Source organism: bacterium (assembly GCA_024226335.1).
Lineage (GTDB): Bacteria > Myxococcota_A > UBA9160 > SZUA-336 > SZUA-336 > JAAELY01.
In genome coordinates this window covers 1-91,285 of sequence record JAAELY010000529.1, presented here as the reverse complement: position 1 = coordinate 91,285, position 91,285 = coordinate 1, and the positions used below count along the sequence as shown (strand labels likewise).

At 62.3% G+C, this 91,285-nt stretch carries 78 protein-coding genes; 39 read left to right on the top strand and 39 right to left on the bottom strand.

Annotation, left to right across the window (positions count from 1 at the left end; translation table 11 throughout):
- Positions 1–314 precede the first annotated feature (314 nt).
- Positions 315–701: a hypothetical protein gene (locus tag GY725_25905; GenBank protein ID MCP4007631.1), complete on the bottom strand. Its 387-nt coding sequence runs from the start codon at positions 699–701 to the stop codon at positions 315–317.
- 206 nt (positions 702–907) lie between these two features.
- Between GY725_25905 and GY725_25900 the strand changes: the two genes are divergently transcribed.
- From GY725_25900 to GY725_25885, 4 genes are all read left to right on the top strand, one after another.
- Positions 908–2,023 (top strand): nitronate monooxygenase, encoded by a 1,116-nt coding sequence (locus GY725_25900; GenBank protein ID MCP4007630.1) that lies wholly within the window; start codon positions 908–910, stop codon positions 2,021–2,023.
- 68 nt (positions 2,024–2,091) lie between these two features.
- On the top strand, positions 2,092–2,907 hold the full coding sequence (locus GY725_25895) for a crotonase/enoyl-CoA hydratase family protein (GenBank protein ID MCP4007629.1): 816 nt from the start codon (positions 2,092–2,094) through the stop codon (positions 2,905–2,907).
- Positions 2,908–3,121: 214 nt separating this feature from the next.
- Positions 3,122–4,045 carry a hypothetical protein gene (locus GY725_25890; GenBank protein ID MCP4007628.1) on the top strand — a complete coding sequence of 308 codons (924 nt, stop codon included), beginning with the start codon at positions 3,122–3,124 and terminating at the stop codon, positions 4,043–4,045.
- Between the two features lie 78 nt (positions 4,046–4,123).
- Complete coding sequence (locus GY725_25885) at positions 4,124–4,489, top strand: hypothetical protein (GenBank protein MCP4007627.1); 366 nt, start codon at positions 4,124–4,126, stop codon at positions 4,487–4,489.
- 44 nt (positions 4,490–4,533) lie between these two features.
- Here GY725_25885 and GY725_25880 read toward each other — a convergent pair whose 3' ends face one another.
- The 3 genes from GY725_25880 to GY725_25870 are packed head-to-tail and all read right to left on the bottom strand — an operon-like array spanning position 4,534 to position 8,212.
- Positions 4,534–6,336 (bottom strand): CocE/NonD family hydrolase, encoded by a 1,803-nt coding sequence (locus GY725_25880; protein MCP4007626.1) that lies wholly within the window; start codon positions 6,334–6,336, stop codon positions 4,534–4,536.
- Positions 6,330–6,929 (bottom strand): molybdenum cofactor guanylyltransferase, encoded by a 600-nt coding sequence (locus GY725_25875; GenBank protein MCP4007625.1) that lies wholly within the window; start codon positions 6,927–6,929, stop codon positions 6,330–6,332. Before GY725_25875 ends, GY725_25880 begins: the two co-directional genes overlap by 7 nt.
- Entirely contained in the window at positions 6,926–8,212 is a 1,287-nt protein-coding gene (locus tag GY725_25870) for a molybdopterin molybdotransferase MoeA (GenBank protein ID MCP4007624.1), read from the bottom strand. The genes GY725_25875 and GY725_25870 overlap by 4 nt, the downstream gene beginning before the upstream one ends.
- Before the next feature lie 166 nt (positions 8,213–8,378).
- On the opposite strand from GY725_25870, the gene GY725_25865 reads away from it, so the two are divergent.
- The 4 genes from GY725_25865 to GY725_25850 are packed head-to-tail and all read left to right on the top strand — an operon-like array spanning position 8,379 to position 12,826.
- Positions 8,379–9,470, top strand: a complete 1,092-nt coding sequence (locus GY725_25865) for a PAS domain-containing protein (protein ID MCP4007623.1) — start codon at positions 8,379–8,381, stop codon at positions 9,468–9,470.
- Positions 9,467–10,900 carry a sigma-54-dependent Fis family transcriptional regulator gene (locus GY725_25860; GenBank protein MCP4007622.1) on the top strand — a complete coding sequence of 478 codons (1,434 nt, stop codon included), beginning with the start codon at positions 9,467–9,469 and terminating at the stop codon, positions 10,898–10,900. The genes GY725_25865 and GY725_25860 overlap by 4 nt, the downstream gene beginning before the upstream one ends.
- Complete coding sequence (gene thiE / locus GY725_25855) at positions 10,897–11,577, top strand: thiamine phosphate synthase (GenBank protein ID MCP4007621.1); 681 nt, start codon at positions 10,897–10,899, stop codon at positions 11,575–11,577. The genes GY725_25860 and thiE overlap by 4 nt, the downstream gene beginning before the upstream one ends.
- A gap of 4 nt (positions 11,578–11,581) precedes the next feature.
- A complete protein-coding gene (locus GY725_25850) occupies positions 11,582–12,826 on the top strand; it encodes a NupC/NupG family nucleoside CNT transporter (protein MCP4007620.1) in 1,245 nt (414 codons plus the stop codon).
- Positions 12,827–12,871: 45 nt separating this feature from the next.
- Here GY725_25850 and GY725_25845 read toward each other — a convergent pair whose 3' ends face one another.
- Both GY725_25845 and GY725_25840 read right to left on the bottom strand, forming a co-directional pair.
- Positions 12,872–13,153: a MoaD/ThiS family protein gene (locus GY725_25845; protein MCP4007619.1), complete on the bottom strand. Its 282-nt coding sequence runs from the start codon at positions 13,151–13,153 to the stop codon at positions 12,872–12,874.
- A gap of 17 nt (positions 13,154–13,170) precedes the next feature.
- Entirely contained in the window at positions 13,171–14,985 is a 1,815-nt protein-coding gene (locus tag GY725_25840; protein MCP4007618.1) for an aldehyde ferredoxin oxidoreductase family protein, read from the bottom strand.
- 309 nt (positions 14,986–15,294) lie between these two features.
- Here GY725_25840 and GY725_25835 point away from each other — a divergent pair, with 309 nt between their 5' ends.
- Together GY725_25835 and GY725_25830 are read left to right on the top strand one after the other, a co-directional pair.
- On the top strand, positions 15,295–17,523 hold the full coding sequence (locus tag GY725_25835; protein MCP4007617.1) for a response regulator: 2,229 nt from the start codon (positions 15,295–15,297) through the stop codon (positions 17,521–17,523).
- Positions 17,524–17,581: 58 nt separating this feature from the next.
- Positions 17,582–19,183: a hypothetical protein gene (locus GY725_25830; GenBank protein MCP4007616.1), complete on the top strand. Its 1,602-nt coding sequence runs from the start codon at positions 17,582–17,584 to the stop codon at positions 19,181–19,183.
- Between the two features lie 4 nt (positions 19,184–19,187).
- On the opposite strand, the gene GY725_25825 is transcribed toward GY725_25830, so the two are convergent.
- Positions 19,188–19,649, bottom strand: coding sequence for a hypothetical protein (locus GY725_25825; protein ID MCP4007615.1), 462 nt, complete (start codon positions 19,647–19,649; stop codon positions 19,188–19,190).
- Positions 19,650–19,902: 253 nt separating this feature from the next.
- Here GY725_25825 and GY725_25820 point away from each other — a divergent pair, with 253 nt between their 5' ends.
- Both GY725_25820 and GY725_25815 read left to right on the top strand, forming a co-directional pair.
- Positions 19,903–20,928, top strand: coding sequence for an aspartate-semialdehyde dehydrogenase (locus GY725_25820; GenBank protein MCP4007614.1), 1,026 nt, complete (start codon positions 19,903–19,905; stop codon positions 20,926–20,928).
- Between the two features lie 10 nt (positions 20,929–20,938).
- The gene (locus GY725_25815; GenBank protein MCP4007613.1) at positions 20,939–22,900 is read left to right on the top strand and encodes an acetoacetate--CoA ligase; all 1,962 of its coding nucleotides are present in this window, start codon (positions 20,939–20,941) and stop codon (positions 22,898–22,900) included.
- A gap of 899 nt (positions 22,901–23,799) precedes the next feature.
- Here the strand turns inward: GY725_25815 and GY725_25810 are convergent.
- A complete protein-coding gene (locus GY725_25810; GenBank protein MCP4007612.1) occupies positions 23,800–24,882 on the bottom strand; it encodes a citrate synthase in 1,083 nt (360 codons plus the stop codon).
- Between the two features lie 161 nt (positions 24,883–25,043).
- On the opposite strand from GY725_25810, the gene GY725_25805 reads away from it, so the two are divergent.
- From GY725_25805 to GY725_25785, 5 genes are all read left to right on the top strand, one after another.
- Positions 25,044–26,258: a helix-turn-helix domain-containing protein gene (locus GY725_25805; protein ID MCP4007611.1), complete on the top strand. Its 1,215-nt coding sequence runs from the start codon at positions 25,044–25,046 to the stop codon at positions 26,256–26,258.
- Between the two features lie 130 nt (positions 26,259–26,388).
- Positions 26,389–27,084: a glutathione S-transferase gene (locus tag GY725_25800; GenBank protein MCP4007610.1), complete on the top strand. Its 696-nt coding sequence runs from the start codon at positions 26,389–26,391 to the stop codon at positions 27,082–27,084.
- A 10-nt stretch (positions 27,085–27,094) separates the two neighbouring features.
- Complete coding sequence (locus GY725_25795) at positions 27,095–27,979, top strand: exosortase/archaeosortase family protein (GenBank protein MCP4007609.1); 885 nt, start codon at positions 27,095–27,097, stop codon at positions 27,977–27,979.
- Entirely contained in the window at positions 27,976–28,620 is a 645-nt protein-coding gene (locus tag GY725_25790; GenBank protein ID MCP4007608.1) for a hypothetical protein, read from the top strand. The genes GY725_25795 and GY725_25790 overlap by 4 nt, the downstream gene beginning before the upstream one ends.
- On the top strand, positions 28,617–30,671 hold the full coding sequence (locus GY725_25785; GenBank protein ID MCP4007607.1) for an LTA synthase family protein: 2,055 nt from the start codon (positions 28,617–28,619) through the stop codon (positions 30,669–30,671). The genes GY725_25790 and GY725_25785 overlap by 4 nt, the downstream gene beginning before the upstream one ends.
- A 7-nt stretch (positions 30,672–30,678) precedes the next feature.
- Here GY725_25785 and GY725_25780 read toward each other — a convergent pair whose 3' ends face one another.
- Together GY725_25780 and GY725_25775 are read right to left on the bottom strand one after the other, a co-directional pair.
- Positions 30,679–32,571, bottom strand: a complete 1,893-nt coding sequence (locus GY725_25780; GenBank protein MCP4007606.1) for a propionyl-CoA synthetase — start codon at positions 32,569–32,571, stop codon at positions 30,679–30,681.
- A gap of 7 nt (positions 32,572–32,578) precedes the next feature.
- Positions 32,579–33,442: a GNAT family N-acetyltransferase gene (locus GY725_25775; protein MCP4007605.1), complete on the bottom strand. Its 864-nt coding sequence runs from the start codon at positions 33,440–33,442 to the stop codon at positions 32,579–32,581.
- Positions 33,443–33,697: 255 nt separating this feature from the next.
- Between GY725_25775 and GY725_25770 the strand changes: the two genes are divergently transcribed.
- Together GY725_25770 and GY725_25765 are read left to right on the top strand one after the other, a co-directional pair.
- Positions 33,698–35,551, top strand: coding sequence for an ABC transporter ATP-binding protein (locus tag GY725_25770; protein MCP4007604.1), 1,854 nt, complete (start codon positions 33,698–33,700; stop codon positions 35,549–35,551).
- Between the two features lie 4 nt (positions 35,552–35,555).
- Positions 35,556–37,574 carry an ABC transporter ATP-binding protein gene (locus GY725_25765; protein ID MCP4007603.1) on the top strand — a complete coding sequence of 673 codons (2,019 nt, stop codon included), beginning with the start codon at positions 35,556–35,558 and terminating at the stop codon, positions 37,572–37,574.
- Here the strand turns inward: GY725_25765 and GY725_25760 are convergent.
- From GY725_25760 to GY725_25720, 9 genes are read right to left on the bottom strand one after another with little or no spacing between them, the layout of a single operon-like run.
- The gene (locus GY725_25760) at positions 37,571–38,674 is read right to left on the bottom strand and encodes a zinc-binding dehydrogenase (protein ID MCP4007602.1); all 1,104 of its coding nucleotides are present in this window, start codon (positions 38,672–38,674) and stop codon (positions 37,571–37,573) included. The two genes, GY725_25765 and GY725_25760, sit on opposite strands and share 4 nt — an antisense overlap.
- Complete coding sequence (locus tag GY725_25755) at positions 38,671–39,711, bottom strand: alcohol dehydrogenase catalytic domain-containing protein (GenBank protein ID MCP4007601.1); 1,041 nt, start codon at positions 39,709–39,711, stop codon at positions 38,671–38,673. Before GY725_25755 ends, GY725_25760 begins: the two co-directional genes overlap by 4 nt.
- 24 nt (positions 39,712–39,735) lie before the next feature.
- Entirely contained in the window at positions 39,736–41,295 is a 1,560-nt protein-coding gene (locus tag GY725_25750) for a long-chain fatty acid--CoA ligase (protein ID MCP4007600.1), read from the bottom strand.
- The gene (locus tag GY725_25745) at positions 41,292–42,140 is read right to left on the bottom strand and encodes a hypothetical protein (protein ID MCP4007599.1); all 849 of its coding nucleotides are present in this window, start codon (positions 42,138–42,140) and stop codon (positions 41,292–41,294) included. Before GY725_25745 ends, GY725_25750 begins: the two co-directional genes overlap by 4 nt.
- A 4-nt stretch (positions 42,141–42,144) precedes the next feature.
- Complete coding sequence (locus tag GY725_25740; GenBank protein ID MCP4007598.1) at positions 42,145–42,936, bottom strand: enoyl-CoA hydratase/isomerase family protein; 792 nt, start codon at positions 42,934–42,936, stop codon at positions 42,145–42,147.
- Complete coding sequence (locus GY725_25735) at positions 42,933–43,352, bottom strand: Zn-ribbon domain-containing OB-fold protein (GenBank protein MCP4007597.1); 420 nt, start codon at positions 43,350–43,352, stop codon at positions 42,933–42,935. Before GY725_25735 ends, GY725_25740 begins: the two co-directional genes overlap by 4 nt.
- Before the next feature lie 4 nt (positions 43,353–43,356).
- Positions 43,357–44,490, bottom strand: a complete 1,134-nt coding sequence (locus GY725_25730) for a thiolase family protein (protein ID MCP4007596.1) — start codon at positions 44,488–44,490, stop codon at positions 43,357–43,359.
- Positions 44,487–45,644, bottom strand: a complete 1,158-nt coding sequence (locus GY725_25725; GenBank protein MCP4007595.1) for an acyl-CoA dehydrogenase — start codon at positions 45,642–45,644, stop codon at positions 44,487–44,489. The genes GY725_25730 and GY725_25725 overlap by 4 nt, the downstream gene beginning before the upstream one ends.
- A gap of 46 nt (positions 45,645–45,690) precedes the next feature.
- The gene (locus GY725_25720; protein ID MCP4007594.1) at positions 45,691–46,341 is read right to left on the bottom strand and encodes a TetR/AcrR family transcriptional regulator; all 651 of its coding nucleotides are present in this window, start codon (positions 46,339–46,341) and stop codon (positions 45,691–45,693) included.
- 139 nt (positions 46,342–46,480) lie between these two features.
- On the opposite strand from GY725_25720, the gene GY725_25715 reads away from it, so the two are divergent.
- The 6 genes from GY725_25715 (at position 46,481) to GY725_25690 (ending at position 52,025) form a co-directional block, all read left to right on the top strand.
- Positions 46,481–47,335, top strand: coding sequence for an amidohydrolase (locus tag GY725_25715; protein ID MCP4007593.1), 855 nt, complete (start codon positions 46,481–46,483; stop codon positions 47,333–47,335).
- Between the two features lie 19 nt (positions 47,336–47,354).
- A complete protein-coding gene (locus GY725_25710; GenBank protein ID MCP4007592.1) occupies positions 47,355–47,798 on the top strand; it encodes a DUF4442 domain-containing protein in 444 nt (147 codons plus the stop codon).
- Positions 47,795–48,574 carry an enoyl-CoA hydratase gene (locus tag GY725_25705; GenBank protein ID MCP4007591.1) on the top strand — a complete coding sequence of 260 codons (780 nt, stop codon included), beginning with the start codon at positions 47,795–47,797 and terminating at the stop codon, positions 48,572–48,574. Before GY725_25710 ends, GY725_25705 begins: the two co-directional genes overlap by 4 nt.
- 1 nt (position 48,575) lies before the next feature.
- Positions 48,576–49,724: an acyl-CoA dehydrogenase gene (locus GY725_25700; protein ID MCP4007590.1), complete on the top strand. Its 1,149-nt coding sequence runs from the start codon at positions 48,576–48,578 to the stop codon at positions 49,722–49,724.
- Between the two features lie 18 nt (positions 49,725–49,742).
- Positions 49,743–50,861, top strand: a complete 1,119-nt coding sequence (locus GY725_25695) for a DUF362 domain-containing protein (GenBank protein MCP4007589.1) — start codon at positions 49,743–49,745, stop codon at positions 50,859–50,861.
- An 84-nt stretch (positions 50,862–50,945) separates the two neighbouring features.
- Positions 50,946–52,025, top strand: coding sequence for a methyltransferase domain-containing protein (locus GY725_25690; protein MCP4007588.1), 1,080 nt, complete (start codon positions 50,946–50,948; stop codon positions 52,023–52,025).
- Between the two features lie 34 nt (positions 52,026–52,059).
- Here the strand turns inward: GY725_25690 and GY725_25685 are convergent, their stop codons facing one another.
- On the bottom strand, positions 52,060–52,785 hold the full coding sequence (locus tag GY725_25685) for a dienelactone hydrolase family protein (protein MCP4007587.1): 726 nt from the start codon (positions 52,783–52,785) through the stop codon (positions 52,060–52,062).
- A gap of 179 nt (positions 52,786–52,964) precedes the next feature.
- Here GY725_25685 and GY725_25680 point away from each other — a divergent pair, with 179 nt between their 5' ends.
- The 3 genes from GY725_25680 (at position 52,965) to GY725_25670 (ending at position 56,398) form a co-directional block, all read left to right on the top strand.
- A complete protein-coding gene (locus GY725_25680) occupies positions 52,965–54,569 on the top strand; it encodes a thiamine pyrophosphate-binding protein (GenBank protein MCP4007586.1) in 1,605 nt (534 codons plus the stop codon).
- A 74-nt stretch (positions 54,570–54,643) separates the two neighbouring features.
- Positions 54,644–55,459, top strand: a complete 816-nt coding sequence (locus tag GY725_25675) for a glucose 1-dehydrogenase (GenBank protein MCP4007585.1) — start codon at positions 54,644–54,646, stop codon at positions 55,457–55,459.
- A gap of 9 nt (positions 55,460–55,468) precedes the next feature.
- On the top strand, positions 55,469–56,398 hold the full coding sequence (locus GY725_25670) for a hypothetical protein (protein MCP4007584.1): 930 nt from the start codon (positions 55,469–55,471) through the stop codon (positions 56,396–56,398).
- Positions 56,399–56,420: 22 nt separating this feature from the next.
- Here the strand turns inward: GY725_25670 and GY725_25665 are convergent, their stop codons facing one another.
- Both GY725_25665 and GY725_25660 read right to left on the bottom strand, forming a co-directional pair.
- Complete coding sequence (locus tag GY725_25665) at positions 56,421–57,485, bottom strand: MaoC family dehydratase (protein MCP4007583.1); 1,065 nt, start codon at positions 57,483–57,485, stop codon at positions 56,421–56,423.
- A 51-nt stretch (positions 57,486–57,536) separates the two neighbouring features.
- On the bottom strand, positions 57,537–58,826 hold the full coding sequence (locus GY725_25660; GenBank protein MCP4007582.1) for a bifunctional folylpolyglutamate synthase/dihydrofolate synthase: 1,290 nt from the start codon (positions 58,824–58,826) through the stop codon (positions 57,537–57,539).
- Between the two features lie 89 nt (positions 58,827–58,915).
- On the opposite strand from GY725_25660, the gene GY725_25655 reads away from it, so the two are divergent.
- Positions 58,916–60,052, top strand: coding sequence for a hypothetical protein (locus GY725_25655; GenBank protein ID MCP4007581.1), 1,137 nt, complete (start codon positions 58,916–58,918; stop codon positions 60,050–60,052).
- Between the two features lie 14 nt (positions 60,053–60,066).
- Here GY725_25655 and GY725_25650 read toward each other — a convergent pair whose 3' ends face one another.
- The 4 genes from GY725_25650 to GY725_25635 all read right to left on the bottom strand — a co-directional run bounded on the left by GY725_25650 (position 60,067) and on the right by GY725_25635 (position 63,734).
- On the bottom strand, positions 60,067–61,104 hold the full coding sequence (locus GY725_25650; GenBank protein ID MCP4007580.1) for a radical SAM protein: 1,038 nt from the start codon (positions 61,102–61,104) through the stop codon (positions 60,067–60,069).
- Positions 61,105–61,157: 53 nt separating this feature from the next.
- Positions 61,158–61,478 carry a hypothetical protein gene (locus GY725_25645; GenBank protein MCP4007579.1) on the bottom strand — a complete coding sequence of 107 codons (321 nt, stop codon included), beginning with the start codon at positions 61,476–61,478 and terminating at the stop codon, positions 61,158–61,160.
- Positions 61,479–61,502: 24 nt separating this feature from the next.
- Positions 61,503–62,228: an NRDE family protein gene (locus GY725_25640; protein MCP4007578.1), complete on the bottom strand. Its 726-nt coding sequence runs from the start codon at positions 62,226–62,228 to the stop codon at positions 61,503–61,505.
- A gap of 183 nt (positions 62,229–62,411) precedes the next feature.
- Positions 62,412–63,734 (bottom strand): hypothetical protein, encoded by a 1,323-nt coding sequence (locus GY725_25635; protein ID MCP4007577.1) that lies wholly within the window; start codon positions 63,732–63,734, stop codon positions 62,412–62,414.
- Positions 63,735–64,214: 480 nt separating this feature from the next.
- On the opposite strand from GY725_25635, the gene GY725_25630 reads away from it, so the two are divergent.
- From GY725_25630 to GY725_25620, 3 genes are all read left to right on the top strand, one after another.
- A complete protein-coding gene (locus tag GY725_25630; protein MCP4007576.1) occupies positions 64,215–65,234 on the top strand; it encodes a TonB family protein in 1,020 nt (339 codons plus the stop codon).
- A 21-nt stretch (positions 65,235–65,255) separates the two neighbouring features.
- Positions 65,256–68,654, top strand: a complete 3,399-nt coding sequence (locus tag GY725_25625; protein MCP4007575.1) for a hypothetical protein — start codon at positions 65,256–65,258, stop codon at positions 68,652–68,654.
- A 91-nt stretch (positions 68,655–68,745) separates the two neighbouring features.
- Complete coding sequence (locus tag GY725_25620) at positions 68,746–70,134, top strand: hypothetical protein (protein ID MCP4007574.1); 1,389 nt, start codon at positions 68,746–68,748, stop codon at positions 70,132–70,134.
- Between the two features lie 6 nt (positions 70,135–70,140).
- Here GY725_25620 and GY725_25615 read toward each other — a convergent pair whose 3' ends face one another.
- From GY725_25615 to GY725_25590, 6 genes are all read right to left on the bottom strand, one after another.
- Positions 70,141–70,542 (bottom strand): biopolymer transporter ExbD, encoded by a 402-nt coding sequence (locus GY725_25615; GenBank protein MCP4007573.1) that lies wholly within the window; start codon positions 70,540–70,542, stop codon positions 70,141–70,143.
- 2 nt (positions 70,543–70,544) lie between these two features.
- Entirely contained in the window at positions 70,545–71,393 is an 849-nt protein-coding gene (locus GY725_25610; protein MCP4007572.1) for a MotA/TolQ/ExbB proton channel family protein, read from the bottom strand.
- Positions 71,390–72,676 carry a VWA domain-containing protein gene (locus tag GY725_25605; GenBank protein ID MCP4007571.1) on the bottom strand — a complete coding sequence of 429 codons (1,287 nt, stop codon included), beginning with the start codon at positions 72,674–72,676 and terminating at the stop codon, positions 71,390–71,392. The genes GY725_25610 and GY725_25605 overlap by 4 nt, the downstream gene beginning before the upstream one ends.
- 61 nt (positions 72,677–72,737) lie before the next feature.
- A complete protein-coding gene (locus GY725_25600; GenBank protein ID MCP4007570.1) occupies positions 72,738–73,397 on the bottom strand; it encodes an OmpA family protein in 660 nt (219 codons plus the stop codon).
- 98 nt (positions 73,398–73,495) lie between these two features.
- Positions 73,496–74,470 (bottom strand): M28 family peptidase, encoded by a 975-nt coding sequence (locus GY725_25595; protein MCP4007569.1) that lies wholly within the window; start codon positions 74,468–74,470, stop codon positions 73,496–73,498.
- 97 nt (positions 74,471–74,567) lie between these two features.
- Positions 74,568–76,358 (bottom strand): tetratricopeptide repeat protein, encoded by a 1,791-nt coding sequence (locus GY725_25590; protein ID MCP4007568.1) that lies wholly within the window; start codon positions 76,356–76,358, stop codon positions 74,568–74,570.
- Positions 76,359–76,537: 179 nt separating this feature from the next.
- Between GY725_25590 and GY725_25585 the strand changes: the two genes are divergently transcribed.
- Positions 76,538–78,082, top strand: coding sequence for a YifB family Mg chelatase-like AAA ATPase (locus tag GY725_25585; GenBank protein MCP4007567.1), 1,545 nt, complete (start codon positions 76,538–76,540; stop codon positions 78,080–78,082).
- A gap of 264 nt (positions 78,083–78,346) precedes the next feature.
- On the opposite strand, the gene GY725_25580 is transcribed toward GY725_25585, so the two are convergent.
- Positions 78,347–79,612 carry an amidohydrolase family protein gene (locus GY725_25580; protein ID MCP4007566.1) on the bottom strand — a complete coding sequence of 422 codons (1,266 nt, stop codon included), beginning with the start codon at positions 79,610–79,612 and terminating at the stop codon, positions 78,347–78,349.
- A 1,134-nt stretch (positions 79,613–80,746) separates the two neighbouring features.
- Between GY725_25580 and GY725_25575 the strand changes: the two genes are divergently transcribed.
- On the top strand, positions 80,747–81,463 hold the full coding sequence (locus GY725_25575; protein ID MCP4007565.1) for a hypothetical protein: 717 nt from the start codon (positions 80,747–80,749) through the stop codon (positions 81,461–81,463).
- A gap of 315 nt (positions 81,464–81,778) precedes the next feature.
- Here the strand turns inward: GY725_25575 and GY725_25570 are convergent, their stop codons facing one another.
- On the bottom strand, positions 81,779–83,206 hold the full coding sequence (locus GY725_25570) for a DUF4124 domain-containing protein (GenBank protein MCP4007564.1): 1,428 nt from the start codon (positions 83,204–83,206) through the stop codon (positions 81,779–81,781).
- A gap of 215 nt (positions 83,207–83,421) precedes the next feature.
- Between GY725_25570 and amt the strand changes: the two genes are divergently transcribed.
- Together amt and GY725_25560 are read left to right on the top strand one after the other, a co-directional pair.
- A complete protein-coding gene (amt, locus tag GY725_25565) occupies positions 83,422–84,819 on the top strand; it encodes an ammonium transporter (protein MCP4007563.1) in 1,398 nt (465 codons plus the stop codon).
- 29 nt (positions 84,820–84,848) lie between these two features.
- The gene (locus GY725_25560) at positions 84,849–85,187 is read left to right on the top strand and encodes a P-II family nitrogen regulator (GenBank protein ID MCP4007562.1); all 339 of its coding nucleotides are present in this window, start codon (positions 84,849–84,851) and stop codon (positions 85,185–85,187) included.
- A gap of 142 nt (positions 85,188–85,329) precedes the next feature.
- On the opposite strand, the gene GY725_25555 is transcribed toward GY725_25560, so the two are convergent.
- The 5 genes from GY725_25555 to GY725_25535 form a co-directional block, all read right to left on the bottom strand.
- A complete protein-coding gene (locus GY725_25555; protein MCP4007561.1) occupies positions 85,330–85,908 on the bottom strand; it encodes a hypothetical protein in 579 nt (192 codons plus the stop codon).
- A gap of 83 nt (positions 85,909–85,991) precedes the next feature.
- The gene (locus GY725_25550) at positions 85,992–86,429 is read right to left on the bottom strand and encodes a YkgJ family cysteine cluster protein (GenBank protein MCP4007560.1); all 438 of its coding nucleotides are present in this window, start codon (positions 86,427–86,429) and stop codon (positions 85,992–85,994) included.
- Entirely contained in the window at positions 86,429–87,439 is a 1,011-nt protein-coding gene (ltaE, locus tag GY725_25545) for a low-specificity L-threonine aldolase (protein MCP4007559.1), read from the bottom strand. Before ltaE ends, GY725_25550 begins: the two co-directional genes overlap by 1 nt.
- Positions 87,436–88,359 (bottom strand): hypothetical protein, encoded by a 924-nt coding sequence (locus GY725_25540; GenBank protein MCP4007558.1) that lies wholly within the window; start codon positions 88,357–88,359, stop codon positions 87,436–87,438. The genes ltaE and GY725_25540 overlap by 4 nt, the downstream gene beginning before the upstream one ends.
- A 13-nt stretch (positions 88,360–88,372) precedes the next feature.
- Positions 88,373–88,687, bottom strand: coding sequence for a tetratricopeptide repeat protein (locus GY725_25535; GenBank protein MCP4007557.1), 315 nt, complete (start codon positions 88,685–88,687; stop codon positions 88,373–88,375).
- A gap of 121 nt (positions 88,688–88,808) precedes the next feature.
- Here GY725_25535 and GY725_25530 point away from each other — a divergent pair, with 121 nt between their 5' ends.
- From GY725_25530 to GY725_25520, 3 genes are read left to right on the top strand one after another with little or no spacing between them, the layout of a single operon-like run.
- Positions 88,809–89,828, top strand: a complete 1,020-nt coding sequence (locus tag GY725_25530) for an isocitrate dehydrogenase (GenBank protein ID MCP4007556.1) — start codon at positions 88,809–88,811, stop codon at positions 89,826–89,828.
- A gap of 24 nt (positions 89,829–89,852) precedes the next feature.
- Entirely contained in the window at positions 89,853–90,131 is a 279-nt protein-coding gene (locus GY725_25525) for a YciI family protein (protein ID MCP4007555.1), read from the top strand.
- A 3-nt stretch (positions 90,132–90,134) separates the two neighbouring features.
- On the top strand, positions 90,135–91,100 hold the full coding sequence (locus GY725_25520) for a GNAT family N-acetyltransferase (GenBank protein ID MCP4007554.1): 966 nt from the start codon (positions 90,135–90,137) through the stop codon (positions 91,098–91,100).
- The last annotated feature ends 185 nt before the right edge of the window (positions 91,101–91,285 follow it).

Here is a 91,285-nt window from a genome sequence, read left to right as displayed (position 1 = left end):
GAGCGGCGCATTCCGACCCGCAGACTGCCGGGCGGACGGAGTCACGAACTCTCTTACGCGTACTGAGTCCAGGGAACGGGTCAGATGGCCTGCTCCGAGAAGACCTGCGGACTCGAAAGGCACATTCTTCGGACCACAACCGTTTCATTGACGATGGTGGCAGTATCGAACTCGACAACCTCCAGGTTGACGATTTCGATGTCTGTCGCATCTCCAATGAATACACGGCACCGACGACCGATGACCGATGACCGAGCCGGGTGCAATAACTAACGAGCAGCAACGCTCCCAGACCTGAAGAGTACCGGCCGGATCTATTTCAGAAACAGCTGCGATTTCTTGAGGAGTCCACCGTCCCGAAAGATGGCCTTCATATTCGAGGCATCGCTGTTCTTCCACACATACTGACGGTGCCCAACAGTCCCGGCCCCGGCTTCGCCAGCTCCCGCCTCAGACGGCGGTTCCTCTGAGATCCCCGGGTCGCCGATGATGTCGACCGCTTCCCGGTAGCTCATACCGGGCTGGACCTGCTCGAATTCCGCCAGTGTGACGATCGGCGGCACCTTCCCCGCTTCTTCGGGGTGCTGTACTTCGATGCCATTGATGATGCTCCCGACGACCACGATCCCAACCCCAAACAGGGCGGGGACGAGCAAGACCAGCGTCGCGCCCCAGAACACGATCTTCATCTCTTTGTCCATGGCGGATTCTCCTCTGACACATCTTTTACCTCATACGGGCTCGCGGCGGGAGTGCTGGCGGTTGGGCCCGCAGGTCCGGGCGTGATTTCGCTTCCGGGGCCCGCCCCCAGATCCCGCAGACCGGAGAGCCTTTCCCACCGGAGCCAGAGCCTTTCCTCAGCCTGTTAGACTGGGTTTTCGCCAAGCCAATCGTCAATGGAGCCAGCATGCGCAGCGAACTATGTGATCTGTTTGAAATCGACGTCCCGATCTTCGCCTTCACCCACTGTCGCGACGTCGTCGTCGAAGTGAGCAAGGCCGGTGGTTTCGGTGTGCTCGGAGCGGTGGGCTTTTCTCCCGCGCAGCTGGAGATCGAACTGCAGTGGATCGATGAACGGATCGGTGATCGGCCCTATGGCGTCGATACCATCATCCCCAACAAGTACGAAGGCGAGGGGGAGAAGGATCCGCACAAACTCGAAGCAGCCCTGCGTGCGGCGATCCCGCAAGGGCATCGCGACTTCTCGGACAGAGTGCTGGCGGACCACGGAGTTCCCGCGTTTCCAGAAGACGAGAAGGGGCGCGAACTACTCGGCTGGACTCATGCCACCGCACTACCGCAGGTAGAGATCGCCCTGGCGCACGAGAAGGTAAAACTGCTCGCCAACGCGCTCGGAACACCGCCGGCCGATGTCATCGAAGCGTGTCACGCCTCCGGGCGTAAGGTCGCGGCCCTGTGCGGAAGCGCTCATCAGGCACTTCGCCACAAGGAAGCCGGCGTCGACATCATCATCGCCCAGGGGTACGAGGGCGGCGGACACACCGGTGAAATCGCCAGCATGGTTCTTTGGCCGGAAGTGGTGCGGGCCGTTGCTCCGACACCCGTATTGGCCGCGGGCGGTATCGGATCCGGCGAGCAGATCGCAGCCGCATTGGCACTCGGAGCCGCGGGGACCTGGAGTGGATCGCTCTGGCTTACCGTCGAGGAAGCCGAGGGAGCGACGGCGCAGAAAGAGTCGTACCTGGCAGCCACCAGTCGCGATACCGTGCGCACGCGCTCGATTTCGGGCAAGCCGGCGCGCATTCTGCGAAACGCCTGGACCGAAGCCTGGGAACAACCGGATGCCCCCGAGACTCTCCCGATGCCTCTTCAGGGGATGGTGTCCATCGACATGATGCGACGCACGATGCGCTACCCCGACAAATCGCAAGATGTCGCTTTCAACCCTGCGGGCCAGGTGATCGGAATGCTCAACCAGGCGAGTTCGGTGCGCTCCGTGATGGTCGATCTGATCGAAGGATATTGCGCGGCCGTGGAACGCCTTCAGAAAATGACGCCTTAGTCTTCAGATCACCCGCCGTCAGGCGAGTCGAATCTGGAGAGATCGACTCCGTGAGAGAGGAACGAATCATGAGCGAAGAAAGCCATCTGCTCGTCGACGAAGACGACGGTGTTCTAACGCTGACGATGAACCGACCCGCGGCGCGGAATTCCCTGAGCCCGCAAATGCTGGTCAAGCTCGCCCACGCCTGGTATGAGTTCCGCGATACCAAGCATCTGCGCGTGGCAATCTTGACGGGTATGGGCGACCAGGACTTCTGCGCCGGTGGGGACCTCAAGATCACCATGCCTTTGATGACGGGAGCACGACAACCCGAAGATGATTGGGACCACCAACTGGTGTCGGGTGGGCGTTTGTTCACGGACGCGATCCTACGCGGATTCGAGTGTTACAAACCGATCATCGCCGCGGTCAACGGCAATGCACTCGGCGGCGGAACCGAAATGACCAACGCCTGCGATCTGCGTGTAGCAAGCGACAATGCGCTGTTCGGCACCCCCGAAGCCAAGGTGGGGCTTCTGCCGGGTGGCGGATCGATCAGCCGACTTCCGCGACAGATTCCCTACGCGAAAGCCATGGAGATGCTCCTGGTCGGAGGCATGTTCAGCGCACAGGAAGCGCTCGAGATGGGCTTGCTCAACTACGTCGTTCCCCTAGAGCAATTGATCCCCAAGGCGCGCGATCTCGCGGATCGGCTCGCACAGAACGGACCGCTTGCGGTGCAGAAGATCAAGGAAGGCGTGCTGCGATCGAGCGGTCTACCACTCGATCAGGCTTACAAGATCGAGAACGAGGTCTCGGCCGCGGTCTTGTCGTCGAAGGACGCCCGGGAAGGTCCTCGCGCATTCAAGGAAAAGCGAAAACCCGAGTTCACTGGCGAGTGAGCCGACTCTGACACGCCACAGTAGGAGATGCGCCTGATCGCCCGAGAAGAGTGAATCCAGGGGATCGCCGAGAGGTCGACGACCTGGGCCGGTTCGCGCTCGGCGGCATTCGCAGTCCCGGCGGGAGAGAGTTCGTGTACTCAGCAGTCGTTTCAGAAACCACAGGCAGAACCGCGACAGGCGGTTTCCGGGTTCAATCGACGTGACGGGCGTGGTGAAAGTGCTGACGCACGTTCCGGTTGGGCTCCTCTCAAAGGTGACCGGAGCCTTTCCTGAAGTCGAACTGATCCCGGTGCCGACACGCGGGGCGCCGCCTCCGGAAGTGGAAGGCGAAATACTGCTGACTCAAGCCTGGGGTAGCCCGAACCTGGCGGAGATCGTCGAGCGCGGTGTGCGCTGGATTCACGCCTACGGAACTGGCGTCAATGCATTCCCTTTCAACGCTCTCGGAGACCGCGTGCTGACGTGCTCGCGCGGCGCTAGCGCCATTCCCATTGCCGAGTGGGTGCTCGCGGTGATGCTCGCTGCCGAAAAGGAACTACCCCAGAGATGGATTCGCGAACCGACGAAATGGAATACCGCCTTCCTCGGTGGTCTGTACGGAAAGACGCTGGGACTGATCGGTTTCGGTGGAATTGGACAGGCCGTCGCCACCCGAGCAATCGCTTTCGGAATGGAAGTGCTCGCCGTGCGCAGAAGCGAATCTCCGAGCCCCATCGCCGGTGTTCACTTGACGAATAGCCTCGATGATGTGCTCACAGCCGCCGATCACCTGGTGGTCGCGGCACCGGCGACGTCGGAGACCCGCGGTCTGCTCGACGACGCGGCCTTTGCGCACATGAAGGCGGGTGTGCATCTCGTGAACGTCGCCCGCGGGGAGATCATCGATCAAGAAGCGCTGAGTCGCGCACTCAAGAGTGAAGTCGTGGGACTGGCCTCCCTCGACGTCGTCGATCCCGAGCCCTTGCCCGAGGGCCATTGGCTCTACGCACATCCCAGAGTGCGGCTCAGCCCGCATATTTCCTGGAGCATGCCCGGCGCGCTCGACCTCCTGATCGAACCGTTCGTCGAGAACCTGCACCGCTACCAGGTCGGTAAACCACTGATGAATTCCGTCGATCCGGAACTCGGATACTGAGCTGCGCAGCGGGAAGCGCTCTCGTTCAAACCGTCTCCGCATCGGGTTGGCTCGCAAGATCTCGCGAAATCGTATCCGATGGGCGACGAACCGGATGGAGTGGCCATTGCGAACACCGTCCAACTCTTTCTCGCGGCGATGATCTTCGATGACGTCTTCAAGGTCTTCCAGCCCAACCTGATGGAGCGCGATACTCCGCCCTCGGAATACGCCAGGCGTCACCTGAAGTTCGCGCCTTTCCCCGGCGAGCCGCTCGGTTGGATCAGCGAGCAGGTTGGCCCGGATCTCATGGTCTGTGCGTCGGACTATCCCCACCCGGAAGGGACATCCGATCCGATCGGCAAGTTCGAAAAGTCGATGCCCGGCTGCAACCAGGATGACCTGGACAAGTTCTACTACAAGAACATGGAAGACGTCCTCGGAATGAAGCTCGCCAGTCCGTAGGTATCCGCTGCATGAACGGGGAGCCTCTATTGAGGTGCCCCGGTCTATTGCAGCGGTGATCCTGCAACGATCGGAAGCTCCACCCAGCCGGCCAGGCCTTCGCCGAGCAGTAGGCTCTGTCGCGCGGTTTTCGCGTCCTTGTGCTGCGACCAGATGCCCGCCCGGTTGGGGTGTGCGTGGTACTTCGGGAAATCCGACGAAGAGACATCGAGCCGCAACCTTGAACCGGCGGGGACCACCCACTCGATTGGCCAGAAGGGGATGCGCACTTCGACGGACTCGCCCGGTTCGTAGGCTTGCGGATAGGCTGCCCCGTTGCGCAGCGCCAGGCTGGTTATGCCGTCGCGGATGTTGACCGCTCGACCATCGTCGAAGACCTCGACGAGCTTGGCAGTGAACGCGGTGTCTGCTGCGTCCGAAGCCACCGTGAGCGCAACCTGCACACGCCCGGCCAGGTGCAGCGGTTCTGTCAGCGCATCGGTCTGGAACGAAAGTACATCGGGCCTGGCGCAGATGCTCCCCTGCCAGACGTTCGCGGCGGGCGTCCCGCCGAATCCCGGCAAGATGAAGGCAAGCATGCCGCTGCCACCTCGCGTGGGAACCGGGTGATCTGGATCGTAGACGAACTGCACTCGCTCGGCGATGGAGCTTGGCGCATCGCTCAGTCGGCCTCCGCCACAACTCGCCGATTTCTTCGCTGCAGAGAGATGAAGCTTCATGGCGCGGCTCTTCGGCGGCCAGGTCGAGCGGTTCACCCAGCGGTTTTCGCGCATCACATAGGTTGCGACGCCAGGTGGTTCATCGAGGGGTTCACCGCGTAGATGATGTCCCAACCAGTCGAGAACCGGAATCCATTGGAGCAGACCCCCTCCCGCATTCGGCGTTTCAAGAGCATCTCCACCGGAGCCCCGATGAGTCCAGGGTCCGATGATGAAACGACTCTGGCTCTGGCTCGCCAGGCGTTCCCAGTCGCCGAACTGGGGACCGAAGAAGACGTCGTACCAGCCGCCGACCATCAGGATTGGAATGCCGAGTCTCTCGGGCGCGGACAGCAGTCGTCGATTGTCTTTCCTCCGCCATAGAGCGGCGTCGGGAAAGGGACTTCCGGTCCACTCGCGATACCAGGGAAGCCTGGTCCCGAAGAACAACTCGTCCACCTCGAGATGCGGACGGTGACGGATCGCCCGCTGGTACTGCTCACCCGCACTCTCGCCGCCCATGCCGCGCTGGGCCATGATGGCGGCCCACGCGGTGTAGGTCTCGTGGCGAAACATGCCTCCTTCGTACTGGCTGGCGTAGTTGTTTGTGGTGAAGACCGACGGGACGAAGGTCTTTACTTCAGGCGGAAGGGATACCGACGCTGCCGCCCATTGCACCGCCGCGAGATAGGACGGACCCAACATCCCGATGTTCCCGTCCACAAAAGGCTGTTTCGCCAACCAATGAAGCGTTTCGCTTCCATCGACGCCCTCGTTGACCACGGGCTCCCATTCGCCCTCGGATCCGCCCTGCCCCCGAACGTCCTGGTAGACGCAGGCGTACCCGTAGCGCACCAGGCGCTCGCACCAGGTGACGACGACCGGCATGAACTGATCATAAGGATTGCGAATCAGGATGGTTGGCCAGGGTCCGCTACCGGCGGGTTCATAGACCGTGGTCGCCAGAGAGATTCCGTCCGGCATCTGCACCCGATGGTCGGTCTGAACTCCACCGGAGTGTGTGAAAGGAGGAAGTTCTTCGTAACGACGGAGCAGTTCGTGGCGAGCGAGATAGGTGGCCCCCGCACCGGCGAGCAGCAACAAGATCAAACAACCGAGAGTGATCAGGATGCGGCGGAGAACTAGCAATCCGATTCCAGTGTTTCCAGATCCTGCTCGCGATTCAAATTTCGAAACGAGCGCAGTTCGGGATCGACTGCGCGCAGGTCCGACTCCGGAACCAGGAGCGTGTCGCTATCGCGCAAGAGGGCCATCAATTGCAGTTCCTTCGCGGCGATGCGCCGTTCGATCTCAGGTAGCAGGCGCGGCTTGTAGATGGCCAGCAGCGGCTCGGGGCCACGCGGCCCTTCGGGCGCGACGATTGCAGCACCATCATCGCTGGCGGTCACGAGTCCGAGCAGCGAGAACACCAGGCGCGGATCGATCAACGGCATGTCACAGGCACAGACCAGTACCGCCGAGGCCTCACACGCCGACAGTGCGGCGTGGATTCCGATCAGGGGCGCGCGAATCTCGTCGCGGTCTTCGATCCAGGGCAAGTCGGTGGGCACTTCACTCCCGGGGCGCCCCACCAGACGGACTCGTTCGACACACTCACCCAGAACCGATGCCACGTGCTCCACGAGCGGTCGGCCGCGAAACGGCAGCGAGGCTTTGTCCCGGCCCATGCGTGTGGACTGTCCGCCAACGAGCACGGCCGCTTCTACATGTGCGAGTTTCAAAATCCGGGCTCACTCCGAAGCTCGGGGCTGCAGATGCGTTGCACCGGAACGCGCGTGCCAGCTACAACCTCGGTCAATTCACCGGGAACGATCGCGAAACCGTCCGCGTGCACCATCGACAGCAGTAGATTGGATCCCTGCTCACGTGTCGGAGTCGCACGCAACTCGCTCGCATCTCGCTCCAGGGTCACGCGTACGAAGTGCAACCGGCCAGCGGGCTTCGTGTAGGTCTCGGTCAAGATCGCACTCTCGACGGGTCGATAGATCTCGCGTCGACCCGCCATCTTCAACAGCGATGGCCGGACGAATTGCTCAAACGCGACGAGTGTCGATACCGGATTTCCCGGGAGCCCGAAGACCGGCGTTTCGTCCAACATCACGAAGGCGAGCGGGGCACCGGGCTTCATATTGACGCGCCACAGGCGCATCTGACCGCCGAGTCCGGCCAACACCTGCTTGATCCAGTCGCGATCGCCGACCGAAACACCGCCTGTCGAGATCACCGCATCACAACGCAGTGCTTGCCGAAAACGATTCTCGATCTCTTCGGGTTCGTCCGGTGAAATGCCCAGGTAGATCGCTTCCATACCGATCTCGCGCACCGCGGCTTGTAGGGTGTACGAGTTGGAACTGGCGATGCGGCCATCGGACACCAGACGATCGGGCTCGACCAGCTCATCCCCCGTGGCCAGGATTGCGACGCGCGGTAGCGAGCACACGCGCACCGTCGTGCGGCCGATCGCGGCCATCATGCCCACGTGCGGAGTTCGCAGTAGATCTCCCACTTCGGCGATCCGAGTGCCGGGGCGAACGTCGGCACCGGCGGGGCGAATGTGCTGGCCGCGCGTGACGGGCTGCTGGATCACGACCCGATCGCCGCTGGCCTCGGCATACTCGACCATGACCACCGAATCGACACCCTCGGGAATCGCCGCCCCCGTCATGATGCGCGCGGCTTCACCGGGTCCGATTTTCTGCTGAGAGCGCTTGCCCGCGGGAAGCTCCTCGACCACGTGAAGTTCCGTCGGAACGCTCGTCACGTCCTCTGCGCGCAACGCGAAGCCATCCATGGCCGAGTTATCATGCGGGGGAATCTCCTCGGTCGAGAGCAGCTCCTCGCGCAGGACGCGGCCTTGGGCGGCCTGGATACCCACCGTCTCGGAGCCCAGAGGATCGACGGAATTCAGAATCAAATCACGGGCTTCGGCGACCGTGACCGAGGTCCTCTCCGGCTCGATCGAGGCGTGCGCGGCTCTCGCGGGCTCAGTTCTCGGCTTGGGCATCTGGTCTCCTGAGTCAATATTGCCTAACTACTAGGCATCCCGGCCAATCCCCCCGTAGGCCGGGCCCCGGATCCGCAGACCCGGAATCCGGTGCGAAGTTCCGGGTAGGAGAACACAAGATGCACCGCGCTCGCCGGAAATCCCAGAGCGTCCGGAGTCGGCGGCCATGAGTGCCGATTTAGCACGACTCGATGCAATCCTGGGATCGGTGTCGGTTGGGATTCTGGCGGTGGATTCCGACGGCCGGGTCGAACTCCAGAATCCCGAGGCCAGTCGCATCTTGGGCGTGTCGGCAGTCACCACGTTGGGACGGACTCTGGAGGAATGCCTGATCCGAACGCATCCGGCCGTGAGCCTGATCCGACAGGCCCTCGAAGAAGACCGGGAACTCTCCGAACACGCGATCGGAATCCCCTCGCGATTAGGCGGTGAGGAGTTGCTGGTCGATCTCTCGGTGTCGCCGGTCGGTGTCGGCCACGAAACTGCGGGCGCAGTGCTCTCCCTTCACGACCGCACGATCGGACTCGAACTCGAAGACCTGATCGACCAGCACGCACGCTCGGAACTCTTTGCACAACTGGCCGCGGGCATCGCACACGAACTCCGCAATCCGCTTGGAGGCATCCGCGGATCGGCGGAACTGCTGATCGGAAAACTCGAAGACCGGGCGCTACTGCGCTTCCCGGAGTTGATTCGCGACGAAACCGACCGCATGCGGCGCCTGCTCGACGACCTGGCGGAACTCACGCATAGCGGTGATCTGAACCTGCGCCCCACGAACCTGCACCGGGTCATGGACGATCTGATCGATCTACAGGCTCCGTCCGAAGGCTGGGAAACAATCGAAGTCCAGCGCGAGTACGACGTGAGCATTCCCGACATCGAACTGGATTCTGACCGCTTCACGCAGGTAGTCCTGAACCTCGTGCGAAACGCGGTGCAGGCCATGGGCGGGAAGGGCCGGCTCACGCTGCGTACACGCGTCGACGCCAGCTATCAGGTTTCACGCGACCAGCCGACGCCCGTTCGCATGGTGCGAGTGGAGGTGGAAGACACGGGCTCGGGAATACCGCCCGAGGACCTGCCGCATATCTTCACGCCGTTCTTCACTCAGCGCGTCAGCGGTTCGGGACTCGGCCTGGCCATCGCGCAACACTGGACGGTGCGGCACGGAGGACGCATCCAGGTATCGAGCAACCTCGGTGAAGGGACGCGCATGCGTGTCTATCTACCCCTTTCCATTTCGAGGTCGGCATGAGCCGAATTCTGATCGCCGACGATGAGAGCTCGATCCGCTTCGTCTTGCGCGAGTTTCTGGAAGTCGATCACGAGATCGTCGAGGCGGAAGACGGTGAACGCGCGCGGGAACTCTTGCTGTCGGACAAGTTCGACATGGCCTTCCTCGACATCCGCATGCCGGGTGCATCCGGGCTCGATCTGCTCGACGAAGTGCAGGCCCGCGGGAACTCCGGCCCACTGATCGTGATCATCACCGCCCAGAACACCTTCGACAACGCGATCGAGGCGATGAAGCGCGGGGCCTTTGACTACCTGACCAAGCCCTTCGACCTGAAGGAAGTCGATGCCCTGGTGGAAAAGGCGCGGCAACTACACAGCTTGCGCGGCGAGGTCGCGGAACTGCGGCGGAAGGTGGGCGACGCATTCCGAGGCGGCGAAGTCCTGGTGGGCGAGAGTCCGGCGATGCTCGAGACCTTCAAGACGATCGGGCGCGTCGCGATGAGCGATGCCGCGGTGCTGGTCCTGGGCGAGAGCGGTACCGGCAAGGAACTGGTCGCGCGCGCGATCCACTATCACAGCCGACGACGCGAAGGGAACTTCGTAGCGGTCAATATGTCGGCCTTGCCGTCAGAACTGATCGAAGCCGAGTTGTTCGGCCACGAAAAGGGCGCCTTCACCGGCGCAGTCGAATCCCGAACAGGACGCTTCCGCGAGGCCGAAGGTGGAACGCTCTTGCTCGATGAGATCGGCGATCTTCCCCCGGCGCTCCAGGCCAAGCTTTTGCGCGTGCTCCAGGAAAAGGAAGTCACTCCACTGGGCAGCAAGCGTTCGGTACCCATCGACGTTCGCATCCTGGCGGCGACTCATCAGGACCTGGAAAAACTGGTCGAGCAGAAGCGTTTTCGCGAGGATCTCTACTTCCGGCTCAACGTTGTTCCCATTCGCATTGCACCGCTTCGCGAGCGTCGAAAAGACGTCCCGGTGCTCGCTCAACATTTCATCGAACGCTTCTCCGACGAACTCGGCGTGCCACAGCGCTGGCCGACTGAAGCCGCCATCAACCAGTTGCAGGACCACAGTTGGCCCGGAAACGTGCGCGAGTTGGAGAATGTGATCAAGCGCGCCCTGGTACTCTCTTCGGGTGATGTGCTCACACCCGAAGACATTGCGCACGCAACCGAAGTTTCGCGTACGACCTCGACGGATTGGACACAACTGGCGAGGCGCGAGTTTGCCGAGGCACTCGATGAACTGGGGGACACCGAAGAGACCGGTCCGTACTGGAGCTTCGTGGAGCGATTGGAGCGCTCTGTGATCAGCGAGGCATTCGAACGATCTGGCGGCAACCAGATCCAGGCAGCTCGCCTGCTCGGAATCAATCGCAACACCCTGCGCAAGAAGATCGGCGAGCTCGGAATCGAAGGTACTTCGCAGGAATCGGCGGAGTGAACTCGAAGCACGTGCAGCGCGTTCGGGGCATCTACCCGCTCGCGGACGACGACCCGCGCTGGCCGCACGATGTGCGGGCCCAGGTAGAGGCAATGCTGGAAGGCGGTGCCAGCGTAATCCAGTTGCGCCTCAAGCACACCGATGACGGCGAGGCGCTCGAACTGGCGGCTTGGGCAGCCGGCCGCGCGACTGAAGCCGGCGCGCTATTGATCATCAACGATCGCTTCGACCTCGCCGATCTCTCCGGCGCCCACGGCGTGCACCTGGGTCACGACGATCTTCCGCCAGAACGCGTCCCCAAGTCCATCCGCGAGAAACTGATCGTCGGGCTTTCAACTCATACACTGGAACAGGTCGAAGCGAGTCGCACCCGACCGATCGACTACGTGGCGTTTGGACCGGTTTTCGGCACCCGGTCAAAGGACTCGGAGTACGCCGCGCGCGGACTCGCGCTGCTCAGCGAGGCCGTGACCCTTGCCGTGCATCCACTGGTGGCGATCGGCGGTATCGACGCGCAGAATCTCGCCGGGGTGTGCGAGGCGGGAGCAAGTGCGGCTGCGCTGATCTCGGCGATCACGGCCGCTGAAGATCCCTTCCAGGCGACGCGTTACCTTGTAGAAGGCTTCGAGTCCGCCCACTCAAAGGCTCGAAAAGAATCCCCCCAAGAAAGGACCTGAACTCGTGGAACGCGCCACTGGTTTGCTGGGGATTGCTGTCCTGATTGGAATCGCGTGGGCGGTTTCGACTGATCGCCGCAGCATCGCCTGGCGGCCCGTACTGATCGCACTCGGTCTTCAACTCGTCATTGCGCTGGCCATTCTGCGCACGCCCTGGGGTGCGAGCTTCTTCGAGGCCATCAACCAGGCCGCAGCGGCGTTCATTTCGGCAGCCGACGTCGGTATCGATTTCCTTTTCGGCCGTTGGCCCGCCGAGGTGATGGGAAGCGACGGCGCCCCGGTCCGACTGCCTTTCGTATTCGCGATCCGCGCACTTCCGATCATCATCTTCCTGAGCAGCGTGTTCTCCGTGCTCCACCATTTCGGCGTGCTTCAGCGCGTGGTCGGCTGGCTCGCACGCGGCATGCGACGCGGTCTGAACATCAGCGGTGCGGAATCGCTCGCTGTAATCGCAAACGTATTCCTGGGCATGACGGAAGCGCCGCTCATGATCCGACCCTATGTCGAGTCACTCACCCGCAGCGAGCTCTTCTGCGTGATGACGGCAGGTCTGGCAACAGTCGCCGGGACGGTGCTCTTCGCGTATATGGGAATGGTGGGGCCGGAATTCGCGGGACATCTCGTTGCTGCGAGCTTTATGTCCGCGCCAGCAGCCGTGGCCATTGCCAAGATCATGCTTCCGGAATCCGGCGTCCCGGCGACCCTGGGCGGAGCCGAGATCAGCAATGAACGCACGACGGTCAACTCAATCGACGCCGCGGCCAGCGGAGCCGCGATCGGGATGCAGCTCGCTCTGAACATCGGCGCCATGCTCCTGGCCTTCGTCGCGCTGGTCTACCTGCTCAACTCCGGCCTGATCTGGGCGGGCGGGCTCGTAGGCATCGAAGATCTGAGTTTCGAACGCATTCTGGGATTCGTACTCGCGCCGCTCGCCTTTGTTCTGGGCGTTCCATGGCAGGACTGCCAGAGCGTCGGACGAATGCTTGGAGTCAAGACCGTGCTCAACGAGTTCCTCGCCTATCAAATGCTTTCGGACCTGAAGACGACCCTCGATCCGCGCTCGATCGTGATCGCGAGCTACGCGCTATGCGGTTTCGCCAATTTCGGTTCGCTCGCAGTGCTGATCGGAGGACTCGGCGGCATCGCTCCCAGCCGACGCAGCGACATCGCGCACGACGGCATGCGGGCTCTGGTTGCGGGATCCCTGGCGACCTTCCTGACCGGAGCCATCGCAGGCATCGTTCTCTAGGCACCTGTTCTGATCGACGGGAACATCCTGCGGGAACCGGAACAACTAGCATCCTCCCGCGATCGCCGGGAAGATCTCGATCTCGGCTGAAACGGGAAGTACCGTATCGGAGTGATCAGGCAGATGACGCGCGCTGCGCCCGTCGATGAAAACGTGGACGCGCCGGGACAACTCACTGCACTCGTCGAGCATCAGCGCGCCGAGTTCGGGCCAGCGGGTCGTCATCTCCTGTACGAGATCGCGGACCCTGGCGCCTTCTTCCAATGAGATGTCGATTGCGGTCCCGCCCACGATCTCACGAAGTGTGGCATAGACCCTGACGCGCACGGTCCGTTCCATCTCGATCAGGGTATCTGAAGACGCTCGAGCACGGCCTGCGGAACCACTCCGTCTATCCAGCCCCGCTCTCGGTAGTACTCTTCCAGCATGGGCTCCAGCTCGCAGACCTGCCCCTTGGATCCGCCGGAGTCCGACGGCTCCTGGAGGAAGCGCGCCGGAAGCGTATCCGACCCGGCGCCGAACCCGGCCAGGTTGTTGTAGTGGCGCTCGAGGTTGTAGATCCGTTCGCCCGCCTCCATCACATCGTCTGCGGACATGGGCTTTCCCATCGCGACCGAATATTGCTCGGCGTATTCCTGTGCGCCTTGCGCGAAAGTGCTGAACTTGCACAGGTCCAGACTGTCACCGAAGGCTTGCAGATCCTGGAAGGTCTTGAGCAGCGCTCCCTTGCCACGCCACTCCAGGGGATCGGCCTCGATCGGCACCACGCCGAGCTCCGCTGCTGCGACATAACCTCGTAGATGACAGGCTCCGCGATTGCTCGTGGCATAGGCGAGCCCCATCCCCTTCAGACCGCGGGGATCGTAGGCGGGAACCGCCTGCCCCTTCGCAACCATCGCGATCTCCGGATGGCCGAGTTTCTCGGCCGCGCGCGCCGGCCCCTCGGCCAGCAGGTCCCCTATCCCTTCTCGAGCGGCGATGGAAGCGGTCATCTCGACCATTCCGGAGAAATCACCCCACTCGAGCCGCTCTTCCGCTACCCAGCCGCGCTCACTGGCCTCCATGTAGACCGACAGGGCGTGGCCCAGCTCGATGGGATCCATGCCCAGATCGTTGCACTGGTCGATGAGCTTGGCGATGGAACCGAGATCATCGTTGGCGCAGTTTGCACCCAGGGACCAGGCGTTTTCGTACTCGACACTCTCCATCTTCAAACCCTTCCACGGCCCCTCTTTGACCTCGACCTCCTTCTTGCACGCCACCGGGCAGGCGTGGCAGGTCGGATTGCCCGAGAGGATCGTCTCTGCCACGCGCTCACCACTGATGGCCTCGGCACGATCGCCAAAGGACGTGCTCTGGCTATTGCGGGTTCCCAGAGCGCCCATGCTATTGGTGATGTTCGTGATGACGTTGGTTCCGTAGACAGAGAGTCCGCCCTTTTTGGGACTCGTTATGTTCGCTTCGTCTCGAATCCGATCCAGAGCTCGATTCCGTACCTGCTTCCACCGTTGGGGATCGGACACGCTGCTCTTCTTGCGATTGGCGCGTATGACGATGGCTTTGAGATTCTTCACTCCGCCGACAGCACCCGTACCGCCCCGACCGAAAGCGCGATCGTCTTCATTCACCCAGGCCGCGAAACGACTCAGGTTCTCACCCGCTGGCCCGATCGCGTTGACGGAGACGTCCTTGCCTCCGTGACGCTCCGTGAGAAGATTCACCGTTTCGTGAATACCCAACCCCCAGAGTTCGCCGGCATCGTGAAAAGAGATCCCGCCGTCCTCCACCAGTATGTAAGTAGGCGTAGCGGCAGCTCCTTCGAAGACGAGGCCGTCGAAACCGGCCCAGCGCAAGCGCGCTCCAGCCCAGCCACCCTGGTGACTATCGGTCACGGTCCCCGTCAGGGGAGATCGGGTCACGCAAGCCCAACGGCCGCTCATGCTCGTCTCGCTGCCCGTCAGCGGACCGGTCAGGAAACACAAGAGATTTTCGGCGGAAAGCGGCTCGACCCCGCAACCGTTCTCGAGCACATAACGCACCCCGAGCCCACGCCCCCCCACGTACTTCTCGACCCAATCCCCGGGAGCCGGCTTCATGGCCCAGCTCCAATTCACGAGATCAATATGGGCGATCGCCTCACCAAAGAGGTCGAGTTGCATGAGACTTCTCCTTCTTGCTCGAGCCAGTACCGGGAGTCTAGCGCGGCGGTTCTCCCCCCAGGGCCTGAGGAATCCGCTGGACTGTCTCGTCCCGGGCTGCGACCGAACTGACCCTTGGAGTTCCCCTCAGAAATGCCCTTCGATTTGAGCAGCCATCGCGAGGGGCACCTGTTGACTCGTAGGGCACTATACTGTCCACCTACTCGCTGACCCGTGCGGAGACTAACGCTGGCCAAAATCCATCGATTGAATCTGTCCTGCTGGGCCTTGCTTTCCTTCTTGCTAGTGCCGGCCGCTCAGGCGCAGCAGGTGGAGAACGAGGCGCCGCGCGTTCTGGTCCTCAACTCCTACCATCCCCAGTACGAGTGGACTGCGCGCCTGGTCAACGGGGTTCGCGAGGGCCTGAGTGACACCGTGCTCGAAGAACACATCCACATCGAGTACATGGACGAACGGCGCTTCGTCGATGACAGGGTGTACGAGGAAAAGCTCACGGAGACGCTCCGTCACAAGGCCGCCCGGTACCCACCGTCGGTGATCATCGCGAGCGACGATGGCGCGTTTCGCTATCTGCTGCGCAATCGTGACAATCTCTACCCTGGCACACCCGTCGTCTTCTGCGGGGTCAATGTCTTTGATCCCGAGACACTCGATGGGCATAGCGGATATACAGGGATCCTCGAAGGGATGGAGATCGCGGGGAACGTCCGCATGATCAGGGGCGTCCAACCCGCGGTTCGCCGGATCATCATGCTGGCGGACAAGACTTCTTTCGGAGCGCGTATGGGAACGCGCGCCCGGGAAGTCATCCGGGAGTTCACCGAGCAAACTTCTGGCCCGGACCTGCGACTGGAACTCTGGGACGACTTCACCCTCGACGAGCTCTACCGGGATGTCGCCAAGCTGGAACCGGACACCGCCCTGCTGCTGCTAGCCATTCACGAGGACAACGCCGGAAACTACTTCTCCTTCGCCGAGCAACTGCCGATTCTCTCCGAAGCAAGTACCGTCCCGGTCTACGGAATGTGGGGCGCACTCCTTTTGGGGCAGGGCATCCTGGGCGGAAGATTGAACGACCCGGAGTTGCACGGCAAGAACACGGCGGCCCTGGCTAAACGAGTGCTGGCAGGTGAACGAGCGGATGACATCCCGATCGTAGCGAAATCCGTCTACAAGCCTTTCTTCGACTTCCGCCAGATGAGCCGATTCGGAGTCCGCGAGGGCAATCTGCCGGTGGGAAGCAGTATCGAGTTTGGTCCCGTCAGCTTCTACACGCAGAATCGGTACCTGGTCTGGGCGACGCTCGGAATAGGCTTCATGCTCGTGTCCATCATCACACTGCTGCTGGCCAACATCAGGCGCCGCAAAAAGGCGGAGGCCGAGCGAAAGGCGCTGGCCGAGCAACTCAGGCAGTCTCAGAAGATGGAGGCCCTCGGGCGTCTCGCCGGAGGTGTCGCCCACGACTTCAACAATCTCCTGACTGTAATCCTGGGCAATGCAGAACTGATCATCGGGGAGACGGACCTATCAAAAGGCTCCCAAGCTGAGATTCTCGAAGAGATCCAGACGGCCGGAACTCGCGCGGCCGCCCTGACACGGCAACTGCTTGCCTTCAGCCGCAAGCAAATCGTGAAACCCATCGTGGTCGACCTGAACAGCGTCGTCGGCAGTATGGAAAGGCTGTTGCACCGACTGATTCGCGAAGATGTCCAGCTGATGGTCCGGCCGAACCCCACACCGTACTTGGTTCGTGCCGACACGAACCAACTCGAGCAGGTCATCATGAACCTTGTGGTCAATGCGGTCGATTCCATTCAGCAACAGGGTGCGATCACAATCCAGATCGATTCCGCGGCCGAGAACACCACGACCGAAGAGCGACGCCTCAGCCGCTTCGCGCGGCTGACGGTAAGCGATACCGGCACTGGCATGGAGCCCGCGACCAGAGCTCGCATCTTCGAACCGTTTTTCACCACCAAGCCAGTCGGAGAGGGAACGGGTCTTGGCCTGGCCACGGTTTATGGGACCGTGCAACAACTGGGTGGAGAGATTTCCGTACAGAGTGCCCAGGGTGAGGGATCGATATTCGAGGTACTCCTGCCCGAGGTCGAAGAAGAAACTCCCGCCAGGAAGACGGAGAATGGCCACAAGACACCGCACACGAGCCACACTGTCCTGCTATGCGAAGACGAGGTCCTGGTGCGTCGCGTTACCTCCAGGATGCTGCGAGATGCCGGTTACACGGTGATCGAGGCGGCATGCGGTGATGAGGCCATCGCTGTGGCGGCCGCCCACGCTGGGGACATCGACATCCTGGTTTCGGACCTCATCATGCCCGGAATGAATGGCTCCGAACTAGCGGGTACTCTGGTGTCGAGATACCCGAAGCTGCGCACGCTGTTCGTCTCCGGTTATGCATCGGACGTCAGCGATGCCCTTGGAGAGACCTTCGTCAACCTCGAGTACCTGCCCAAGCCATTCGACTCGAGGACACTGCTGCAACGGGTCAGAGCCATTCTGGATTCACCAGGATCCTGACGCTTTCCGCGCAGTACCCCATGGAGCCTAGGCCTGCCATCCTGCTAGGATCGAATACATGAGCAATTCCGACACGGAACCTCTGAAGATCGTTCTGCTGCTCGATGCCCTGCGAGTCGAGCGTTGGGTTCGGGAGTTGCTCGAGGAATTGCGGGCGTGTGATTTCGTAGAACTGCGGCGCGTGATCCTGAACGAACGACCGGTCGCAATGCGAAGCACAAATCCGTTACTCCGAAGCTACGAGAGTATCGATCGTGGTCTGGTCGCGGGTCCCGATGATCCACTCGCACTCGTCGACGTCTCGGATCTCCTGCAGGACGTCGAACGCGAGAGCGCGCAAGTGCTCGAAGCCGAGGCACTCGAGAGCATCCGGGCGTGTGGCGCCGATGTAGTACTGCGTTTCGGATTCCAGGGTCCAGCGGGCGCCCTGAGCAAGCTGACGACTTTCGGAGTATGGACCCATCGACCTGCAGATCTGCGTTCCTATGACGGTGCCACACCCGGATTCTGGGAAATCTCAGATGACAACGACGTCACGGGTGAATGCCTGATACGAGAAGCGACGGGCGGGGATCGCATCCTGATGCGTTCGCTGGGAGCCACCGACAAGACTTCGTTGCAACGCAATCGCGGCGCATCGGCTCGGCGGGCCGCGCGACTCGTACCGCGCTGTCTGCGCATCGCTTATCTGCAGGGCGCCCAGGGACTCACCGCCGTCGAAGCGGAACACAGCGACTCGGGGAAACCGCGAAAGCGCGGCCGACCGGGTTTGTTTTCGACCGTGCTGTTCCTGGGCCGACTCGCGACGCGACTGCTGAACAACCGGCTTTCGAACCGCCTCCGCCGAAACCAGTGGAAGATCGGCTGGCGGCGCTTTCAAGAGAACACCCTGGCGCCCATTCAGGTGGACTCATTCCGGTTCCTCGAACCACCGCCCGGGCACTTTCACGCGGATCCGTTCGGAATCCGCGTGGACGGACGCAGCTTCGTGTTCTTCGAAGACCTGGACTTCACCCGGGGACGTGCGGGAATCTCGTGCATCGACATTGACGCCCAGGGACAACCCGGCGAGATCCACCCCGTGCTCGAGCGCGACTACCACCTGTCTTATCCCTTCGTGTTCCAGCACGCCGGCGAGATCTACATGATGCCGGAGACCGAGGAGAATCGAACGCTCGAGTTGTATCGCGCGATCGAATTTCCCACTCGTTGGGAACTCGCGACCACACTACTCGAGAACGTTCAAGCAGCCGACGCGACGCTGCACGTGGAAGAGGGTCGGACCTGGCTGTTCGTCAGCCTGGGCTCGGGTGTCGACACGCTCGCCAACGAGTTGCACCTGTACTTCGCCGATTCGCCTCTCGGTCCATTCACGCCGCATCCGCGCAACCCGGTGGTGAGCGACGTGACGCGTGCGCGACCCGCGGGAACGCTCTTTCGACGCAATGGCCTGCTGATCCGACCCGGTCAAGATTGCGCCCACTTGTACGGCTGGGGAATTTCACTCAATCGCGTGGACGTGCTCAGCGAGACCGACTATCGCGAAACACCGCTCGAGCACATCGATCCCAGCTGGTACCCCGAGGGCAACGGCACGCACACGCTCAGCCGTTTTGGCAGTCTGGAACTGATCGACGTGCGCACGCGCGTGCGCCGCTGATGGCTCAGGCTCGCCAGACTTCGTGGTTCGGACTCGTGTCCGGTTGACCCCAATTGTTCCAGGTGGTGTGCAGCACGCGCTCGATCAGGAACTCCACGCAAAGATCGTCGCCGTGGATCTCGTGCAGCGCCGCCTCGATGGCCGCATCGCGGATCCCGGCAGCTTCGATCACGCTCGCAGTCCCGGTGCAGTAGAACTCTTCGTCCTGTCCCTCGGGTGGTGGGGGGAAGCAGTGCAGTGCATAGCGACCGTCGCGCCGCAGATCCGCGCTCTTGGGCGAGGTGGGTCGACAGAAGAAATACAGACCTCCCTGCGCCAGGACCGGACAGATCGGATGCATGCGCGGGCCGCCGTCCTTGCGCACGGTCGCCAGAAAGGCGAGACCCGGGCCGAACTGGAAGATCCGCTTCTGGCCGATCTCGGCCAGGTCCGGTCGCCGCTGCGCGAACTCCTGCCAACGGATCATCCTGGGTCCCCTTTCGCCGTTGAGGGAGCATTGTAGGGGAATGCGCTGAAGGGAGCTTCGCTGGGTCCCGGAGGCCAGGGAACCTACGGGGTTGGCCGCGACCGCAGGACTCTGTACGATGAAGTCGGCTCGCCCCCGAGCCCCGCGCGGCGACGCCGCGCCCCCACGTGCTGGTGTATGCACCGGGGTGTACGGACGGGTTGTACGAACGGGGCCGCGAAGCCGATGTCTTTTTCGAGGAGGACGGATTCCGATGGCTGATGCGCAACGCGATCGAGTCGTCGCCATCGTCGGTGCAACCGGCGCGGTCGGCGAGGTATTACTTCGCGTGCTCGAGCAGCGCAGCTTCCCGGTAGGGGAACTGCGACCGCTGGCGAGCGAGCGATCCGCTGGTACGACAGTTCCGTTCACGGGACGGGACATCGAGGTGAAGGTCGCCGAACCCAAGGCCTTCGATGGCGCCGACCTCGTCTTCTTTGCGGCCACGGGAACGCTCTCGAAGGACCTGGCTCCGGAGGTTGCGGCCCGGGGTGGCATCGCCATCGACAAGTCGAGCACCTGGCGCATGTCGGACGAGGTTCCGCTGGTGGTACCGGAGGTCAATGGCGCGGCGGTCGAGAAGCACCAGGGCATCATCTCGTGTCCCAATTGCACGACCATTCCGCTGGTCATGGTGCTCGAACCCCTGCGTCGCGCGGTCGGTCTGAAGAGCGCGGTCGTCACCACCATGCAGGCGGTGAGCGGTGCGGGACTGCCCGGGATCGAAGAGCTCGAAAGTCAGCAGAACGCATTTCACGAGGGCAGTGCTCAGCCCGCACCCGAGAAATTCGCAGCGCGAATCGCGAACAACGTTGTGCCGCTGTGCGAGAACTTCCGAGAGGACGGTTACTCGACCGAAGAAGTAAAGCTGCTGTTCGAGACCCGGAAGATCATGGCAATGCCCAGGCTCGACGTGACGATGACCTGCGTGCGCGTTCCCGTTCCGGTGGGGCACTCGGCCTCGGTGCTGATCGAAACCGAGCGAGCCCTGTCCCCCGATCAGGCGCGCGAAGCACTGGCGGCCTTTCCCGGCGTTCAGGTGGTCGACGACCCGTCGACCAATACCTTCCCCACGCCGGCCGACGTCGAAGGCAAAGACGAAATTCTGGTCGGGCGGATCCGCCGCGATCTGGGCAGCGATCGCCTCTGGCTCTGGGAGGTTGGCGACAATCTGCGCAAGGGTGCTGCGACCAACGCAGTCCAGATTGCCGAAGAACTGATCGCGCGCGGCCTGAAGTAGGAACGCAGCCGTGGGCGAGCCGCTCTGGAGTCCGTCCGCAGAACGTGTGGAGAGTTCCCAACTGACGGCGTTCCGCCGTCTGATGGAAGCGGAAACCGGGCTCGAATTGCGGGACTACGCGGCTTTGCAGGGCTGGTCCGTGCGCGATACCCCGGCCTTCTGGGAAGCCCTCTGGCGTTTTGGCGAGGTGATCGGGGAACGCGGTTCAGGACCGACTCTGGTCGATGCCGAGCGCATGCCCGGGGCGCGCTTCTTCCCCGACGCACACCTCTCGTTCGCCGAGAATCTCTTGCGGCGAAGCGACGATGCACAGGCGCTCGTATTCCAGGGAGAACACGGCGCGCGCAGCAGTCTCAGCTACGCCGATCTGCGCACATCGGTTGCCGCCCTGGCCGCTTCCTTGCGCGAGCTCGGCGTAGTCCGCGGGGATCGCATCGGCGCCTATCTGCCGAACATCCCCGAGAGCCTGATCGCAATGCTGGCGGCCACCAGCCTGGGCGCGATCTGGTCGTCGTGCTCCCCGGACTTCGGAGTGCGCGGCGTGATCGATCGTTTCGGACAGATCGAGCCGAAGATCCTGTTCGCGGTCGACGGCTATTTTTACAACGGGCGCAAACACGACCTGGGCGAACGGGTCGTCGAGATCGCAGACGCATTGCCCAGCCTGGAATCGATCGTACGGGTCTCGTTCGCGGATACTCCAGAAAAGAGCCGCGCGGGTCTGGGAAGACCTGGACGGGGCGCACACGATTTTTCCGAACTGAGTTCTCGAAGCGATGCACCGCTCGACTTCGAGCGCGTCCCCTTCCACCACCCGCTCTACATCCTCTATTCATCGGGAACAACCGGTCAGCCGAAGTGCATCGTTCACGGGACCGGCGGAACGCTTCTCCAGCACATCAAGGAACACCGATTGCAATGCGATCTGGGCCGCGACGATCGCCTGTTCTACTTCACGACCTGCGGCTGGATGATGTGGAACTGGCTGGTTGGCGCTCTCGCGTCGGAGAGTTCGCTGGTCTTGTACGACGGTTCACCCTTCCATCCGGGACCCGAGGTACTCTGGGATCTAGCCGATCGCGAACGCGTCGATGTATTCGGCACCTCGGCGAAGTACATCGACGCCGTCGCAAAATCCGGTTTGAAGCCGATCGAGTCGCACGATCTGAGCAGTGTGCGAGCGATCCTATCGACGGGATCCCCACTGGCCCCGGAAAGTTTCGACTTCGTGTATCGCTCGATCAAAAACGACGTATGGCTCTCATCGATCTCTGGCGGCACCGACATCGCCGGTTGCTTCGTCGCCGGGGACCCGACGGGACCGGTGTGGCGCGGCGAGGTCCAGGCCCTCGCACTGGGCATGGACATCGCTGTATTCGACGACGAGGGCAACTCGCTGACGCAGGAGAAGGGCGAACTGGTGTGCAAGAAGCCCTTCCCGTCGATGCCGGTCGGCTTCTGGAATGACCCGGGGGACGAACGCTACCGTGCGTCGTATTTCCAACGCTATCCCGATGTGTGGTGTCACGGCGACTGGGTCGAGATCACCGAGCACGGTGGCATGATCATCTACGGCCGTTCCGACGCTGTACTCAATCCCGGTGGCGTGCGCATCGGCACCGCCGAAATCTACCGCCCCGTCGAACAACTCGATCAGGTGATCGAGGGCCTCGTGATCGGTCAGTCCTGGCAGAGCGACGTGCGCGTAGTGCTCTTTGTCAAGCTGCGCGAAGGCCTGGAACTCGACGACGATCTGCGCGACGAGATCCGAGCCGCCGTTCGCGCACACGCGACACCGCGTCACGTGCCCGCAGTCATCGCGCAGGTCAGCGACATCCCTCGCACCAAGAGCGGCAAGATCGTTGAACTAGCCGTTCGCGACGTCGTACACGGCCGCCCGGTCAAGAACATCGACGCGCTGGCGAATCCGGAGACTCTTCTGGAGTTCGAGAACCGATCGGAGTTGCGCTGAACGGGCGTTGCGGGTAGCTGAGCCGGTCGAAAGCAACCCCCACCGGTCGTGCTCCGCGTGCTTCGTTTGGACCTTGTAGCGCTCTTTGGTGGCTCCGAAACGCCCGGTGGGGGTTGCTTTCGACCTCCCCGCTGCACTCTGCCCTTATCCATTGGGCGGGTGGATTTTGTGCTTCCGTGAGCCGATCTCGCGATACACTGGAACGCTATGGTTGATTCGGCGACTCGACGCAGTCTGTCTCACGTCTGCACGGTGATCCTCATGCTCGCCGCACCCCTCCTTCTGGCAACCCCGAGCAAAGCCACACCAATCACAACACCTACGGACCTCCTATCCGGAGCCCAATACCGACTGGCCTTCCTGACAACCGGCACTCGGAATGCAGCTTCAACAGACATAGCCGACTACACCGACCTCTGGGACGGCACTCTTGACGCTCCTCTGGAAGTCGATCAGAACGGTGCCCATGCGTTTGTCTTCGTTTATCCAGGTACGGGTTTCCCTGGCATTGCCACATACCACTTGGGCGGAGCGACTGTATCGGTGGGAGAGTCCTTCGTAACCAATCCTCTCTGGGCAGAAGGACGCTTTGATACCCAACCATCCGCCACTGATAGGCCTTCTATGCTTTGTCGGCCGTCCTGACAGTCCCAGTTCCAGAAGCGGGACCGCTTGCAATGCTCACACTCGCCTGCACTGTACTCCTGTTAGTTCGTCGAATTCGAACGTCATAGCCCGGACACACAGAAATCGACGGTAGGCCGGAGCGCGGCGTGAAGGTCGGACGCAACCCCCCGCCGGGCGTTTCGGAGCCACCAAAGAGCGCTGCAACACCTGACCGAAGCACGCGGAGCACGACCGGCGGGGGGTTGCGTCCGACCGACTCAGCTGCCTCAGCCCTAAGCCGGAATCTCCCCCACATACTCCGCCCGAGGCCGAATAATCCGCCCCACCTCCCGCTGTTCATCAATATGCGCAAGCCAACCCGCAACTCGCGCCACAGCAAAGCTAGGCGTGAACATCTGCGCGGGCAGACCGAGCGCGTCCAATAGAACTGCGGTGTAGAACTCGATGTTCGCTTCGAGCTTGCGCCCGGGATGGCGTTGCTTGAGAGATTCCGCCGCCACTCCTTCGACCGCACGTGCGAGTTCGAGTCGGTCGTTGGACAGCCCGGCCCGGCGAAGCGCTTCGACGGCAGTTTCGAGCACAGCCGCGCGCGGATCGCGCACACGATAGACGCGATGCCCGAGACCCATGATGCGCCGGCCCGAAGCCAGTTCGTTCTCGATCCAGTCTGCGGCGTTCTCGGGTCGGCCGATGGCTTCGAGCATCTCCAGGACCGGCCCCGGAGCTCCGCCGTGCAAGGGCCCCTTGAGGGCGCCGATTGCGGCGACCACGGCAGACACCGCGTCGGAGTCCGTCGAAGTGACGACGCGCGCGGTGAACGTCGAAGCGTTCATACCGTGATCGGCCACTGTCACCAGATAGGCATCGAGCGCGGCTCTGCGGGCTTCGTCCGGGGACTCGCCACTGACCATGCGCAGATAATCTTCCGCGTGACCGAGTTCCGGGTTCGGTGCCACCAGCGGCAAGCCCTGCTGCGTGCGCCACCAACCCGCCGCGTATACCGCGACGGCCGCCACCAGGCGAGTTCTCTGGCGTTCCGGATCAGCGCCGTCGGCCACGTGCCCGACGGACGCGCGCAGAGCGTCCATCGCGACCGGTGCCGAGAGCGCATCGCCCAGGGCTTCGCAGCTCTGGAATGCCTCGACTCGTCTGGCGCCGAGTTCTCGCGACATCTCTGCCCACTCATCGGCGCTCGGAAGCGACCCGGTCCAGAGCAGAACACATAGATCCTCAAAACTGGCTCGCTTTGCCAGAGACTCGATGTCGAAGCCGCGCACGATCAGGCGCCCGCGTTCTCCATCGATGTGGCTGAGTCTGGTTTCCGCCACGACTACCCCGTCCAGACCATTGCTCATCATGCTTTTCTCCCTTTGCTTTCTGGACAGCGTGCCCGAATCGGACACAAAAATCAATATTGATCAATAAAATCAATATATCCGTCCTCCAGGGCGAAGGAAGCGCAGTTGCATCCTGCGCAAACCTGGATCAATGTTGATCCGTGGACGAACACGAGACTCTGGACTCGAAACAGGCTGCGGCCCTATTGGGGGTGAAGGTCGAAACCCTCTACGCCTACACCAGTCGCGGGCTCCTGCGCAGCTTGCCGGCCGACGGACGGCGCGAGCGGCGCTATCTGCGCTCGGAACTGAACCGCCTGCGCGTGCAGCGCGGCACGCGCAGGCGGGTGAGTTCCGCCGGGGGCTTTTCGGCGGAGCAGCCGCTGCTCGATACCTCGATCACCGGACTCTCGGACGCGGGTCCTCTGTACCGGGGCCGACCCGCGCTGGAACTCGCGCAGAGCGGGGTCGAGTTCGAGGCGGTCGCGGAGTTGCTCTGGACCGGTGACCTGCCCCCGACCGGGGCGCGCTGGCGCGCGGACGGCCCTTCGGTTTCCTGGCGGCGCCTGGCAGAACTTCTACCGGGCGGGACTCCGCCGCTGATCTGCATGGCTCTCAGCCTGCCGGCGCTGGCGGCAGCAGATCCGGAGCGCTTCGACACGAGTCCGGAAGCGACGCTGCGACGGGCTAGCCAGGTGATTCCGCGGCTCGCGGCCTCTCTGGCGTTATCGCGAGATCCGCGGGTCGCCGAAGAGGCGCTCTCCGCAGGCAATGTCAGTGGAATTCTCGCCACCGCCATCGGTGTCACGCCCGAACCCGCAGCGATTCGACTGCTGGAGCAGACGCTCATCCTCATGGCGGATCACGAGTTGAACGCATCCGCGTTCGCCGCACGCGTCGCAGCGTCGACGGGTGCAGACCTGTACGGCTGTCTTTCGGCGGCGGTGGGAACGGCCAGCGGGCCGTTGCACAGCGGGGCGAGCGAGCAGGTCGAAGCGCTGATGATCGAAGCCGGTACGCCCGAGAATGCCGAAACTACGGTGCGCGCACGCATGCGCCGCGGTGAATCCATTCCCGGCTTTGGGCATCTGATCTACCAGCGCGGCGATCCGCGCAGCGGCCCGCTCCTGGAGGGCGCCCGCCGCCTGGCACCCGATTCGGTTGGAGTGCGGACGCTGGTGGCGATCGTCGCGGCCATGGAGGCGGCGGAGCGCCCGGCCCCCAACGCCGATGTGGGGATCGCGGCGGTCGCAGCTGCGCTCGGCCTGGCGCCCGGGATGGGACCGACTCTTTTCGCGGTGGCGCGCTGCGCCGGCTGGGTGGCGCATGTCCTGGAGCAGTACGAAGCCGGATTCTTGATACGACCCAGGGCGCGCTATCGGGGTCCGGAATAGCGGGCGCCAGTCCGGCCAAGCGCCGCGATATACTCTCCGGACTTGATTTTCGGCGTCTGAACGAGGCTCGGAGTGGTTCCCTCGGCGATACCGAAGGAAGAGTGCTCACGGCGCCGAAAGGAGATCTGTCATGAACCGCATCCTCGACATCGCGACATCCACCGCGGCCACCGTGTCGCGCCTGGCTGCAGGTGTCTCGATCTCCAGTCTGGGAGCGCGTCCAGAGCAAGCTTTGACCCTCTACGAATTCGAAGGCTGTCCGTTCTGTCGAAAGGTGCGAGAAGCACTCTCGATGCTCGATCTGGAGGCCGACATCCTGCCCTGCCCCAAAAACGGACCGCGCTATCGAACCGAACTCGTCAAACGCGCGGGCAAAGCACAATTCCCCTATCTGGTCGATCCCAACACCGGCGTCGAGATGTACGAATCGAATGAAATCGTGCGCTACCTGTTCGAGAAATACGGCGACGGCCGTGTGCCGTTGAGCCTGAACGCCGGGCCACTCACCGATCTGGGGTCGATGATCGCGGCGGCTCTGCGTCCCGGTCTCGGTAGTTTCTACCGGGAAGCCACTCCGCCGGCCCTGCCACTCGAACTGTACAGTTTTGAAGGGTCGCCATTTTGCCGGATCGTCCGCGAAGAACTCACGAGTCTGGAAATCCCCTATCGACTGCACAACGTGGCCAAGGGCAGCCCCAGTCGCGAGGCATTCGAGAAACGATCCGGAAAGCTGATGGTTCCGTATCTGGTCGACCCCAACACAGGCATCGAGATGTTCGAGTCGGCCGATATCGTCCGCCATCTGCGGAAGAACTACGCGCGCTGAGAGGATCGAATTGGCCACAGTAGATCAGATGGACGGCGCAGTTCCGGAGGTAGAGGAGCCCTCGGGCAGACCGATTCTTACCTTGTTGTGGATCGCGCTTTTCGTCGCCGCATTCGCACCTACGGCCATGTGGCTCTGGAGCCGCTGGACGATCAGCATCTGGTACAGCGGCCACGGCATATTCATGCCGTTTATCCTGGCGTACCTGCTCTGGGAGCGTTTGCACGAAGATCCCGTGTCCGGGTCGCATTCTTCGGCCTGGGGCTTTGTGTTTCTGTTCACAGGCCTGGCGATGCTGGCCCTCGACGCGGCCATCCAGACGGACCTGCTGGCCGCTGCGGGACTGGTCGTCTGCCTGCCCGGCCTTTCGCTACTCGTTCTGGGTGGAGATCGCACTCGCGGACTGGTGTTCGCTCTGGTGATCGCGGCCTTCATGCTGCCGATCCCCGCCGGCTTTGTAACGAAGATCCACCTGTTTCTGCGCGAGATCACAGCATTTGGGACCTCTTATGTGGTCCCACTGCTCGATATTCCCTTGTCCAAGAACGGCACCGTCCTCAATGTTCCCGGACACTCGGTCTCCGTCGCAGATGCGTGTAGCGGTTTTTCGACCATGTATGCGGCCGTCACCACGGGATTGATCCTGTCGCACCTCAACCCGTCCAAGAGCCGCGGCCTTATGCTGATCGCCACCTCGGTCGTGCTCGCAATCATCTGCAACATCATCCGCGTCAGCTTTCTGGTGCTGGTAGTCTATTACGGTCATGCGGACCTGCTCGAAACGTCGCTACACGAGGGCTCGGGCATTGTGTCCTTCGCAGTCGTCATCGCGATCTTGTTCTGGATGTCTGGTCGCGAGACTTTCCGTGGCCCCGAACCAGAGCGAAGCGAATGAACAGCATCTCGGCACGCTACGCGCCACATATCGCCGTCATGCTGGCCGTGGTCTTGATTCCCGTCGTGATCCACGACTACGTGGGCTGGCGCCGCGATGATTGCGCCAATCCCGGCGTTCTGATTCCCGATAGCTATGCCGAACGACAACCAGAAAAGCGCCAGAGCTTCATGAAATCCGCATTCGCCGCGGACCAGTGGCGGGAGGGGCGAGTACACGGGGATCGCGGAGAAACTCCTCTTTCCTACTCGATCATCCGCTCCTGGAACGCCAAGCGAGTCTACTACCGGCCGGCGCATCGAATCGCCCCCGCGCGCAAGCCCAGCGGAGAGCACCTGAAGTGGGTCGAGCACAAGGGCGAACGGATTCCCATCCACGTCGGGGACTTCGGGAAGCGCACCCTCGGCGGCGTGCGTTCTCTGTCCGTCTATGCCCTTCTCTATGATTCGCAACCCGTCGCCAATCCGTACTGGACTCAACTATTGGCTGCGCCGTCGATGCTGATTCGCGGAAGCCAGCCGATGACGCTGTTGATTGTGTCCGGCCACGTTCCGACTGCGGAATACGACCGCAGTGAAGAACGGGGAATCCACTGGATCTTGAACTCGCTCGACACGTACTGGGCGGTCTGCTCGCCATGACTCGATCGGCAGCCCGCGACTCGGCCATGCCGGGTACGGGCTGGACTCCCGCCTGGTGGGCCCTGCTGCTAGGTTGCGCCGTTGCTCTGACCGCGATCGATGCCGTCCTCTTGCAGTTCAACCATCACTATTTTTCAGGCGGGTTCAACGCGCTCACCTTTCTTTCCAGCACCGGACTGGTCGCTTCGTTTCTCGGCGCTTCGATCGCAGTGGACGCGGTCATCATCCTGGGAGCCTGGTTGATCAGCTGGCCGCTGCTTGGCCGAATTCCGCTGACCGCGCTTCAGAAGTGGCTGCTGGCGGGGATGCTCGGCGTAGCGGGACCGGGCATATACACATTCCTCAGATATCAGCTGCAACGCTATCTCGGCGACCTGATCGACCTCGACCTGATCCTGACACTCGCGGGCGGCTTCGGTGTCGAGATGTTCGCGCAGGCCAGTGATCAGCTCCTGGGTGTTGCAGTGATCTTCGGAGCCGTGCTAGTCGCCGCGATTGGCTTGCTCTGGGCGATCCGACGTATCTGGAAAGGGGGGCCCGAGACCGAACGTCTGCTCCAGATGCCGCGCTGGAGCGCGATCACTCCAGTGTTCGGAGCGGCATTCGGGCTCAGCGCCGTACTCCTTCCGGGTTTCTGCTTGAGCGAAAGCGCTGTCTGCCTCGGATTGGGAATCAAACCCAGTGGAAGCCTGATCAAGATCGCCGTACAGCAGCTGACCGACGTCGATCGCGACGGCGCGGGCCTGCTCTCGACGCCCCCGGATCCGGACCCCTTCGACTCGGGCATTCACGGCTACGCACTCGAAATCCCCGGCAATGCCATCGATGAAAATGGACTCGCCGGTGATCTTCCAATCGACATGCGCGCGCCAGAGTCGGCACTCGAAATCGCGCCTCTCTGGAAGAAGCGCCCCCACGTTCTGTTGATATTCGGCGAGAGCCTGCGGGGCGACGTGCTGGAACGCAGCTTCCTGGGTCGAGAGATCACGCCATTCATCAGCCGCCTCGGCCGAGAGGGAGCGAGTTCCCGATTCGGCTTTACCAATGTTCCCTACACATCGAAGTCACGTGCACAGCTCTTCGGTGGTCGGCTCGACCCCTACGACGGCCAGACATCTCTCGTGGATGATTTCAAACGCAACGGGTACACGGTCGCCTATTTCTCCGGTCAGGACGACTCCTTCGGGGGGCGCGATCAGCAACTGGGCCAGGCGAAACCCGATGTTTTCTACGACGCGCGCCAGGATCCCGAAAACCGCGCCTCGCGCTTCACGAGCCCCGGCAGTCTGTCGGTTTCATGGAAACTTCTGAATCGAAGAATCGCGGTGTTTCTGGGCGAACGCCCCGAGAACTCACCTCTGTTCATGTACGTGAATTACCACGACACTCACTTCCCCTATCATCACGCCGAACTGGATCGAATCTTCGACATCGATCCGCTGGCTCGAGGCAGGATCGGCCCCGAAACCCGCGATGAATTGTGGGCGACCTACGCCAATGCCTCGGCCAACGTGGATCGCGCCGTCGAACAACTGGTCGAGGCGTTTCGCGCTTCGATCCACAATGAACCCCACGTGATCCTGTTGACTGCGGATCACGGTGAGTCGCTTTTCGACTTTGGGCACCTCGGACACGGCCAGGCGCTGAACATCGAACAGACGCGCGTGCCGATGGTTCTCTGGGGCATCGGTGGTGATATCCCGGAACCGATTGGCGTCGCGGATCTTCGCGGTTTGATCCAGCGCAATCTCGACCTGGGACGAGAGGGCGATCGGATTCCCCAGCCGCACCTGATCTCCGACTCGGGGCGGCGGATCTTCCAGTACATGTCGAAGCTGGCCCGACCGCGACTCGTGGCGCTGAGAGGTGTCGACGGGACGATCCACTACGCGTTCCGGCGCGCCAGCCTGGAAAGCGAGAGCGCGTCCGGGAAACTCACGCCCCTCGACCCCGATGAATATCGCGCTGAGTTCGCCGAACTCCTGCGAACCTGGGAAGTGTTGAACCTGCGCGAACACGCATTTGGCGGCGACCCTGCGGGACCGGGTTGATCGCGCGTCAGCCCGCGTAGCCGATAGCGCTCAACGCTTCGCGAATCTCCTCGAGAACCTCGGGATCCTCGATCGTCGCCGGTACGCTGTACGCTTCCGAGTCCGCAATCTTGCGCATGGTCCCCCGCAGCACTTTTCCCGAACGCGTCTTGGGCAGGCGCGCAATCACGGACGCCTGCCTGAAAGCTGCAACGGGTCCGATTCGTTCGCGAACGAGTTGCACCAACTCACTCTCGATCTGCTCGTGCGAACGCTCGACACCGGCCTTGAGCACCACGAGTCCGAGCGGAACCTGACCCTTGAGCGGGTCATGCACTCCGATCACGGCGCACTCGGCCACGTCGCTGTGAGAGGCAAGTACCTCTTCCATACCCCCGGTCGACAGGCGGTGACCTGCGACGTTGATGATGTCGTCCGTGCGACTCATGATCCACAGGTAGTCATCTTCATCGACGAAACCCGCATCAGCCGTCTCGTACCAGCCCGGGAAGCGGGAAAGATAGGTCTCGATATAGCCCTGGTCGTTATTCCACAGAGTGGGAAGGGTTCCCGGAGGCAGCGGCAATTCGATACAGATGGCACCGGTCTCTCCCGCAGCGACCGGCTGGCCCGACTCGTCGAGCGCGGATACGCGATAGCCTGGGACCGAGCGCGTTGGAGAACCATGCTTGACAGGCTGCGGGCTCAGCCCCATGCAGTTCGCTGCGATCGGCCAACCGGTTTCGGTCTGCCACCAGTGATCGATCACGGGCACGCCGAGCGCCTTCTCGGCCCATTGCACCGTGTCGGGATCGGCGCGCTCGCCCGCCAGGAACAGCGTGCGAAATGCGGAGAGATCGTAGTCGGGAATCAAGCGCGCATCCGGGTCTTCGCGCTTGATCGCCCTGAATGCGGTGGGCGCGGTGAACAGGATGCTCGCGGAATTCTCTGCCAGTACCCGCCAGAAGGCACCCGCATCGGGCGTACCCACCGGTTTACCTTCGTACAGGATCGTGGTGCAACCGTACAGAAGCGGTGCATAGACGATGTACGAGTGACCGACGACCCAACCGACGTCGGACGCAGCCCAGTAGACTTCACCGGGTTCCGCGCCGTAGACGTTTCGCATGCTCCAGAACAGCGACACCATATGACCGCCGTTGTCTCGCACCACACCCTTGGGCACCCCCGTGGTACCGGAGGTGTACAGGATGTAGAGGGGATCGGTCGCATCCACGGGCACGCAATCCACCAGTTGCGCAGTGAGCAGAACACCCCAGTCCATATCTCGCGCCGCGTCCAGATTTGCGGGCGAAGCCTCGCGCTGAACCCAGACGGTATTGGTCGGCGTATGGGTCGCGAGCTCGATTGCGCCCTTCAGGAGCGGCTGGTACTCGACGACCCGCGTCGGTTCGATGCCGCAGGACGCGGCCAGCACCAGCTTCGGCCTGGCATCGTCGATGCGTGTAGCCAATTCCTTGGCTGCGAATCCCCCAAACACCACCGAGTGTACGGCTCCGATCCGCGCGCAAGCCAACATCGCGATTACAGCTTCCGGAATGTTCGGCATATAGATGAGTACGCGATCTCCTCTTTCCACGCCCAGTTTGCGCAGACCACCCGCGCAGCGTGAGACGAGATCGAGTAGCTCGCCATAGCTGAACGATTTCTTGAGACCGGTGACGGGGCTATCCCAGATCAACGCGGGCTGGGCACTACGACCCGCCTCGACGTGACGATCGAGCGCGTTGTGGCAGGTATTGCAGCGGGCACCTGGGAACCAGCGATAGAGGGGGGCATTGCGCGAATCCAGAACTTGATCCCAGGACGCGTACCAGTCGATGTCTTCGGCGGCCTCCGCCCAGAAACCTTGCGGATCCTCGAGCGAATGCGCGTAGGCGCGAGCGTAGCGATCTTTCATTCCTGCCTCAGAGATAGTTGTCGCCGCATGGTCCGAACTCCTCGTCGAGCAACCAGCTGCGGTTTTGAAAGCGATGTCGGAAGCCAGCGCGCTCGTAGACACGGCGCGCCGCGGTATTGTCCTCGTCGCAGAACAGGCTCACCGCCGGCTTGCGCTTCAGCAACTGCTTGCAGATGGCTGCCATCCCGCGCATCGCGTGGCCTTGATTTCTCAAACTCGGAGGGGTCATCACGCCCCCGAGTTGAACCGTTGCCGCGTTTTCCGCACCGACATGGACCTGGAACGAGATTCGACCAGCATCGCGGATCACCCACCAGCGCCCGTCCAATACGTCCTTGCGGTGTCGGTCAAAGAAACCCGTCGGATCCATCGCGCGGCGATCGTCACCCAGGTCTTCAATATGCTGTTCGGCGCTATTCGAGACGACCTCATCGACGTCTCGCTCGCGCGCGCGTTCGATGCGCAGGCGAGCGGGCTTCGTCGGTAGAACCAACTCACCGCGCTCCAACACATAGACGGGCTCGCGACGTGTCCATACCAGATCGGGTGCATGAGGTTGATAGGAGAGCCAGAACGCGTCAGTCACCTCCTCGCGACCCACGATGTGTCGAGGTCGATACCCGGATTCCGCAACTGCGGGTCCAAGCAATCCGCAGGCTTCCGGCGTGCGAGCCGCCACGGTCGTTCCGCCGAGCGGTCCGATCATCAAGAACGCCTCGAGGCTGTCAGCAGAAAACTCGCCGAAGAAACCAGGAAAACGACCGAGTAGACCGGACGACACCACGTGGTCCAGGAATACGTTCTGCAGTGGTCGCTCGCGCAACAAGCGTAGCGCTTCAGCAGTATCGGCTGCGATCAGAGGACGGACCATTCGGCACAGAGTACCCGAGCCAAGCATCGATAGGGTGGCGGAGCGCAAGAGCCCGGGATCTGAGACAATTCACTGAGCTTCGGGCAACTGGCGCCGACGCTGGAGGACCCGACGATCGAGCAGAGCGAATCCAGACTCAACGGCGCTACTACTGCAGCGGATAACGACACGCTTGGGCGCGGCGGCGTGGAGGACCGACTCGGTATCCGCGCAGTCATCGGCATCCTCATACGATGCGTTCCCTTGCTTCGAGGCATGCAATATCACCTCGGACTCTTCTTTGCCGGTTGTGTCGCAGTTGCGCTCCTGTTCGGGTTGTTCACGATGGCCTTCGCACCGGTGCTCTGGGATGGCGTCTTGCAGGGGAAGCCGGTTTCCGAACTCGGAGCGGCGGCATTCGGCCTCGACCCGACGAAGGTCGTAACCGTCGAGAAGATCGCTCCGGAGGTTCGCGTCCAGATCGCCAGAAGCCTGACTTCATGGCCGTCACTCCTGCTGGTCCTGCCGCTGCTCGCCTTCGCGGCCCTGCTCTACTACTACTACGTATGGATCCTTCAGAAAGTGAACCAAGGACTCCGACTCGACCTCGTCGACCGGCTCCAGGCGCTTTCCCTGCGCTTTCATCAGGACAACAGGATCGGCGACGCGATCTATCGCACGTATCAGGACAGCGCGATGGTCACGCAGTTGCTCAATGTCCTGTTCCTTCGGCCGATCGGAGCGCTCCTGCAGTTTACGGGCATGATGTTGCTTGTCGCAGTCTTCACTCCCGGACTCGCACTCCTTCTGCTCTTCGCCTGGCCGCTCGTACTGGTACTCGGCGCGGTTTTCTCCCGACGGCTGCGAAGTCGCTTCCGTCGTGCGCGCGAGGCCAATAGCGACCTCACCTCACGCATCCAGGAGAGCGTGGGTGGAATCAAGGTCCTCAAGGCCTACGGCCTCGAGGACTTCGAGCGCGAGCGCTTCGAAACCAGTTCGATGCACGCGTTCGCCGAGGCGTTTCGCGCGCGCAGCATGCTGGCCCTTTTTGGCGTTTCGGTCTTTTGGGTGCTAGGCGGTTTCCTGATCGTATCGACCTTCTGGTCGACTCTGTTCACGCGAAGTGGCGGATCCCTGTGGTTGTACGAGCAGGTAGTCGGTACGAGCATGGGCGACGTGCTGCTCGCGGCCGGATTCAGCATCTGGGCGCTGGGCTGGTACAACCTTTTCAAACTCGTCTTCAGCCGCGGCACGGGCAGCATCAACGGACTGTACAAGGTATGGGGACGCGCACAGGACATCGTGATCGGCCTGGACCGGGTATTCGAGATCCTGGAACTGGAACCGGAGGTTTCCGATCTTGCGGACGCGATACCGCTGCCCCCATTGCAGACTTCCATCGTCTTCCGCAATCTGGGTTTTGCCTACCAACCAGATCGCCCGGTTCTGCGGGATGTGAGCTTTGAAGCTCCGATCGGAACGATCACCGCACTCGTGGGCCCGACGGGTTCGGGAAAGAGCACACTCATGGCTCTGCTCCTGCGCTTGTTCGACCCCGATCGGGGATCCATCGAGATCGACGGCTGCGACTTGCGGCGCTTTCTCGTGCGTTCGCTTCGCCAGAAGATCTCGATCGCCCTACAAGAGAATGTGCTCTTCGGCACGACGATCCGCGAGAACATCCGCTACGCCGTACCAGACGCGAACGACGAACGTGTGCGCGAGGTCGCGCGCATCGCCTGTGTCGATGAGTTCGTCGAGGGCTTGCCCGAGGGTTACGACACGGTTCTCGGCGAGCGGGGTGCTCGACTCTCAACCGGACAGAGACAGCGCATCACGATCGCTCGCGCGCTCATGAAGGATGCGCCGATCCTGATCCTTGACGAGCCGACCTCGGCACTCGACGCCGAGACTGAACGCCGCCTGATCCTCAACCTTTCGGAATGGGGGCGCGATCGCAACGTCTTCCTGATCACACATCGACTCTCCACGATCCGCATGGCCGATCAGATCGCCTACCTCGACGGCGGCCAGATCGTCGAGGTAGGCTCTCACGAAGCCCTGATGGACCGACCCGATGCCGCGTACCGCCGTCTGGTCGAGTCAGAGCAGCGGAGTTCCGGAAGATGACGCCATGAGTGCGAGCCTTCCCGATCTCGGAGCGCGAGAAACCGGACTGGGAGAGGACCCGTTCGACTCCAATCGCGAGACATTCTCGGTTCTGGGTCGGGCAGTCCGCTATATGTCACCGTTCCGCGCGCGTTTCGCCGTGAAAATGCTGCTGACGCTGCTCACCTTCCTGCCGATGCTGGCACTCCCCTATCCTGTAAAGATCCTGCTCGATCACGTGATCGATGACATCCCGATTCGCGATGCACTCGGGTCGTATCCCGTGTTCATTCGCCCGCTGGTCGCGGCAATGGTCGATGCCTCACCCGATCAGATCCTGTTCTGGACACTCGCGGCTCAGGTCTTCCTCTTGCTGACGATCGGCATGCTGGGGTCCGACGGTGGGGAACGAGACCGTGCAGAAGGCTATGTAGCGAGTGGTCACGACCAGGCCACGGCAACCGAGAATGCAGCCAACGCAGGCTTCAGCTTTTCGGGTGGATTGCTCGGGCTGTTCGATTTCCGCTGGACGCTGCGCCTGACCCAGGACCTGAACCAGTACTACCGCACCAGCCTGTTCGAGCGCATCCAGAAACTGCCTCTGCCCGTATTCGAGGACGAGCAGATCGGCGATGCGATCTATCGCCTGATGTACGACACACCTGCGATCACGAGCGTGTGCTACCGCATCCTGCTCATTCCTACGCTCGTGCCGATCGCAATGGCACTCTGGGTCCTGACGATCTGGCACACCCTGCATCAACCGTGGCTGGCCCTGTACGGCCTGAGCTTTTTACCGCTGGTTCTGCTGATCACGTTTCCATTTGCCGCTCTGATGCGTCGCCAGGGTACGCGCAGCCGCCGCGCGGGTTCGACGACGACGAGCGCGCTCGAAGAAGGAATGGCCAACATCGTGGCCGTCCAGAGTCTAGGCGGGGAAGAGCGCGAGAGAAGTCGTTTCGATCGGGACAGCGAGGACTCCTTCCGCCAGCACCGCGGAGTGGTCGGGATCGCTCTGATCACGACCTTCGCGACATTGATTCCGGGACTGTGGCTACTGCGCGAAGTCTTCCTGCACACATCGGATCTGGTGATCTCAGGTGCAATCAGCATCGGCGATTTCACGGTACTATTGACCTACTTCGCGCAACTCGCAGTCTTTGCGGGCATGCTCGGTAGTTTCTGGTTCGCCCTGCAGTCTTCCGCACCGGGCCTCGCGCGGGTGTTCTTTCTGATGGATCTACCGCCGGAACAGGATCGCCCCGGCGCGCATACGCTGGACGCGATTCGCGAAGGCGTGCGCATGGAAGAAATCGATTTCACCTACAAGGACGGAACACACGCGCTGAGCAATATCTCCTTCGAAGCCCGAGTCGGGCAGATCACCGCCCTGGCCGGGCCAGCCGGTGCAGGCAAGACAACGCTGGCCTACCTGATTCCCCGCTTTCTCGAAGCGACGAGCGGCCGCGTATCCATCGACGGAACCGACATCGCGGACCTGACCCACGAGTGGCTGCGCTCCCAGGTAGCGTTCGTATTTCAAGAAAACTCGCTTTTCGACGGCACGATCGAGCAGAACATCCGACTCGGGAAGCCCACTGCAACTCCGCTCGAGGTAAGCCGCGCGGCACAGATCGCGGGAGCCGACGACTTCATCCGAGACCTGCCCGAGGGCTACGCGACGCAACTCGGAAGCGCGGGTGCGCGTCTTTCGGTCGGACAGAAACAACGGCTGGGAATCGCCCGCGCCCTGGTGCGTCAGGCTCCGATATTGATTCTCGACGAGCCCACCTCAGCCCTCGACCCTGAGACCGAGCAGCGACTGGTCGAGGCCCTTCGAGAAGCGACCCGCGACAGGATCGTGATCGTGATCGCCCACCGACTGTCGACGATCCGCGGCGCAGATCAGATCCTGTTCCTGCGCGAGGGGCGCATCATCGAGCGAGGCTCGCACGAAGAGCTGATCCAGATCCCGGAAGGAGCCTACCGCCGCTTCGCCGAACTTCAGGGCGGTGGCAGGGAGAGTGATTCCGGCGGCAGCTAACGGGATCCGTCTTCGAACACCACGCGCGGTCGCACCGCCTGTCCGCTGGCCAGCGCTTCAAAGGCGTCGTTGACCTTGTCGAGTGGGTAGTCGGGTCCCGCCATTTCTTCGAGTTTCAACTCGCCGCGGCTCGCGAGTTCGAAGAGCTTCGGGAAATCGCGCCCGGGATCGGCGGAACCGTGGATGGAACCGTGGAGTGACTTGTCGAGCAGAAGCGAGAGCATCGGCACACGAATCTCTTCGGTGTAGCTCGGCAATCCGACGACGACGGCGCGACCTCCAGGAACCAGGGAGTCAAAGGCCTGTCGTGCGGCCGTTCCGTTTCCAACGGCCTCGACGGCCAGATCGACGCCACCGCCACTCAGGGCGTGGATCGCCGCAATGGGATCCCCGTCTTCAGGTGAGAAGAGGTCGCTTGCTCCCAGTTCCTTCGCCAGAGCCAGGCGTTTTCGGTTCGGATCGACGGCGATGATCCGCCCCGCACCCGCGATGCGCGCACCCTGTATGGCCGAGAGTCCGACACCTCCGCAGCCAAACACGGCGATACTTTCGCCCCAGCGCAGCGCTCCGGTGATCACTGCGGCGCCGAAACCGGTCGTTACGCCGCAGCCCACGGGACAGACGGAGCGCAGAGGCAGGTCTTCCGGTACGGGGATCGCGGAGCGCTCGCCGACGACGACGAGTTCAGAAAGACCGGAAACGCTCATATAGCGGCCGAGCGACTTTCCGCCTAGCGAGAGCGAGCCGTCGTTGGCATCGGTGCGCATCGCGGCGCACAGATGCGTGCGACCCGCGCGACAGGCGCGACAGTTTCCGCAACGGGGAATCCAGGCGATCACCACAGGCTGGTCTTGTGAAACGTGCGAAACGCCGGGACCCAGGGATTCCACGATTCCCGAAGCCTCGTGGCCCAGAACCGCGGGAAAGCCAACTCCTTCCCCGGTGCGCCACACGTGGAGATCACTCGCACAGATACCGCAGGCGGAGATGCGCACGCGCACTTCGCCCGGACCGGGATCGCGCACTTCGACTTCTTCGATGCGCAGTGGTGCGCCGCGCTCGTGAGCGACGGCTGCGCGGGCTCGCACCGACCCGCTCACGACATCCCCTGCGGAAGCAGAGCGAGTCGCACGGGGTCGTTGTGGTGGTTGGCCAGATCCTCGAGCGCCTGAATCGTCTGGTCGAGGGGGTAGCGAGCCGTGATGGAACCGGAGAGGTCGAGTTTGCCCGTGGCCGTGAGTTGGACGACCTGCTTTAGTTCGTCTCGCGTGTAACCCATCGAGCCCAGGACGCCGATCTCCTTGCCCACGAAGGAAACCAGCGGGCCGAGTTCGGGCGATTCCATACCAACACCGCCGACGATCACGCGACCGCCCCGCGCCACCGACGCCATCGCGAGTTCGACAGATGCCTTCTTGCCCGCGTACTCGATCACCAGCTCGGGTCCTCCACCACCCGCGGCCTGGCGAATCGCCTTGCGCGCGTTTGGCGCCGTCACGTCCACGGTGAAATCGGCTCCCGCCTGCACAGCCCGGCGCAACGCACCCGCGCTGGCATCGGCCGCAACGACCGTCTTCGCACCCATCAAGCGCGCCAGCAATATCGCGTGATAGCCGACACCGCCGCAGCCGAGCACCACAACCCGTTCCCCGCCACTGATTCCCGCGCGCGTGGCGACGGCGTGATAGGCCGTCGCCACGGCATCTGCCAGGATGGCGCCGTGCTCGAATGCAATCTCACCCGGAAGCGGCAACGCGCACGCGGCCGGAACGGTGATCTTCTCGGCAAACGTCCCGTCGCGCGCCATGCCGAAGATTTGCGCTCCCGGACACAGACCCAGATGCCCCGCTTCGCAAGCCGGGCAAGTGCCGCAGGTCTCGCTGGGCAACAGCAGGACGCGATCACCTGGGCTGAAACCGCTGACGCCCTCCCCTACTACTTCTACGATCCCCGCCCCTTCGTGGCCCATGATCACGGGAAGGTTCGGCACCGGAAGCCGACCGTGGGCGGCGTGCAGATCGGTTCCGCATAACCCGGCGGCCTGGATGGCGACTCGCAACTGGTCGGGACCCACCTCTGGCTCCGGAACATCCTCGACCCGCACTTCGGGACCTTCGTAGAGACGTACAGCTTTCATCGTCTTCCCTCATCTTTGTCGAAATCACTCCGCTCCATGAACGCCTCGTTCCTGGTCCTTCCACCACGGATCGCGCAGAGCGCGACGCAAAATCTTGCCAACACCCGTCTTCGGAAGTTCCGCGAGCACGTCGATGGCCTTGGGCACCTTGAAGCGGGCCAAGTGCTCCTTGCAGAAGGCAATCAGTTGCTCGGCGTCCGTTTCGTGACCGGGGCGCAATGTGACAGCGGCGCGGATCGCTTCGCCCCACTTCGGATCGGGGATCGCGAAGACCGCGCACTCCGCCACGGCCGGGTGTTCGGCGAGGGTTCCTTCGATCTCCGCGGGATAGACATTGAAACCACCGGTGATGATCTTGTCTTCCTTGCGATCGGCCAGGAAGACGAAGTCTTGCGCGTCCATGCGACCCAGATCTCCGGTGCGTAACCAACCTCCGTCGAGTCGTTCGCGATCGAGATCGGGGCGCTTCCAGAAACCCGGTGTCGTCCAGGGCGCACACATACAGATTTCGCCTACCTCGCCGCGCGGCATCTCATTTCCGTCTTCGTCACAGATGCGGACCTGTGCAAAGCCCGACCGTTCGCGCCCCACCGAGGTGAGTCTCTCACCACCTGCGGCCAGAGCCGCTTCGTGCTCGTCGGGATCCATGAAGGTATTGAGTGCGTAGGCTTCGGTCTGACCGAAGCCCGTGTACAGAACCGGTCCCAGACGCTCGAACGAACGACGCACCAGAGCGGGTGCTGCGGGTGCGGCCGCGTAGACGACCGCGCGCAGACTCGAAAGATCCGCGTCCGCGGCGTCGGGATGGTCCAGGAGCATACGCAGAAGCGTCGGGATGATCAGAACCATGCTGACACGGTGCTGGGCGATGGTGGCAAGCATCTCCTTGGGATCCGGCCCGGGCAAGATCACGAGAGTCGCGCCGGCGACCCAGGAAGTATCCATTGCTCGTCCACCGAAGTGACTGAGCGCGAGTTGGCCGAGTAGACGGTCCTCGGGACCGACACCAAACGAGGTCACCCAGGCGCCCATCGCCGCCGCCACGCTCGCATAACTATGTGTGACTCCCTTGGGATGACCGGTGGTGCCCGAGGTGTAGAGGATCTGGGCCAGCGAATCGGGCGAGCGATCGACCGAGAAAGGCTCCGCAGACTCGCCTTCCGCGAGCGCCGCGAGATTCGTCACGCCTTCCTCGGCGACCAGTGCGAGAACCTTGGCGTTCTCTCCGGCCGCCTGCCTGGCGCGCACGATCGTCTCTGCTCCGAGGGCGATCACGAAGCGGGATTCGGCGTCACGCACCATGAAGGCGTGCTCGCCCGCGGTGAGCGCACCGAGTAGCGGCACCAGCACACCTCCGGCACGCGCGATCGCAATCACCGTCTCGACGTATTCGATCCGGTTCTCCTGAACCAGCGACACGCGCTCTCCAGGTTCGAGACCCAGCCCGACCAGCGCACGCGCCAGTCGGGTCGCCCGCTCATCGAGTTCGCGATAGTTGCGACGTCGCTCGGCTTCCACGAGGGCGATGCGATCGGGCCAGCGCCGCGCCGCCCGCGCGGGGTAGTGTGAATAGGGATGAATCATCGCTCGCCCCTCCGTTTGCGTTCTTCAGGCAGGGAACGCGCTTCCGGTCCAGCGTAGTGCGCACCCAATGCATCCGGAATGATCCGGAGCGGAACTCCCTCGCGAATCTCTTCGACGATGTGACTGAGTAGTGCCATGCCATAGCTGAGTGCGCCGAGGCCACCGATCGCCAGCGGGTCGAAACCGAGGTCGGCCAGAAGTGCGCCGAGTGCTCCCGCGAGATTGATCGGAATGCGACGGCCCTTCTTTCGTTCTAGTTCGGCTTCGATGGCGTCGAGCAAGTTTCCGTGTTCTCGCCAACCACCGCGCTCGCAGGCAATTCGACGCAGTGTTACCGCTCGAGGTTCCGCCTGCTTGTGCATCGGGTGCCCCAGACCCGGCACCGCACCGCGTCGCTCGAACCAGGTTTCGAGCACGCGTGACGCCGCTTCCCCTTCGGGAAGTTTCCACTCCAGCGCCTCGATCAGCATCTCCGCCGGTTCCTGGGGCGAACCCGTCACGGAACCGCTGGCAAGTATGCCGCTGGCCAGTGCGGGAACCGGAGAGTCGGGAAACGCGGAGGCCGTGTAGCGAGCGGCGCAGGCGGCCGAACTGATGAACTGCTGATCCATGCCGCTGCGCAATGCGAGGTCGAAGAGAGCAGTCTCGCGCTCGTCTGGAAGTTCTCCGCGCAATAGCAGGAACGCGGACTCGGTATACGAGAGGTGTTCGATCAGTTCTTCGATTGGATAGCCGCGCACGCGGATCTTTCCGCTCTCTGCGCGACTGATGCGCGTGGTCCAGTAGTCGCTCCAGTCTCCGGAGGAAACGTACTGACCAACGTGGCGACGCGGGGGGCTGGGCATGCGACTATCTCCCCTTGAACACGGGTTTGCGTTTCTCGAGGAATGCGCGCGGGCCCTCCTGCGCGTCTTCACTCTGGCGCACGGGTTCGGCCAGCAACTGCTCCAGGCGCAGGCCTTCCTCCAGCGAAGTCTCGAGGCCGCGCCAGACGGCAGCCTTGGCGGCCCGCACGGCCAGCGGACCGTTCGTCGCGATCGCATTCGCCGTGGCCAGCGCCTCTTCTTGCAGATTCTCGAGTGCAACCACACGCGAGACCAGACCCATGCGCTCTGCTTCGCCCGCATCGATGCGCCGACCCGTCAAGATCAGATCGAGTGCGCGTTCGGGGCCGACGAGTCGGGGAAGCCGCTGGGTACCGCCGGCACCGGGGATGATGCCACGGGTCACTTCTGGCAAACCGAAGCTCGCGTTCTCAGAGGCGATGCGCAGATCGCAGGCCAGCGCGATCTCGAGTCCGCCGGCCAGACAGTGCCCATTGACCGCAGCGATGATCGGTTTGTCGATCGCGAGGTTCTTCGTGATTCCACCGAGACCCGGGACCTGTTCGGAGCGGCGGAGGCGTTGCGTCGAAGTAAGTGTCTTGTAGAAATCGCCGACACCGCGGAGGTCTGCACCGGCACAGAAAGCCCGTTCGCCCGCGCCGGTCAGGATCGCAACCCGCAGGGCGTCGTCGTCGCGGAAGCGCATCCACGCGTCCACCAGCCCATCGCTCGTCTCGAAGTCCAGTGCGTTGTGCACTTTGGGTCGGTCGATCGTCAGAAGCGCAACGGCTCCCTCAATTTCAAAACGGATACTCATGAAGTTCCTCCGCCGTCGACCGCCCTTTCGAAGCGCGGCAGCTTGAAGTCTCCCACATCTTCGAAGCGAACCCGAACCGGCATATCGACACTGACTTCTTCCGGCTCGCAACCCACGATATTCGAGATGAGGCGCGGCCCCTCGTCGAGTTGCACGAGCGCGACCACATAGGGTTCTGGCATTCCCGGATGGTAGGTCCGGCGATAGATGGTAAAGCTGAACACGTGTCCCCGACCCGAGACCGGTCGAACGCCGAGTTGCATCGACCAGCACTGCGGACAGCAGGGGCCGGGTGGCAGAAAGAGATGTCCGCAGTCTTCGCAGGCCGAGACTTCCAGTGAACCCCGGCGACACGCCTCCCAGTAGGCCTTCGTCAGAGCGTCGGGCTGCGGCTGGGGAGGTCGAGGGTCGGACAAGAGTTCAGCTCCCGAGGACCAGGGTGGCGTGGGTATTCATGCCGAGACCGTGACCCGATACGAGCGCGGTCTCGGCGCCGGCCACCTGACGATCACCCGTTTCGCCGCGCAACTGACGTACGGCTTCGATCACGTGCAGCATGCCGCTGCCGTAGCCCTCCGCCAGAAGTCCGCCGCTGGGATTCACCGGCAGGCTGCCAGCCGGGCCGATGCGCCCGCCTTCGACGAAGGGTCCCGATTCCCCCTGCTTGCAGAAACCGTAGTCCTCCAACTGAAGCAGGACGACGATCGTGAAACAGTCGTACAGAAGTGCCACATCGATGTCTTTGGCGCCGAGCCCCGCGGCGCCAAGTGCCCGGGGACCACAACGCGCAGCGGGCAGTCGGTCGAAGTGTTCCGGCGTTGCATAGGTGGACAGACTGTGAGCCTGGGCGTGACCGAGGATGCGGACGGCGGGAGTGCGCAGATCTCTGGCTCGCTCCGCGGTCGTGACCAGCACTGCCGCAGCTCCGTCTGAAACCAGACAACAATCGAGCTTGCGCAGCGGTTCGACCAGTTGTCCCGAGGCCAGATAGTCGTCCATCGAGATCGGCTTGCGCTTCTGTGCGTGTGGCGTGCGCGCTCCGTGGGCTCTCGCTGCTACGGCGACTTCTCCGAGGTGCTCGAAGCGCGTACCGAAGCGGTGCATATGACGTCGAGTGGCCAATGCGTGCAGGCCGGCGGCGCCGAAAAAGCCGAAAGCCGATTCATCGCCACGCGCGTAGTCGAATGAACCCGGACTCGAAAGAGGACTGTCGCCATAGATGCACAAACACACATCGCATAACCCCGCCTCGACGGCGAGTGCGGCGCGCTCCACGATCGCGACGCTTCCGGCCCCACCCAGGATCTCCGATCCCGCGTAGTCGGGATCCAGGCCCAGTTGTGCGCCCATCCGCAGGAAGTGGGGAGTAATGCCGTCGAGGATCCCCTGCGAGGGACCGGGATCGGTGAGCAGACCATCCACATCCGAAGGCTGAAGTCCGGCATCCGCTACCGCTGCCGCAGCAGCTTCCGCTTCCAGATGCCACGGACTGCGCCCTTCGAGTTTTCCGAAGTCGGTGTGACCGACACCTGAGATGACGGCGCGACGGGTCATTGAGATTCCGCAGGCATGCGTCGCTTCGCAATGATCTCGCGCATGACGTCGCTGGTACCCGCGCCGATCCCCCAGTTCTGCACCCCGCGCGAACAGCGGGCTACGTAGTTCTCTTCCATGAAACCGTAACCGCCAAAAGCGTGCGCGCAGTCGAGAATCAGTCCGCGAATCATATCGGCCGCAAATAGCTTCGACATGCTGACCGACAGGTCGCCATCGCGATCCCCCGTCGCGAGTTGCTCGGCCGCACGATAGGTGAGCGCCCGCGAAGCCTCCAATCGGGTCATCCAGTCTGCCATCCGGTGTCGCCAGACCTGCATGGAGGCGACGGAGCGACCGAAGACCTTACGCTCAGCCAGATAGCCGAGCGTCTCAGCCAATACATCGTCACACAGCGCGTTCATCATCACCGAGAGCACCAGACGCTCACCCTGAAAAGCACCCATGATGTAGCGGAAGCCGCGGCCCTCTTCGCCGATCAGGTAACGCCGTGGGATCCTCATGTCGTCGAAGAAGAGCTCTGCAGTGTCGCTCGAGTGGAGATCGACCTTCTTCAAGCGTCGGCTCACCTGAAAACCCTTGGCGTCGGTGGGACAGACCACGAGGCTGACGCCATCGACTCCGGGCCCGCCCGTGCGCACGGCGAGTGTCACGAAATCCGCGCGAGCGCCATTGGAAATGAAGATCTTCGAACCATTGATCACATAATCATCCCCATCGAGCGTCGCCGTGGTCTGAAGCGAGGCGACATCAGAACCTCCGCCGGGTTCTGACACGCCGAGAGCAGCGATGCGCTCACCCTTGATCGCGGGAACCAGCCACTCCTGTCGGATCTCATCGCTGCCGTGGTCGTGCATCACGGCCGTCGCCATCTCGCATTGCACGAGCAGGCCGACCACACAGCCGATATCGCGGCCGCGCACGAGTTCTTCGACGAGAATCGCGGTGTACCAGTAGTCGAGCCCGCTCCCACCCCACTTTGGATCGAAGCGAATTCCCAGCAGACCGACCTCTCCCGCCTTGCGGAACAAGTCGTCCGGGAAGTAACCCTCGGCCTGCCACTTTTCGGCGTAGGGCCGGATCTCCTGCTCGGCAAAGCGGCGTACGCTCGCGCGAAAAGCTCCGTGCTCTTCGGTCCATTGGGGGAATGCCATTTCTTGGAACTCCTGATTCCTGCTACTGACAGGGCTGATGGGATGTTCAGCGATCCGCCGCGATCCCATGGGAGAAGACGTCGTCCATCAAAAAGATGATCTCGTCGAACGGGTAGTCGGCCATACCCGAGGTTTCGCGTTCCACGAGGAAGCTGCCCAGATGGAACATCAGATAGGCGACGCGCTCGGGATCGCTGGCGCGCAGCGAACCCTCTTCGACGCCCTCTGCGATGGCCCGATGCAGAAGATCGATGATGCGTCGCTCCTGCTCGCGGGTGAAGGCGTGGGCGATGGGCGCGAGACTCATCTCTGCGTCACCCGAGAGCGCCATTCGCAAAACCGGATTGCGCGCGTAGGTCGAGCGAGTCAGCTCGACGATGCGGCGGATCTTCTTGCGGGCGCTATCGCTTGAGTCGAGTACGGATTCGGCCTCGCGGATGAAATCCTCGGCGCCTTGCCGGAGCAGGCTTCCGTAGAGATCTTCCATGTTGCGAAAGTGCGAATAGAGAGTGGTGCGCGAACAGCCCGCCTCGCGAGCCACCTCCTCCATCGTGGTCTTGCGCGGGCCGAAGCGCAGAAAGCGCTCGCGCGCTGCGGCGAGAATGACACCCCGGGTCGTGCTGGCCTGAGCCGACATCCCCGACGCGACCCCGGATTCGGGCTCCGTTGCGACCTCGGATACGCGCTCATCACTCATACTGAGCGAGATTAACAGTTGATGACCATTTGTCAACCTGTTAGCATGTTCGAGACATGGGCGGCATCGCGCCGCCCGCAGAGACAAAAATGAGCCCCTACGGCGAATCGCCAAAGGCCAATCCGCGAGGAAGACCCGAATGTCACAGAACACTGGAGCCATCGATGCCTGGGCCACGCTGGTACTTCCCGGGACCATCGATCGCTGGCCGCCCGAATTCATCAGCATCTTCAAACGCTACGGCTCGCTTCCGTTGTTCGAGCGCGGCATGACCACCGAGGAAATCATCGACAATATGGACGCAGCCGGTGTCGATCGGCTGATGCTGTCCGCCTTCGGTTACGGTCCGTATCACATCATCCGCAACGAAGAGGTCGCCGAGATCTGCGCCAAGCACCCCGACCGGTTTACCGGTGTAGGGACGGTGGATCCGCGTGGCAAGCCGATGGACGTCGTCCGGGAAATCGAGCGACTGTCGAAGAGTCTTGGCCTGCGCGGCGTGCGTCTCGAGCCGTATGCGTATGGGGACGGCATGGTCGGCGCCGCGCCTAACGAGAAGATGTACTGGCCCGTGTACGCGAAATGCGTGGAGCTGAATCTTCCCGTTGCCATCCAGGTAGGTCACACGGGCCCGTTGATGCCTTCGGAAGCGGGACGCCCGATCTATCTCGACGAGGTCGCCCTCTCCTTCCCCGAACTCGTGATCATCGGCTGTCACATCGGCCAGCCCTGGCACGAAGAGATGATGATTCTGGCCTGGAAGCACCCGAACGTCTACGTCGAAACGAGCGCGCGCACACCCAAGCACTGGCCCGAGGAGTTCGTGAAGTTCGCCAGCACCTACGGACAAGACAAAGTGCTCTGGGCGACGGACTACCCGCTGCTCACCTTCGACCGCACGCTCGAGGAGTTGCGCCAACTCGGTGTTTCCGACGAGGCCTACAAGAAGATCGTGCGCGACAACACGATACGCGCCTTCAGCCTCGAGGTCTGAGGAGATGGACGCGAGCGCGATGAGCGCCACGCTCGCCAGGATCCCCTATACGAGTGAGCTGGGGTTGACGCTCGATCGCGTCGTCGACGGAGAGGTGCAGATGACTCTCCCCGACGCCGCGGCGAACCGGAATCTCGCAGGAACGGTCCACGCAGGGCTGCTCTACACTTTTGGGGAAACCCTGGCCGGTGTAGCCGCCGGACTCGAAACCCTCGAACAGGCCTTCCCCTTCGCCCGACGCGCAGAGATCCGCTACCGACGGCCCGCGCGCGGCGCGGTCCACGGCACGGCGCGAGTCGAACCCAAGGAGATCCAACGCGTGCTCGATGAACTGGCCCGAGAAGGCCGCTCGGAACTCACCGTCAACGCCAGGCTGTCCGGAGACGACGGCGAGACACTTGCAGAAGTGGACGTGGACTACGCCTTCCGTCCTCACCCCAAAAAGGAAGAAACGAAAAAATGACGGCACCGCTGCGACTGGAAAGCAAGGACGGTATCGCGACGATCACGCTGGCCCAGCCCGAACGGATGAATGCCCTGGGATTCGAAATGCTCGACGCACTGGTCGAAGCTCTGGACGCGGTCCGCGCCGGCGACGATCGCGTACTCATCCTCGCCGCGGAAGGCCGCGCCTTCTGTGCGGGAGCGGATCGCGCAGAGATGATCGAGCGCAAGCCCGCCGAGTGGGAACCGATCGTCGATCACTATCTGGATCCCGTGCGACGCATCGCAGATCTCGATATTCCTGTAATCGCGAAACTCCAGGGAGATACCGTGGGTGGAGGCTTTGGACTCGCGATCGCCAGCGACTTCCGCGTGGCCGCGCTCGGGATCCGGCTCGGCGCACCGTTCGTGCGCATCGGCCTGGCGGGCTGCGATATGTCGGCCGGGTACTACCTGCCCCGACTCATCCCTCTGGGTGCAGCGACCGAGATGATGATGACGGGAAAGCTCGTAAAGGCCGAAGAAGCACTCGCGCTGGGACTCGTCCACCGCGCAGTCGCCGCCGAGGATCTCGACGGTGAGGTCGACAAGCTGGCGCAAAAGCTCCTCAAGGGTCCGCCCGTCGCGCTCGCATTCACGAAGCGAGCCATTCGTCGCTCGCTCGATCTGGATCGCGACGCGGAGTTCGACTACGAGGTCCACGCCCAGGTGAACTGCATTCAGACCGAGGACCACCGGGAAGGGGTCCGGGCGTTCTTCGACGAGAAGCGCGCACCGGTGTTCAAGGGGAGCTGAGATGGCCGAACCCGACTTCTATCTCTCCGACGAGCAACGCGAACTGCAGAGAACGCTGAAGGAGTTCGTCGCGAAGGAAATCGAGCCGATCGCGGCCGCCTGCGACGCCGAGGAACGCTATCCGCTGGACCTGTTCTCGAAGCTGGGTGAACTCGGATACCTGGGCCTGCGTTTCCCCGAAGAAGCGGGCGGATCCGGCGGCACGAACCTGGACTACGCGATCCTGTGTGAGGAACTGGCCTACGGCTCGGCGGGTATCGCACTGGGGATCTACGTCCACGTGGCGCTGGCGTGCGCAGCACTCGAGGCGTACGGCAGTGAAGATCTGAAAAAGACCTGGCTGGCACCCGGCCTGCGCGGCGAGAAGATCGGAGCGTGGGCTTTCGCAGAAGCCGGTGCCGGATCTGACGCGGGTTCGATCGCAACGCGTGCGGTGGCCGACGGCGATGACTACGTACTCAACGGCTCGAAACTCTTCATCACCAACGGGCCGATCGCGGATTTCCTGGTGGTGGTCGCTTCCACAGCACCCGAGCAGCGCCTCAAGGGACTCTCGCTCTTCCTCGTGGAGCGCGACCGGCCGGGCTTTCGCGTCGCAGGATCTCTTTCGAAGCTGGGCGTGCGCGCCTCGGAGATGGCGGAACTCGTCTTCGAGGACTGCCGCATACCGCGCGAGAATCTGCTGGGACGGGAACATCGTGGCTTCCTGGATTCTCTGCGCACGCTCACCCTGGGCCGGATCGCATCAGCCGCCTTCGCCACGGGCGTTGCGCGCGCCGCCTTCGACGCGACTCTGGCGCACGCCGGGGAGCGGGTCCAGTTCGGGCAACCGATCGGCTCGTTCCAGGCCGTGCGTTTTGGCGTCGCAGACATGGCGACACAGATCGAAGCCGCGCGCCTGCTCTGTCACCGCGCCGCCATCGCCGCTGACCGGGGCCTGCCCCACGGGCGCGAATCCAATATGGCGAAACTCTTCGCGACAGAGACCTGCACGCGAGTCGTGGAGCGCGCGCTCCACTACAACGGCGCAGCGGGATTCATGTCTGAATCTCCGATCCAGCGCTTTTACCGCGACTGCAAGGTATTCGAACTCGGCGAGGGTTCGAGCGAACTCCAACGCGATATGATCGCGCGGGAAATCGGACTGTAGGAAACGAAGATCCAGGACATGAAGGGTTTTGGCTTCTTCAATCGCGGAGTCCGCGAGCGCGAGTACGAGCGCTGGATCGAGGCCCGGCCTCCGGGACCAGAGGACGGGCGAGATCCAGAACCGGTCCCGGGTCCCACGAGCCGCCTGGTCATTTCCGGAGACGATGCCGCTCTGGCTGACTCCGGCGCACCTCGCGGCGAGATCGTTCGCGCGATGCTGGCTCGTGGCCTCACGGTGCTGACCGGCGAACCCGATGAACGAAGTGCCTGGGCATCGCTGCTAACCGGGTTTCGTCCGGGACACACCGTCGGGATCAAGCTCAACACGGTCGCGGTTCACCTGGCCCCCCACCGTCAAGTCGTGGATGCACTCATCGAAAGCCTGGCCGAGTTCGGAATCGAGCCGCGCGATGTCGTCATCTGGGACAACCTCGGACGCCTCGGACCTTTGCGCATGCGCATCTACGGCGATCTGGAACGACCCGAAGGCGCCTACTATCAGGGCATGGAACGCGCGGGTTTCTCGCTCGATTCGCGAGGCACTCCGCGTGTTCTGTGCACCGTTCCCCGGCTTCCCGGCCTGGGATACGATCGCCGAGTTCGGGCCGAGATCCCTTCACAGAACCTGCGCCTGCCCGTCTCGCGGATTGTCACCCAGGTCTGCGACCATATCATCAACGTCCCCGTACCCAAGGACCATCGCGTCACGGGCATGACCTGCGCACTCAAGAATTTTTTCGGCTGCGTACCCCTGTGGGATGCCTTTCGTCCGGCCAATGCCGATCGCATGCACGCCAATCGCGGCGATCCGCAGATCGCGGAATTATACGCGAATGAGTGTATATCTGGAAAAGTCCGGGTTCATCTCTGCGATTCCCTGCGTGCAATCTGCGACGGCGGCCCCTGGGGGAAGCCCCAGCTGGAGCCGAAGAGTCTCTTGCTTGCGACCGATCCGGTCGCGCTCGACGCCTACGTTCTGTCGCTGATCGACGGCGCCAGAAAGGATCGAGAGATCGAGCGCATCGCTCGTCGCGCCCTGTACATCGAATCGGCGGCGCGTCTGGGACTGGGAACCAACGACCCGAACTCGATCAACCTCTTCGACGGCTTCGGAGAGCCGGTGAACTGGCCGGGCTGATGCGGCGAGAGGAAATTCGCAGACAGCGCACCGCGTTCACCCACAGTCGCCCCGACGGTGTAGGCTTGCTCCAGGAGGAAGCCGATGACAGCCCAGAAGTCCGCGAACAAACCCACCGAACTCCAGGCCTTTTCTTTCAATGTCTGGAGCTACAAACAGGGCGAGATGGTCTCGTTGATGATCCACCTCGGCGATCGCCTCGGTCTGTACCGCGCGCTCGCGAAAGCGGGGCCGGTCTCGGCTGAAGAACTTGCGGAGCGGACCGGGCTGAAGCAGCGCTGGCTGCTCGAGTGGCTACGCGGCCAGGCCGCCGCGCGATTGCTCAACTATCACGAAGGCGATCGCTTCGAACTCTCGGAAGTGGGTGAGGCCGTTCTCGCCGACGAGGAAGGCAGCACGGCCTTCGCGGCTGGAGCCTTCGGCGCTCCCTCGGGTCCCGAATTGGTCGACCGTCTCGCCGACGCATTCCGCACCGGCATCGGCCTGTCCTACCAGGATCACGGACCGAACGCAGCACATCGCACGGAGCGCATGCTCGGACCGTGGACCCGCCGCGCACTCGTACCCCAGATCATCCCCGCGCTCGACGGCGTAGAGGCCAAGCTGCGCGCCGGAGCGCGCGTGGCTGACGTGGGCTGTGGCGCGGGCGTGGCGTTGCTGGCCATGGCGGAAGCCTTCCCCGCATCGGAATTTCACGGCTACGATCCCAGCGGGCACGCCATCGAACGGGCGGGCGAGCAGATGCGCAAACGCGGGCTGGCGAACGTGGAACTTCACGAGGCGGGCGGCGAGAAACTACCGGACGAGGCGACCTACGACCTCGTCATCACGCTGGACTGCATTCACGATATGACGCATCCCGCTGACGTGATCGCGTCGATCCGGCGCGCGCTCCAGCCAGATGGCACCTGGCTGATCAAGGACATCCGCAGTCAGCCGCGTTTTGAAGACAACCTGCGCAATCCGCTGCTGGCCATGTTCTACGGCTTTTCGGTATCGGCTTGTATGTCTTCAGCTCTGTCCGAGCCCGACGGAGCCGGCCTCGGCACGCTGGGCTTCAACCCCGAAGTCGCGCAACGCATGACCCGCGAGGCGGGCTTCACTCGCTTCATTCCTCACGACTTCGAAGACCCGGCCAATCTGTACTACGAGGTGCGTCCGTAGTTTTCGCGCATCAAAACCGCCGGCGGAACGAGCTTCACTCGAGGTGGCGCGCGAAGAAGGCCAGCATGCGGCGCCAACTATCCTCGGCCGCGTGCTCGTCGTAGCCGGTTCGCATCGGCGAGATGGCGCCGAGGCGCCGCAGCACCGGACCGTGCTGATTCATGTAGCTGTGGCCGACATCCGGATACATGACGACATCGCGCTCCACTTCCAGATCGCCGAGCATGCGGTCCAGTCGCCGACCGGCTGGTGCGAAGACATGATCCTTTGCACCGTAGCCGCCTACGACCGGGCAACTCCCCGCGAGTTCTTCCGCTCGGCGCGGCACATCTCCGTAGAACGTGGCGGCCACGCGAACAGGTGCCCGCACGGCGAACATCAACGCGAAGCCTCCTCCCATACAGAAACCCGCCACCCCGATGCGACTCGGGTCGATCTCGGGCCGCGCCGCGAGCCAGGCTCGACAGGCCTCGAGCGCATCTAGAGCGGGGCCCTCCCCTTTTGCGAGGCTCCGCAGTGTTTTCATGATGCAGATCGGCCGAGGCACAGATCCCGAATAGAGATCCGGTGCCAGCGCCCCGTAGCCCTCGGCGGAAAAGTGCTCACTGATCCGACGAATATCGTCGTTGAGGCCCACGATTTCGTGGATCACGATCACACCAGGAGCGAGCCTTTCGTCCTTGCGGGGCAGAGAAAGGAAAGCGTTGATCGGGCCGTGGCGACCCGATTCAATCTCGAGTTCGTGCGAATCGGGATTCATGGCTGTACTCCAATCAGGCTCAGATGAAACCATGCAGCGCAAGACGCTACATCTTCAGAACGGGTCGTCGAGAATTCCCACCGGACACGCCGACCTCCATCGCTGCTAAGCTGCCTTCCTGACCGCTTCGCGCAGGCGGAGTGCGACCGGGACGGACCCGGGCGAAAGAGGAGATGGGCATGGAAACCGTTGGTGGTTGGCTGGCCGAATATCTGAAATCGCGTGGGATCGACACGCTCTTCACGCTGACCGGCGGGCACATCTTCCCGCTGCTCGACGGATGCCTCGACGCGGGCATCCGTGTCGTGGACACGCGGCACGAGCAGGCGGCCGCTTTTGCGGCAGAAGGCTGGGCACTGCGAACCGGAAAACCCGCGGCCTATCTGGTGACGGCGGGGCCGGGCTTTGCAAATGCGGTAGCGGGCCTGGCTCATGCCTCGGTAACCCTCGCCCCTACGCTTTGCATCACCGGCGCCAATCCGACGAAAGAAGATGACAAAGGCGCTCCTCAGGAACTGGAGCAGCTACGCGTCGCCGAGATCTACACTCGCTACGCCAAGACCATACGCCGGACGGAGCGCATCCCGCAGTACGTCGAAAACGCCTTTCAGCACATGACGGGTCCTACGCCCGGCCCCTCTTTCCTGGAAATTCCGCAGGACGTTTTCTACAAGCCATTGCCCGAGGATGCGCGCACGGACTTCGGTCCTCGCGAAACGCCGCGCTCGGCGGGCAATCCGATCGACATCGAGCGCGCAGCCGAACTACTGCGACAGGCGGAACGTCCGGTACTGGTCGCGGGCAGTGGCAGCTTCTGGTCGGGAGCGGGTGACGCACTCCAGAAGCTCGCCGAGCAGACGGGCTTGCCGGTCTTCACGCGAAATGCCGCTCGCGGCCTGCTGCCTGACTCGCATCCGCAGTGTTACGGCGGTTCACCGGGGCTCGGTGTTTTCAAATCCGATCTCGTTTTCGTAATCGGCTCGCGCTTCAACGCCACCTTCTACTACGGCGAGTTCGCACCCGACGCAAAGGTGATTCAGGTGGACTGCAACTCCGCTGCCCTCGGAGACAACCGCGGCCTCGACCTCGGGATCTGCGGCGATGCGCGGCTGGTGCTCGAACAGCTCGGCGGAGCCCTGGACGGTTACCGGACACCAGAGGGATGGATCGCAACGCTGGACGGCGCGGTGGAAAAGCGCAAGACCAAGTTCGCCGCCGGTTTCAAGTCGAGTTCCACACCGATCCATCCCATGCGGCTGATGCACGAGCTCAATGAATTCGCCGATGCCAACACCACCTTCTGTGTCGACGGTGGCGACATCGGTGTTGCGGCCGCGCGACACCTGGTCGCCGAGCATCCGGGCTCACAGCTCACCAATGCCAGCATCCTGGGTTCGCTGGGACCGGGGCTGCCCTTTGCGCTGGGGGCCAAGCTCGCCCAGCCAGACGATACAGTGATCTGTTTGACCGGTGATGGAGCCTTCGGCTTCGGTGCCATGGAACTCGATACGGCGGTTCGCCTGGACATCCCCTTCATCTGCGTGATCGGAAACGATGGCCTGTGGGGAATGATCGAGCGTTCACAACGCCCCATGTTCGGCGAAGACAGGACTCCCGCTGCAGTACTCGGAGATCGACCCTACGAGAAGATGGCGCAGGCTCTCGGTGGCTATGGCGAGCGGGTCGAAGATCCGGAGCAGATCCGTCCGGCCCTCGAACGCGCGCGCGATAGCGGCTTGCCCGCCTGTCTCAACGTGATACTCGATCCGAAACTAACAGGCTGAGACCTTTCAATCGGATGGGAAATGAACAGCCGTAGGCAGCGCCGAATGCGCTCTTACGCGTTGAAAGGAAGCAGATGCGTCTGAAAGGCAGGGTTGCGGTCGTCACGGGGGGAGCACGGGGGATCGGCGAGGGTATTGCGCGCTGCCTTGCCCAAGACGGCGCGCGCGTGGCGATCCTCGATCTCGATGGAGATGCTGCGGCCGAGAGCGCCGAAGACCTCGGCGCAGAACACGTGGGCATCGCCGCGGATGTTTCAGATGAACTCACGGCCGCAGCTGCGATGGAAGAGGTCGTACATCGATGCGGCCGCATGGATTTCCTGATCAACAACGCGGGCGGTGGCAATCGCAAGGCCTCTACGGCCTACGGTCCACCCTTCACAGGTGTCGCCCAGGAGGGGTGGGACGAGCAGATGGTCTTGAACCTGCGGACGACCTTTGCCAGCACCAAGACTGCAATTGCCCATCTGAAACAACAGGAACAGGGAGTGATCGTCAACATCGCCTCGATAGCGGGGCTCGTCCCCTCGCCGGCGATGCCCGCCTACGGAGCCGCCAAGGCCGCGGTGATCTCACTGACCCGCACTCTGGCCGTGGAACTCGCTGGAGACGACATCCGCGTGCACGCGATCTGTCCCGGGTTGCTCTACACGCGCGCCTGGCAGGTCCTTGCTTCGCGAATCCAGAAGGGTTCGCCGAAACACGCTGACAAGGATCCCCACGACGTCTTCATGGAGATCGTGCGCAAACAAACCCCGCTGGGGCGAGAGCAGACCCCCGAGGACATCGGCAAGCTTGCGGCGTTTCTCTGTAGCGACGACGCACACAACCTCACCGGTCAGGTGATCGCCCTCGACGGAGGCTCGACTCTACAGACTGCGGGTGGATAGGCGGGCGACGTGAAGAAACTCGACACCGGGAGCTTCGAACGGGCGCGCACCTACCTGCTCGACCACGGGCGACCTGTGGACCGCGCGCTGTTTCTGGCGGAATTCGAGGGCGGCGAAAAACGCGATGTCCTGTCGGAACTCGCCGCCTACCAGAACTCCGATGGCGGCTTCGGCAACGCCCTGGAACCCGATCTGCGCCTGCCGCTTTCTTCGGCATCGGCAACGGCGACGGCCTTCTACTTCCTACGCCCGGTCGGCGCCTCCGGAGACGAGCCGCTGGTGCGTGGCGCTCTGGACTATCTGATGGCCCGCTACGAGCCCGAGCGACCCGGCTGGCGAGACGTGCCTGCGCAGGTGAACGAGCACCCCCATGCTCCGTGGTGGGAGCGCAGCGACTCGGGAACCCTGGGGCCCGAGGATGTCTGGGGCAATCCGGACGCCGACATCATCGCGTTCTTCCACGAGCACGCCGAGCAGATTCCCGCGGCCCTTCTGAAAACGCTGACCTCCCTGGCCTTGGAGCGGCTCCAGAATATCGCCGGAGCGCCGCCTCCCTATGTTTCCCTGTGCTATCTGCGCCTCGGAGCCGTGACTCCGGGCGAAGTTCGCGCTGCCATCGAGACGCGTCTGCGCAGTGATGCTCGGCGCATCCTCGATCTCGACCCGGCCGCCCTGGCAAGCGGGCACTTTCCGGTCTGGTGGCTCGCCGAGTCCCCGGAAGCCTGGCTCGCCGAGTCCCTCGCCGACGAAATCGAGGCGAGCCTCGACGAAGAGATCGCGCGTCAGAGCGAGCAAGGCTACTGGGAACCGCGTTGGAGCTGGGGACCGGCCTATCCCGAGGCCTGGCAACAGGCGCTGCGCGATTGGCGCGGGCACGAAGCCCTGCACACACTGCAGGTCTTGCGCGCGTACGGGCGCATCGAAGGCCTCACGCCGTAGCTCGGGAGGGCTCCCGCCGCGTTCAGCCTTTGGCGTAGTGCGAGCGTCGCTTGATCGCGATCTCGCGCTCGAGATAGAAGATCTCGACGCGCTTCTCGTCGCCTCCGTCGCGCTGAAACTTGTGACCGCGCAGATTGACTTCGATGATTCCCAGGTCGTCGCGCCCCGGATAGTCGCGCTTGCCCGTGATCTCGGTCGAGGTGAAGACCGTGTCGCCCGAGAAGATCGGCGCGGTGTGTTTGCCGGTCGCGTAGCGCACATCGCCCAGACTGTTGTCTGAGATGTCGGGACTCGAGAGCCCCAGACAAAGCGTAAAGGGGATGCCACCGAATACGACCAGCTGCCCGCCCAGATAGCGATCCGGGTCGCGGTCGATCATCGCCTGGTTGCAGTGCACCTGTGAGGTGTTGTCGAGCATGCCCGTGAGAAAGATGTGCTCGTCGGTCATCGTGCGTCCGCGCGAGTGTTCAATCGTATCGCCGGGATTGAAGCTCTCGAAGTAGGTGTCGTCATTCGACAGATGTGCGAGTTCGGCATAACCGGCATTGGGATCGTACGCGGGCAGCTCCAGCTCCACATCAACCGAGGTTGCTTCTATCTGTCCAGCATCGAGTTCGGCATCCATGTCGTCCTTGAAGACCTGGACCTTGCGCTCGTAGGCCAACACGATCTCGCCGGTCTGCTTGCGGGCTACGCTCTGCACGTGGACGACGCCCAGTTCTGGACGACTACTAGAAGGCTTGACACCCAGAATCACAGTCTCGGTCTCAATCGTGTCACCGACGTAGACCGTCGCACCGAAACGCATGTCGATGTACTCGAGATTTGCCCGCGCGTTCTCGCTGATGTCCTCGACCGTCTGACTGAACGCGACCACCATCACCAGACCGCTGGTCACCGGCATCGCGTCGTAGCCGTAGATCTGCGCGTAACGCAGGTTCTTGTGCAGCGGATTTGCGGTGAACGAGAAATCCGTGAAGTGGGCGGTCATACCCTCGCTGATCGTGCGGCCGCCTTTGTGGCGAAATACCTGGCCGAGCCGGAAATCCTCGAGGAAGTTTCCTGTCTTTTTTCGAATCAACGCCACCGCCAATACCTCCAGTTCCAGAAACGCGCACCCGAGTGGCGCGCGCGCAGTCTACTGCACCTTTGCCAATAAATGCTCTCGGACGGCTCCCGCGAAATACACGGATCCGGCCACGACCAGCCACGCATCCTCGCCCGCCAGTTCGAGTGCACGCTCGAGCGCAGCGATCGGTTCGGGCACGGCCTCGACCTGTTCGATCCCCGAAGCCCAGGCGATCGGCAGCAACTCCTCGGGATCCCGGGAACGAGTCGGTTCCACGGTGGTGACCACGCATGCGCGCGCACCGCGCCCCAGTTCCAGAAGCATTCCGGCCGCGTCCTTGTCGCTGGAGATCGAAACCACGAGTACGCGCGGGTCCGAAGGCGCGATGCGATCGAGTGTGCGAGCCAGTGATGCGGCCGCTCCGGTCGTATGCGCGGAGTCGAGAATCACCCGACCGATGCGCTCCTGACGCGCCGGTAACTTCAGATCGGCGAGCGCGCTGAGTTCCTTCGCACTGAGATCGCGCCCCAGGAAGAGTTCCACCGCGCGGATCGCCAGGGCCAGATTGGTCGCCTGGTGATCGCCGAGCACGCCACTGTGAACGGTTCGACCATCCGCCATCTGAAAGCGCACGCCGTTCGCGTCCAGCACGGACTCGCGCAACTCGACTTCTTCCAGCGGCGCATCCTGGGCGACAGCTGCCGCGGCCACCGCGCCCCAGGCTTCGGGACTGAGCGGTCCGTGAAGCAGGGGAACTCCGGGTTTGGCGATGCCCGCCTTTTCGCTGGCGATCTGCTCGTGTGTATCGCCGAGCTTGTCGGTGTGTTCGAGCTCGATCGACGTCACGACCGCAACCGACGACTCCACCAGATTCGTGGAATCAATCCGGCCGCCGAGCCCGACCTCGATGACGCCCGCGTCGACGCCGGACTCGCGGAACAGCCATAGCGCGAGGGCTGTCGATACGTCGAAAAAACTCGGACAGAGCGCCGGATCCGCCCGCAGTCGCTCCAGGCCCGGTTGCATCGCGTTCAACGCCTCGACCAGTCGCTCGGGTTGGACCGGCTCGCCGGCGATGCGAAAGCGCTCTCGCCACGATTCGAGGTGGGGAGAAGTAAATGTTCCGGTCCGGCAGCCGGCCGCACGCAGGAGCTGCTCGGCGGCCAACGCCACAGAACCCTTGCCATTGGACCCGGCGACGTGAATACAAGGCAGTCCCTTGTGCGGATTCCCGAGCGCTCCGAGTAGCGCCTCGATCCGCCCCAGTCCCAGGCGCTCGTAGTCGTAGCTCACCTGACGTTCTCGATTGACGAAACCGTCCAGGTAGAGTTCGGCATCCTGCAGCGTTTGGAGCTTCATTTTTGCTAGCCTTCGCAGACCGTGGTCGAGACTCAACTGCGACTCGTTCCGTCGGTGCCGGCGTTGAAACGCGCCCCGGTACCATTCCCTTGAAAGGGACACGCTTGCGCTGGTGGGTGGAAGGGGAGCCGTCTCCGCGACTGCGCACCCTGCTTTCCGATCCCGATGCCGTGTTGAGCGGCCCGGGCAGTGTCGCGCGCGAAGCCGGTGGGCGCAAACGCCTGTATCGCCTGGCAGCGGCTGGCGAGGAGCCCGGCCTGTTCGTGAAGGTCTTCAGCCTGCCGCGCGGCCAGCGCTGGCGCTACGCGTTTCGGCCGTCGAAGGCGCGACGCGAGTCGAAGATTGCCCGCCAGGTGGTGGAACGGGGCTTCGAAGCAGCCGTCCCGCTCGCGGTCGGAGAAGAGCGCCGATTCGGCATCCTTTCGCGCAGCTTCTCGGTCATCCAGGAGCTTCCGGCGCGCGACGTCCGCGCCGAGATCCGCGACCCGGAACTCTCACCCGAGCGTCGACGCGCCCTGATCGAGAGTTTCGCGGTCTTCACACGACAGGTCCACGATGCGGGAATCGATCAGGACGATTACTCGACGAACAACTTCCTGGTCTTTGCCGATGGACACTTCGCGCTCATCGACTTCGAGCGCTGCTCGGTGGGCAAGCCGCTTCGGCGCGAGCGCGGTCTCACTCTTCTGGCGAAGCTCGTCCGGCGCGAACCGTGTCTGAGCACGAGCGAGCGCGTGCGCTTCCTGCGCCTCTACCTGGGAGCGAATGCAGATCGCCAGGAGGTTCACGAGGCCATTGAATTCATCCTATCCGCGTTCCGCGAGATTCGACAACGCGACGCCCGGCGTGCCGCCAACGCCGCCTTCAAGCTCGGGCGTCATGTCGAACACGTGGGCGAGGCCTGGGTCGTCCGGACGCGACGCGACGCAAAGTGCATCCATTTCGATCTTCCGGAGGAACAGGCGCAAGAGGTGTGGATCAAAGCCCATCAGCTCGAACGACTCGAACTGCCGGCGCTTCGACCCGTGCGCCTGGACAAATCGGGCGTCTCGCTACTGGACCCGGGCCAGGCGTCGTCGCTCGGCCTGACGCAGCGTTCACAGCAGCGGAGGCGTGCGCGTCGCGAACTGGAGTTCTACGGACGGCTGAACGACAAGACCGAATGGATCGATGGAGCGGACGGGTCTCTGCTGCGAAACCCTCTCGCGTTCGAACTCAGTCCCTGATACGAGCCGGACGACTACGCGAACAGATAGCCGTTGTGTTTGCAGGTCTTGCAGATTGTGTCCTGCGTAGGTGACTGACCGACGATTTCGCGGCGTGCCTCTACGTAGGCCTGGCCGTTCCAGACTTCGCGAAAAGACGCCTCGTGTATGTCACCAAACGCGTGCTCTTCATTGAACACACTGCAGCACGCCAGGACCTTACCGTCCCAATTCACGGCTGAGTCCTTCCAGGGCAGCGTGCACATGACCTCACGTTGCGCCTGCTTTTCGTCGCGATCGTAGGCACAGAACTCGTCATCTGTCGGCAACCAGTGGCCGTCTCGCTCCAGCGCCTGTTCGGCGGTCTCGAAGATCTCCTTGCCCATGTCGGTACGCGCGACATTGAGCTGCAACTTGATTCCCAGATCCTCAGCGAGCTTGCGGGCGGTCCCGACTTCGTGCTCGTTGTGACTGAATACGTGAAAAAGCCAGATGACGCGCGTGAAGTGCGCCTTCATCCGCTTCTTCATGGCGATGAGCATCTTGATGTTGTTCATCACGGTTTCGAAGTCGCCACCCCTTCGGTAAATGGCGTAGCTCTCGGGGGTCGCACCGTCGGCGGAGATGTAGATCTTCTTCACCTTTGCCCGTAGCAGGCTCTCGGCCAGTTCGGGGGTCAGGTTGTTCAGGTGGGACGAGATCTTCACCGACACGCGCCGGGCATACGCGAGTTCGCACATGCGGATCAGGTCTTTGTTGAGCAACGGCTCGCCCCAGTTGTAGAGCCGAACCGTGATCAGATCCTTCCCCGCCTGGTCGAGCAGCTTCTCGAAAGTCTCGTAGGGCATCATGCCCCGGGCCGTATTGCGATCACCCTGGCCCGTGGGACAAAGCGGACAGCGCAGATTGCACACGTTTCCCGACTCGACCGTGATCTTGGTCGGGCCGTATGGAAGCCGGGTCAGTTTGAGCTTGGGCCCGATCGTTTCCATCGCGCGGTTGTACAGCTTGCGCGGTGTGAGGAAGCGCAACTCTTCTCGCAGGATGGAAAACCGTTCAGAAACCGTGGACAACGGGTCGTCTCCCCGAAGCGCTTCGGTCGTCTCGCTGGGCGGGAATACCGGTTCTATTGAACCATGTACCGCTTCCAGGCGCGGTACTCGCGGACGGCCTCGTCATTGGTCGTGATCGCCGGGTAGAAATAGCGAACCGCATGTCCGCACTCGCGGCAGATCTTGTAGCAGAACTTGAAACCGTCGATCTCTTTGATGTTGCCGACGAGATCGCGATTCTCGTCTTTGCAGCACTCCTTGGGGAGCGTTGGCGAGATGATGCGCTTCGGATAGTCGTTACGCGGCTTCTCTTTGTCGTTGTAACGAATGATGTTGCGGAGATTCCGCTGGGGCTTCTGATCCGCTGGGCGCAGGTTGCTTCCGATTCGTCTCATTTCCGTACCTCGATCGTTCGATGCCTAGTGGAGTTCATCCAGCAGGCGAGTGATATCTTCGTATGTTGATTCGCACGGGGCGCCGTGCGAGTAGCGGTAGATCGACCCCGAATCGCCCACGGCGATCAGGGAAGAAGAGCGGGTGCCGTATTCGGCCGTGTGGACGCAGGCATTCTCGAGCGGGCGGTCCGGATTCGGGTGGGATCCCAGCACCTTTGTGAGCCCCTTCAGAACCGTTTCGATCGGGTCCGAGAGGGGAATCGCCTCCACCGCTCGGCGTATGCTTGCGGTCTTGGCCGAACTGGGATCGTCCTCGTCGCGATTGCAGACCACATGGACGCCGGGTTCGAGTTCCCGGGTACGGACACCCGTCTCGTCGAGCCACGTCAGGAACGCCTGGGAACCATCGCTGTAGAGCAGATGGAATGGGTTGTACGTCCCCTCCACGCGGTTTTTCCTCTCCTTCATCTCGTCAGCGACCTGAATTGCGCGATTGGCGCTCAGGGCATCCCGTACCAGCAGGCCTCGAGAGCGGCGATTCTCGCGAATTGCTTCCGTCGGTCGATTTGTGAGTCCGACGAACAAGCCGGCCGAATTCAATCCCATCCAGGTGCCCCCAGCTTCGAGATCCTGGGGGGCAATGATTTTTGGCCGACCCGCTTCGTTTTCAGCACTGATGGCGGGAGGACCCGCCGGCCGTGCAAAGAACTCGTCCCGATTCGCAGCCACGACGATGGGAAACTGGCGCACGACACGATCCAGAAGAATCAGGGTGCACATAAGTTCCGCAGATCCAGTGCCGGAGGCGCGATACGGTCGACCTGGAGCGCATTCTAGCACGTGCAGAATCTCGCCTCAAGGGTGCAACTCCCCGGCAAGATGGGAAAGCCCTTCTAGATTCAGGGCTTTTGACCTCAACAGGGCGGCGTGCGCTCAGCCGGCCTCGCGATTCCGGACGACTCGAAGTTTTGGCTCGGAGCCGGGAGCAGCTTCGCGGTCCTCCGATGAGGGTGCCGCGCGCTCGGCTTCAGGAACGCGGAATTCCAGACCGTAGCGGTCCAGGACCTCGCTCAGCACCTCCTCGGAATCGAGCAGCGTGCGGCGGACCGACTCATAGCCGTGCCGCGTTGCGTCAGCCCGCTTCCAGAAAACCAGCGGATTGAGGTCGAAAAACTGCTCGTCCGTCTCGCGCGCCTCGATCACCAGGATGTCGCCCCGGAAGCGATCGTCGTGCAGATAGGAACGCAGGCCCATTGCCAGACGCGTGTGCAAAAGGGTTCGGAACACCTGGTTGATGACCGTTCTCATGCCGCGATCGGCCAGGAAGCTGCGAGCCTTGCCCTCGTCCTCATCGGGCAGGTTCAGATAGGGGCGGAAGGGGTTGTAACAGATGACCAGGTCGGCGCCCTGCTCCACCGCCACATCGATGTTCGCGGTGCGGCGCACGGCCCCGTCGACGTAGTCCACGCCGTTGAGACGGGCGGGCTTGAAGAATCCCGGTAGCGCACTCGAGGCCTGCACCGCCTCGGAAATGGCAACACCGTGGTCATTCTCGGGACCGAACACCACCCGTTCCGCCGTGTCCAGATTCGTGGCGGTGATGTAGAGCTTTCGTCCGGTCTCGCGATAGAAATCCGCAAAGTGATTGGGCGTTCCGACGGCCTGCATGTTCTTCGCAAGCCAGCGCTCGAGGGGTGCGTTGTCAAACAGACCCGATGGAATCAGCCGCGACAGCGACGGAACCTCACGCTTCGGAGACACTTCCTCGTACAGCTGCAGGAGCAACGCTTCGAGGTGCGTGTAACTGGGCTCCTCGATCATACGTCGCGCGGCGGGTCCCATGCGCGAAGGCAACTCGGGCAATACCGAGAACAGATCAATCAACATGCCGGGCAGATAGCCCGCGAGCATCGTCGAGAAAACAGCTGTTCGACCGAGCATTTCGCCGATGTTCGGACTGTAGAAATCGATCGGGCGCAGCTGCGCCAGATTGTCGGAAGTCCCCTCGAGCGCGCCGATCATCTCGTCGGGAGTGATGCCCGCGGCAAGTGAGGTGGCCAGGAACGCACCTGCCGATAGACCTACGTAGAGGTCGAACTCGTTGACGCTGCGCCCCACGAGAAACTGGTCGAGCGCTTTCAGACCGCCGACCTTGAAGGCCCCGCCCGTAACGGCGCCCCCCGCGAGTACCAGGGCGATCTTGGGGTTCTTGGGAGGCTTGTGCCCCGAGCTGCGCTGGATCAGCGTGAGCCCCAATTCACCCTCCTCGGCCCGGCCGATTCGACCGGATCTGTTCGCGAGTACTTCCAAAGGCCCGGGTTCTGCGGTCCGGGCATTCTACTTCACTCTGGATCGGTCCTGCGGGAGGGTGACTCAAGGGCCGGCGGCGTCGCCGACTCCCGATCGAGGTTATGGGGCGGCGCGCGATTGTCAAGCGAACGACACTCCTGGCGAGGCTGTTCGAGACGTTCGGGACCCCTCCGCCAGGCTCTCTTCCCGGTACCGATCGGACTGGGAAAAGCGCTACGAACCCGGTACTTTACACGTCCGTTTCCGGTTCTTTTCCGGATCGGGAAGGCGCTTGACCGGCGCGCCTCTAGCGCGTCCTCTGCTGAGAACTTGCCGGTTGAAACCACTCGCAGGTCCAGACGGAGCGGGTCGGGTGCGCGGATCCTGCGCAGGAATTTTTTTGTCGAATTCCGAAGAGAAAGCTCAGAAAGGAACTCCAAGCTTCTGATGGTCGATCAAGGTGCGATCCACGGTTCGGAGATCACGGCGGAGTTCGCCGCGACGCTCCCCCGCTACGACCCGCTCGCGCGGGAGAAGGGTACGACGGCCCGTCGTACCTTGATGCTGATCTCGCTACTGATCCACGGGATCCTCCTGCTGCTTTTCTGGGACATGATCGTCGGCGTAGTGATCGAGAAGGAAGAGACGGTCGTCGTGAAGATGCTCGAGGAGAAGAAACCCGAGCCTCCAAAGTTGCGCCGGAAGGTGCTCCAACAGCGCGTACTCGACGCGTCCGTGCAATTGCACAAGCAGCTCGTCCAAAGAGAAATCACCAAAGTAAAACCGGTGCCCGTGCTCGATCAGGTCAAGCGGGTCGAAGTTGAACCCATAAAACTGACCGAAGCGCCCAAGCAGATCGAGCACAAGCAGGTCGTTACCAAGAACGTGAGCGTGTTCTCCGAGCGCGAGGCCGTCCCGCAACCGGTGCAAATATCGCAGCCGAAATCGATCACCCAGATCCAGGCCGCCAAACCCACGGCCGGCCCGCGCAGGCTCAAAGCGGCGAGTCCGACCGTCACCGCCAAGGCTGCGAGCGTGACGGCGCCCACATTGACCCGCGGCGTGATCTCCAACAACGCCGTTGCCGGTGATGTCGAAGGCGCCGAAGTCGCGGATATCGAGTCGGGCACGTCGGACCGCTTCCTGAAGGGAGACGGCGATCGCGGTGTGCTCTCCGGTGAAGAGAAGGACTGCAGGAATGACCCGATCTGCGTGCAGTACCTCAAGGAGATCGAACGCCGCGTCTACGCCCGCTGGGAGGATTCGACAGGCGGCAGGGTAAAGCTGCGTTTCCGCATCGACCGCGGCGGTTCCGCGCATAGCGTTTCGGTCTCTTCCGCCAGCAATGACGTTCTAGGAGAGACCTGCCTCGCGGCCTTCCGCCGAGCCAGTCCCTTCCCTCCTCCCCCCAAGTCGATCCACTACATCATCAACAAGAACATCTCCGCCAACTTCACTTCCAAGTAATTCCACGGTGGTTGCCTTTCGATGAACTCGTTTCGATTCCTCGTCTTCGTGGGAGCGGCGCTCGTATACGCCGGAATCAGCGCAGCGCAGGACGCACGTCCCATCTCGCATCTCTACGATGACAACGAGTTGCTCATGCGGATCGAACGCGACACGAACAAGGACAAGTACGTCGACCAGTGGGAACATCTCGTCGACGGAGCGGTCGTGCGCATCGAGAAGGACACGAACTTCGACCACGAGATCGACCTCTGGCAGTTCTTCGAGAACAAGAAACTCGTGCGCCAGGAGGAAGATCGCGATTTCAACCGAAAGATCGATCTCTGGATCGAGCTCGACGAGAACGGAAAGCCGAGCGTTCAGCGAGAAGATACGAGCGGCGACCGCCAGCAGGACACGGTGCTGTTCTTTAAATCGGGTCGGCGGGTCAAGCTCGAAAGAGATCCCGACGGGAACGGCAAGCCCAACGAGACCCGTTTATACGTCGACGACAGGCTTCATCAGATCCTGATCGACGAGGACGAGGACGGGCGAGTCGAGAGCCGCGCAACGATCGGCGCTGACCAGAAGAAGGAACTCGAGGAACTCGATACGAGTCGCAACGGACGCATCGACACGCGCATCGTCTACGAGGCCGCCGTGAAGGTGAGAACGGAAACCGACAGCAACGCCGACGGGAAATTCGACCGCATTTCCCGATTCAAGGACGAGCGGATCGAGCGCGAGGAAATCGACACCGATCACGACGGCCGCCGTGAAACGACCCTGTTCTTCAATATGGGAAAACGATTGCGTCAGGAGCGAGACGCCGACGGCGACGGCAAGACCGAGATCATCGTGCACTACGACGCGAACGAAGTCCGCATTCGCGAAGAAGTCGATGGGAACGCCGACGGCAATGTCGATACCGAGCGTTTCTACGAGAACGACATCATCGCGCGCGAGACACGAGACATGGACGGCGATGGAAAGGTCGAGAGTATTCGAACCTTCGACGACGGAGCGATCAAGAAGCACGAGCTCGACACGAACAAGGACGGCGCAGTAGATACCTGGATCGGATACCTGAAAGGTGTCCGGGTGAGCCAGGAAGAGGATCGCGACTTCAACGGAAAGGTCGACGCGCAGTACGACTTCGACGGAGAAACCCTGCTAGAGCAGCGCGAAGACACGACCGGCGATACCCGATTCGATCTGAGGCTGCGCATGAAGGACGGCAAACCCGCGCGCAGGGAGCAGGATCGGAACGCCGATGGCAACGTCGACTTCGTCGAAGTACTGAAGGATGGAGTTACGAGCCAGCAGGAAAGCGATGCCGATTTCGACGGACGCGTCGAACTCTGGAACTTCTACCACAAGGGCGTGCTGGAGAAACAGGAAAGAGACACCACGGGTGACGGCAAACCCGACACCTACGCGACACTTGACCCAGAAGGTCGACCGACGCGTGTTCTGGAGGACACGAACTCCGATGGTCGCGTCGACTCCTGGACCAGCTTCGAGGACGGAAAACGCACGTCACTGGAAAGGGACACTGACTTCGACGGCAAACCCGATTCGGTGGCTACGCTAGCGGGTGAAGTCGCCACAGGCGTGACTGAAGACCGCAATCACGACGGCAAGACGGATTACACAGCCAAGTACAACGACAAGGGCGAGATCGTCAGCGATCGCAGTGACGATGACTTCAACGGCGTCTTCGAGGCTACGACCACGTACTTGAACGGAAAGCGCAGCGTCGTCGAGCTCGATCCCGACGGAGACGGACTTGTACAGGGCCGGGTCGAGTACGACGCGACCGGTGAGATTCGCGTCAAGGAAGAGCGCGACGAAGACGAGGATGGCCATCCCGAGACGATCAGCTTTTTCGAAGGCGCGAAGCTCGTCCGTCAGGAGCGCGACACCAAAGGGGATGGCAAGACGGATCAGTGGTCGGTTTTTGACGCCGGCGGGAAGCCCCGCGAGGAAAAACTCGATACGAATTCCGACGGCACAGCGGACGTGGTCAAGAAGTATGAGGCCGGCGTGCAGACGCAACAACTCGAGGACCGGGACTTCGACGGCAAGAACGACATGCTTGCGCACTACAAAGGCGGCGAGGCGAAACGCATCGAGACCGACACGAACTTCAGCGGCGTCTTCGACACCATGCTCTTGATGGCGGGCGGGAAGCGTCAACGCCAGGAAGAAGATACGAATCACGACGGCACAGTCGACGCGATCTCAATCTTCGAGAACGACCTGGTCGCCAGTCAAAAGGCCGATCTCGATAGCGATGGACGCTTCGAGACCTCGACCTTCTTCCTGGCCGGAAAACGCACTCGCATCGAGAACGACACGAACGGCGATGAGAAGATCGATATCGTGTCGCACTTCAAACCCGGTGAGTCCGAACCCTACCGCGTGGAGAAGGACGCGGATTTCGACGGCAGCTTCGAAGCTCGAGTCCTGATGTCTGGAGGCACGGAGACAGGACAGGAACTCGACACGAACGGCGATGGCAAAGTGGACCAGTGGCTCGATCTGGCTGCGAACGGAAGCGTGACGCGCAAGCGCGAAGACACCGACCACGACGAGAAAGTCGACCTGATCGTCAAGTTCGACGGCAAAGGCCGCCCCTCCGAGCAGATCGAGGATCCAGAAGGTGACGGCAAGCCGAACCGAGTCACGCGTTTCGCAGCCGGAGTGCTGACCGACGTGGTAGAGGACTCGAACGGCAACGGCTGCTTTGACCACCGACAGGTTTTCGACTCGAAAGGCGCTCTCAAGCAGGACATTGTGGACTCCGATTCAGACTGCAAGTTCGACACCTGGAGTTTTCTCGAGGGCACCGAAGTTACGCGCCGCGAAGTCGACACGAATGCAAACAAGATCGTCGATGTCTGGGAATTCTACGAAGGTGAGCGCAAGGTGATTCAGGCCGAGGCACGCGGACGCTGCAAAACGCCGAACATGGTCTTCCACTTTGGCGATTCCGGTGAAATCCTGGTGCAGGAAGAAGACACCAATTGCAACAAACGCCCCGACCGCCTGACTCGCTTCGAAACAGACGGCAACCCGATCTTCCGGTGCACACCCCGCACGAGCACGAGCTTCGTCTCGGGCATTGCACAGATCAGCCTCGAAGACACGACGAAGGACGGCTACGCAGATCGCCGACAGGTATTCAGTGAAGGTGTGCAGACTCGATTCGACGCCGACACCAATGCCGATCACAAGCCCGATGTGTGGGTTAGTTACGTGAACGGAACCGCCCGAACCCAGGATGAAGACTCGGACTTCGATGGGTCTCTCGATGCGCGATTCGATCTGAGTACGGAAACGGCCATCGAACTGAACGGGGATCGCAGCCCGCCTTCGAAAGATGGTTTCGCACGCATCAAATGCGGTGCGTTCAGCAATTTCTGGAAGAACCTGTGAATTCATTCGACCCTACAGACTCCCCCTACACTGCATATCCTTTGGGTGGACAGGAGTGCTACCATGCACTCGCGTGGTCCGGGAGACACCGATGAATCCATCTCGATCCGCATCGCCGTCGAGTCGCGCGCTGGCGATCTTGCTGATTGCCGCTGTGTCGACCAGCGTTGCATGCACCGCACGGCGGCCCGTGAGCGGACCCGTCCATTCCGAACCGAGCGCCGAGGCACCGGCACCGGATGCGCAAGAACCGACTCCAGATGCAGCGGTCGCCGTCACTACTGCCGAAGCCAGCGATGAAACCCACGATGTCGACGCTGGCCAGGAATCGGCGACTGGCGACAGACAATCGCAGCGCGGTCCGGGCGTCCAGGTCAGACGCCGCGCAGAAGCGGGCGTCGAGGCCATGATCATCGGCACGGTAGTCGGGGGCCAGATCGGCAGCGTTTACGGCGCGGCGATCGGGGCGGCGCTGTTTGGAGTCTACGGCTTCGTGACCGGCGACGTGCCCTTCGATTCGGGTCGCGGCAACCCGGGCCCCACCGGGAGGCGGCGCAACGAAAACGCCGACCAGGCGATGGAGCGCGAGATCGAAGAAGAACTCGAGCGCCAGGAAGCGCTGGAATCTGAAATTGAAGCTGAGCTGAGGCGTCAGGAGCAATTGCTGGCGGCGATCTCGAAGCAGGAAGAAGTAAACACGGTCCGCGATCAGGTTGATGAATGCGACTCCACCGGAGTTTCCACCGACACGATGGCTTCTCCGGAACCGCCTTGTGAGCGCAAGATTCCGGATTCGATCTTCGACAAATCAGTTCGCAAGGAAGGCCGGCAAGAGCGGCTCATCAAGACACTCGATGCGGATCGCGACGGCCGGCCCGAACTCGAAATCGTGATCGACGCGAAAGACGGAACCATTCTCACCCGCGCCGAGGACACCGACTACGACGGCATCCTCGATGCTCATACGTCCTATCAATCCGATGGCCAGGTGAAGGCGCGTCAGGAAGACTCAAACGGCGACGGGCTTCCGGATCGCTGGATCGTCTACCAGAACGGCAAAGGCACTCGGGTCGAAGTGGACCGTGATTACGACGGCAAGCGCGATGGCTTCTACGTCTACGAGGACGGCACGCTCACCTACGAAGAGCACGATACCAACGGCGATGGGAGAGTCGACCGCCGCGTCAACTACGAGGGCAAGCGCCGTGTCGTCGAACTGGAAGACTCTAACCACAACGGCCAGATGGACTCCAGCACCTTCTTCGGGGACGACGGAATTCCGGTTCGCAACGAACGCGATACCAATGGAGACGGCAAGACCGACATCTGGGAACACTACGAAGGCCGAGATGCGGCCAAGATCGTCCTCGCACGCAAGGAAGAGGACATGAACCACGATGGGCGCGTCGACGTCACCTCGCACTACAAGAAGGGCAAGCTGGTGCGAAAAGACATCGACGATCCCGATCTGGTTGAGTAGTCCGGGCTAGGTCGCCTGTTTGACCGCGATCCCCACGTTGTCGACGCCGTGCTTCTTCACGATGCCGAGCACCTCGACTACGCGACCGTGGACCGTCATCTTGTCAGCTCGGATCTCGACAGACCGGATATTGTCCGCAGAGGCCTCGACCTCGATCATCTGATCAAACCTCAAAACGGTCATGGTCTCGCCATTGAGCGCAAGTCTGCCGTCGCGGCCCAGTTCGACGGTGAACTTCTTCTTCTCATCGGGAACCTTCGAAGACTGCGAATCGGGCAGTTGCAGCTCGATCTCGCGATCGACGAACACGGTCGTGACCACGAAGAAGATCAGCAGCAACAACACCACGTCGATCAAGGGCGTCATGGTGAGGCTGGCTTCGTCCTCCTGTGAGGTGCGACGCGCCATGCTCAGGCCTTCGCGGGTGGCGTGTCGCTTCGCGGCCCTTGCTCACGACCGACCCAGAGATCTTCGAGCATGCGAAAGCTCTTCTCCTCGAGATCGATTTCGAGGACCTCTACCTTGCGCCGCAAGTAGGAGTGAAAGCCGATCGCGAACAGACCCACCATCAGCCCAGCGGCGGTGGTAATCAGCGCCTGGAAGATTCCCGAGGCGACGACTCGCGCATCACCCGTTCCGGTCTTGGCAATCAGTTCGAAGGCCTCGATCATGCCGAGCACCGTTCCGAGCAAGCCCATCATCGTGGCCATATTCCCCAGGGCCGCCAGCAGGGGAAGGTTGCGACGCAGTACGGTCGCCTCGTGCTGACCGGACGTCTCGACCGCGTCTTCCATGTTCGCCAGACCCTGGTCGAAGTGCAGCAGTCCGGAGCGAAGCACCCGTGCAATGGCGTTGTCCGAAGAAGCACAGAGTTCGAGCACCTGCTTCATTTCGCGGCGATGCGAGTGATCGCGCAGCTTCTGCAGGAAACGACGGGGAATGACGGACCCTCGCCTGAGACCCCAGAGCCGCTCGAGGATGACCGCTCCGCTGATGATCGAGAGGGCCACCAGGAAGTGCATGATCCAGCCGCCCATGTCGTAGTAGTCCCTGAGCGTGCGAGCCGCGGCCGCCTTGTCGATGGCCTCTTCGGCACCTCTCGAACTAGCCCGCTGGGCAGCCACCACGACAGCGCTCGGGCTCGCGGGCGCGGATTCCGTGGCAGACTCCGTCGCGCTCCCGGCCTCCTGAGCGTAGGCGGGGACAGCGAACGTCATGAGGGACACTGCCAACAGCGCCCCCGAGATCCACTTGATCAAGGTTGGCTCTCCTCGTCGTCGTCTTCGACTTCGATCTCCAGCGCGCGCTCACGCTCCTGTTTCCGGAAGGTATCTTGCCGCTCGCGTTCGAGTCGCAACTGGATTTCCCGGTTACGTTCGCGGATTCGTTCGAGTTCCGCACGCCGTTCGGCATCAGTAAGGCCCTGATGCTTGAAAACTATGTCCAACTCTGTCGATCCGCGCGTACCGTCTGACGCCAGCGCTGAAACACGGATGCGGTTCTTGCCCAGTCGAACCGGTACAAACCCACGGAAAGACCCGTCCGGCGCCAACCAGATGTCGTCGGGACCCGAGGATTCCCGAAGCGTCAGGTTCACCGCTACGACGGCTTCCACATTGGCGAAGGAGACGCCCGTGAGCAGCGACACGATATCGCCCGGCCGGCGCACCGGGGTGTAGAGCCCACCGGTGACGCGAGCCATCTCGGTCGCCGCAATCGGATAGTCGATTGCTGGCGGACCCATTCCGTAGACGTTCATCGTCACGCCGGCCGCCTTCGCCAGCCGCGCGGCTGCGATGACCGCTTCAGTGTCTTCGGGATCTTCCAGATTGGCCAGACCAAAGGGCAGCGATGGCTTGCCATCAGTCAGGAACAGGATTACCCGCTTGGCTCGCGGGCGGGGCTGCGATTGCGCTCCGGACAGGCCAGCCAATTCGCGCAGGGCCAGTTTCACACCGGCCTCCATATTCGTGCCCCCGTGGGGACCGCGCAACAACACAGCTTCGAGCGCCTGATTCAGCCGCGCGTAGTCGTCCGTAAGCGGCTGCTCCAGAAGGGCGTCCTTTTGATCGACAGAGCGACGCCTGTGTGTGATCGGGTCGATCTCGCCGGAAAACGAGACGATCCCCACGCGGACGCGCTCCGGATTGAGCCCCTCGAGCAAACTCATCCCGGCGGTGACCTCGGCGGCGAGGATCGAATCTTCGGGATCGGTATTCTCAGTGTCCGGAAGTGCGCGCACCAGCGCGCGCTTGGTCTCGCCAATCTCGCCATCGCCATCGATGTCGATCCCGCTGGGGTATTTGGTCGAACCGGATACGTCGATCACGAGCATCACGTCAAAATTGCTGGGGCGCTCTCCGGCCGTGGCAATCCCGTTCAGGGGAGCCATATCGGTCCGGGACTTCACGACCTCTCCCGGGCGCGGGGATTCGACGACCACGCGCACCAGATTCTCGTCCCCTGCACCGAGCGTGGGGCCTGTCCACCCGACAATCGTCAGGGCGAAAAGCAAACTGGTCAGTGTAATCTTCGTACGCATACCCAACGCCCCTTCGCGCTAGAGGCGCTCCGGTTGCGGAGTCTGTGCGAAATACAGCGCCTTACTGCGTACTCCGCATGACTTCCGCGTCCGGCCGGATCTCGACCTCGACGCGACGATTCTGCGCACGCCCTTCGGCGGTCGCGTTCGTGGACATCGGTAGCGACTCACCAAAACCCAATGATTGGATGCGTCCAGAAGACACGCCTTCAGAGACCAGGAAGTTGCGCACGCGATCTGCGCGCTTTTCCGAGAGTTTCTGGTTGAAATCGTCGGTCCCGGCGGAGTCGGTGTGGCCCTTCACGATGACGCGACTCTTTGGGTAATTGTTGAGCGTACGCGCCATCGAGCGCAGTCGATCGTAGCCACCGGCTTGCAGATTCGACGAACCGCTGTCGAACAACAGCCCGCCCTGGAAGTTCACGAGAATCGAATCGTCGCGCTTCTCGACGTCCGCACCCGGGATTGCATCGAGATCGGCGGCCTGCTGATCCAGATACTTTCCGACCAGCCCGCCGGAGATCGCACCGGCCGCTGCACCAATCAACGCCCCTCCGGCCCTGTGGTCCTTGCCACCAATGGCGGCACCCGCGGCCGCACCCGCCAGAGTTCCCAGTACCGCACCCCGCTTCGCCTTGGTATCGAGAACCGACCCGGCCGTCTCGCAACCCATTGAAACACAGGCCAGCAGACTCAAGACCAGTGCAGATCGAATATGCATCGAAGTTCCCCTTACCTTCTCTTGGTAGCTCGTGGTGGCTCTTGGCCAGCATCCTCGCCAGCATCCGTTTCGCCAGCGGGTCGCTGAAAGTAGGGTCCTCAAGGCGCGTTTGCACGTTCTTTGGACTGTAGATCCCGCTCTATCCCGCGAAAGAGTTCGACCAGAAGTCTTCCGACCCTATTCAAACTGTCTGCCGAAACCGCGGACAGATCGTCGCCTCGAGTGTGCCAGAGCGGCCCTGGAGAGTGACCCGCCCCGAACTCGAAATCGATGATCCCCAATGAGTTGGAGACCCCGCGCTCCTGAAAAGGCGTGTGATCATCGATCAATGCGAGCGTTTGCGCGGGATCTATGAGCTCTGGATCACCAATCTTGCGCGCGGCCTGCACCATGATGCGGCGCAGACGAGGCGAAGAACTCATGTCCACTGCCAGATTGAGTTGCTTGTCGGCCACCATGTCGACCAGGATCAGCCCGGCGATCGAGGCGATCTGATTTTTCTGCTCCATTTCCCGAGCCAGCCAGCGGCTGCCGTAGAGTCCGTCGTTCTGGTTGATTGACCGGCCCAGCGCCTCTTCACCATCGAAGAAGACCAGCGAAACGCCGTACTCCAGCCGTATCGCGCTGAAGACCCGAGCAAACTCCAGCAGCAGCGCCACGCCCGAGCCTCCGTCGTTCGCACCCACGAAGCGCATGCCCGGAATGTCCTTGGTGTCGTAGTGGGTGATGATCCAGATGTGGCGATCGCGTGTGCCTTCGCGAGTTCCGACGATGTTCTTCATCTGGATCGGCGCTCGACCCGGAAGCCCGGCGGAGAAGCCTTGCTCCTCGACCCGCCAGCCGGCCTGGCGCAGGCTGCTGGCGATCAGGGCGCGGGCCCGCTCCGCCCCTTCTGAGCCACTGTGACGTGGGCCGATGTTCACGAGCGCCTTCAGGTCGGCGAAGGCGCGCTCGGAATCGAAGGCCCGAGTCGTCGGAATTTCAGATGGATCGACCTCGCTCGCGCCACACCCCTCTACCAGAGAGAGTGCGACCAGCCAGGCGAACACCCGCTTGCTTCGTTTCGCCGCCAACTGAGCAGACCTCCGGTCAAGTGAACCGATTTGCATAGGTCGCACGCTCGACCCCCGTCGCGCAACAGGGGGCGGGCTCGCTTGGCCCGAACCGCGTCTACTCGACTGCGTGGGATTCGAGGTCTGCCAACCAGTTTCCGGTCTGCTCGGCCAGTTGCTCGAAACCCAGGTCCCGCGAATACGACTGAATCATCCGACCCGATTCGCGTGCCATGGCGCGCCGGCCCGAGTCCAGTCGGGCCTGTGCGGAGCGCAGCGCCAGACCCAGTTGGGCTTCGGCCTCGGTGCGTTGCCCCCTGCGCGCGAGCAACGCCGCGAGCCGACAGCGCGGCGGGATATTGCCGGGGCGTAGGGCCAGGCCCGATCGATAGGCGGCCTCGGCCTCCGCTGGGTGCCCGCGGCCCTCGTGTGCGACGCCGAGCTTGAGCCAGGCGTACCAGGCCTCGGGGGCGATCTGAACAGCTGCCTCGAAGTGCCCGGCCGCCGCATCGAGTTCACCGCGCGCAAGCCGCGCATCCCCCAGATTGTAATGGGCCTTTTCGTAGCCTGGCGTCAGGACCAGGGCTCGCTCGAACATCTCGATGGCCAGCTCACTTTCCCCGCGAAACGCGTGCTGGCGACCCGCGGTCACCAATGCCACCGGGTTGTCGGGATAGGAACGGATCGCGTGGGAAAACACGCTCAACGTATCCTGCCATTGCGACACATAGCGGTGTGTCTGCACAGCACAAGCGACCAGCAGGAGTGCGACCAGAACGACCCCTGCCCCTTTGAGTCTCGGCGCGAAACGAAGAGCGTCCACACTCGCCCAGGCCAGCGCCATGAAAATCCCGACATAGGGCAGGTAGGTGTAGCGCTCGGCCATCGACTGCCCCCCGACCTGCACGATTCCGATCGTGGGCACCAGCGTTCCCAGAAAGAACAGCCAGCCGACGATCAGATAGGGGCGCCGGGCTCGCTGCTGAAATGCCGCGAAGCTGATTGCGGCCAGGGCGAGCGCGCTGGCCAGAACCTGTCCGGACGTCCAGGCGTGCGTGTACGGATAGTAGATGGACAGGTTCGTCGGCCAGATCGCCTTGCCCAGATACCGGGCGTAGGCGACGAGCGCGTTGGCGACGCGCGGCCAGAGCCCCAACTGAGCCACACCCTGCATGCTGCCTCCGGACAGATGCGCGGAGTACGTCAGGGCACTGGCCAGCAGTGACAGAGCGAACAACGGCAGTTTCTCGACGACGAGCCGTCGCAATGGCACGCGCGCGGCTCCAAGACGCGCTGCCCGGAGACGCGATAGCGGCCAGAAGTCGAAGAGCAAGAGTGTGAACGGGAGGGTCACGAGCATGGGTTTCGTCGCGAGCCCGAGCGCAAACACAGCGATGGCCGCACCGTAGAGAACTCGCCGACCGCTGCGCAGCCAGGCGACCCAGGCGGCACTGGTCGCAATCCAGAACAGTCCGCTCAAGACGTCCTTGCGCTCCGATATCCAGGCCACCGACTCCACGTGCAAGGGGTGGAGAGCGAAGAGCGCGGCGACCAGCGCGCTAGGCCAGATCGAATCCGTCATCCAGGCGAGCAAGAGGAACCATCCCAGGGCGTTCAGGAGATGAAAAGCCACGTTCACCAGGTGCTGGGTACCCGGATCGCCCGGAAAGAGTTCCTGATCGAGCATATGCGAGAGCCAGGTGAGTGGGTGCCAGTTATTGGCGTCGAAACTGACCAGCGCCCAGCGAAATCCCTCAGATGTCAGACCGTCGAGAACGTGTTGATTAGCCGTCACATACTCGTCGTCGTCGAAGTCGAGAAACTCGGCGTTTCGCAGTTGTGCGAATGCGAAGACGGTCGCGAGCGCGAGGCCGCAGCAGATCGCCAGAATCTCGCGCTTCGCGCCCATTCTCATCGGACCCGGAAAATCATTCGAATCAGTTAACCACAGCCGGGCGGCTTGCTGAAGACATGCGAGTCGATCGTCCGCCACTTTGAACGGCTTGGGGTTACCTGAAACAGGGAGCCTTGAGTCCGCACTCGGCCTGGCTTCCCCTGCCCCACTCCGGTCCCGCTGGAGTCTCGAAGATGTTGATCCGCGTCTGGGGTGCGAGCTTACGAGGTCTGGGCGGTGTGCGCGTTTCGGTGGAGGTCGACGCGGGACGCGGCCTGCCTTCCTTCCAGATCGTCGGCCAGGGAGATCGCGTCGTACGGGAGAGCCGCGATCGCGTGCGCGCTGCGTTTCGCCAGAGCGGACTCGAGTTTCCACCCGGGCGCGTCACGGTGAACCTGGCCCCGGCCGAGATTCCCAAGACCGGAACCGGGCTCGACCTGGCTCTGGCAGTGGGCATCGCCGCGACGCGCGTCGAGATTCCAGAGGAAGAACTGGCGAGCACACTCTTTGTCGGGGAACTCGGACTCGACGGGGCGTTGCATCCGGTGCGCGGAACGCTCGCCCTGCTCGCGGCGGCCGACGGACTCGAACGCAGCGTCGTGGCGCTGGGCAACCTGACCGAAGCGGCTCTTTACCCGCGCGTTCGGGCGTTCGGCGCGAACGATCTGATTCAGGTGATCCGCTTCCTGCGCGGCGAAACTGCGCTCGACACCCTGGCTGATCTCGCACCCGATGCGACGAACGCGACGCCCGGAACAGCGCTCGACCTGTCCGATGTACGCGGACAGGAGAGCGGACGTCGCGCACTCGAAGTGGCGGCGGCCGGAGGACATAACCTGCTCTTCATCGGCCCACCGGGCAGCGGGAAAACCCTGCTCGCGAAGCGTCTGCCTGGGTTGCTTCCGCCGCTCGAATACCGCGATGCGCTCGAAGCCACGCGCATCCACAGCGTCGCCGGAACGCTTGCGCGCCCCGGCCTGCTCAGCACGCCGCCGTTTCGCGCTCCTCATCACACGACATCGGATGCGGGCATGGCCGGTGGCGGACGGCCGCTTCGACCCGGCGAGATCTCGCTGGCCCATCGCGGCGTGTTGTTCCTGGACGAATTGCCCGAGTTTCGCCGAAACGTACTCGAAGCACTTCGCCAGCCGCTCGAAGAACACGAGATCCGCATCGGACGCGCGCACGCGATCGAGTGCCTGCCCGCACACTTCCAGCTGATCGCGGCCATGAATCCCTGCCCGTGCGGCTACCGGGGCGACGCGCGGCGCGAGTGCAGTTGTGGCGATCCCGAGATCGGGCGCTACCGCGCCAGACTCTCGGGTCCGCTACTGGATCGCATCGACCTGCACGTACCCGTCGCGCCGGTGGAGTGGAAACACATGAGCGATCAGACGGCCCGCGGGGAGACGAGCCAGGTCGTGCGCGAACGCGTGCTCGCCGCCCGCGCCCGGCAGAGCCAGCGCTACCGCGGGCAAGAATTCGAGCTGAACGCCCAGCTGCCCTCGGCAGAACTGGCCTCACACTGCCCGGTGTCGGCCAAAGGCTCGTCGCTACTCGAGCGTTCCGTGCGTTCGCTGGGACTGTCGATGCGCGCCTACGTGCGCGTCCTGCGGGTTGCGCGCACGATCGCCGACCTGGACGGGAGCCCGGAAATCGCCACCGAGCACCTCGCCGAAGCGATCGGTTACAGACAGCTCGACGCCAGCGACGAACGGCGCAGCGATTTTAGGGATTGAAACCCAGCGCCTCCAGCTTTCAATCCCTCGTCTCCGATCTCGCCAAATCGTTCTCTCCGCAGGTAGAAGGTCGATCTTGCAACTCCGAAGTATCGACAGGTCCCATTTTTCCCAATCCGCTCTGCGTACTCGATGATTCGCTTCTTTCGATGAATCTCTCACTGATCGTGTGTCATTCCGATCTCCTTGGCCGTCCTACCAACTTGGAAGGCGGGATGTCCGGCTGGATCTGCAATGTCACCCGCTGCCCTGCAGCTGTGGATGCTAACCGAAAAGAAACCGAACTGGGTTTGTGCCCACCAAGGCTTTCAGCAACGCAGACGAACTCGGGAGTTTTCCCTCTGCAGGGATGGGGTATTCTTCAGCGGCTCGGATTTCATGGCGGTCGATCAGCGTGTTGATGAAGTGCGAGAAGTACTGCGAGTAGTTCTTGCAGTTCTTGTCGAGGATCATTGGGTAGTCTGAGCCCCATAACAGCTTCTGGGCAATTGGGTAGTTGTGGCATTCCGCATCGTCTGCATCAAGATTCCCCTGCCGATCGTAGGCTAGAAGCCATAACAACGATGCCACTGCGCGACTGTTACCGAAGTCGAAAGCTGAGATATCCGCATAGGTGTGCTCGTAGCGCTTGAGCAACTGGACGATCCCATGGGTCCAGCCGCGCTCCGATACACCTTCGGCCCGGTGGGAGATGACCGTATCGTCAAATAGGTCATCCTCCTCCGTCTCTTTCCAGTTGATTGCCTCTGCTACACCCCGCTCACCCCCGAAGTGACCGAAGTTGATCCGCAACCTACGTAGGCCGGGTCTGGACTTCATGACACGGGCCCAGTTCTCTGGGCGCGTGAAGAGCTTGACCTGACCATCAGTCAAGTCGAAGGAGCCCTCTTGGCAGTGTACTGTAATGGGGATCTCGAGTTCGGCGAGACGCTCGTAGAGATCCAAGTAGGCCTCTCGCTCCCCAGGGTTGCGGGGGTAGACGTTGAAGCCAAGCGGTGGATAGAGCTTGAGTCCGATGACGTCGCCACTCTTGAGGTTAGCCCGCTTTCTTCGTTCGATAGCCAACTTGACACCATGATCTTCGAGATAGGCATCCACGCGGCTCCGAATCACTTCGCGAACGCACAACTCACCGCCCTTTCGATTCTTGAATACGATCCTCCGAGGATCGAGCCCCACAAACGGAAGAACCTTGACATTTGCGTTCCGGGGCACCGCTCCATGGCTCGATGCCGCCGCAATCAAACGTGAGAGCTGCGCCTCAAACTTCTCGACCTTGCCGTTAAGATCAAAATCCATCACGAGCGGGGTGAGGATTCTCTCCCGCGCATCCACACTCCAATCCCCCAGCCGGTCGCTCTTGATCGCCCTGTTCAGCTCCCTCGTTACCTGCTTCACGTTCTGAATTGACTCCGAGTCGAGAAACCTGACGAATCGTCTGTAGTCGATGATTCCGATCCTCTGAGCGATAGGGCCAAACGCCGCAGCCACGAGCAACCTCAACGGGTGGTCGATCTGTCGTTCGATCAACGTAAGCAGCGGAATGTCCGCTGCGGTAAACATATGACAATGCGTGTCCACAAAGGTGTCGACCTTAATTCCCATGACCTACCCCTGGAATTTGGAGTTAACCCACTTCCGTAGACGAATTAGCGCCTTATCTTGGATGTGTCCGGGAAATCAGGGTAGAACCCCATCGACCTGCGGAACACCCTCACTTCAGTGCGCCAGTGGGACGACGAGATACACCCGAAGAGCGCGGGTTTCAAGAAGATGGCGCACAAGTTTCAGGCAGCAATGGACCGCGCGCTCGAGGCCTAGCAAGTTGTTCATCTCCAGGAACTCGGCACGTCTTGCGGCGCTGATGCTCTGCGAGCTGTTGCCGAAGATCAGGGTTGTTGAGGGCAAGATCGCGCCGTGAGATCACTGCAGCGCGAGGGATCGCTAGGATGAAGCTAAGGAGGGTCCTCATGGGCCGTCGACTCTGGCCGTCGCGAAAGGCTCGGAGCTTCAGGAGCGACGGAGTTTTCGCGGGACCGCAGCCCGGCAATAGCGAGGTTGGAGCTGAGGAAAAACGGCATGATTCCGGCGGTTGCAAGGTTCGACCGGTCGGCGTAGCGTGCGAGCGGGATGAAAACTGTCTCGCTTTTGATACTTGCCTCGATGATCGTGTGGATGGCGTCGTCTCGGACGGCGCGGGCCGAGCTGATTTTTGAGCACTTCAACTACGCCCAGAGTGGCTGCGATCAGCCGATCGGAGGCAGAGGCGGGGGCAGCGGCTTCGCAGTCGCATGGAGTACCGGGAACACAAGTCGCATCTACGAGTGCGAGAACATGACATTGAACCAGGCCGGGTATTCCAACCTCGGCAACGACCTCTCCGGCGGACGCTACGGGGGAACCGGGTTCGGCACGGATCCGAGCCGAGAATTCTCAGTGCAGCGAGCGGGCACCTCATGGCTCAGCTTTCTGGCGAGTCGCTCCCCGGGAAATGGTCCAAGTTTGTTCGTCGGGTCTGGTCAAGATGCGCCGGGCCAGCAGGCCATTGAGCTGGGCTTCGCGGGAGCAAGCACGTCGCCACCCAACACCTGTGCATTCTTTCCCCAATCAGGAACTGGGCATCTGTGTTCAGGAGCTATCCCTGACTTCAGCAGGCCCGTCCACTTGGTCCTCGGCAAGCTCGAGTTTGACCATTCCAGTGGGGTGCAGGAGCGCGTTTCCGTCTGGATCAATCCGACGAATCTGCTCGGCGGAGAAGCAGGCTTGGGCGCGCCTCAGTTGGTTATCGATGGCTACAACGCTGACTCCAGCTGGCGCAAGCTGCTGCTGTCGGCGCCCCGGGGATCACATATCGATGCCCTTCGTGTGGGCGACGCGCTCGCCGATGTGCTCTCGGGCGCTGAAGGCGCCTGTCTCATCGCGGCCGGAACCGGAGTGCAGTGTCAGATCCTCGGCGGAGCTTCACAGCCAGGGGGTGTCTCGGCCGAGGTAGATGCAACGACCGATGGGTGGTTCGGCGGTCAACTCTGCGAGACGGACGACCTTGCGTTGTGCCTTATCGATCCCAGCGGACTAACCTTCATCACACCGACGGCGCCGGCGTTCTTCTGGAATCTCGACTTCTCGGGCGAGTTCTCGAGTATTGCTGTGACGTTCGGGTACAGCGATGAAGGCCTAATGCCGGTTCAGGAGCAGCTACTTGCGATCTTTCACTTCGTAAGCCCGTTCCCGGGCTGCATTCCCGGAGTGAACTGTGAATGGATAGCTTTGCCGACCGTCCGAGATCCGATCGCGAATACGCTGGAGATTGTGGCCACGGACCTGTCGCCACATGCCATCGGATTGTTGCCGGCGATCCCCGTCTTTCCGACCTCCGACTAGCGGCGCGAGGTTCCTCTCAACGCCGCACAGCGTGTAGCGCGGGACAATCGCGGGATGGAAGATCCGCACCACCGTCGGCGAGAGCTATCGAGAGCGACACGTTGTCTCGGCAAATTGATGGGGCTGGCAGCTGCGAGCAAGGCGTCTGACGGCTGGTACCCATGAACTACGAAGCAGCTATCAGAGAGATCGCCGGCCACGCCCGCCGGATCTCTCACACTGCGGCTTCGGTCGATTGTTTCTTCGTTCTCGACATCTTGAGACTCTCCTCGGGGTCAAAGACCCCGCAAAGTGTCTCTTAGCTTAGACCCACAATCAGTCCGACTTCTGCTGACGGGAAACACCCAGCGCCTCCAGAGCGTCGTCGATCGGGATCAGATAGTTGGCGCCCGGTGTGCGGCTGAAACCGAGTCCGGTAGCGAGTGCGACGAGTTCGCCGCGCTGGTTCAGTACGGGGCCGGTCGGATTGTCACGATCGACCGGCGCGTTCGTGTGGTAGTAGCGCCTCTCGCTGCCGCGCAGGTTTCGCACGGTCGTGATGACACCCTCGCTGAGCGTGTGTTCGAGCGAGTCTTCGAGCGGGCCGCCCAATACGAATACGGGTTCGCTGATGCGGACACCGCTGCTTGCAATGGGGACCGGGCGAATTCCGGGTATTCGTTCGAGCAGGATCAGCGCGACACGGTGAGGCTTGTCCGAACGCACGACCCGACCCGGAATCGATTCGGACTCGAAAACGACCATGACCGAATCACGGGTGACCTCGCGACCGTCTGCAACCACTCGGTAGTTGGTCAAGACGTGACCTTCGTCAGAGATCAGGACACCGTGGCCGTTTCTGCGCACGGTGCGAATCATCGGGGTGGCGCTGCGTACCTGCGGTAGCAGATTCTGGAAATCCGGCGTCACCTCCGTCAGCGCGGCGGGCGTCGATTCCTCCTGTGCGGGAAGGCTTCCATCTGGAGAAAGCACGGCGACGAACTCGGGATCGGCCAGGAGTTTCTCGGCGGCGGCCAGCAAGGCGTGACGCGTCGCCGTGACGATGCCCTTGTCCTTTTCCTCGGGAAGGTACTCCTGGTTCCAGCGATCGAAGCGAGCTTCAGTCGTGCCTTCAAAGACCGTCTGTTGACTCAGGCGGTCGAAAACCCGCCAGTGAATACGGACTTCGACGAGATTCTTGTTGGGAAGGGACTGGCCGTTCCTGCGACCCCGGCCCATACACGATCGAAGCGAGAGTCGAGTCACCGTGGGAACGGCTTGTAGATCGGCGATCGTCACTTTCTTGCGCCCGGTCGAGGCGAACTCCGGGGGCTGGTAGGCCAGTTCTGCGAGCCGACGATGAAAATCCCGAGGCAGGAGCGTCGAACCCTTCAGCTTCCTTTCGAGGTTCACGAGCAGATCTTCGGCGCCACTATTGCAGTAGTAGCCGCGGTACTGTCTTCCCACGGGCAGGCGTGTCCGTCCCCGGGCAGGCAGATCGACTTCGACGTCCGCAACCGCCAGTCGCAGGGACGGGAGTTGGCCCCTGTAAGGGATCGCTTTCGACGGGACTCGTGCGTCGCGTTCGAGCGAAGCGGCCGGTTTCTCCGTGTGCGGTACAACGCGTGTCGCGCCTCCGCGCGGAGTATCCGAGAAGTGCACCTTCCCCTGTTCGTCGACCCAGGTGTACACCTCCGCCGGGGCGGGAGTCGGCCCGACCAGGAGAACGAGGACCAGCGCCAGTAGCGAGTGTCTTCCCAACATGGTTCCGCCTGATAATCGGCTGAAAAATGGCGGCAACTTGAGCGGGTGCGAGCAGGTCACGGCTTGTGCAGTCGCTGATCAGACACTGGGCACGAGCCCGCCCAAAGGCGGTATTCCGGGCCGTTACGCCCCTTTTCGGGTTGGCACAGTCGTTGCTCTGGACGATCGGGAGAACCGAGCGGCAGCGTGCCGGGCGGCGGTACAGGAGGGAAACCATGAAGAACAAGGTCCTGCTCGCAGCGTTCGCTGGAGCCTTATTGATTCCGGAGTTCGCAATCGCAGAAGAAACGGTCAGCCAGGAGATGTTCACCGTGAACAATACCTGGATGATGGTGGCCGCGGGCCTCGTGTTCATCATGCATCTGGGCTTTGCGATGGTCGAATCCGGACTCACGCGCGCGAAGAACACCACGAACATCCTGTTCAAGAACACGTTCGTGATCTGCACGGGAATCCTCACCTACGCGATCGTGGGTTTCAATCTGATGTATCCGGGTGATTTCAACCTGGTGGGCGGTGTACTCGGGTTTGCGGGCTTTGGTGTCGCACCCGGAGTCGATGGCAACACAGTCGCCTACGCGAGCGGCGGCTACACGTATTGGACCGACTTCCTGTTCCAGGCGATGTTCGCGGCCACCGCCGCGACGATCGTTTCGGGCGCAGTGGCCGAACGCATCAAGCTGTCCTCGTTCATGGTCTTCTCAACCCTCTTCGTGGCGTTCGTGTACACGATCGCGGGTTCCTGGAAGTGGGGCGGCGGCTGGCTCGACGGCCTGGGCTTCTACGACTTTGCGGGTTCGACGCTAGTTCACTCCGTCGGCGGTTGGGGCGCACTCGTAGGCGCCTGGATGCTCGGCCCACGTATCGGCAAGTACGCCAAGGACGGTCGCCTGACGCCGATTCCCGGTAGCAATCTTCCACTGACGACCGTCGGCGTATTCCTGCTCTGGCTGGGCTGGTTCGGCTTCAACGGCGGCTCCGTGCTGAGTGCGGATCCGGGTGCGACTTCGCTCACGCTGGTCACCACGTGTCTAGCGGCAGCGGCGGGTGGAGTCGTGGCCATGCTGATTTCTCAGATCCAGTCGGGAAAGCCCGATCTTTCCATGTCTCTCAACGGAATCCTGGCCGGACTGGTCGGCATCACCGCAGGCGCGGATCAGATGGCGATGGGATCGGCCATCCTGATCGGCGGCGTAGCCGGTGGCATCGTGGTGTTCTCGGTCCTGTTCTTCGATCGCATCAAGATCGATGATCCGGTCGGTGCCATCTCGGTCCACCTGGTCTGTGGTGTCTGGGGAACCCTGGCGGTCGGTCTGTTCGGCGAGATGGCCGGGCTCAAACAGTTCCTGATCCAGTTGCTCGGTGTAGCTGCCTACGGTGGTGCAACCGTCGCCTCGGCCTTCGCGATCTTCTCGGTCGTCAAGGCGACCATGGGTCTGCGCGTGTCCGAGGAAGAAGAATGGGAAGGGCTGGACCTCGCCGAGCACGGCGCCCACGCCTACGACCTGACACCGGGTGGACTCAGCGGTATTGCCGACGACCTGGCCAGTATCTCGCTCAGAGGTGCAGTCCGTGCCAGCACACCGACGGAACTCGTAGCGAGTGAAGCCTGAGTGAAACCCGCGAGCGGCAGGAGGACAGCATGAAAAAGATCGAGGCGGTCATCAAACCTTTCAAGCTCGACGAGGTCAAAGAAGCGCTCAGCCACGTGGGTGTTCAGGGCATCACGATCAGCGAGGTCAAGGGCTTCGGTCGCCAGCGCGGTCACACTGAACTCTACCGGGGAGCCGAGTATGTGGTCGAACTTCTGCCAAAAGTGAAGATGGAATTGGTCGTGATCGACGATATGGCCGAGAAGGTCGTGGAAACGATCCACCAGGCGGCACACACCGGACGGATCGGGGACGGAAAGATCTTCGTCCTGCCCATCGAGGAAACAGTGCGAATCCGCACGGGGGACAGGGGGGATTCCGCCATCTGACCCGAGAGGTTGGAACGAGCGATTCACCACCAGAATTCCCTTCCGGTGATTCGCGCGTTCGGGCCTCGACCCCTCCGGGGTGTCGAGGCCCGTTTCGTTTGCGCGGCGGCCAGGCATCGCGAGCAGTCTTGAGGCCGGGTTCCTAGCCGGAAATCGGCGTGTAGCGGATCAGTGTGCGTGAACCGTCGTCCCAGCCTTCCTGGAATCGCGGTCCCCACTTGCCCCACCCATCCGCATACTTCTCGCTGTACTTCCTCTTCAGCCGATCGAAGGCCGCTCCATCGAGTTCGCGACTCGCCTTTGCCTTGAAGCCAGGTGCCTCGCGATAGCGTTGGCCAGCTTGCTTGATGGTGCCGAAATCACCGACCCAGATTCGCGCAGTGTCCAGCCCGCTGCGCAAAGCCTTTGCCTTCCAGCTCTTCGTGCCGGTCATCATGAGGACCGAGCCCTGATCGTGCATGAACCAGACTTCACCGTGACAGGTACTCTCGTCGCCGTCCTTCTTCAGCGGGGACAGATAGATCAGGGTGCTCTTCTCCAACGCCTTGACCGTCTGGGCCGGAAGTTCGAAAGCCGTGTCGGCATACGACACCCGCGGAAGCAGGAGTGCTGCCGTTCCCAGAGCCGCGGCCCCGAGAATCTGGCGCCTGTTCAGCGACAGTTCGAGCGAAAGCTCAGCTCCGGTCACAGTGGTAGAATCACGCTTTCTCGTCTCTGACATCGGGTTTGATCTCCTGGTTGTAGGCATCGAGAAGTAGGTCGATGTGCGGGCGTGAAATATTCGAAAAAGGAATCTCCGCGGGGTCAATCTTCCTCGGACTCGTCCATTTCGACCATTCTCTTGTGGATCTCCTCAACCGAGTAGAGCCGTCCGCGACCGAGGCCCTCACACAGTCGAAGCGCGTCTTCGCTCCAGTTTCCGCGATCGATCATGCTGTTCCAGAAAGGAAATGTTCGACACTGGATCGGTCGCGCTTCGTACACACTACACGCATTGGTTTCGGAGTCCAGAAAGAAACACCGATCACCCTCGAAACGCAATTGCCTCCAGCCTTCCTCGTCGCGAAACGTGCGTTCGCGCTTGAAGACGGGGATCGAAACACCGGTGAAGTCTGCCAGCCTTTCGACCTCTTCGGCATTCAGATACACATAGGCGTACTCGCCGCGAGCGGTACAGCATTCCCCACACTGGGTACACTCGAAGCGCAGACCCTCGGCTGGCACCTTGTCGGCCTGGGCCATCAGAGCGAAGTCCCGATGGCCTCGATCGCTCGATCGATTTCTTCAGCCGACACATCCAGGTGTGTGACGGCGCGCAGCGCTTCGAAACTGATCGGATTGATCAGCACGGATTTCTCTCTCAGCCTCACGCACAGACCCAGGATGTCTTCGCATCCGAACAGGACCATATTCGTCTCGGGTTCGGCGTGAAGGCACACACCCGGAATCGTCCGCAGTCCATCCGCGAGGCGTCGCGCATTGGCGTGATCCTCGGCGAGTCGCTTCACATTGTTCTCCAGCGAGAAAATGCCCGCGGCGGCCAGATAACCGGCCTGGCGCAGGCCACCACCGAGCATCTTGCGGAAACGATGTGCGCGCTCGATCAACTCGTTCGAGGCCACGAGTAGAGAACCGACCGGTGCACCGAGTCCCTTCGACAGGCAGAACGAAACCGAGTCGAAACCCTCTGCCAGAACGGCCGCCGGGATTCCGCTGGCGACCTCTGCATTGAAGATTCGCGCACCATCCAGGTGGGTGCCCAAACCCGCCTCGCGCGCCATCTGAGTGATCCCCTTCAGATTGTCTGGGGGGAAGACGCGTCCGCCGCTGCGGTTGTGCGTATTTTCCACACAGACCAGTCGCGTGCGGGGAAAGTGATCGTCGCCGGGGTGAATTCCGAACCGCACGTCGTCGGCTCCGAAAATTCCATCCTCGCCGACGAGATTGAACTGCACACCTGAGATCGCGGCGGCCGCTCCCGATTCGTACAAGAACATATGTACGTCCTGACCGGCAATCACGGCATCACCTGGCTCGGTGTGCGCGCGCAATGCAATCTGATTCGCCATGCTTCCCGAGGGCACGAAGAGCGCGGCTTCTTTGCCCAGACGCTCGGCGGCCATCGCCTGGAGTCGGTTGATGGTCGGGTCTTCACCGTAGACGTCGTCTCCGACTTCGGCACCCATCATGGCTTCGAGCATTTCGGTATTCGGTCGGGTAACGGTATCGCTGCGCAGATCGATCGTACTCATGGGTCCGCAGTATAACCGGGTGTTTCCGGATTCCGGATTTCGAGAATGCGACGCCCGTCGTCGATCCGCAGTTCGACCCGTCCGGAGGGCAGGCGATGCTCTACCGCAACGGCGCGCTGGGGCTCGTGGACGGCGTAGTGGATGTAGCAGCGCCCCGCGCGCAGGTCCTTCCAGATCGCGGAAGGGTCGAGATCATTTCCCGGGCAGACGGTGCGCACTCCGGCAAAGGCCTGCTCATATGGATCGAGTTGCCAGCCGAGCAACGAAACATTGCGATGGGCATCCGCACCCGAGAAGGCGACAGGCCTGCGGCCCGCGACCAATAGGCTTTCCCACTTTTCGAGTTCGCGATCGGGGCGCACCCAGAGTCGGCGCAGGGAAGCCCGACGAAAGATCCGATGCCGTAGCAGGCGCAACGGGAGCAGCGGGCCGTATAGCTTCGCGAAGTCCGACGCGGTGTTCTGCACTTCCAGACCATCGAAGTCGGCCTCCCAATCGTGCCAGCCGCCGTGAGTGAATGGATGTGGGATCACGGCGAATCCGCCCTGTGCGTGGATCGCCCGAATCACCTGCGCTCCACTGCGTTGCAGAACCTGCCCTCCCCTGCGTTGCAGTGAAGGCACGGTCCGTCGAATCTGCAGGCCCAGGACATGGCCGTCGCTGCTGCCGAACTCCGCACCGACCATCACCAGGAGTTCTCGCCCATCCGGACTGCGATGGATTCCGGCGCGCTCGGCGGCGGGAAGCGGAGCAGACTGCTCCGAGTCGGCTGCGTGTTCGGTCAGGACGAGAAAATCAACACCCGTGTGCCAGGCCGCATCGAGCACCGCCTCGAACGGCGCGTCACTGTCGTGAGAAGGCGCATGGTGGACGTGGATGACACCGACCAGCGCGGCGAGCAGTAGCTCTTTGGCTGCCAAGCTCGGCGCGCCCTCAGCGAGACTGCGTCTGAGCAGCGCGTGCGGCGGCTTCCTCCGCTTCCGCCATCCGGCCCTGCCGTTGCAAGAAGCGCGAAAGACTCGTGTAGTACAGCGACTCTTCGGGGTCGACTTCGATGGCTCTGCGGATCGTCGCCACGGCTTCGTCGAGCTGTTCGGTTCGGCCGTAGACCTCCGCGAGCCCCTGGTAGGCCAGCGAAAACCCGGAGTCGACCTCGATCACTTGCTGATACGCCTCGATGGCAGCTTCGTGGTCGCCGCGCGCGAAGGCGTCAAATGCCTGCTGGTACAGTTGCTTGAGATCGGCCATGCATCCTCCCGAGGTGCGGAGTCTAGCAGCCCGCCGGAATTTTCCGGCGACGTCCGATAAGCAGGACCTATGTTGCGCGGCTGCCGTGTCTGAAGGCTGAGCCGTAACGGGGGATTGGCCAATGGACCGGCTCGAGATCACCGAATTGTGGGGAGACGGAATTGGACCGGAACTTCGGGAGGTGATCCAGGAGATCGCGGCCACACTGCCGATCGACATCCACTTCGATACGGTCGACCTGTCGCTGGAGAATCGCCGGGTCCGGGGCGAGGCCGTCTACGACGAAGCCGTGGAGTCGATTCGACGCACGCGCCTGGCGCTGAAGTATCCGACCATCACCGAAGCCGAGAGCCCCAACGCCGTCCTGCGTCGCAGGTTGGACTTCAGTGTCATCCACCGTCCAGTCGTCTCGATCGAGGGCATCTCTTCGAACTTCAAAGAGAACGTGGCTCTGCACGTCGTGCGGGTGGCCACCGGCGGTACCTACGAGGATCCCGGACGCCTGATCGGAAACGAGGCGGCGGTGTCTCTGCGCATCGTGGAGCGCCAGCCCACACTCGAAGCCGCCCGTTTCGCCTTTGAGTTTGCGCGCAAGAAGAACCTGAAAGTCACGTCCTCTTCCAAACACACCATCCAGGCCGTAACCGACGGCTTCTTCGAAACGATCGTGCGCGAGGTCGCCCAGGATTTCGGAGACGTTCACCACGACGTCGAACTCTTTGACGCCCTCCTCGCCAAGGTCATCCTGAACCCGCAGTACTACCAGGTGGTGCTCGTCCTGAACGAATACGGCGACTTCCTGTCAGATATGGCTTCGGGTCTGGTCGGAAGCCTGGGAACTGGCGCGAGCGGCAACTACAGCTTCACACCCGATGGCGAGATCGACGTGGCCATGTTCGATCCGGCGGGCGGAACTGCACCGGATATCGCCGGACAGGGCAAATGCAATCCGACCGCGATCCTGCTGGCCTTCGCTCTGCTACTCGACCACGTGGACCGCTACGACCTCGGACACGCGCTGCGCCTTTCCCTGCTGGATGCGATCGCCTGCGGCAAGAGCACCGGCGACATCGGGGGAGATTTGAACACCCAGGAGTTCACCCAGGTGGTCGCCGACGCACTCGCGGTGAAGCTCGCGTAGAATAGCGGCATGCCGCTATTCGTAATGATTGGTCGAGACAGTTCCCGGGGCCTCGAGTTGCGCAAGCAACACCGCGAGGCGCACCTTGCAAACCTGCAACCTCTGGCCGATAGCGGGGGCGTTTCCTACGCAGGGCCGCTGATCGACGCCCAGAGCCAGCCTTGCGGAAGTGTGATCGTGTTCGAAGCTGAAGATCTCAGCGCCGCACAGGCTTTTGCCGCCACGGACCCGTATGTGGTGCAGGGAGTGTTCGCGAGTCACGAGGTGATCGAGACTCGCAAGGTCCATCCGCAGGACGACTGATCGTTGGCCATCGAGTTCCGCAAGATGCGCGCCGAAGAGCGCGAACCGGTGCTCGATCTGCTCGAGGAAGCGTTCTCGGAACGCGATCTTTTCGCGAGCTATATGGATGACTTTCCCGGCTTCGAACCCGGCGATTTCCTACTGGCCTGCGATGGAGAACGCCCCGTCTCCAGCGTGCAGATTTTTCGTATCCCGGTGAGATTCGGCGACGCGGAACTGCAGCTGGGGGGAATCGGGAGCGTTGCGTGTCTGAAGAGTCATCGCAGCCAGGGTCTGGCCAGTGCCTTGATGCGCCAGGCGGCCGAGGAGATGCGCGCTCGAGACATGCCGATCGGACTGCTCTTCACCGGACGTTTCACTTTCTACGAACCGCTCGGCTGGCATCAGATGCCCCGACCGATGCTCTCGATCCGGCGCTCGGACTCTGGAGCGGTTTCGAGCGATGCTTTTCAAATACGCGTTTTCGAGAGTGCAGACTTGCCCGCGGTGCGCGAAATCTACGAAGCCTATAACGCGGATCACCCGTGGACGACGATTCGCGACGACGCGTACTGGCGAGGTCAGCTGCGCTACGCGGGAACTCCCGACGAGGACTTCCGGGTCGTCGTGTCTGGCGGCGCGCTCGTCGCCTACGCGCGGGGAATCACAATCGAAGGCGTCCCTTTTGCGATGGAGTACGGCCGTCTGGCCGATCGCACCGACGAATTGAGCGCCGTTCTGCTCTCAATCGCGCCGGAATCGGCTCGCATGGCACTGCACACGTCGCACGATTCCGGCCTGCTCGATGCCCTTAATCGCGCCGACGCCGATCCGCAACCCGCCGACGATCCCTCCGCGATGTGGAAGGTCCTGGACTCGAAGAAGCTGCATTCTCTGACCGGAGTCGAGGGCGAACTGGAAGACGAAGCCCTTCTGCACAGGATCGTGGGCGAATCCGGCTCGATCTACTGGCTTTCAGATCGCTTCTGAACGACGCCTGCCAACGACCCGATCGTGTTCTCGAGTTAGTTGCACCGCCGCAGTCGCGCCGCGGTAAGAAATCCGGGCTAGCTTGTCGGCATGCCGTTTGAGGACATTCCCAGCGATCCCTCGCTGATCGACCCGCTACCGGAAACGCCGCTGGAGTTGCTCGCGCGTTGGCTCGACGAAGCCCG

Excerpts from the sequence above, each read along its gene's own strand:
- GY725_25525 (MCP4007555.1), top strand. The coding sequence starts at position 89,853 with ATGATTGGTCGAGACAGTTCCCGGGGCCTCGAGTTGCGCAAGCAACAC.
- amt (MCP4007563.1), top strand. The coding sequence starts at position 83,422 with ATGAAGAACAAGGTCCTGCTCGCAGCGTTCGCTGGAGCCTTATTGATT.
- GY725_25870 (MCP4007624.1), bottom strand. The coding sequence starts at position 8,212 with ATGCCCAAGCCGAGAACTGAGCCCGCGAGAGCCGCGCACGCCTCGATC.
- GY725_25705 (MCP4007591.1), top strand. The coding sequence starts at position 47,795 with ATGACGGCACCGCTGCGACTGGAAAGCAAGGACGGTATCGCGACGATC.
- GY725_25625 (MCP4007575.1), top strand. The coding sequence starts at position 65,256 with ATGAACTCGTTTCGATTCCTCGTCTTCGTGGGAGCGGCGCTCGTATAC.
- GY725_25790 (MCP4007608.1), top strand. The coding sequence starts at position 27,976 with ATGAACAGCATCTCGGCACGCTACGCGCCACATATCGCCGTCATGCTG.
- GY725_25645 (MCP4007579.1), bottom strand. The coding sequence starts at position 61,478 with ATGAGACGAATCGGAAGCAACCTGCGCCCAGCGGATCAGAAGCCCCAG.
- GY725_25810 (MCP4007612.1), bottom strand. The coding sequence starts at position 24,882 with ATGAGCAATGGTCTGGACGGGGTAGTCGTGGCGGAAACCAGACTCAGC.
- GY725_25535 (MCP4007557.1), bottom strand. The coding sequence starts at position 88,687 with ATGGCCGATCTCAAGCAACTGTACCAGCAGGCATTTGACGCCTTCGCG.
- GY725_25585 (MCP4007567.1), top strand. The coding sequence starts at position 76,538 with ATGTTGATCCGCGTCTGGGGTGCGAGCTTACGAGGTCTGGGCGGTGTG.
- GY725_25620 (MCP4007574.1), top strand. The coding sequence starts at position 68,746 with ATGAATCCATCTCGATCCGCATCGCCGTCGAGTCGCGCGCTGGCGATC.
- GY725_25780 (MCP4007606.1), bottom strand. The coding sequence starts at position 32,571 with ATGAAAGATCGCTACGCTCGCGCCTACGCGCATTCGCTCGAGGATCCG.
- GY725_25820 (MCP4007614.1), top strand. The coding sequence starts at position 19,903 with ATGGCTGATGCGCAACGCGATCGAGTCGTCGCCATCGTCGGTGCAACC.
- GY725_25555 (MCP4007561.1), bottom strand. The coding sequence starts at position 85,908 with ATGTCAGAGACGAGAAAGCGTGATTCTACCACTGTGACCGGAGCTGAG.
- GY725_25830 (MCP4007616.1), top strand. The coding sequence starts at position 17,582 with ATGAGCAATTCCGACACGGAACCTCTGAAGATCGTTCTGCTGCTCGAT.
- GY725_25885 (MCP4007627.1), top strand. The coding sequence starts at position 4,124 with ATGGGCGACGAACCGGATGGAGTGGCCATTGCGAACACCGTCCAACTC.
- GY725_25725 (MCP4007595.1), bottom strand. The coding sequence starts at position 45,644 with ATGGCATTCCCCCAATGGACCGAAGAGCACGGAGCTTTTCGCGCGAGC.
- GY725_25785 (MCP4007607.1), top strand. The coding sequence starts at position 28,617 with ATGACTCGATCGGCAGCCCGCGACTCGGCCATGCCGGGTACGGGCTGG.
- GY725_25800 (MCP4007610.1), top strand. The coding sequence starts at position 26,389 with ATGAACCGCATCCTCGACATCGCGACATCCACCGCGGCCACCGTGTCG.
- GY725_25825 (MCP4007615.1), bottom strand. The coding sequence starts at position 19,649 with ATGATCCGTTGGCAGGAGTTCGCGCAGCGGCGACCGGACCTGGCCGAG.
- GY725_25775 (MCP4007605.1), bottom strand. The coding sequence starts at position 33,442 with ATGGTCCGTCCTCTGATCGCAGCCGATACTGCTGAAGCGCTACGCTTG.
- GY725_25840 (MCP4007618.1), bottom strand. The coding sequence starts at position 14,985 with ATGCAACTCGACCTCTTTGGTGAGGCGATCGCCCATATTGATCTCGTG.
- GY725_25895 (MCP4007629.1), top strand. The coding sequence starts at position 2,092 with ATGAGCGAAGAAAGCCATCTGCTCGTCGACGAAGACGACGGTGTTCTA.
- GY725_25570 (MCP4007564.1), bottom strand. The coding sequence starts at position 83,206 with ATGTTGGGAAGACACTCGCTACTGGCGCTGGTCCTCGTTCTCCTGGTC.
- GY725_25690 (MCP4007588.1), top strand. The coding sequence starts at position 50,946 with ATGACAGCCCAGAAGTCCGCGAACAAACCCACCGAACTCCAGGCCTTT.
- GY725_25685 (MCP4007587.1), bottom strand. The coding sequence starts at position 52,785 with ATGAATCCCGATTCGCACGAACTCGAGATTGAATCGGGTCGCCACGGC.
- GY725_25605 (MCP4007571.1), bottom strand. The coding sequence starts at position 72,676 with ATGCGTACGAAGATTACACTGACCAGTTTGCTTTTCGCCCTGACGATT.
- GY725_25715 (MCP4007593.1), top strand. The coding sequence starts at position 46,481 with ATGTCACAGAACACTGGAGCCATCGATGCCTGGGCCACGCTGGTACTT.
- GY725_25615 (MCP4007573.1), bottom strand. The coding sequence starts at position 70,542 with ATGGCGCGTCGCACCTCACAGGAGGACGAAGCCAGCCTCACCATGACG.
- GY725_25680 (MCP4007586.1), top strand. The coding sequence starts at position 52,965 with ATGGAAACCGTTGGTGGTTGGCTGGCCGAATATCTGAAATCGCGTGGG.
- GY725_25530 (MCP4007556.1), top strand. The coding sequence starts at position 88,809 with ATGGACCGGCTCGAGATCACCGAATTGTGGGGAGACGGAATTGGACCG.
- GY725_25700 (MCP4007590.1), top strand. The coding sequence starts at position 48,576 with ATGGCCGAACCCGACTTCTATCTCTCCGACGAGCAACGCGAACTGCAG.
- GY725_25745 (MCP4007599.1), bottom strand. The coding sequence starts at position 42,140 with ATGCCCAGCCCCCCGCGTCGCCACGTTGGTCAGTACGTTTCCTCCGGA.
- GY725_25590 (MCP4007568.1), bottom strand. The coding sequence starts at position 76,358 with ATGGGCGCGAAGCGCGAGATTCTGGCGATCTGCTGCGGCCTCGCGCTC.
- GY725_25710 (MCP4007592.1), top strand. The coding sequence starts at position 47,355 with ATGAGCGCCACGCTCGCCAGGATCCCCTATACGAGTGAGCTGGGGTTG.
- ltaE (MCP4007559.1), bottom strand. The coding sequence starts at position 87,439 with ATGAGTACGATCGATCTGCGCAGCGATACCGTTACCCGACCGAATACC.
- GY725_25550 (MCP4007560.1), bottom strand. The coding sequence starts at position 86,429 with ATGGCCCAGGCCGACAAGGTGCCAGCCGAGGGTCTGCGCTTCGAGTGT.
- GY725_25865 (MCP4007623.1), top strand. The coding sequence starts at position 8,379 with ATGAGTGCCGATTTAGCACGACTCGATGCAATCCTGGGATCGGTGTCG.
- GY725_25695 (MCP4007589.1), top strand. The coding sequence starts at position 49,743 with ATGAAGGGTTTTGGCTTCTTCAATCGCGGAGTCCGCGAGCGCGAGTAC.
- GY725_25600 (MCP4007570.1), bottom strand. The coding sequence starts at position 73,397 with ATGCATATTCGATCTGCACTGGTCTTGAGTCTGCTGGCCTGTGTTTCA.
- GY725_25740 (MCP4007598.1), bottom strand. The coding sequence starts at position 42,936 with ATGAGTATCCGTTTTGAAATTGAGGGAGCCGTTGCGCTTCTGACGATC.
- GY725_25755 (MCP4007601.1), bottom strand. The coding sequence starts at position 39,711 with ATGAAAGCTGTACGTCTCTACGAAGGTCCCGAAGTGCGGGTCGAGGAT.
- GY725_25630 (MCP4007576.1), top strand. The coding sequence starts at position 64,215 with ATGGTCGATCAAGGTGCGATCCACGGTTCGGAGATCACGGCGGAGTTC.
- GY725_25750 (MCP4007600.1), bottom strand. The coding sequence starts at position 41,295 with ATGATTCATCCCTATTCACACTACCCCGCGCGGGCGGCGCGGCGCTGG.
- GY725_25905 (MCP4007631.1), bottom strand. The coding sequence starts at position 701 with ATGGACAAAGAGATGAAGATCGTGTTCTGGGGCGCGACGCTGGTCTTG.
- GY725_25860 (MCP4007622.1), top strand. The coding sequence starts at position 9,467 with ATGAGCCGAATTCTGATCGCCGACGATGAGAGCTCGATCCGCTTCGTC.
- GY725_25560 (MCP4007562.1), top strand. The coding sequence starts at position 84,849 with ATGAAAAAGATCGAGGCGGTCATCAAACCTTTCAAGCTCGACGAGGTC.
- GY725_25660 (MCP4007582.1), bottom strand. The coding sequence starts at position 58,826 with ATGAAGCTCCAAACGCTGCAGGATGCCGAACTCTACCTGGACGGTTTC.
- GY725_25730 (MCP4007596.1), bottom strand. The coding sequence starts at position 44,490 with ATGACCCGTCGCGCCGTCATCTCAGGTGTCGGTCACACCGACTTCGGA.
- GY725_25770 (MCP4007604.1), top strand. The coding sequence starts at position 33,698 with ATGCAATATCACCTCGGACTCTTCTTTGCCGGTTGTGTCGCAGTTGCG.
- GY725_25765 (MCP4007603.1), top strand. The coding sequence starts at position 35,556 with ATGAGTGCGAGCCTTCCCGATCTCGGAGCGCGAGAAACCGGACTGGGA.
- GY725_25900 (MCP4007630.1), top strand. The coding sequence starts at position 908 with ATGCGCAGCGAACTATGTGATCTGTTTGAAATCGACGTCCCGATCTTC.
- GY725_25675 (MCP4007585.1), top strand. The coding sequence starts at position 54,644 with ATGCGTCTGAAAGGCAGGGTTGCGGTCGTCACGGGGGGAGCACGGGGG.
- GY725_25720 (MCP4007594.1), bottom strand. The coding sequence starts at position 46,341 with ATGAGTGATGAGCGCGTATCCGAGGTCGCAACGGAGCCCGAATCCGGG.